105 protein-coding genes, 3 tRNA genes and 2 pseudogenes (2 of these 110 running past the window's edge) are annotated in these 115,343 nt (G+C 63.8%); 34 read left to right on the top strand and 76 right to left on the bottom strand.

From position 1 onward, the window contains the following. The 12 genes and pseudogenes from rpsN to HNR05_RS14135 form a co-directional block, all read right to left on the bottom strand. Positions 1-152: the start of a 30S ribosomal protein S14 gene (gene rpsN / locus HNR05_RS14190; RefSeq protein ID WP_119975823.1), read on the bottom strand. It extends 154 nt beyond the left edge of the window; only the first 152 of its 306 coding nucleotides appear in the window; the start codon lies at positions 150-152; its stop codon lies beyond the left edge, outside the window. 2 nt (positions 153-154) lie between these two features. Next, positions 155-322, bottom strand: coding sequence for a 50S ribosomal protein L33 (gene rpmG, locus HNR05_RS14185; protein WP_022885354.1), 168 nt, complete (start codon positions 320-322; stop codon positions 155-157). After that, the gene (gene rpmB, locus HNR05_RS14180; RefSeq protein WP_179579733.1) at positions 322-558 is read right to left on the bottom strand and encodes a 50S ribosomal protein L28; all 237 of its coding nucleotides are present in this window, start codon (positions 556-558) and stop codon (positions 322-324) included. Before rpmB ends, rpmG begins: the two co-directional genes overlap by 1 nt. 396 nt (positions 559-954) lie before the next feature. Further along, positions 955-2,094: pseudogene (locus HNR05_RS14175) on the bottom strand (pyridoxal-dependent decarboxylase). A gap of 108 nt (positions 2,095-2,202) precedes the next feature. Further along, positions 2,203-2,994: a sulfite exporter TauE/SafE family protein gene (locus HNR05_RS14170; RefSeq protein ID WP_179579732.1), complete on the bottom strand. Its 792-nt coding sequence runs from the start codon at positions 2,992-2,994 to the stop codon at positions 2,203-2,205. A gap of 78 nt (positions 2,995-3,072) precedes the next feature. Further along, complete coding sequence (locus tag HNR05_RS14165; protein WP_179579731.1) at positions 3,073-4,686, bottom strand: gamma-glutamyltransferase family protein; 1,614 nt, start codon at positions 4,684-4,686, stop codon at positions 3,073-3,075. Between the two features lie 5 nt (positions 4,687-4,691). After that, positions 4,692-5,579, bottom strand: a complete 888-nt coding sequence (locus HNR05_RS14160) for an ABC transporter ATP-binding protein (RefSeq protein WP_218868907.1) — start codon at positions 5,577-5,579, stop codon at positions 4,692-4,694. After that, positions 5,576-6,418, bottom strand: a complete 843-nt coding sequence (locus HNR05_RS14155) for an ABC transporter ATP-binding protein (RefSeq protein WP_218868906.1) — start codon at positions 6,416-6,418, stop codon at positions 5,576-5,578. The genes HNR05_RS14160 and HNR05_RS14155 overlap by 4 nt, the downstream gene beginning before the upstream one ends. Next, positions 6,415-7,284, bottom strand: coding sequence for an ABC transporter permease (locus tag HNR05_RS14150; RefSeq protein ID WP_179579730.1), 870 nt, complete (start codon positions 7,282-7,284; stop codon positions 6,415-6,417). Before HNR05_RS14150 ends, HNR05_RS14155 begins: the two co-directional genes overlap by 4 nt. Further along, on the bottom strand, positions 7,281-8,228 hold the full coding sequence (locus HNR05_RS14145; protein ID WP_179579729.1) for an ABC transporter permease: 948 nt from the start codon (positions 8,226-8,228) through the stop codon (positions 7,281-7,283). The genes HNR05_RS14150 and HNR05_RS14145 overlap by 4 nt, the downstream gene beginning before the upstream one ends. 52 nt (positions 8,229-8,280) lie before the next feature. Continuing rightward, positions 8,281-9,927: an ABC transporter substrate-binding protein gene (locus HNR05_RS14140; RefSeq protein ID WP_179579728.1), complete on the bottom strand. Its 1,647-nt coding sequence runs from the start codon at positions 9,925-9,927 to the stop codon at positions 8,281-8,283. A 137-nt stretch (positions 9,928-10,064) separates the two neighbouring features. After that, a complete protein-coding gene (locus HNR05_RS14135) occupies positions 10,065-11,267 on the bottom strand; it encodes a M24 family metallopeptidase (protein ID WP_179579727.1) in 1,203 nt (400 codons plus the stop codon). Positions 11,268-11,438: 171 nt separating this feature from the next. Here HNR05_RS14135 and HNR05_RS14130 point away from each other — a divergent pair, with 171 nt between their 5' ends. Continuing rightward, positions 11,439-12,200, top strand: a complete 762-nt coding sequence (locus HNR05_RS14130; protein ID WP_179579726.1) for a FadR/GntR family transcriptional regulator — start codon at positions 11,439-11,441, stop codon at positions 12,198-12,200. A 170-nt stretch (positions 12,201-12,370) separates the two neighbouring features. Next, positions 12,371-13,768, top strand: a complete 1,398-nt coding sequence (locus HNR05_RS17645) for a response regulator transcription factor (RefSeq protein ID WP_246318413.1) — start codon at positions 12,371-12,373, stop codon at positions 13,766-13,768. Between the two features lie 103 nt (positions 13,769-13,871). Here HNR05_RS17645 and HNR05_RS14120 read toward each other — a convergent pair whose 3' ends face one another. The 9 genes from HNR05_RS14120 to HNR05_RS14080 all read right to left on the bottom strand — a co-directional run bounded on the left by HNR05_RS14120 (position 13,872) and on the right by HNR05_RS14080 (position 23,302). Next, positions 13,872-14,270 carry a Fur family transcriptional regulator gene (locus HNR05_RS14120; protein ID WP_179579725.1) on the bottom strand — a complete coding sequence of 133 codons (399 nt, stop codon included), beginning with the start codon at positions 14,268-14,270 and terminating at the stop codon, positions 13,872-13,874. Beyond that, positions 14,267-15,067, bottom strand: a complete 801-nt coding sequence (locus HNR05_RS14115; protein ID WP_179579724.1) for a metal ABC transporter permease — start codon at positions 15,065-15,067, stop codon at positions 14,267-14,269. The genes HNR05_RS14120 and HNR05_RS14115 overlap by 4 nt, the downstream gene beginning before the upstream one ends. Beyond that, positions 15,067-16,071 carry a metal ABC transporter permease gene (locus tag HNR05_RS14110; protein WP_179579723.1) on the bottom strand — a complete coding sequence of 335 codons (1,005 nt, stop codon included), beginning with the start codon at positions 16,069-16,071 and terminating at the stop codon, positions 15,067-15,069. Before HNR05_RS14110 ends, HNR05_RS14115 begins: the two co-directional genes overlap by 1 nt. 1 nt (position 16,072) lies before the next feature. Then, positions 16,073-16,837, bottom strand: a complete 765-nt coding sequence (locus HNR05_RS14105) for an ATP-binding cassette domain-containing protein (protein ID WP_179579722.1) — start codon at positions 16,835-16,837, stop codon at positions 16,073-16,075. 41 nt (positions 16,838-16,878) lie between these two features. Continuing rightward, positions 16,879-17,931: a metal ABC transporter substrate-binding protein gene (locus tag HNR05_RS14100; RefSeq protein ID WP_179579721.1), complete on the bottom strand. Its 1,053-nt coding sequence runs from the start codon at positions 17,929-17,931 to the stop codon at positions 16,879-16,881. 519 nt (positions 17,932-18,450) lie between these two features. Continuing rightward, positions 18,451-19,920 carry a dihydrolipoamide acetyltransferase family protein gene (locus tag HNR05_RS14095; protein ID WP_179579720.1) on the bottom strand — a complete coding sequence of 490 codons (1,470 nt, stop codon included), beginning with the start codon at positions 19,918-19,920 and terminating at the stop codon, positions 18,451-18,453. Between the two features lie 40 nt (positions 19,921-19,960). Beyond that, positions 19,961-20,920: an alpha-ketoacid dehydrogenase subunit beta gene (locus tag HNR05_RS14090; protein WP_179581010.1), complete on the bottom strand. Its 960-nt coding sequence runs from the start codon at positions 20,918-20,920 to the stop codon at positions 19,961-19,963. 107 nt (positions 20,921-21,027) lie between these two features. Next, a complete protein-coding gene (gene pdhA, locus HNR05_RS14085) occupies positions 21,028-22,191 on the bottom strand; it encodes a pyruvate dehydrogenase (acetyl-transferring) E1 component subunit alpha (protein WP_343062606.1) in 1,164 nt (387 codons plus the stop codon). Between the two features lie 4 nt (positions 22,192-22,195). Then, entirely contained in the window at positions 22,196-23,302 is a 1,107-nt protein-coding gene (locus HNR05_RS14080; RefSeq protein WP_179579719.1) for a histidinol-phosphate transaminase, read from the bottom strand. Positions 23,303-23,414: 112 nt separating this feature from the next. Here HNR05_RS14080 and HNR05_RS14075 point away from each other — a divergent pair, with 112 nt between their 5' ends. Further along, positions 23,415-23,813, top strand: a complete 399-nt coding sequence (locus HNR05_RS14075) for a phage holin family protein (protein WP_179579718.1) — start codon at positions 23,415-23,417, stop codon at positions 23,811-23,813. Between the two features lie 89 nt (positions 23,814-23,902). Here HNR05_RS14075 and HNR05_RS14070 read toward each other — a convergent pair whose 3' ends face one another. The 14 genes from HNR05_RS14070 to HNR05_RS14005 form a co-directional block, all read right to left on the bottom strand. Then, a complete protein-coding gene (locus tag HNR05_RS14070; RefSeq protein WP_179579717.1) occupies positions 23,903-24,259 on the bottom strand; it encodes a hypothetical protein in 357 nt (118 codons plus the stop codon). Positions 24,260-24,264: 5 nt separating this feature from the next. Next, on the bottom strand, positions 24,265-24,819 hold the full coding sequence (locus HNR05_RS14065) for a hypothetical protein (protein WP_179579716.1): 555 nt from the start codon (positions 24,817-24,819) through the stop codon (positions 24,265-24,267). Positions 24,820-25,291: 472 nt separating this feature from the next. Next, positions 25,292-26,572 carry a putative T7SS-secreted protein gene (locus tag HNR05_RS14060; protein ID WP_425485085.1) on the bottom strand — a complete coding sequence of 427 codons (1,281 nt, stop codon included), beginning with the start codon at positions 26,570-26,572 and terminating at the stop codon, positions 25,292-25,294. A gap of 116 nt (positions 26,573-26,688) precedes the next feature. After that, positions 26,689-26,982: a hypothetical protein gene (locus HNR05_RS14055; RefSeq protein WP_179579714.1), complete on the bottom strand. Its 294-nt coding sequence runs from the start codon at positions 26,980-26,982 to the stop codon at positions 26,689-26,691. A gap of 5 nt (positions 26,983-26,987) precedes the next feature. Further along, positions 26,988-27,401 carry a hypothetical protein gene (locus HNR05_RS14050; protein ID WP_179579713.1) on the bottom strand — a complete coding sequence of 138 codons (414 nt, stop codon included), beginning with the start codon at positions 27,399-27,401 and terminating at the stop codon, positions 26,988-26,990. Positions 27,402-27,539: 138 nt separating this feature from the next. Continuing rightward, positions 27,540-27,833 (bottom strand): WXG100 family type VII secretion target, encoded by a 294-nt coding sequence (locus tag HNR05_RS14045; protein WP_179579712.1) that lies wholly within the window; start codon positions 27,831-27,833, stop codon positions 27,540-27,542. A 191-nt stretch (positions 27,834-28,024) separates the two neighbouring features. Further along, the gene (locus HNR05_RS14040; protein ID WP_179579711.1) at positions 28,025-32,605 is read right to left on the bottom strand and encodes a type VII secretion EssC family protein; all 4,581 of its coding nucleotides are present in this window, start codon (positions 32,603-32,605) and stop codon (positions 28,025-28,027) included. Between the two features lie 321 nt (positions 32,606-32,926). Further along, positions 32,927-33,532 (bottom strand): hypothetical protein, encoded by a 606-nt coding sequence (locus tag HNR05_RS14035; RefSeq protein ID WP_179579710.1) that lies wholly within the window; start codon positions 33,530-33,532, stop codon positions 32,927-32,929. Positions 33,533-34,714: 1,182 nt separating this feature from the next. Next, positions 34,715-35,080, bottom strand: a complete 366-nt coding sequence (locus HNR05_RS14030) for a hypothetical protein (RefSeq protein ID WP_179579709.1) — start codon at positions 35,078-35,080, stop codon at positions 34,715-34,717. Between the two features lie 652 nt (positions 35,081-35,732). Then, positions 35,733-36,173 carry a hypothetical protein gene (locus tag HNR05_RS14025; RefSeq protein ID WP_179579708.1) on the bottom strand — a complete coding sequence of 147 codons (441 nt, stop codon included), beginning with the start codon at positions 36,171-36,173 and terminating at the stop codon, positions 35,733-35,735. 32 nt (positions 36,174-36,205) lie between these two features. Continuing rightward, on the bottom strand, positions 36,206-36,562 hold the full coding sequence (locus tag HNR05_RS14020) for a hypothetical protein (protein ID WP_179579707.1): 357 nt from the start codon (positions 36,560-36,562) through the stop codon (positions 36,206-36,208). A 5-nt stretch (positions 36,563-36,567) separates the two neighbouring features. Continuing rightward, the gene (locus tag HNR05_RS14015) at positions 36,568-37,026 is read right to left on the bottom strand and encodes a hypothetical protein (protein WP_179579706.1); all 459 of its coding nucleotides are present in this window, start codon (positions 37,024-37,026) and stop codon (positions 36,568-36,570) included. A gap of 130 nt (positions 37,027-37,156) precedes the next feature. After that, a complete protein-coding gene (locus HNR05_RS14010) occupies positions 37,157-38,788 on the bottom strand; it encodes a hypothetical protein (protein WP_179579705.1) in 1,632 nt (543 codons plus the stop codon). 4 nt (positions 38,789-38,792) lie between these two features. Then, entirely contained in the window at positions 38,793-39,122 is a 330-nt protein-coding gene (locus HNR05_RS14005; protein ID WP_179579704.1) for a hypothetical protein, read from the bottom strand. Positions 39,123-39,342: 220 nt separating this feature from the next. Between HNR05_RS14005 and HNR05_RS14000 the strand changes: the two genes are divergently transcribed. Further along, the gene (locus HNR05_RS14000; RefSeq protein ID WP_179579703.1) at positions 39,343-39,870 is read left to right on the top strand and encodes a low molecular weight protein-tyrosine-phosphatase; all 528 of its coding nucleotides are present in this window, start codon (positions 39,343-39,345) and stop codon (positions 39,868-39,870) included. Continuing rightward, on the top strand, positions 39,867-41,249 hold the full coding sequence (purB, locus tag HNR05_RS13995) for an adenylosuccinate lyase (protein WP_179579702.1): 1,383 nt from the start codon (positions 39,867-39,869) through the stop codon (positions 41,247-41,249). The genes HNR05_RS14000 and purB overlap by 4 nt, the downstream gene beginning before the upstream one ends. 395 nt (positions 41,250-41,644) lie before the next feature. Here purB and HNR05_RS13990 read toward each other — a convergent pair whose 3' ends face one another. The 6 genes from HNR05_RS13990 to HNR05_RS13965 form a co-directional block, all read right to left on the bottom strand. After that, positions 41,645-41,902, bottom strand: coding sequence for a hypothetical protein (locus tag HNR05_RS13990; protein WP_179579701.1), 258 nt, complete (start codon positions 41,900-41,902; stop codon positions 41,645-41,647). Continuing rightward, complete coding sequence (locus tag HNR05_RS13985) at positions 41,899-42,525, bottom strand: DUF308 domain-containing protein (protein WP_218868905.1); 627 nt, start codon at positions 42,523-42,525, stop codon at positions 41,899-41,901. Before HNR05_RS13985 ends, HNR05_RS13990 begins: the two co-directional genes overlap by 4 nt. Before the next feature lie 99 nt (positions 42,526-42,624). Then, on the bottom strand, positions 42,625-43,155 hold the full coding sequence (locus HNR05_RS13980; protein ID WP_179579700.1) for a hypothetical protein: 531 nt from the start codon (positions 43,153-43,155) through the stop codon (positions 42,625-42,627). A gap of 72 nt (positions 43,156-43,227) precedes the next feature. Further along, the gene (locus HNR05_RS13975; RefSeq protein WP_179579699.1) at positions 43,228-44,601 is read right to left on the bottom strand and encodes an NAD(P)(+) transhydrogenase (Re/Si-specific) subunit beta; all 1,374 of its coding nucleotides are present in this window, start codon (positions 44,599-44,601) and stop codon (positions 43,228-43,230) included. Next, positions 44,598-44,915, bottom strand: a complete 318-nt coding sequence (locus tag HNR05_RS13970) for an NAD(P) transhydrogenase subunit alpha part 2 (protein WP_179579698.1) — start codon at positions 44,913-44,915, stop codon at positions 44,598-44,600. The genes HNR05_RS13975 and HNR05_RS13970 overlap by 4 nt, the downstream gene beginning before the upstream one ends. Then, positions 44,915-46,069, bottom strand: a complete 1,155-nt coding sequence (locus HNR05_RS13965; RefSeq protein ID WP_179579697.1) for a Re/Si-specific NAD(P)(+) transhydrogenase subunit alpha — start codon at positions 46,067-46,069, stop codon at positions 44,915-44,917. Before HNR05_RS13965 ends, HNR05_RS13970 begins: the two co-directional genes overlap by 1 nt. Positions 46,070-46,308: 239 nt before the next feature. Here HNR05_RS13965 and HNR05_RS13960 point away from each other — a divergent pair, with 239 nt between their 5' ends. Beyond that, positions 46,309-46,884: a GNAT family N-acetyltransferase gene (locus tag HNR05_RS13960; protein WP_179579696.1), complete on the top strand. Its 576-nt coding sequence runs from the start codon at positions 46,309-46,311 to the stop codon at positions 46,882-46,884. Between the two features lie 189 nt (positions 46,885-47,073). On the opposite strand, the gene HNR05_RS13955 is transcribed toward HNR05_RS13960, so the two are convergent. Together HNR05_RS13955 and HNR05_RS13950 are read right to left on the bottom strand one after the other, a co-directional pair. Next, the gene (locus HNR05_RS13955; protein WP_179579695.1) at positions 47,074-48,723 is read right to left on the bottom strand and encodes an HNH endonuclease; all 1,650 of its coding nucleotides are present in this window, start codon (positions 48,721-48,723) and stop codon (positions 47,074-47,076) included. Positions 48,724-49,033: 310 nt separating this feature from the next. Beyond that, positions 49,034-49,267 carry a hypothetical protein gene (locus tag HNR05_RS13950; RefSeq protein WP_179579694.1) on the bottom strand — a complete coding sequence of 78 codons (234 nt, stop codon included), beginning with the start codon at positions 49,265-49,267 and terminating at the stop codon, positions 49,034-49,036. Here HNR05_RS13950 and hrpB point away from each other — a divergent pair. Further along, the gene (gene hrpB, locus HNR05_RS13945; protein WP_179579693.1) at positions 49,248-51,836 is read left to right on the top strand and encodes an ATP-dependent helicase HrpB; all 2,589 of its coding nucleotides are present in this window, start codon (positions 49,248-49,250) and stop codon (positions 51,834-51,836) included. The genes HNR05_RS13950 and hrpB overlap by 20 nt on opposite strands. Before the next feature lie 42 nt (positions 51,837-51,878). On the opposite strand, the gene dnaB is transcribed toward hrpB, so the two are convergent. The 10 genes and pseudogenes from dnaB to HNR05_RS13895 form a co-directional block, all read right to left on the bottom strand. After that, a complete protein-coding gene (gene dnaB, locus HNR05_RS13940) occupies positions 51,879-53,261 on the bottom strand; it encodes a replicative DNA helicase (protein WP_179579692.1) in 1,383 nt (460 codons plus the stop codon). Between the two features lie 419 nt (positions 53,262-53,680). Further along, positions 53,681-54,130, bottom strand: coding sequence for a 50S ribosomal protein L9 (rplI, locus tag HNR05_RS13935; protein WP_179579691.1), 450 nt, complete (start codon positions 54,128-54,130; stop codon positions 53,681-53,683). Between the two features lie 11 nt (positions 54,131-54,141). Further along, a complete protein-coding gene (rpsR, locus tag HNR05_RS13930; protein WP_012039648.1) occupies positions 54,142-54,405 on the bottom strand; it encodes a 30S ribosomal protein S18 in 264 nt (87 codons plus the stop codon). A gap of 54 nt (positions 54,406-54,459) precedes the next feature. Beyond that, a complete protein-coding gene (locus tag HNR05_RS13925; protein WP_179579690.1) occupies positions 54,460-54,972 on the bottom strand; it encodes a single-stranded DNA-binding protein in 513 nt (170 codons plus the stop codon). A gap of 159 nt (positions 54,973-55,131) precedes the next feature. After that, positions 55,132-55,482: pseudogene (gene rpsF, locus HNR05_RS13920) on the bottom strand (30S ribosomal protein S6); the annotation flags it as partial. Between the two features lie 258 nt (positions 55,483-55,740). Beyond that, on the bottom strand, positions 55,741-56,727 hold the full coding sequence (locus HNR05_RS13915) for a hypothetical protein (protein WP_179579688.1): 987 nt from the start codon (positions 56,725-56,727) through the stop codon (positions 55,741-55,743). A gap of 354 nt (positions 56,728-57,081) precedes the next feature. Beyond that, complete coding sequence (locus tag HNR05_RS13910) at positions 57,082-58,431, bottom strand: ABC transporter substrate-binding protein (RefSeq protein ID WP_179579687.1); 1,350 nt, start codon at positions 58,429-58,431, stop codon at positions 57,082-57,084. 107 nt (positions 58,432-58,538) lie between these two features. Then, entirely contained in the window at positions 58,539-59,360 is an 822-nt protein-coding gene (locus HNR05_RS13905) for a carbohydrate ABC transporter permease (RefSeq protein WP_179579686.1), read from the bottom strand. Then, the gene (locus tag HNR05_RS13900) at positions 59,347-60,288 is read right to left on the bottom strand and encodes an ABC transporter permease subunit (protein ID WP_179579685.1); all 942 of its coding nucleotides are present in this window, start codon (positions 60,286-60,288) and stop codon (positions 59,347-59,349) included. Before HNR05_RS13900 ends, HNR05_RS13905 begins: the two co-directional genes overlap by 14 nt. Then, the gene (locus HNR05_RS13895) at positions 60,278-61,708 is read right to left on the bottom strand and encodes a CCA tRNA nucleotidyltransferase (RefSeq protein WP_179579684.1); all 1,431 of its coding nucleotides are present in this window, start codon (positions 61,706-61,708) and stop codon (positions 60,278-60,280) included. Before HNR05_RS13895 ends, HNR05_RS13900 begins: the two co-directional genes overlap by 11 nt. 81 nt (positions 61,709-61,789) lie before the next feature. Between HNR05_RS13895 and HNR05_RS13890 the strand changes: the two genes are divergently transcribed. The 7 genes from HNR05_RS13890 (at position 61,790) to HNR05_RS13860 (ending at position 70,986) form a co-directional block, all read left to right on the top strand. After that, positions 61,790-64,183: a DUF6049 family protein gene (locus HNR05_RS13890; protein WP_179579683.1), complete on the top strand. Its 2,394-nt coding sequence runs from the start codon at positions 61,790-61,792 to the stop codon at positions 64,181-64,183. Next, a complete protein-coding gene (murJ, locus tag HNR05_RS13885) occupies positions 64,167-65,798 on the top strand; it encodes a murein biosynthesis integral membrane protein MurJ (RefSeq protein WP_179579682.1) in 1,632 nt (543 codons plus the stop codon). Before HNR05_RS13890 ends, murJ begins: the two co-directional genes overlap by 17 nt. A gap of 159 nt (positions 65,799-65,957) precedes the next feature. Beyond that, complete coding sequence (trxB, locus tag HNR05_RS13880; RefSeq protein ID WP_179579681.1) at positions 65,958-66,920, top strand: thioredoxin-disulfide reductase; 963 nt, start codon at positions 65,958-65,960, stop codon at positions 66,918-66,920. A gap of 24 nt (positions 66,921-66,944) precedes the next feature. Next, positions 66,945-67,268, top strand: a complete 324-nt coding sequence (trxA, locus tag HNR05_RS13875) for a thioredoxin (RefSeq protein ID WP_179579680.1) — start codon at positions 66,945-66,947, stop codon at positions 67,266-67,268. Between the two features lie 140 nt (positions 67,269-67,408). Continuing rightward, the gene (locus tag HNR05_RS13870; RefSeq protein ID WP_179579679.1) at positions 67,409-68,728 is read left to right on the top strand and encodes an aminotransferase class I/II-fold pyridoxal phosphate-dependent enzyme; all 1,320 of its coding nucleotides are present in this window, start codon (positions 67,409-67,411) and stop codon (positions 68,726-68,728) included. A 47-nt stretch (positions 68,729-68,775) separates the two neighbouring features. Then, positions 68,776-69,732: a D-alanine--D-alanine ligase family protein gene (locus HNR05_RS13865; RefSeq protein WP_179579678.1), complete on the top strand. Its 957-nt coding sequence runs from the start codon at positions 68,776-68,778 to the stop codon at positions 69,730-69,732. A 315-nt stretch (positions 69,733-70,047) separates the two neighbouring features. Next, entirely contained in the window at positions 70,048-70,986 is a 939-nt protein-coding gene (locus HNR05_RS13860; RefSeq protein ID WP_179579677.1) for a prenyltransferase/squalene oxidase repeat-containing protein, read from the top strand. Between the two features lie 1,298 nt (positions 70,987-72,284). Here the strand turns inward: HNR05_RS13860 and HNR05_RS13855 are convergent. From HNR05_RS13855 to rpmH, 8 genes are all read right to left on the bottom strand, one after another. Further along, entirely contained in the window at positions 72,285-73,265 is a 981-nt protein-coding gene (locus HNR05_RS13855) for a ParB/RepB/Spo0J family partition protein (RefSeq protein WP_179579676.1), read from the bottom strand. Continuing rightward, a complete protein-coding gene (locus HNR05_RS13850) occupies positions 73,265-74,206 on the bottom strand; it encodes a ParA family protein (RefSeq protein WP_343062604.1) in 942 nt (313 codons plus the stop codon). Before HNR05_RS13850 ends, HNR05_RS13855 begins: the two co-directional genes overlap by 1 nt. 86 nt (positions 74,207-74,292) lie before the next feature. Then, a complete protein-coding gene (rsmG, locus tag HNR05_RS13845; protein ID WP_179579675.1) occupies positions 74,293-74,922 on the bottom strand; it encodes a 16S rRNA (guanine(527)-N(7))-methyltransferase RsmG in 630 nt (209 codons plus the stop codon). A gap of 14 nt (positions 74,923-74,936) precedes the next feature. Beyond that, positions 74,937-75,518, bottom strand: a complete 582-nt coding sequence (locus tag HNR05_RS13840; RefSeq protein ID WP_425485109.1) for a Jag family protein — start codon at positions 75,516-75,518, stop codon at positions 74,937-74,939. A 9-nt stretch (positions 75,519-75,527) separates the two neighbouring features. Next, positions 75,528-76,499: a membrane protein insertase YidC gene (gene yidC / locus HNR05_RS13835; RefSeq protein ID WP_179579674.1), complete on the bottom strand. Its 972-nt coding sequence runs from the start codon at positions 76,497-76,499 to the stop codon at positions 75,528-75,530. 8 nt (positions 76,500-76,507) lie between these two features. Beyond that, on the bottom strand, positions 76,508-76,819 hold the full coding sequence (yidD, locus tag HNR05_RS13830) for a membrane protein insertion efficiency factor YidD (protein WP_179579673.1): 312 nt from the start codon (positions 76,817-76,819) through the stop codon (positions 76,508-76,510). Next, positions 76,816-77,175, bottom strand: a complete 360-nt coding sequence (gene rnpA, locus HNR05_RS13825; protein WP_179579672.1) for a ribonuclease P protein component — start codon at positions 77,173-77,175, stop codon at positions 76,816-76,818. Before rnpA ends, yidD begins: the two co-directional genes overlap by 4 nt. A gap of 8 nt (positions 77,176-77,183) precedes the next feature. Beyond that, positions 77,184-77,321: a 50S ribosomal protein L34 gene (gene rpmH, locus HNR05_RS13820; RefSeq protein ID WP_010204566.1), complete on the bottom strand. Its 138-nt coding sequence runs from the start codon at positions 77,319-77,321 to the stop codon at positions 77,184-77,186. 406 nt (positions 77,322-77,727) lie between these two features. On the opposite strand from rpmH, the gene dnaA reads away from it, so the two are divergent. From dnaA to HNR05_RS13770, 10 genes are all read left to right on the top strand, one after another. Continuing rightward, positions 77,728-79,146 (top strand): chromosomal replication initiator protein DnaA, encoded by a 1,419-nt coding sequence (dnaA, locus tag HNR05_RS13815; RefSeq protein ID WP_179579671.1) that lies wholly within the window; start codon positions 77,728-77,730, stop codon positions 79,144-79,146. Between the two features lie 370 nt (positions 79,147-79,516). Further along, positions 79,517-80,665 carry a DNA polymerase III subunit beta gene (gene dnaN / locus HNR05_RS13810; protein ID WP_179579670.1) on the top strand — a complete coding sequence of 383 codons (1,149 nt, stop codon included), beginning with the start codon at positions 79,517-79,519 and terminating at the stop codon, positions 80,663-80,665. A gap of 24 nt (positions 80,666-80,689) precedes the next feature. After that, the gene (gene gnd, locus HNR05_RS13805) at positions 80,690-81,577 is read left to right on the top strand and encodes a phosphogluconate dehydrogenase (NAD(+)-dependent, decarboxylating) (RefSeq protein ID WP_179579669.1); all 888 of its coding nucleotides are present in this window, start codon (positions 80,690-80,692) and stop codon (positions 81,575-81,577) included. Between the two features lie 6 nt (positions 81,578-81,583). Continuing rightward, the gene (recF, locus tag HNR05_RS13800; protein WP_179579668.1) at positions 81,584-82,759 is read left to right on the top strand and encodes a DNA replication/repair protein RecF; all 1,176 of its coding nucleotides are present in this window, start codon (positions 81,584-81,586) and stop codon (positions 82,757-82,759) included. Beyond that, entirely contained in the window at positions 82,746-83,234 is a 489-nt protein-coding gene (locus tag HNR05_RS13795) for a DciA family protein (RefSeq protein ID WP_179579667.1), read from the top strand. The genes recF and HNR05_RS13795 overlap by 14 nt, the downstream gene beginning before the upstream one ends. A gap of 122 nt (positions 83,235-83,356) precedes the next feature. Next, positions 83,357-85,333 (top strand): DNA topoisomerase (ATP-hydrolyzing) subunit B, encoded by a 1,977-nt coding sequence (gyrB, locus tag HNR05_RS13790; protein ID WP_179579666.1) that lies wholly within the window; start codon positions 83,357-83,359, stop codon positions 85,331-85,333. Between the two features lie 16 nt (positions 85,334-85,349). Continuing rightward, a complete protein-coding gene (gene gyrA, locus HNR05_RS13785; RefSeq protein ID WP_179581000.1) occupies positions 85,350-87,917 on the top strand; it encodes a DNA gyrase subunit A in 2,568 nt (855 codons plus the stop codon). Continuing rightward, positions 87,910-88,314 carry a DUF3566 domain-containing protein gene (locus tag HNR05_RS13780; protein ID WP_179579665.1) on the top strand — a complete coding sequence of 135 codons (405 nt, stop codon included), beginning with the start codon at positions 87,910-87,912 and terminating at the stop codon, positions 88,312-88,314. The genes gyrA and HNR05_RS13780 overlap by 8 nt, the downstream gene beginning before the upstream one ends. A 52-nt stretch (positions 88,315-88,366) precedes the next feature. After that, positions 88,367-88,440, top strand: a tRNA-Ile gene (locus HNR05_RS13775). 27 nt (positions 88,441-88,467) lie between these two features. Further along, positions 88,468-88,540 (top strand) — tRNA-Ala (locus tag HNR05_RS13770). A gap of 286 nt (positions 88,541-88,826) precedes the next feature. Here HNR05_RS13770 and HNR05_RS13765 read toward each other — a convergent pair. Then, complete coding sequence (locus HNR05_RS13765; RefSeq protein WP_179579664.1) at positions 88,827-89,369, bottom strand: hypothetical protein; 543 nt, start codon at positions 89,367-89,369, stop codon at positions 88,827-88,829. Positions 89,370-89,515: 146 nt separating this feature from the next. Between HNR05_RS13765 and HNR05_RS13760 the strand changes: the two genes are divergently transcribed. Then, complete coding sequence (locus HNR05_RS13760) at positions 89,516-90,055, top strand: peptidylprolyl isomerase (protein WP_179579663.1); 540 nt, start codon at positions 89,516-89,518, stop codon at positions 90,053-90,055. Between the two features lie 218 nt (positions 90,056-90,273). Further along, a complete protein-coding gene (locus HNR05_RS13755) occupies positions 90,274-90,918 on the top strand; it encodes a rhomboid family intramembrane serine protease (protein WP_343062602.1) in 645 nt (214 codons plus the stop codon). 87 nt (positions 90,919-91,005) lie between these two features. On the opposite strand, the gene HNR05_RS13750 is transcribed toward HNR05_RS13755, so the two are convergent. Then, positions 91,006-91,251: a cell division protein CrgA gene (locus HNR05_RS13750; protein ID WP_179579662.1), complete on the bottom strand. Its 246-nt coding sequence runs from the start codon at positions 91,249-91,251 to the stop codon at positions 91,006-91,008. 97 nt (positions 91,252-91,348) lie between these two features. Between HNR05_RS13750 and HNR05_RS13745 the strand changes: the two genes are divergently transcribed. From HNR05_RS13745 to HNR05_RS13735, 3 genes are read left to right on the top strand one after another with little or no spacing between them, the layout of a single operon-like run. Then, complete coding sequence (locus tag HNR05_RS13745; protein WP_179579661.1) at positions 91,349-92,170, top strand: class E sortase; 822 nt, start codon at positions 91,349-91,351, stop codon at positions 92,168-92,170. Between the two features lie 7 nt (positions 92,171-92,177). Then, entirely contained in the window at positions 92,178-92,339 is a 162-nt protein-coding gene (locus HNR05_RS13740) for a hypothetical protein (protein ID WP_179579660.1), read from the top strand. Then, positions 92,336-92,974 (top strand): anthranilate synthase component II, encoded by a 639-nt coding sequence (locus tag HNR05_RS13735; protein ID WP_179579659.1) that lies wholly within the window; start codon positions 92,336-92,338, stop codon positions 92,972-92,974. Before HNR05_RS13740 ends, HNR05_RS13735 begins: the two co-directional genes overlap by 4 nt. Before the next feature lie 53 nt (positions 92,975-93,027). Here HNR05_RS13735 and pknB read toward each other — a convergent pair whose 3' ends face one another. The 7 genes from pknB to HNR05_RS13700 are packed head-to-tail and all read right to left on the bottom strand — an operon-like array spanning position 93,028 to position 101,943. Then, the gene (gene pknB, locus HNR05_RS13730) at positions 93,028-94,725 is read right to left on the bottom strand and encodes a Stk1 family PASTA domain-containing Ser/Thr kinase (protein WP_179579658.1); all 1,698 of its coding nucleotides are present in this window, start codon (positions 94,723-94,725) and stop codon (positions 93,028-93,030) included. A 48-nt stretch (positions 94,726-94,773) separates the two neighbouring features. Continuing rightward, complete coding sequence (locus tag HNR05_RS13725) at positions 94,774-96,504, bottom strand: serine/threonine-protein kinase (RefSeq protein ID WP_179579657.1); 1,731 nt, start codon at positions 96,502-96,504, stop codon at positions 94,774-94,776. Beyond that, on the bottom strand, positions 96,501-97,952 hold the full coding sequence (locus HNR05_RS13720; RefSeq protein ID WP_179579656.1) for a peptidoglycan D,D-transpeptidase FtsI family protein: 1,452 nt from the start codon (positions 97,950-97,952) through the stop codon (positions 96,501-96,503). Before HNR05_RS13720 ends, HNR05_RS13725 begins: the two co-directional genes overlap by 4 nt. After that, the gene (locus HNR05_RS13715; protein ID WP_179579655.1) at positions 97,953-99,365 is read right to left on the bottom strand and encodes an FtsW/RodA/SpoVE family cell cycle protein; all 1,413 of its coding nucleotides are present in this window, start codon (positions 99,363-99,365) and stop codon (positions 97,953-97,955) included. Next, a complete protein-coding gene (locus tag HNR05_RS13710; protein ID WP_179579654.1) occupies positions 99,349-100,578 on the bottom strand; it encodes a PP2C family protein-serine/threonine phosphatase in 1,230 nt (409 codons plus the stop codon). The genes HNR05_RS13715 and HNR05_RS13710 overlap by 17 nt, the downstream gene beginning before the upstream one ends. A 4-nt stretch (positions 100,579-100,582) precedes the next feature. Continuing rightward, positions 100,583-101,188, bottom strand: a complete 606-nt coding sequence (locus HNR05_RS13705) for an FHA domain-containing protein FhaB/FipA (protein ID WP_179579653.1) — start codon at positions 101,186-101,188, stop codon at positions 100,583-100,585. After that, entirely contained in the window at positions 101,185-101,943 is a 759-nt protein-coding gene (locus HNR05_RS13700; protein WP_179579652.1) for an FhaA domain-containing protein, read from the bottom strand. Before HNR05_RS13700 ends, HNR05_RS13705 begins: the two co-directional genes overlap by 4 nt. Before the next feature lie 432 nt (positions 101,944-102,375). On the opposite strand from HNR05_RS13700, the gene HNR05_RS13695 reads away from it, so the two are divergent. After that, positions 102,376-102,459 (top strand) — tRNA-Leu (locus HNR05_RS13695). Positions 102,460-102,743: 284 nt separating this feature from the next. On the opposite strand, the gene HNR05_RS13690 is transcribed toward HNR05_RS13695, so the two are convergent. Then, positions 102,744-103,802 (bottom strand): magnesium and cobalt transport protein CorA, encoded by a 1,059-nt coding sequence (locus tag HNR05_RS13690; RefSeq protein WP_179579651.1) that lies wholly within the window; start codon positions 103,800-103,802, stop codon positions 102,744-102,746. A 268-nt stretch (positions 103,803-104,070) separates the two neighbouring features. Next, the gene (locus HNR05_RS13685) at positions 104,071-105,057 is read right to left on the bottom strand and encodes an EamA family transporter (protein ID WP_179579650.1); all 987 of its coding nucleotides are present in this window, start codon (positions 105,055-105,057) and stop codon (positions 104,071-104,073) included. A 128-nt stretch (positions 105,058-105,185) separates the two neighbouring features. On the opposite strand from HNR05_RS13685, the gene HNR05_RS13680 reads away from it, so the two are divergent. The 3 genes from HNR05_RS13680 (at position 105,186) to HNR05_RS13670 (ending at position 108,843) form a co-directional block, all read left to right on the top strand. Continuing rightward, positions 105,186-105,776, top strand: coding sequence for a CGNR zinc finger domain-containing protein (locus tag HNR05_RS13680; RefSeq protein ID WP_179579649.1), 591 nt, complete (start codon positions 105,186-105,188; stop codon positions 105,774-105,776). A 24-nt stretch (positions 105,777-105,800) separates the two neighbouring features. After that, on the top strand, positions 105,801-107,309 hold the full coding sequence (locus HNR05_RS13675; protein WP_179579648.1) for an LCP family glycopolymer transferase: 1,509 nt from the start codon (positions 105,801-105,803) through the stop codon (positions 107,307-107,309). A 145-nt stretch (positions 107,310-107,454) separates the two neighbouring features. Then, positions 107,455-108,843 (top strand): pyridoxal phosphate-dependent decarboxylase family protein, encoded by a 1,389-nt coding sequence (locus tag HNR05_RS13670; protein WP_179579647.1) that lies wholly within the window; start codon positions 107,455-107,457, stop codon positions 108,841-108,843. A 708-nt stretch (positions 108,844-109,551) separates the two neighbouring features. Here the strand turns inward: HNR05_RS13670 and HNR05_RS13665 are convergent. Continuing rightward, positions 109,552-110,565 carry a DUF2804 domain-containing protein gene (locus HNR05_RS13665; protein WP_179579646.1) on the bottom strand — a complete coding sequence of 338 codons (1,014 nt, stop codon included), beginning with the start codon at positions 110,563-110,565 and terminating at the stop codon, positions 109,552-109,554. A gap of 135 nt (positions 110,566-110,700) precedes the next feature. Between HNR05_RS13665 and HNR05_RS13660 the strand changes: the two genes are divergently transcribed. Next, positions 110,701-113,757, top strand: coding sequence for an aminotransferase (locus HNR05_RS13660; protein WP_343062600.1), 3,057 nt, complete (start codon positions 110,701-110,703; stop codon positions 113,755-113,757). A gap of 120 nt (positions 113,758-113,877) precedes the next feature. Here the strand turns inward: HNR05_RS13660 and HNR05_RS13655 are convergent, their stop codons facing one another. The 3 genes in view from HNR05_RS13655 to HNR05_RS13645 are tightly spaced (at most 58 nt apart) and all read right to left on the bottom strand, a layout consistent with a single transcriptional unit that may run on beyond the window. Beyond that, on the bottom strand, positions 113,878-114,324 hold the full coding sequence (locus tag HNR05_RS13655; RefSeq protein ID WP_179579645.1) for a DUF3592 domain-containing protein: 447 nt from the start codon (positions 114,322-114,324) through the stop codon (positions 113,878-113,880). 44 nt (positions 114,325-114,368) lie between these two features. Next, positions 114,369-114,872: a hypothetical protein gene (locus tag HNR05_RS13650; protein WP_179579644.1), complete on the bottom strand. Its 504-nt coding sequence runs from the start codon at positions 114,870-114,872 to the stop codon at positions 114,369-114,371. Between the two features lie 58 nt (positions 114,873-114,930). Next, on the bottom strand, positions 114,931-115,343 hold the 3' portion of the coding sequence (locus HNR05_RS13645; RefSeq protein ID WP_218868899.1) for an ADP-ribosylglycohydrolase family protein. 1,240 nt of this gene lie beyond the right edge of the window; 413 of the gene's 1,653 nt are visible here — the last part of the coding sequence; its start codon lies off the right edge, out of view; its stop codon occupies positions 114,931-114,933.

The raw sequence follows: 115,343 nt of genomic DNA, 5'->3' as shown, positions 1-115,343 counted from the left end.
AGCTTCTGCAGGCCCTTGCGGGCGGCCTCGCGGGACTCGTCGGTTCCAGCCGGGTCGACGAGAGCCTTCTTCAGCTCAAGGCGCTTGGCGGCGTAGCGCTCAACGATCACCTTGCGCTGGTTGTTCTTGGCAATCATGCTCTTTTTAGCCATGTTTAGCGCTCCTCACGGAAGTCAACGTGCTTGCGCACTACGGGATCGTACTTCTTGAGCACGAGACGGTCGGGGTTGTTGCGACGGTTCTTCTTGGTCACGTAGGTGTAACCGGTTCCTGCCGTCGAACGCAGCTTGATGATCGGACGTACGTCATGAGCCTTAGCCATTAGATTTTCTCCCCACGTGCGAGCAGGTCTTTGACGACCGACTCGATGCCACGGGCATCAATAACCTTGATTCCCTTTGCCGAAAGCTGCAGCGTGACGCTGCGGCGAAGCGACGGAACGAAGTACGTCTTCTTCTGGATGTTCGGGTCGAAACGACGCTTGGTGCGTCGGTGCGAGTGCGAAATGTTGTGTCCGAAGCCGGGAACGGCTCCAGTCACCTGGCATGTTGCTGCCATGGTTTTCCTCCACTACCGAAGGGCGAGTGCCCTTCCCAAGATCTCTTGTCGGCGAACAGCATCCGCTCACTTCACACAGCACAGCTTCGAAAAGCAGAACTTCGAGAGGGGAGAGGATACGACGCTCGCAATGCACGCACAGATATGCGCAGCAGGGGTCAACCTTACGCGTTCCGGGCGTGTCGTGCAAACCGGCCCCTCGGCATCCGCCTCGCGCAAACTAACACCGCGGCATCCGCCTCGCGCAAACCGGCCCCGCCCGCCCCGACACCTCTCCGCATCGCGCTCCCGTTCCCTGTCCCGCGATTCGGACTTACGGATGCCGCACAGCGTGTCGCGCGCGCGGCACGCCGCACATTCCCCGAAATTCCAAATCGCGGGACAGGAACCGAGGGGTTAGTGGTGGAAGCCGGGGGAGGGGCGCTCCGTCGACATCGGGCCCTCGAGCGCGTCGAGGAAGGCCGTCTCGGCCTGGATGGCGGCCAGCAGGTCGGCGGATGTCCATGCTCAGCCCATTGCGCACCACAATGCGCCGCACCGTCACGTCGGCCAGATGGTCGGGCCGTGGATAGGCCGGCACCTGCCACCCCTTCATCCGCAGCCGGTCTGACAGGGGACAGAGGTTCCAGTTCTCTGTTTGACCAGGGGTTTGCTGCCAAGCGAAGACGGGAATGTCACTTCCGTCGCTGACGAGCTGGAAGGCATCCATCGCGCCGATCCCCACCGAGAGAAACAGAGTGATGTCGTGCGAGCCCTGCTGAATGGCCGTATATCCGTTGCGCCCGAGGTTCAAAAAGAGGTCATACTGCAGCAACACTTGCGCGCCCGGTCGCGAGAAATTCAAGGCCAGGATGGGCATTTCGCCGCCGCGATAGCTGACCCGAAAGATCAGCTTGTCGGGGAGCACATCGAGTGAGCGCCAGACGACCCAGCCGAGACCCGGATAGACCAGCCCGTATTTGTGGCCGGAGGTGTTGATGGAGTGCACCCGAGGGAGTTGGAAGTCCCATACGAGATCAGGCTGCACGAAGGGGCCACCATGGGCCCGGAGGCCCCATCCACGTGAATAGGAACGTTGTGGCCGGTCGCCGCCTGAATGGCGTCGAGCGCCGCTCAGATCTCGACGACCGGCTCGTAGCTGCCCGTGTACGTGACGCCGAGAATTGCGACGACGCCAATCGTGTTCTCGTCGACATAGTTGGCCAGATCGTGGCCGTCGCGCATCGGATGCTCGGAGGAGCCGACGGTCGAGGTTCCAATCGCGTTGGCTGCGTTGGGGGAGTGCCACAGGTCGGCAATGATGCACCAAGACCGCTCTTCGATCGCCGCCGTCTGCGGGTACTCGTCTTTGTTGATCAGGTTCTTATCGAACATGTCCGCGTAGAGCTTGTCGGCGAAGTCGTCCATCCAGGTGGTCACGAAGGTCGCCAGATTCAGTCGTGCGTTGCCATCGAGCATCGTCTCGTCGTGCACAAGCCGGTAGGCGGCCTCGGCGTCGATGCCTTCATCGGGGATGGTGTTGTGTGTGTCGGCCATCAGAATCCACCTTCCGCGCGGGTGTCCGGGTCGCCGTGCGGCGCATCCGGCCGTCACGGTTGACCCTGGCACGCCTCGCCACCGAAAGCGAGGTGTGCCCCGCGCCTGCTACCCGCGCAAGCCTGAGCGGCGGTCGACGATTTTGCGCTGCAGGTACTGGGCGAAAATGAGCGCGAGCAGGATCGAGAACATCACGTTGGACCAGAAGGGATCGATCCGGACGGCGATAAGCGTGCCGAACGGCGACATCACACTCGCGGCCAGCCCGACGATCAGCGCGGCGCGCAAGTCGACGTTGCGGCGACGCCAGTTCGCAAGTGTGCCGGATAGCGAGCCGGGAATCATCATCAGCAGCGAAGTGCCCTTGGCCACCAGGTCGTTCGCACCGAAGAAGAACATCAGCACCGGGACCACGATGATCCCCCCGCCGACGCCCAGCAGCCCGGAGAGGATGCCGGTCACGAAACCCGTCACTGCCAGCAGAATTCCGGTGAGCAGGGTCATGCCGATCTCGTTGTCGCGCTCGGGAACCACGAACCAGAGGCTCACGATCACCACGAGCAGGAACGAGAGGAAGAACCACTGCAGCAACTTGATCGGCAGCTTGGCCAGCAGCATGCTGCCGACCTGAGAGCCGCCGATGACTCCGACGGCGAGCAACCCGGCCGCAACCCAGTCGACATGCCCCTGGACGGCATAGCTCGTCGCGCCGACGATCGCGGCGGGCAGGATGGCGGCGACCGAGGTGCCGGCGGCCAGTCGCTGCGGCATGCCGAGAAGCAGCACGAGGGCGGGCACGATCATGATGCCACCGCCGATGCCGAAGAGTCCGGACATCAGACCTCCCAGCAGGCCGATGATCAGGAGGGGGAGGAGTCCCGGGCGGTGCTGGTTAGTCATCAGTTCTGTTTCTGTGCGTGTCGTCGGGGTGGGGGCTGCGCGGTCGGCGCGGGCTGGGCTCGAAGTGCTCATCGCGGCCTAGCCGTTGTCGTTGTCAGTGTCATTGTTGTCGTCGTCATTGTTGGAACCAGCGGATCCGCGGGCGCCGACGACGATCGCCGAGCCGTCCGAGCGCGGGTCACTCGCTGCCGTGTATCCGTCGGAGTCAACCCGAATCAGGTTCGAGTGTCCCAGCAGTTCGTCGTGGCGCGGCACGCTTTTGATCGCGAAACCGGCCTGCTCGATCGCGCTGCGCACGGCTTCGGGCACATCAGCTTCGACGGTTGCGGTGAGCCGGGTGTCCCCGACGTCTTGCACACCGATCACCCAGCGCGGCGCCGTGGTCGCTTCGTCGGGTGATGCTCCGGCGAGCGAGCGTAACAGAAGATGCGCGTGAATCTGCGGCTGGGCCTGCCCGCCCATGGTCGCAGCGACCCAGGCCAGCTCGTCGCCGCGCAGCACAAGCACGGGCATGAGCGTGTGCCGTGGCCGTTTGCCCGGCGCGAAGACATTGGGGGAGTCATCCTCGAGCGAAAACGAGGTTCCCCGGTTCTGAAACAGGATGCCCGTGCTCGGTTCGAGCACGCAGGCCCCGAACCCGAAGTAGACCGACTGCACGAGCGACACAGCCCAGCCATCGGCGCTGATGGTGCTGAGTCCGACGGTGTCGCCGGACGGCCGACCGGCTAACGCCACTTCGCTGTCGCCCAGCGGGCTCGCCTCCATAAGTTCGAGGCCGCTGAGCCCGCCGCGGCTCGGGTCGGCGAGAAGTTCGTCGCGCACGGCGTTATTGCGTGCGAACAGGGTCGCCGTGACACCGGCATCCGCCCCGAGGGGGTCGGCGACGCCCTGCGCCTGCACGGCCTGAAGTGTGCGCAGCAGCGAAAAGCCCTGAGTGTTCGGCGGACTCGTCAGCACCCGGTACGGCCCGAAATCGGCCTCGATGGCCTCGCCGCACTCTGATCGGTACGACGCCGTGTCGTCGAGGCTGATGGTCGAACCGAGCGCCCGGATGCCGGCCACCCAGCGCGCGGCCAGCGCGCCACTGTAGAACTCGTCTGGCCCACCCGCTTGGATGCCGCGCAGGGAGGCGGCGAGCTCCGGCTGGACGAGCGGCGACCCTTCTGCCAGCGGTTCGCCGCCAGGCAGGAAGACTGCCGCGCAGCCGGCATCCGTTTCGAGGTCTGCGCGCTCGTCGACGATGGCCGCGGCCACCGATCGAGCGGTCGGAACCCCGTCGGCGGCGTACCGCACCGCCGCATCGAGGTGCTCACTCCAACTGCGGGTTGCGCCCAGCGCGTGCAGCAACTCCCAACCGCGCACCCCGCCGGGGACGGTGATCGCGTCGACGCCGCGTGTCGGCAGTGCGGTGCCATGGCGCTGCTGCAGCACCTTCAGCTGTTGGGCGCGCGGCGCGGGACCCGTCGCGTTGATGAAGACCACGGTGCCGTCCGGTTTGCGCACGAGGGCCACGAGGTCGCCGCCGAGCGCCACGTTGTTGGGGTAGACGACACAGAGTGCTGCCGCCGCGGCCAGGGCGGCGTCGAGCGCGTTGCCGCCGACCTCAAGCGCGGCGGCCCCGGCCTCGGTAGCGAGGTGGTGCGACGTGGCGATGGCGCCGCGCGCGGTACGGGTTGAGTGTGCTGTCGACATCGCGTTCAACGAGTCCTCTCCAACGTCGATGGAACCGAGATGTTTCTGGTTGCGAAATTCGTGCGCGGCCCGACCCGCTCGGCTACGGCCTCCAGTACGCCAGGCTGACGCCAGTCCAATGAGGGGACGCTGTCGCGCAGGATGCGGGTGTACTCGTCGGTCGGATTCCCGAGCACCTCGGCCGTCACCCCCTGCTCGACGATGCGCCCGTGACGCATTACAACAACATCGTCGGTGAGGTGGCCGACCACCGCGAGATCGTGGGAGATCAGCACATAGTTGGTGCCCGTCTCGCGTTGCACATCAGCGAGCAGATTGAGGATCTGCGCCTGAATCGAGATATCGAGCGCGGCGACGGCCTCGTCGAGCACGATGATCTCTGGCTGCACGGCGAGGGCCCGGGCGATGGCCACACGCTGGCGTTGCCCACCCGACAGGTCGCGCGGCGTGCGCTCGCGCTGCACCGCGCTCAACCCAACCAGGTCGCACAGTTCGGCGATGCGTGCTTCACGAGCGGCCGCCGCCGTGACACCGTGGATGCGCAGCACTTCGCGCAGACAGGACGCGACGGTCTGCCGGGAGTCGAGCGAGCCAAACGGGTCCTGGTAGACCATCTGGGTGAGTTTGGCGCGCCGCCGCCTGGCCGCCGCCGACCGCGCGGGAATCGTCATGTCCTCTCCGCACACCGAGACGGTGCCGGCCGTCGCCTTCTCGACGCCCATCAGCATCCGGGCAATGGTGGACTTGCCGGAACCCGACTCGCCGACAATGCCGAGGTTGCGCCCGCTGGCCATGCTGAAACTTGCACCGTGCACCGCAACAATGTCGCGCCCGCCGCGCCGAAACACTTTGCGCAGGTCGCGCACCTCGATCAACATGTCATTCTCGGTCATCGCCCGGCCACCTCCTCATCGATTTCGGCCCGCAGCTCGTCGCTGATCGTGGCCAGTCGCTCCTGACCGCGCTCGAGGCTCGGCCGGGCGCTCAGCAGTGCCTGGGTGTACGGATGCCGCGACTCGTAAATTCGGTCGGCCGGAAACTCGTCGACGATGACGCCGCGATACATCACGTAAACCCGGTCGCACAGTGCCGCAGCCAACTCAAGGTCGTGGGTGATGAACATCATGCCGATACCGCGCTCGCGCACCTGTCTGCGCAGCAGTGCGGCGACTTCGGCCTGACGGGTCACGTCGAGGGCCGTCGTCGGCTCGTCGGCCAAAATCAGCCGCGGGTCGGTGGCCAGGGCTGCCGCGATCACCGCGCGCTGCAGCATTCCGCCCGAAAACTGGTACGGATAGGCCCGCAACTGGTGCTCGGGGTCGGTGATCCCCACCTCGTCGCAGAGTGCGTAAATGCGCGCGAGGGCATCCTTCTTGCTCATCCGACGGTTCGTGCGGAGTGCCTCGGTGAGAAAGTCACCGACCGTGTGCACGGGGTTCACGTGGGCGCGCGGGTCCTGGTAGACGATGCCGAGTTCGCGATCCCGAAAACTGCGGTAGGCCCTGCGGGAGAGCCGGGTCAGTTCAGTGCCTTCGTAGTCGATCGACCCGTTGGCGTTGATGCCCGTCGGCAGCAGCCCGGCGATCGCCTTGAGGGTCATCGACTTGCCGGATCCCGACTCGCCGATCACACCGACGATCTCGCCGTGACCGATGGTGAGGTCGATGCCAGAGACGATCACGTCGCCGGCATCCGTACGCAGCGTCAGGTTTGACACAGTCACAAGACTCATATCCGGATCTCCTTCACCTTGCCGACGCGGTCGGCGAGCCGGTCGCCAATGAGCGACACCGCGCACACCGACAGGATGATTGCGGCACAGGCGAATGCGGATTCTTCCCAAAAGCCCTGCAGCAGTCCGCGCTGGCCTTCGGAGACCATCAGACCCCAGTCGGCTGTCGGCGGCTGGACCCCCATGCCGAGGAACGACATGGCGGCGAGGTCGATCATGGCGTAGCCGTACGAAACGGCGACCTGCGCCATCGCGGTGGGCAGCACGGCCGGCAACACGTGGAACAGTGCGATGCGCCAGCGGCTCTGCCCGACGCCGAGGAGCGCGTCAATGTAGGGCAGCACCATCTCGCCGACCGCGACATTCCGCACCATCCGGCCGATGTACGGCACGTAGGCGATGGCCAGCGCGACAACGACCGGGGTGATTCCCGCCCCGAACATCGCGACCGCAAGAATGGCCAGCAGCATGCCGGGGAAGGCGAAGCCGATGTCGAGCAGGCGGCTGAGCAGCCGGTCGACCACTCCGCCGACGACGGCGGACACGATTCCGATCGTCGTTCCCAGCACGCCGGCGACGAGCACGATCACCGCGGGGGCGACGAGGCTGGTGCGTGCGCCGAACAGGATGCGGCTGAAAATGTCGCGACCCGAGCTGTCGGTTCCGAGAATGGCGCCCGGCTCCATCGGCCGATAGGTGCGGTTGAAGTCGGCCACCGTCGGATCAATCTGGGTGAGCAGGGGAGCCAGTGCCGCGGCCGCCACGAACACGGTGAGCATGCTGATCGCAACGATCAACGGGATGTCACGCCGACGGCGGACACCGGGCAGCCCGGCCGGCCGCGCGCGCAGAAGAGTGGTCGTCATCGGTTCACCACCCGCGCCCGCATACGCGGATCAACCGTCACCTGCAGAATGTCGACGAGGAGCGCCACGACCACCACGAAGGCGATCAGCAGCAGGGTGATCGCCTGCACCACGGCAAAGTCCTTTCGAAGCACCGTCTCGGTCAACAGCATTCCGATGCCGTCGAGCGCGAAGGCCTTTTCAATCACGATCGAGCCGACGACCAGGCTCGTCAGGGTGACGCCGACGACCGTCGCGATCGGCGTGAGGGCGTTGCGGACCACGTGGTGGGAGATGGTGCGCGCGCGGGGGAGACCCCGACCGATCGCGGTCTGCACATGGTCGCGCTGCGCTTCCTCCCGGAGGGCGGAGCGGGTGACCCTGACCACGTAGGAACCCGACGAGATCGTCAGGGCGATCACGGGCAGGGTCAGGTGGTAGATCCGACTGCCGAGGTCGTCGCCGACCCCGAAGGTGGGGAACCAGCCGAGTCCGACGGCGAACAGTGAGATCAACAGCAGCGCGGCGACGAATGACGGCACTGCGACGCCGACCGAGGTCACGCCGAGCAGCACGTCGCCGAGGCGACGGCCGCCGAGCGCCGACACCACACCCAGCCCGACGCCGACAACGACAATGACGACCAGGCTCATCCCGAGCAGCAGCGCGGTCGTGCCGAGGCGCGGCTCGATCAGGTTCCAGACGGCGTCCCGGTAGGTGATCGACTGGCCCAGGTTGCCGGTGAGCACATCGCCCAGCCAGGCGATCCAGCGGAACAGGAATGGCTCATCCAGGTGGTACTGCTCGCGCAGCGCCACGATGGTCTCCGGACTGACCGTGCGATTGCCGATGAGGATCGCGATGGGATCCCCGGGGGCGAGAAACAGCGCCCCGAAGATGAGCAGTGACGACGCCAGAAGTGTCGCTGCCCCTTCGGCGAGGCGGATGGTGATGAATCGAAACATGGTTCTCTCCGGGTGGGGCGGCGTCACGCCGCCCCACCGAGATCGTCCTTCCTTACGGGGTGCCGATATTCGCGGCCCACGGGTAGTAGAGCGCCGCACGAGAAGCCGTTGCGCCGGTGATCCGATCGTTCATGTACACCCGGTGTTCCGGCGTCACGATGGTGATGAGCGGCAGGTCCTCGACCAGGCGCTTCTGACCGTTGATCAGCAGTTCTGCGCGTGCCGCATCGTCGGTGGTACTGAGTGCCTGGCGCACGCTGTCGGTGAGCACCGGGTCGTCGTATGCACCGTAGTTGTAGGCGCTGAGCGGCGTGAACTCGCTCATCGACACCACGGGGTCACCGACGCCGGCACCGTATTCCTGCACGAAGAAGGCGTCGAAGCCGGCGCGGGCCGCTTCGTCGAAGTAGAGCTCGGTGAAGGATGTCGTCGGCATCGTCGTGAAGGTCAGGTCGAGTCCGGCCTGCTTCGCCGCAGCACCGAGAATCTCGGCGGTCTTCGCCTCGGCCTCGCTGTCGGCCGGCATCGCGATGGTGAGGCTGGTTCCGGTCAGGTCGTTGTCGGCGATGAGCTTAGTGGCGGCCGCCACGTCGAACACCGGGGCAGGAAGCGCGTCGAACGCGGCCTGCCAGGCATCCGTTTCATAACCCCAGGCGCCGGGCTGGATCGGGGTGAGCGATGCCGTCGCTGTTCCCCGGAAGACGGTCTTCGCGATGGTGTCCCGATCAAGCAGCAGGCTGAGCGCCTGGCGCACGGCCAGATTCTGCATCGGGCCGATCTTCTCGGTTGGTCGAATGGCCATCCAGTCTTGCGAGATTCCGAGCGAGAGCGTTCCCGTCGTGGACTTGGCGAGCGTCTCGGTTGCCGAGAGCGGCGTCGCGTACGTGCCGTCGAGGTCACCGGAGACCAGGCTGTTGGTGATCGTGGTCTCGTCGGTCACGAAGCTCAATGTCAGCTGCTTCACCAGCGGAACCAGCTCCGGGTCCCAATACTTCTCGTTCTTCGTCATCGCGATGCTCGTACCGGAGCGCCAGGAGTCGAAGGCGAACGGGCCGGTGCACATGATGCCGCCTTGTGCCGTTCCGTAGGCTTCGCCCTGCGTCTCGACGAACGCCTTGCTGCCGATCACCCCGGCCGCGGTGCCGAGCATCCGCTCGAACAATGAGTCGGGCTGGCTGAATCGCACGGTGACGTCGGTGGCCGAGGAAGCAGTGATCGACTCGACATTGTCATAGAACGGAACACCCCAGTACGAGCCGGCATCGACCTCGAGATGGCGGTTGAGACTGAAAGCCACGTCGTCGGTGGTGAGGGGAGTGCCGTCCCAGAATGTGACGCCTTGGCGAAGCGTGAACACCGTCGTCAGCGCGTCGGGGTGGTCGATCTTCTCGGCCAGGGCCGGACTGAGGCTCAGATCTTCGTTCTGACGAATCAGCCCCTCGCACATGTTCGCCAGAGCAAGGTTGCTCGAGTCGTCGTAGGCGTAAATCCAGTCGAGCGAGGTCGGTTCGCCGGTCTCAATGTTCCATTTCACCGTGTCGACCTCTCCCTGACCGGCTGGCGTCGTTGCCAGTCCGCGGGGGATGTCAACGGCGGATTCGGCGGAGTTGGGCCGGGGTGCACCGGAGCATCCGGTGAGGAAAAGCGCGGGGACGACCAGTCCGGCCACGGCAAGACGTGCTGCGCGTGATCGTTTCATGGGAATGTTCCTCTCGTGTTGGTACGGTGTTCGGAAGGTCCTGCGGGACGGGGAGGGACGGGGAGGAATGGTGCGGGTGCTGCGGGTTCAGCAGATGCAGCGGTGCTGCGGTGCTGCGGGTTCTGTCGAGAGGCGGCTTAGGAGGCGCGCCAGAAATCGCGCACCGCGACGAGGTCTTCGACCCCGTCCGGCGTGATGACGAGGTTGCGTTCGTAGGTCGCCCCGGTGTCGCCGACGAAGCAGAACTGCTCGACCGACACGACCATGCCGGCCTCCAGCACGAGTGCCGATTCGTCGCGAATCCACGGCGCCTCGAAGCCGAGTCCCAGGCCGTGACCTCGCGCGGCGAACTCGGCCTTCTCGGGATCGACGCCGGCAGCGCGCAGCAGGGCTGACCCGGCCAGCGCGGCGTCGCCGAGCACGACGCCCGGACGTAAGGCCGCAACGACGGCATCCACCGTGTCGCGGGCGAGCCGGTATGCGTTGTCCTGATCGGCGGTCGGGAGCCCGCCCACGACGACGCTGCGCGCCAAGTCAAAGAAGTACCCGGCGAAACTGCCGCTGATATCGACGGTGAACAGGTCACCCTCGACGAATTCACGCGTGCTGTGAATGGGGAGGCGGTTGTCTTCACAATCCCCGGCCGCCTGGAAGGTGTACACGAAGGCGTTTGCCAGCACGGCCTCGCGGCGCGTGACGACTTCGGCCATGGCCGCTACGACTTCTGCCTCGCGGGCACCGGGCCTGATCCGGGCGAAACCGGCTTCCAGCGCCTCGTCGGCGATCGCCGCAGCCGCACGCAGCAACGCGATCTCGGCCGCGGACTTGCGCAGACGCAACGACTCGACGATGGCGTTGTCTTCGCTCACGGCCAGGGCCGCGTAGGCAGGCTCGACCGCGAGGTGCAGCGCATGCTTACCCGACATGGCATCGGTGGCGACAAGAACGAGCGAGCGCACAGCGGGCCGGGAGGCCAGCGCTGCAGCGATATCGCTCACCAGTGTGCGTGGGCCGACGCCGTGGCGAAACACCGATTCAGTGATCCCGAATGCGGCATTTTCGGCGCCTTCCTCGTCGGAGAACAGCACGACGTCGGTGGCTGTGACAAGCACCGCGCAGAGACCGCGGTCACTCCACACGCCGTCAAGGTCCCGGATCGTTGGGAACACCGGGTAGTAGCCGGTGAGGTAGCGCACGTCGGCGTAACGATCAACAGATCCACCCCCGCGACCCCACACGAGTGCGGCATCCTGCCCGCTTTCAGAGAGGCGCGAGCGCAGGGCTGTGATTCTGGAAGAATATTCCTCTGCAGAAATGAGATCTCGGGGCATCGCGTCCATTCGCTTCCTTGCGTCGGGGTGGGGGTGCTCGTGCGTTGTGCTGCTGATTTTCACTTGGTTAGTCCAACAGTCAATTAGTTCTGTAATCTAGGGGATGATCGACGACGCGTCAATGTCACCCAGTACGCTCGCAACTGAAACCACCGCCCGGCGATACCCACGGAGGAAGCAATGCTCGACTGGAGCCAGTTCCGCCCCGCTGAGTCCATCTCGCTGCCTGACCGCATCTCGATTGACATCGAGCGACTCATGCTGGATGGCAAACTCACCGAGGGCGACAAACTGCCGTCGGAGCGCGAACTCGCGTCGATCTTCTCGACATCGCGCGTCTCGCTGCGGCAGGCTCTGCGTGAGCTTGAAATTCGCGGGCTGATCGACCGCAAGCCGGGCCGGGGCACCACGATCTTGTCGCGTGGCCATGCGGCATCCTCCGAGTCGGGCCAACTCGCCAATCGGCTCACCAAGCTCGAGCCTGAGATCGCACAGATCATCGAGTTCCGTGCTCTCATCGAGCCACCAACCGCCGCACTCGCCGCCACGCGGGCAACCCCGCGCGACATTGTGCAACTCGAGGAACTTCTGGCGTCGATGACGACAGACATCTCAACCGATCGCTACGTCGAGTTGGATAAGGCATTTCACCAGGCAATCTCGCGCTCGACCTACAACCCTCTTCTGTCGGCCGTGAGCGAACGTCTCGCCCACGATGTCGCGCCGGTGCGCGACGCCCGGATGCAGTCAGACCAGCGCCGCCTCAACTCGATGCAGGAGCACGAGGAGATCCTCGACGCGATCCGCAGTCATGACTCCGAGCGCGCTGAGATCGCGGCCCGTTTTCACATCGAATCAATCTCCGCCGAGATCTCGCGGCGCCTGAACACTGCCGACCCGTCGTCCGCCACCGCCGAAGCGATTCCGCCCGCCCAGGCGTGACGCCCCGGGCGGCCCGGCCCGGTGGTAGCCGTTCCGCCCCGCGCAGGTTGTGGCGCAGGGCGCACGGTACAGGGTGCGCCGTGCGCCACAACCTGCGCGAGTCGCAACTCGCGCACGGCAGCGCACACCGGCCGTCATAACCGAAGGCAATCGACCGTTATCCTGTCCCCATGGGGGAAACACCGGTCCGTACCTCGCCCTTGGCGCGGTCACTTCATGTCGCGCTCGTACTTGTGGCGGCGACCGCTGCACTGCTCGGCGGGGGACTCTTTGTCTTCGGCGCGGGCGAGTTCGACTGGAGCGTGCAGCTCTATCTGGGCATCTACATCGTCTATCTCGCCGTCGGCGTGACCGCCTGGTGGCGGCGCCCGGGAAACCGCATGGGCACAATCATCATCATCGGCAGCTTCGCCGTGCTGATCGCCGGATTCGGCAACACCTCCGTGCCGACTTTGCATGCGATCGGCGCGATCGGTGCAACCCTCGTGCTCGCCGTGTTGATCCACCTCCTGCACGCCTTCCCGTCCGGACGACTGCGAGGCGCCGCATCCAAGACAATCGTGATCGCCGCCTACGCCAACTCCGTGCTGCTGCAGGCGCCGAGCTATCTCTTCATTCCGGATGTCGCCCCGAGCTTGCACATCACTGCTTTGCCGGCCGTCGCCACCGCCGCCGACCTCGCCCAGAGCTTTGTCGGGCTACTCATCACCCTCGCGACCGCCCTGGTGCTGGCGCGCCGCATGCACAACGCAGACCACTCGCACCGCCGCGTTCTGATCCCGCTTTTCGCCTACGGGTTGTTCGCCGTGCTGTTCATTCCGTTCAGCTCTGGTGTGCTTGAGGGGCTCTTCGGGGTCTCACCCACCCTCCGTGGGGTACTGCAGCTCATCATGCTCGGGGGAGTGCCGATCGCCTTCGTGCTCGGCATGATTCGCGGCGGATTTTCCCGCACCGCCGGACTGACCGAGCTGGGCAGCTGGCTGGGTTCAACCGGCACCGAGCGCAGCCAGCTCAACGAAGCACTGTCGCGCACGGTGGGCGATCCCACGCTCGAGATCGCGTATTGGGTCGACGAACGCGGCACCTACATCGACGCCCAGGGTGCCCCCGTCGCTCTGCCCGCCGCCGCCGAACGCCGTGCGGCCATCGATATCGAACTCGACGGGCGCCTCATCTGCGCCATCATTTACGACACCGGGCTCATCGCCGATGCCGACAGCGTGCGCGCGGCCGCCCGACTCGTGGCGCTGGCGCTCGATCGGGCCAGGCTCGCGGCCGAACTGAACGCGAGCGAACGCGCGCTGGCCGACTCGCGCGAACGCCTGAAGCGAGCGGATGCGACCCGGCACGACGGCGGCAACAGCGTCGAGGCGCTCACCCGCCGCCAGCGCGAGGTGCTCGCTCTGATTGCCGAGGGCCGCAGTAACGCGGCCATTGCACGCGAGCTCGTGCTCACCGAGAAATCCGTGGTCAACCACGTCTCCCGCATTTTCGATGCACTCGACCTTCCCGTCGAGGCCGACGACCACCGTCGGGTGCGCGCGACGGTGCTGTACCTGTCGCGCTGACGAGGCTGCGGATGCAGCGTCAAGCTCGCGCAGCGTCAGACGTGCGCAGCAGCCGCCAGACGTGCGCAGCGTCAGGCGTGCGCAGCGTCAGGCGTGCGCAGCGTTAGACGTGCGCAGCAGCCTGCGTGCACCCGGCACAGAGGCCGAACACGTCGACGACGTGGGCCGCCTGCGTGAAGCCGTTTTGGGCCGCGACGTTCTTCGCCCAGGTCTCAACCGAATCCGCTTCAATTTCGACGGTGAGCCCACACTTGCGGCAGATCAGGTGGTGGTGATGATCGTTGGTGCTGCAGGCACGGTACAGGCTCTCGCCCTCGGGGGATTGCAACGAATCGGCATCGCCCGTCGCGGCGAGGGTGGCCAGAGCGCGGTAGACCGTGGCCAGGCCGATCGGTGACCCCGTGGCGTGCAGCGTGGCATGCAGGCCTTGCGCGCTCACGAAACCCTCGGTGTGGCCGAGGGCCTCCCGCACCGCCTCCCGCTGCCAGGTGTTTCGCTTCATGCTCTCAACCGTAACCGTCCCAGCGAGCGAAGGCCGAGCGCCACCAGAAAGAACCCAGCCGCCACCAGCGCAATCGCGGGCCCGGCAGCCACGTCGAGCCCGCGCGAGAGCAGCACGCCACTGAGCCCGGATGTCGCGCCCACGATGGGCGCGATCACGAAAATTTGCCGGGTGGTTCGGGCCACAATCCGTGCGGCCGCAGCGGGCGCGGCGATCAAGGCGATCGCGAGGATCGCACCCACCGCGGGCATCGCCGTGACGACCGTGGCCGTGATCAGGGCAAGCACGAGCAGTTCGATCGGCCATTCCCGGTAGCCGGCCGCGCGAAACCCGCCGCGGTCGAAGGTGCTGAACAGAATCTCTTTGCCGAGGAACACAATGGCCGCCGTCGAGACCACGAGCACACTGCCCACGAGCAGGATGTCGCCGGTCGAGACCGTCAAAATCGAGCCGATCAGAAACGAATCAACCTGCACGGGCAGCGAAGGGTTGAGCGTCTGCAGCAGCACCCCGAGCGCGAATCCGGCCGTGAGAACGATGCCGGAGGCGACTTGGCTACCTTGCCGGTTCGTGCGCCCGATCAGGGTCATGATGCCGACAATGGCGACGCTGGCCAGGGCCGCGCCCAGGGGAATGCTGATGCCGAGCATTGCCGCGGCGACCGCGCCAGGGAACGTCGCGTGGGTGAGCGCCTGCGCGAAGAAGGTGCGCTGGCGCAACACGACGAGCGTGCCGACCAGGCCACTGAGGGCACCGATCAGAACGGCGGCCAGAAGCGCTTTCTCGAAGTAGCCCATCAGCGTGCCACCGGCTTGTCTGCGGGGGAGATGCTGGCCTGTGTGGCCGTGTCCGTGGCCGTGTCCGTGGCCGTGCCACCGGCGCCACCGAGCCGATCCCCCCGCCGGGCACTGCTGCGGCCCCGGCGTATCCGGTTACTCACGAGGCGCGCCACGAGCGCCACGGCGTAGCCCGCCACGAGCACGAGCACAACCGTCGCTCCGCTCGGCAGGTCGATGCCGGCCGAGACGGATGCCTCGAAGCCGAGCGTCAACCCCAGCCACGCGGCCAGTGCGGCGAATCCGGCCGCGATCGGGAACAGCAGCCATAGCCGCACGGTCACCAGCCGCGCGACCGCGCCGGGCACGATCAGCACGGCCAACACGAGCAGGTTGCCGACCGCACTGGATGCCGCGACAACGACGAGCGCGATAGCCACGTTCAGCACGAGGTCGAGCACGAGCGGCCGGTAGCCGGTTGCCGCGCTGCCGGTGCGGTCGAAGGCGCGAAAGACCTGCTCCTTGAGAGTGAGCGCCACGAGCAGCAGCGCGATGGCGCAGATCACGATGGTCTGCACGACCTCGGTCGGGGTGACGGTGAGCAGTCGCCCGAAGAGCAGCGCCTCGAGTTGGCCGGCATAGTCGGATTCCTGCGAGACCACGATGATGCCCACGCTGAACATGGCGGTGAGAACGATTGCGATCGCGGCATCCGATGAAACGGCCGTGCGCACCAGCAGGGTGAGCACCACCGCGGCAATCACGGCGGCAATCATCGCCCCGATGAAGAGCCCGTCGCGTCCGCCCCAGACAAAACCGATGGCGATGCCCGGAAAGACAGCGTGCGTGAGGCCGTCGCTGATGAATTCGAGGCCGCGCAGGTTGACGAGCACGCCCACGACACCCGCGACGAGGCTGAGCACCAGCAGTACCGTCAGCGCCCGTGCCATGAAGGGGAACGAGAACGCGTCGACGAGGGGGAGTCCGACCGCGGGCAGCGCAGCGAGGTGCGCGAAAGCACCCATCTCAGTGCCCTTCGTGGCCGGGCAGCACGACCGTGTGCTCGTCCATCTCGATCCCGACCTCCTTGAAGGCGGCCTGCACGTTCGCCAGCGTGAGCACGTCGTTGCGCGGTCCGAACGCCACCTGCGTGCCGTTCAACAGCAACACCTTCTCGCAGACCGCTCGGGCCAACTCGAGATCGTGGGTCGAAACGAGCACGGCCACCCCGTCGGCCTTCAACCGCTCGAGCGTGCCGATCAGCGCGTCGCGGTTCTTCTGGTCGAGCCCGTTGAAGGGCTCGTCGAGCAACAGCAGCCGGGGGCCGGATGCCACGGCGCGCGCCAGCAGGCCGCGCTGCTGTTGGCCGCCCGACAGTTCACCGAACCGGGTCTTGGCGCGGTGCGCGAGGCCGACGGCGTTCAGGGCGTGCGCGACGGCCTGCCTATCGCGCCTGCCGGGCAGGTGCAGCCAGCCGAGACTGCGGTAGCGCCCCATCATGACCACCTGCTCGAGCGTGATCGGAAAATCCGGGTCAAGCTCGCCGGCCTGCGGCACGTAGCCGATCGCACCGAGAGGAGCGGGGAAGGAACCGAGCACGCTGACCGTGCCGTGCGTGCGGGAAATGAGACCCAGGATGCCCTTGAGCAAGGTCGACTTACCCGAGCCGTTCGGCCCGATCAGGGCGACGGCCTCGCCGGCAGCAATGTCGAACGCGATGCCCTCCAGCGCGGGCGCCTTGTCGTAGGCGAAGGAGGCGTCAGAGACGCTCAGCACCGTGGAAGCTGGCACTGTGGCATTCGTGTGGGGAGCGTTCTGATTCACGGCTCCCACTATTTCAGGTCGGCGGGCACGGCGCTGGGCGTGACGCCCCAGGACTGCAGAATGAGGCGCACATTGTGCAGTTGGCTGGCGATGTAGGTGGCGCCGTCGCTGCCGGCCGGACCGAGCGAGTCGCCGTAGAGGGCGTCATCGCCCGAGTAGACGGCCACGTGGGCTTCGCTCGCGATGGTGTCGGCGGTCTTGGGGTTGATCGACGCCTCAGAGAAGACGGCCTTCACGCCGGTCTTCCTAATCGATGCGACGAGCGCATCGATGGCTGCGGCACTCGGTTCGGCGTTGTCGTCGAAGCTCGGCATGATCGAACCGACGTAGGTGATTCCGTAGGCGGCGGTGAAGTAGCCGAAGGCGTCATGGTTACTCACCAGCAGGCGCTCGGCGGCCGGGACCTGGTCGATGTTGCTGCGGATCCAGCCGTCCAGCGCCGCCAGACGGATGTCATAGGCCGCGGCGTTCGCGGTGAACGCGGGCGCCGAGGCTGGGTCCGCCTTCTCGAGCCCCGCCGCGATGGTGTTCACCATGACGCGGGCGTTGTCGACCGAGGTCCAGATGTGCGGGTTGCCGGCCGTGTGGTCGTGCGCGGCGTCAGCGTGAGCGGCGTCAGCCTGGCCGTGCGCGGCATCCGCGGCGTGACCGGGGTCGTTCTCGGCACCGGACGTCTCGATCGCGATTCCCTCATCGGAGTCGACGGTGATGCCGTGAAAGCCCGATGCGTCAATAGCGTCAGTGAGCCATTCTTCGAGACCGACGCCGTTGATCACCAGCACGTCGGCGTGGCCGAGCGCGGCGAGGTCAGCAACCGACGGGTCATAGCTGTGCGCGCTCTGGTTGGGCTTGATCAGCTGGGTGAGGTTGACGCCGGGGGCGTCGCCGATCACGGCACGGGCGAAGTCGGCCACCTGCGTGGTGGTTGCGACGACCTTCAGGCCGGAGTGGGCCGTGGCATCCGTGCCAGATTGGCCAGCGCCGGCCGAGGTAGCGCACCCGACCAGGGTCAGCGCGGCGGCCACGGCGAGGGCGGGCAGGGCGAGGAACGTGAAACGCATTCTGCGAGAATACGCTTATTGATAATGATTGTCAAAAGCAACAGTGCGGATGGCGCGTGCGGATGGCGCGTGCGGATAGCGCGTGCGGATAGCGCGTGCGGATAGCGCGTGCGGATAGCGCGTGCGGATAGCGCGTGCGGATAGCGCGTGCGGATAGCGCGTGCGGATAGCGCGTGCAGCCGCACGACCCGCACGGATGCCGCCCTCGCCCACCCCGCGTACGCCACATCCGCCACCGCGTCGCCTGAACGCCGCAGACGCTTCGCCCCGAACACCGCAGACGCCTCGCCCCATTTCGCCGAGTTCATCCATACCGGTCCAGTTCGACCGGCACGCCAGGCAAACTCGACCGAAATAGGGAGACTCGGCGACGGAGCCCGCCGCAGCGGGGAAACTCGGCGAAGCGGGCGGCCGCAACAGGGAGACTCGGCGAGTTCAACCGCGCACGCGAGGCACGCGAGGCACGCGAGGCACGCGAGGCGCGCGAGGCACGCGATGCACGCGAGCGAGGCCGCGACGTCAGTCCAGCAGCAGCGCCGGCTCCTCGATGATGCTTGCCACATCGGCCAGGAAGCGGCTCGCCACGTCGCCGTCGACCACCCGATGGTCGAAACTCGCGCCGATTGTCGTCACGAAACGCGCCCGCACCTCGCCGTCGACGACCCACGGCTTCTGCTTGATCGTGCCGAGCGCCACAATGCCGGCCTCGCCCGAGTTGAGAATCGGCGTACCGGTGTCCATGCCGAAGACACCGATGTTGGTGATCGTGATGGTGCCGTTCGACATCTGCGCGGGGCTCGTCTTACCGTCGCGGGCCGTGAGTGTGAGCTCCTCGAGCGCCTGCGCCAACTGCAGCAGGCTCATCGACTGAGCCTCCTTGATGTTTGGCACGATCAGGCCGCGCGGGGTCGCCGCGGCGATGCCCAGGTTCACGTAGTGCCGCACGACGATCTCTTCGTCGGTGAAGCTCGAGTTGACCATCGGGTTGCGGCGCACGGCCCAGATCATTGCCTTGGCCATGATCAGCAGCGGCGACACCTTCACCCCGGCGAAGTCGGTCGATGTCTTCAGGCGCTTGACGAATTCCATCGTGCGCGTGGCATCAACGTCAACGAACAGGCTCACATGCGGCGCCGTGAACGCACTCTTCGCCATGGTCTGCGCGATGAGCTTGCGCACACCCTTCACCGGAATATGCTCCTCACGGTCGGTCGGCCATGCAGGCGTCTCGATGTTGCGGAACACGCTCACCTGGGTCGCCTCACGCATCACGTCTTCGCGCGTGATGTCGCCGATCGGCCCGGTCGGAGTGACGATCGACAGGTCGACGCCGAGATCCTTGGCCAACTTACGAATCGGCGGCTTTGCCAGCACGTGACTCGCGGATGCTCCCACCCGGGCGGGCGCGGAGGGTGCCACCGGGGCTGCTGTCGCGACGGTCGGGGCGGGGGAGGCGGGGGCAGCCAGCGACTCGTGCGCGATCGTCGCCCCGCTGTGCCGGATGCGTCGGGTAGCCATGGTGGCAGAGCTGCCGCGGCCAACGAGAACGGCCGGCCCGCTCTCCTTCTCGGTGGAGATCGTGTCGCTCGTGTCGACGGCGGCCTGCGCCAGCTCGGGCGCGGAGGCCGACGCTGACGCCGAGGATGCCGAGGCCGAGGTCGACGCCGACGCGACGGTCGCGGACGCGGCATCCGCGCCGGACCCGGACCCAGCACCTGCACCAGCACCAGCACCCGCACCCGCGTCGACCGCGTCGACGATGGTGATGATCAGCGTTCCCACGTCGACGGTCGTACCGGCCGGCACGAGAATCTCACCGACGACGCCCACATAGGGCGAGGGCAGTTCGACCAGCGACTTGGCCGTCTCAATCTCGACGAGCACCTGGTTGATGGTGATGGTGTCGCCGGGCGCCACCTTCCATTCCACGATTTCGGCCTCGGTCAGCCCTTCGCCAACGTCTGGCAGAGTGAATTTCGACACGCTCATGGTGTGCCTTTCTAAAGGTTGATCAGGGAAGTGGTCATCATCAGTAGGCGAGAGCGCGGTCGACGGCTTCGAGAATGCGGTCGGGGCTCGGCAGAAAGTGGGTCTCGACGGATGCCGGTGGGAACGGGGTGTCGAAGCCCGACACCCGCAGCACGGGCGCCTCGAGCCGGTAGTAGGCGCGTTCGGCAATCGTGGCGGTGATCTCGGAGCCGAGGCTCACGAAGCCCGCCGCCTCCTGCGCCACGACGGCACGGCCGGTCTTCTCGACCGAGGCCAGGATGGGCCCGTAGTCGATGGGGGAGAGGCTGCGCAGGTCGATGACCTCGAGGCTGATGCCCTCCTCGGCGGCAATGTCGGCCGCCTGCAGCAGCACGCTGACCATGGCGCCGTGGCCGATGACGGTCACATCGGTGCCGGTGCGCACCACACGGCTGGAGTGCAGGGGGGTGCCGCTTTCAACGAAGTTCACCTCACCCTTCGGCCAGTACCGGCTCTTCGGTTCGAAGAAGATCACCGGGTCATTGCTCGCGATGGCTTCCTGCATCATCCAGTAGGCGTCGTGCGGGTTTGATGGGCTCACCACGCGCAGGCCGGGGGTGTGCGCGAAGTACGCCTCGGGGCTCTCCTGGTGGTGTTCGATCGAGCCGATGTGCCCGCCGTAGGGAATACGGATGACGATGGGCATGGCCAGCTCGCCCTCATGGCGGTTGCGCATACGGGCCAGCTGCGAGGTGATCTGGTCGAACGCGGGGAAGACGAAGCCATCGAACTGAATCTCGCAGACGGGGCGGAATCCACGCATGGCCAGGCCAATTGCGGTGCCGACGATGCCGGACTCGGCCAGCGGCGTATCGAGCACGCGCTTCTCACCGAACTCGGCGTGCAGGCCCTCGGTCACCCGAAAGACGCCGCCGAGCGGGCCGATGTCCTCGCCCATCAGCAGCACCTTGGGGTCGGCGAGCAGGCTCTGGCGCAGGCCCTGGTTGAGGGCCTTCGTCATGGTCAGGGTGGCGGATACCGCGGCGGGCGCCACCGAAACGGCCTCGGCCGAGCCGGTGGTCGCTGCGGCCCCGGTGCTGGTCAGGGTGGTAGTCGCGGTCGTATCGCTCACGCGTTGCCTCCTTCGAAGGATGCCTCGTAGCGGTCGAGCCAGGCCTTCTGCTCGTCGATCAACGGGTGCGGTTCGGCGTAGACGTTGTCGAAGATCACCGACTTCTCGGGACCTCGAATCTCGAGGGCGCGCGTGCGCACGTCCGCCGCGTAGTCGGCGGCTTCCTCGTCGACGCCGGCGAAGAACGCTGCGTCGGCGCCCTTGCCTTCCAGGTAGGTGCGGAAGCGCACGATCGGGTCGCGGGTCACCCAGGAGGCCGTCTCGGCGTTGGTGCGGTACTTGGTGGGGTCGTCGGCCGTGGTGTGGGCACCGACGCGGTAGGTGAGCGCCTCGATCAGGGCCGGGCCCTTGCCCGAGCGCGCGTCGTCGAGTGCCTTGGCGGTCACGGCGTAGCTGGCGAGCACGTCGTTGCCGTCGACCTGAATGCCGGGCATGCCGAATCCGCTGGCCCGCTGATAGAGCGGCACCCGCGACTGACGGGAGACCGGAACCGAGATGGCCCAGCCGTTGTTCTGCACGAAGAAGACCTGCGGGGTCTGGTAGCTGGCCGCGAAGACCAGCGCCTCGTTGGCGTCGCCCTGCGAGGAGGCGCCGTCGCCGTAGTAGACCATCACCGCGGCATCCGTCTCGGGGTTGCCCGTCGCGGTCGAGCCGTCGAGCTGCATGCCCATGGCGTAGCCGGTAGAGTGCAGCGTCTGCGAGGCGAGCACGAGCGTGTAGAGGTGAAAGTTGCCGTGCTCTTCGGGCGTCCAGCCGCCGAGGGTGACGCCGCGCAGCATGCGCAGGATGTCGACCGGGTCGAGGCCGCGGATCATGCCGACGACGTGCTCACGGTACGACGGGAAGATGTGGTCCTGCGGGCGGGCGGCATACGCCGAACCCACCTGAGCGGCCTCCTGGCCGTGGCTCGGCACCCAGAGGGCGAGCTGGCCCTGACGCTGCAGGTTGGCGGCCTCGGTGTCGAAGCGGCGCACGACGGCCATGTCCCGGTAGAACCGGCGGTGGTCGTCGTCGGTCAGCCGGTCGAGGTAGGGCAGGTACTCTTCTGCCGCCGCGGTGGGCGCGAATACGCCGTGCGGGTTGAGCAATTGCACCGTCGCTGCGGAGGTCTCGGGCGCGCCGGTTTCAGGCTCGGGAGTGTTGTTCACAGGGTCTGCCACCGTACTAACTTAGCTGTCGTGTTGATGAGGTCGTTGGTAGAGCATTCACAATCTCTTTCGAGATCTGTAGGAGTTTCTCCATCGCTTCCGCCTCGCCGATTGAAATGCGGATGCCCTCCGGGTGAAAGGCGCGCACGATGAGGCCGGCCGCGCCGAGCTGCTCGGCAACGGATGCCGTGTGCGCGCCGGTGGGCAGCCAGAGGAAGTTGCCGTGCGGCTGCGGAATCTGCCAGCCCTGGGCGGTCAATTCGCGCCAGACATCGTCGCGGCGGGCCGCGAGCACGCCGACACGCTCCATCAGGGCGGCCTGCTCATCGAGCGAGGCGATCGCGGCGGCTGCACCCTGGCCCGTGACCGAGAGCGGAATGGCGGTGGAGCGTGCGGCGTCGAGAATGCCGACCGGTCCGAGCGCGTAGCCGACGCGCAACCCGGCCAGGCCGTAGGCCTTCGAGAAGGTGCGCAGCACGACGAGGTTCGGGTAGCGGGTGAGCAACGGCGGCCCGGTGACGGCGCCGGGCTCCGTGACGAATTCGCAGTATGCCTCATCGAGAATGACGAGCAGGTCACTGGGCACGGATGCCATGAATGCGTCGAACTCGTCGGCGGTGACGATGTTTCCGGTGGGGTTGTTGGGGGTGCAGACGATGACGACGCGGGTGCGGTCGGTGATCGCTGCGGCCATCGCGGTGAGGTCGTGGCCGTGGTCGGCGCGGTTCGGCACCTGAACACTCGTCGCCCCGGCGACGGTGACGAGTGAGGGATAGGCCTCGAAGGAGCGCCAGGGGTAGACGACCTCATCGCCGGGGCCGGCTGCGGCCAGAATCAGTTGGGCGAGAATCGCGACCGAGCCGGATCCGATGTGCACCTCGTCGACGCTGCGGGCATAGAGGGTGGCGAGCTTTTCGCGCAGGGCTAGCGCCGTGGCATCCGGGTAACGGTTGAACGCGGTCTCGGCTGCGACGGCGTCGATCACGCCGGGCAGCGGGCCGAACGGGTTCTCGTTGGAGGACAGCTTGAATGCGGAGGTTTCGGCGGCTTTTCCCTGGCGGTAGGCGGGAAGCGCAACGATCTCGGGACGCAGTCGGACTGATGGCTGGTCAGATGAACTCACTTCTTGAGTCTACGACGGGGCATATTCGCTCGATCGCATGTACTGTGCGGCCCGCCCGCCGCCCCACCCCCTCGATCGCGCACGGGCACGGGCACGGTGCCATAGTAGAGGAATGGCCAGATTCTTAATCAAGCTGATTCTCAACGCGGTTGCCCTGTGGTTCACCACGCTCATCGTCGCGGGCGTTCACGTGCACCCGTACGCGTCAAACACCACCGCGACGGTGCTCACCTACCTGCTGATCGCCCTGATCTTCGGCGTTGTGAATAGTGTTGTCGGAACCGTTGTAAAGATCGTCGCGTTCCCGCTCTACATCCTCACGCTTGGCCTGATCTCGTTCATCATCAATGGCCTTCTGTTGTTGCTCGTCGCTTGGATCTCGGGCCTGTTCGGCTTCGGACTCGAGATCGATGGCTTCTGGTGGGGTGTGCTCGGCGCCCTGGTGCTCGGCTTCTTCAGCTGGCTGCTCGGCCTGCTGGCCCGCCCGGTCAGTCCGCGCGAAACTCGCTAGCCGCGCCCCGCCTCAGTCCCGCTGATTTGGGAGCGAGGCCGTCCCGAAATCCGCTCACAACCCTCACTCCAACGGATGCCCGCGGCACGTCACTCAAGGGCGTCATAAACCTGCAGAAACGTGTCGGGCAGCCGCAGCCGGCAGTACTCATCCACGACCCGGAACGCGTCCTCGACGTCCTGTTCCCGGTTCTCAATGAACACAAGTTTCTTGCCGAGCAGGCGCGTTGTCGTTACATCACCCGGGGCCATGAGAAAGAAGGCAAGTGAGGTGAGTGGCGGCTCCATGATCCCGAACCCCACCACAAATGAGTCGTAGAGAAGAAACTTGACGTTCCCGTTCTCGCTTACGCCCGGGTCATACCGTTGAGTCGCACGGTAGAGGGCCCGAGATCCAAAATGGTTCTGTACTTTCTGGCGGAGATCAAAGAGGCCCTTAACATACATGGTGTTCACTTTCCGGGAGGCAGCGCGAAGTGGGTTTCAGGGAGGTACTCGTAACCATTGATTTCAAGATATTCAAGCTCTTGAGCCAGCATCGAGTCTGGGAATTTGGATGGTTCGTGAGTGAAACGCACGGGGAGTTTCTTCTCGATGATCTCATTCAAAAATGGCTTGTTCAGAAGCTCGTACATTTCGTTGTTCGTTAGATCGAACTTTTTCTGTGTCTCGGCCCATTTTGAGCCGTCCAAGCTGAAGTGCGCATCACCAGCTCTACCCGCAATTTGCTCGTAGCTCGCGGGGCCTTTGGGTACAAATTTTCCGAGCGTGGCCTGATCGGCATCCATGTTGTGCAGAGTGTCGTTGTAGATGTCGGCCAGCTCATCAACGGTCATCTTGTCGACACCATTGATTTTCACCTTGCCGTTCTTGACCGTCACCCCGGTGCTCGAACTCAACAATTTGGTCATCGCGCGGAGTTTTGCCGCGGCGCTGAGTCCTTTGAGGCTCTTGAGCCCCCGAAGTACGCCCCCGCCCCCGACGAAAAGTGACGCACCGTTAAACAAGACGCGTCCTACTCCACCGCCTGTGTAACCATCCCAGTGATCGGCTGCAATGAATCCATTCCACATTTCCAGTGCCGCACCGCCGGGAACAGATGCCTGTCGGGTGTCTTTCAGAGCGCGTCGTACGCCTCCAGAAACCTGTCCGGTAACCGCAGTCGACAGTATTGATTTACAACTTCAAAGGCATCTCGAAGGTCCGTCTCTTCATTCTCAATGAACGTTAGTTCCTTTCCGAGAACCCGAGTAGCGGCGATATCCCCACCGAAATCCAAGAAAATGCTGAGTGACGTGTACGGGGGTTCCATAATCCCGAATCCGAACACAAAAGAGTCATAAAGCAGGAATCTGACCTCCCCGCTTTCGCTCACACCTGGCGCGTCATACCGACTAGTCGAGTAGTAGATTGCCCGCGAACCGAAATGGCGCAAAACCTTCCGGCGGAGATCCGATAAATTCTCAACGTACACGTAGATCAGTTTCCTTCGAATGTAGCGAAGCGGGTTGCGGGGTCATATTCATAGCCATTTAGCCGCAGATATTGAAGTTCCTTGTACAGCGACGTACCCTTTTGTGCATTGGGGTCGTGCGTAAAACGCACGGGGAGTTTCTTCTCGATGATCTCATTCAAAAATGGCTTGTTCAGAAGCTCGTACATCTCGTTGTTCGTTAGATCGAACTTTTTCTGTGTCTCGGCCCATTTTGAGGGGTCCAAGCTGAAGTGCGCATCACCAGCTTTACCCGCAATTTGCTCGTAGCTCGCGGGGCCTTTGGGTACAAATTTTCCGAGCGTGGCCTGATCGGCATCCATGTTGTGCAGAGTGTCGTTGTAGATGTCGGCCAGCTCATCAACGGTCATCTTGTCGACACCATTGATTTTCACCTTGCCGTTCTTGACCGTCACCCCGGTGCTCGAACTCAACAATTTGGTCATCGCGCGGAGTTTTGCCGCGGCGCTGAGTCCTTTGAGGCTCTTGAGCCCCCGAAGTACGCCCCCGCCCCCGACGAAAAGTGACGCACCGTTAAACAAGACGCGTCCTACTCCACCGCCTGTGTAACCATCCCAGTGATCGGCTGCAATGAATCCATTCCACATTTCCAGTGCCGCACCGCCGGGGTCGTTGACGATACTGTCAATGATTCCCGGCCACACTTCTCCAAAGGAGTCGGTCCAACTATCGCCGCCGTTGAACAGTTCGTCCCAGATGTATGGCCCTGGGGTGAGATCCCACACGCCCACAGCTGTGTCGACTCCTTGAAGGATGAATCCTTCGACCAGGGTCCCAGGAAACATGACAATCTGGTCCCACACAGAGATCTCTGATGACTTCCCGCTCGTCGTGTTTGCCGCGGCTTGGACTTCTGCGGCAACCTCGTCGCCGGTTTGAGCGAGTCGGGTCCTAAGAGCATCGACCGCCAGCTGGGCCTGGGCTAGGCGCTGCGCACCCGGATCGTAATAGGGGCGAAGGATCGCTCCTGGCGTTCCGGGTTCGGCCAGTGCCACCTTCTGGACAGCCTCGAAGTAGTCCTGCTTGGCTTGTGTGGTCGCCCGCTCTGCCAGAGCCGCTTCGCCGATAGCCGCGTCAAGCTCAGCACGAGTTGCCACGAATGCGGACTCGTAACGCATGAGCGCGGCTGCGGTTCGGTTGAACGCGGCCGGGCCCACACCGAGTCTGGCCGCTTCGAGTGGTGCAACCGAAGAAAATGATGACGCGGCCTGTCCCTTCCACGACGGAGCTTGGACGGCCTCCCACATTTGCGCCCCGTTTCGGGTAGGTGCAATACCGGCCCCCGTGCATTCCACGGCACCCGCGATCGCGAGGGGGCTCCCCGGAGCCAACTCTTCGACCGTGCTGCGAGCGGTAAGTAGCGTCACTTCGCTCCGCCCAAACGTCCTATTTCTTTCGCGAGGATCGCGTCAGCCTTTTCAGAATCGGCAGCGGCACTCTCAAGAAAGCGACGTGTGTTCTCGGCGCTGGCTTCCCTCAAACGGATCTCCCCGGACCAGGCCTGTTGAAATGCGGTCACAGCAGCGGCCAGGCCGGCGTGTCCGAAATCCCCGGCCGCGAGCTGATGAATCGGGTGGCTTTTGAGCGCTGATGCAATGGAGCCCGCGCGCGCGGACGCCCCGCGGAGTTCCTGCGGGGAGCTCTCAAACGTGTTCATGATCGCTACACTCTCTCGAACGCCTGAGGCGGCCCACCTATGGTTCGGCCGTCTTCGTCAATCTGCAGGTTGATCGCAATAGGTGGTGCGCCACCCGCCAACGGTGGGGGATCCTCACGGGACGCAAGGTCAACGGTCGCGGAGTGCGGACTCCCCGGATCGATCACAAGAAAGCGTGCTCGAACGGGGAGCCCGAAGATCTTCGCTCCCGTGAGGCGCATCCAATCAAAGCCGTCAGTGTCACGGTCGGGCCCGAGGGCCGATTCTTCAATGAACCTGGTCAGCAGGGCATCGGACGAGAACACCGGTGTCACCAGTTGCTCGTTCACGCGGTAAACGGGAGCACCGAAATAGTCAGGCTGGAGAAGATACATCTCGCACAGGTCAAAGATCTTCCACAGCTTGTCGACGTCTGCCATCCCTCGCACCCACAGCTCGGCGAACTCAAGCACCAGATCCCGCGACGCTGAATGAACGATCGCAGAATCTTCAGGAACTGAGTTGCCGAAAGGGGCTGCACGTGCCGAGGGCACGCCCGACGATTCGATCACTGCCGGCTACTGAATGCGCGACGCGATCTGCGTGTCGAGGTCCTTCATCGCCGTCGCGATGCCCTTGAGGAACGTCTCAATCTCGGTGAGCTGCAGGATCACCGTGTTCGCACTCGAGGTGTACTTCGTGTACGCATCATTGAACTTTCCCGACGCCTGGTCGGTAACAAAGCCCGACGAAACCAGCTGACCGATCTGCGTCTGCAAGCCCTGAAGTTTGGTCGTGATCTCTTCACGACCGGTTCCCAGCTGCCCCGCGGCGGCCTCAATCTCGCCGTAGCTCACCTTGATGTTCGACATTTGCGATGCTCTCTCTCAATTGACGTTTTCAGCTTGCCGCGATCGCCGAGCAAAACCGCCCCCCGGTCATCAACGCCAAACCCCCAAGCCCGGCGTAGCTTCACGCTAAACACCGAACATTTCCGACGCTACAACGCCGCAAACACGGTGGCAAACCCGATCCCCCCCAACAAGGGTAGAGCCTTCAGGCTTTAGCCAATTTGGGGGTGCGGAACGCCAATTTGGATGCCAGACAGTCGCCCGCCGGTGGCCAAGAAGCCACGGCCCGGCGGGAAATTTGCTCGTCTGGCATGTGTGAATGGGGTCGTAAATATGCTTGGAGCATCATTCGCGTCGGGTTGCAGCGCGAGCGCCCACCGCGCACCTCGCAGCGGACTCGCAAGCTCCCACACCGCGCCCAGGGTGGCGTTCTCCCCCTCAACAATCACCGTCAGCTCGCTGCGGCGGAGGAGCTTGAGCAACTGCGCCAGCGCCTGCTCGTTCCCCGTGCCATCGAAGCCGCCGATATCTTCGATCACGACCACACCACGATGCCCCAGCGCTGGGAAGCCCTCGGGCGCAGCAGGCACTTGCTCAGGCTCAGGCTCAGGCGTTCCGGTGATGCCGATGAGGGGCAGCGCATTAAACGCGGACGCGGATCGAACCTTCCCTCCGAGGGCAAGGGTGAGTCGTTCAATCACGGCTTCCCGTTCGTCCGGCGAATCTGCGACGTTCTGCCACACGGAGAGATCACGAAGCGCCGATCGTCGTGGTGAGATCAGGAGCGCATCTAGGGGTTGCCCGGAGGCGCGTGCCTGCTCGGCAAAGGCTTCGAGGAGTGACTTCACTGCGGTACTGCGACCAGATCCCGCTGGCCCGGTCACCAGCAGGAGCCCCTCGGTCGGTGCCGCAATCGGCAGAAAACTCACCGTGTCGATCGCGAATGGCACCGACGATGAGTCTGACGCCGAAATGTCTGCGCGCGCGATGAGATTCGGGATCTCCGGCACGTCAGCAGGTTTCACAATACCCATCTGCTGCTGCTGCAACTGCAGAAGGGCGAGCGCGGTTTCGGTGTCGGCGGGGTCCTCGCTTGCGCCAGGCAGCGCCCACTGAATCTCCTCCTCCGTGCCAATACGCACAGCGCGCCCGGCCGGAGCGCCATCGAAGATCGCCGGCGAGACGTTGAGCGACTGATAGTCGCTCTCGGCGGGGAGACGAAGCACAAGCCGTTCCGGGATGGTGGCGGCCAACGACTGCGGGAACCCCCCGGAACGCTCGCACGTAAACACGACGTGCATGCCGACGTTCCGTCCGGCGCGCGTGATTTCAATGAGGTCTGCAAAAGGCGTTGACCCGCCACCGAGGTGCTCGTACGTATCCCTGAAGGCCGCAAAGCCGTCGATCAGGAGCAGAATCGGCGGCGATTCGTGCTTCGCCGCAGCGCGCTCCCCGGCGACTGCCTTCAGCATGCCGAGAAGCCTGACCACTCGGTCTTTCTCCTCCGCGGGAACGATATCGCCGGTGTTCGACAGCGTGGTCAAGGTCATGAGCCGGCCTCCGCCGGCGTCAATGCCATAGATCTGAGTGTGCGGATCCGCGGCGATCGAAGCTACGGCGACCGTTAATAGTGCAGTGGTTTTGCCGCTGCCCGCACCCCCGTAAATTGCGACATTGCCCAGCTCACGCAGATCGATCACATAGGGCGCCTGGCGTTGCAGATGCGGCTCGTCGATGAGGCCAAGCACGATTCCGGGGCTGGGATCTGCCGTGCAAAACTCGGCGATCAACGTGCTGAGCGGAAGCACCTCAGGCAATTGATCAACCCACGGCTTTCGCGGTGCTGCCAGGTTCGCTGTCGTCGCGGCGCGTTGAATGTTTGCGGTGAGTGCCTCGATATCACGCGGCCCCCGCTTCGTATTCTTTTTCTGCGCCCGGATCTCGGGCTGAAGCACCCACGGTTCTTGCTCACCAAAACCGAGCGTGCGGATCTCAACGGGTTCTCGGTGTTCGACTTCGGAACGTCCGCCCAAGTATCCGGTTTGGAAGTGAATGAGCCGTCCCGCTCCAATTTTCACGGCCCCCCGACCCGGGGTTTCCGGGGCGAACTCTGCAGCGTCGGTGACCCCCAACACATCACTACTGTCGGCGGGATCGGCCATGCGAAGTCCGATCCGCAGATTCGTGTTTGCGCGGAGATTGTCTTTGATCACACCGGCTGGGCGCTGGGTAGCCATCACCAGGTGAAGCCCGAGCGAGCGCCCCCGTTGCGCGACATCGATCACGCCGTCGACAAAGTCTGGAATTTCGCTGACCAACGCGGCAAATTCGTCGATGACGATCACGAGAGTTGGCGGCGCGTCAGGGTCTGAACGGCGTTCCAGAGCAATGAGGTCTTTCGCACCCTTTTCGGCCAACAACTCCTCGCGGTAACGCAGTTCCGCACGGAGTGAGGCCAACGCTCGTCGCACGAGGTGCGTGTTGAGGTCGGTGACCAGCCCCACGGTGTGAGGAAGATCGGTGCAGTCGGCGAAGGCGGCCCCGCCCTTGTAATCAACCAGAAGAAACGTGAGCCTGTCCGGGGAATAGTTGGCGGCGAGGGACAAGATCCAGGTCTGCAGGAATTCCGATTTTCCGGAACCGGTCGTTCCGCCAACGAGGGCGTGCGGCCCATGCGTGCGTAAGTCCAGGGCAACCGTGCCAGAACTCCCTTGGCCAACGATTGCGGTGAGTTGCCCGGGGTCGCGTTCTCGCCCGGACTCCCACGACGCCACGAGGCTATCGCTGCCGCGCCAATTGGCGAGCACCGCATCACTCGCGCCCAACACATCGCTCGGAAGGATCTGCCCGAGCGCAACACTGCGCGGAAAGTCACTCTCGTCGAGCACGCGCGCCCCTGCATCGACGAGCGGAGCGATCGCACGGCCAAAACTCTCAGCGAGTGCTGTGTCCATCGAATCGAGGTGGCTGAGCGCCACGGCCTCTCCCTGCCGCACGAAGTGCACTTGCCAGGAATCCTCGCGGGTCTCGATCGAGGTCCGGCAGGCCGCCGGCACATCCCTCAGATGCTCGGCGAGCCAAATCACATGAACGCCGACATCCGCCCCATCTTCAGCGATTCCGACCAAGCGTGTGCGATCGACCATCGTCGTAGCGAGCACAAGAACGATCACGGCGGGGGTTGGTGCGGGGGCCGACACCGGGGTGAGCCGCTCGGTTGAGTCAGAGGCGCTGTCATCGACACGAGAGCGCACCGTGTTGCCCTTAGCTGCTTGAGCGCGAGTGGCGATGAGCCCTTCCAGAGCGGTCAGGAGGACAGCGGAGCTTCGAAGGTCATCGGCAAGGTGCGGCGCCTGGAGAGGGCTATAGGCGGAATCGGCGTGCGGAAGCCATTTCAGCCAGGCCCATTCCCGACCGGAATGCTGCTGATCGGCAAAGGTTGTCAGCACCAGGTCTGCCGGCGAGTGCAGCGCGAGAAGCTGAACCAGGAGGGAGCGGGCCACGGACTCCGACCACAATCGCGGGCCGGCGATGCCGAGGCTTCCGCAGCGATCCATCCGCTCGAGCACGGGAACGTCGGAGACAGCGGAGTACTGATCCCGCAGGTCCGTGAGCTTCTTCCAACTCTCGGCGGGGATCTTGCCGCGCGCGGGAACCTCAATGAGCTTCCGACTGGGCAGGGTGGCCTTGCCGAGGCGCAACTCAAGAAACGCCCGATGCTCCGGCCTCCGCGTCCACAACAAGCTGCTCGGAGCGGATGGCAAGGCGAGCAGATCTGCAGGCGGCACGCTTTCGGCATTTCGCGCAGCCTGCTCGACCTCGCGGGCCTGAGCGAGTTCCTCCTGCGCCAGAACCAGATTGTCCTCGAACTCACGCTGTTTTGCCCGGTAAACCCGGCCCCGCGAAAGCCGGTTATCCAGCCAGGTGCCAACCATGATGATCGGTGATAGCGCAACGAAGACCAGGCTCAGCATATTTCCGGTGGCCAGGAACAGCACTGGTCCCATCACGAGCGGCGCCAGCATTGCAATCAACGGAAAACGGGACGGTTCCGGCGGGTCCGGCGGGGCAGGCAACGCGGTGAGTTCAGGCGTGTACACCGGGTCAACACGGGGTGACTGCAGGTGGGAGACGAACGCATCACGGTGGGGTTCGGCTGATGCCGGGGGACCCACTTCGATTCGAAGTGCGATATCGCCCAGTCGAACAACGCAGGATCGGGTGACCTCATATCGCTGCACCTGCCGGACGTTGCTATTGTCGGACCCGACGAGGAAAATTCCGTTGGCCGAAGCGAGATCTTCGAGAATCAGCTGTGCGCCGTCGGTCCGTAGCACCGCGTGACGCCGCGAGACGCTCGAGTCGTGAATCTCAATCCGGTTGCCTCGATCACGACCGATGAAGTTTTCGCCGGGCACGGCGAGGAATATCACATCCTTCTGCTCCCCGGTGAGCACCGTCACCGTGGCGACCGGGGTCCTCGTCCGTTGCCCGTCACCCGCGTGCGACTCCAACACTGGTTCAACCGAACTTCCCGATTGAATCCCCGATTGACCGAGCGGGTCGCCGGCGTCGAGGATCAGTACCGGCCGGTTCGGAAACGTCGCCCGCAGCGTGAAGGACGCGTGCCGATGCGCTGCGAAAGGCAGCAAGTGCGGGTTCCCGGCGCCCGCCCGAACGAGACCCCGGGCCACCTCGCCCACTGTCGCCGTCACATCCGCCGTCAAGGTCACGTCTTGATCTTCGGGACGACGTCCGCCCGGATACTCGGTAAGAGACACACGGAGTTTCATGACTTCACTGCTTTCTGAGAAAGATTACTGAACACATGAGGCACGCTTCCTAGCCACAGTGCCCAGCTCGCGCTGTCATTAAGCGGTCGAACACAACGCACTAACGCGCAACCTTTGCCTCACTGCCACGCCCCTCTGAGAAATCATCCCGATCACGTTTTTCGAACCCGTGCCAGCTGACAGACCGCCGGCCCTGCCGACCAGGTGACGAAGCACCGGGAACTTGCTGTGCAACACTCACCGCCCCGATGAAGACCCGAGACCGATGCCCCGCGCCGGAAACGAAGCCTGATCACACCCCGCCACAGTGCCTTCACCCTGTCACTCGTCAGGGATCACCGGATCAGACCACTTCGGAAACGGAACGAAGCCGCCTGGAACCGTCAACGTCGGACTGTCTGATGTGTCATTGGGAATTCGGCCGACCACCGTGTCAAGAAGGGTGTTGCTATCGCCCCAGAACACATAACTGTAGACATTGAGGTTGTACTGCCCGTTGGACTGCACGGTGTAGCTAACCTGGTAACCGTCACCGGTCTCGGCCCGAACCACGAAATCAGAACCCCGACTTGACACAGTGGTGTCCCAGTTCTGCGACTCGAAGTACGCGATCATCGGATCAAGATCCTCCCGCGCACCCGCTGCTCCCGGCATTCGGATCGAGCGCGTACTCTCAAGAAAGTAGCTGTTCTCAAAGTCGGCACCCGGAGGAGGATTGAGGCCGAACACTCCGGCAGTCGGGACGAAAGCCTCGGCCAACCAGCGCCACTCGCCGTCACTGATCTGCAGCTGAGCGCCGGTCATGAGCTCTTGAACACGCTCATAACGCTCACCAAAGAGATCGAACTGCTCCTCCGGAGTGAGCTGCATGACTTCAGCCCGCGTCATACCCGCCGCGTCCACGGTTCCATGAGTCACAGCATTCACGATTACCTCCTCCACAGCACACCCAGCCAATCCCACGCCAACCAGCACAACCGAAATACACATCGCGATAGCGCGCGACTTGTTCCTCACCGCCACGTCCCCCTCTGAAAAACCATCTCGATCTCATTCTTCAAACCCGTGCCAACCGGGATGGTGCAGCCGCTCTGAGGCTGCAGCACTGCCGAGGTTCGGAGACGAACCGTCCGCGGGTTGCCGTCACGCAGATCCGCAGAACACGAAAGAAGGTGCCCGCATCCCAACCTCAGCGGAAGACCCCGCACGCCCAGCGAAATTTCGCGCAAATCACCGAATATTTTCGACGCTACAGCGCCGCAAACACGCTCGCAAACCCGGTTCCCCCCAACGAGGGTAGAGCCTCCGGGCTTTGGCGCAACAGGTTTCGGGGGACCCCGATCTGAATGCCCCATAGGCTCCCGCCGCCGGCCGAGAAGAAACCACGCCCCGGTACACCCCGGCCGCAACGGGGAGCACCTCGCCATCAGACCATGAACTCACCTGAGTATTTGGGTTCCTGAGCGCCACGCGTATTCCGCTTGAGCTCCATCCTGCTGCTGCCGAGCTCTACTCGCTGAGCGCCACCTGCTATTTAGTGTGAGCGCCACCGTGTCTGCGTTCCTGAGCACGTGGACGGCGCGCTTATCCTGCGGCGGCCAGCACCGAGGCCGATAACTCGCTTCAAAGTGGCCGCCAACGGGCACCGCCACGGCCACATTGGGGGCTTTCGATGGCCACCAAGAAACACGCGTTGAACGACCGCAATCCGTCGGCTGTTGGCGATCCCGGTGGTCATACCGCGCTTCTTCCGACGACTGGCGCTCACCCAGAATATTTGCTGGCCTCAAAAGTCAATATTCAGTGGCGCTGAAAGTGAATATTGGGTGGCGCTCATCCCACCAAATACTCACTCTCCCAACGAATCCCACTGACCCCATTCCGGAAGCGGCTTCCAATGCGGAGTACTGCCGGGCCCATCCAGCGGCGTGTTCTCACTGAACGCAACAACGCTGAACCAGTCGTCAGAGTCATCACTCGCAAAACGCGCACGAGCCTCGTCCTCGGTAAAGGGCTGCCCAATTCTCCACAGCTTCCAATTCCAGCCGCGTCAATACCCAAATCTATTCATCTACGTCGTGTTCATAGACCGATGCCCGAGCAGTCAATTTAAAGCGCGTCATACACCTGCAGAAACTTGTCCGGCAGCCGCAGCCGGCAATACTCATCCATCACACGGAACGCGTTCTGCACGTCCTTCTCTTGGTTCTCGGTGAACAGGAGATCCTTGCCGAGAATCTGAGTGGTGGTAATCCTGTCGGTGGCAATCAGAAAGAAGGCGAGCGATGTATATGGGGGGTCCATGAACCCAAACCCAAACGCGTAAGAATTATAGAGCAGGAACTGCGCGTACCCTTCATCACCTTCTGTCGCGTCGTCAGGCAGGTGATCCCCGCAAAAAAGGGCCTTCGGCCCGAAGTAGCTGAGTGCTTTTTGGCTCAGATCAAACAAGTCTTCAACGTACATATTGATCATTTTCCTCTATAGGTCGCGAAGCCGGTTTTGGGGTTGTACCTGTAGCCGTTGAGATTTAGATACGCGATTTCCTTTCCCAGCATCGACGTTGGATCGCTGCGGGGTCGTGCGTAAAACGCACCGGGAGCTTCTTCTCGATGATCTCATTCAAGAGTGGCTTGTTCAGAAGCTAGTGAGTATTTGCTCGAGTGGGGGCCGCCCCGGGGATGACCCAGGCCACCAGCGACTTTCATTGACCTCGTCCGCGTGCGTGCGTGCGCTCCAGGTCGGCACCGCCGAGGGCAAAGGCAGGCAACGCCTGCGCGCGGCAGCCCCTCATCAGCCCTTCTCGCAGCCGCGGCCCGTCAGCCTGCGCGCACCACGCGACTCCCGTCTCTGCTCACAACGACCCGCCGCTCCACCATGAACTGGCACTCAAGGGGCGGCCCCAAATCCTGCGAATCTCTCGCAGACGCTGTGGCCCCCCAAGGCAATACTGCTGGCCCCCAGAGCGGCAAATACTCAGCTAGTACATCTCGTTGTTCGTTAGATCGTACTTTTTCTGTGTCTCGGACCATTTTGAGCCGTCCAGGCTGAAGTGCGCATCACCAGCTCTACCCGCAATTTGCTCGTAGCTCGCGGGGCCTTTGGGTACAAATTTTCCGAGCGTGGCCTAATCGGCATCCATGTTGTGCAGAGTGTCGTTGTAGATGTCGGCCAGCTCATCAACGGTCATCTTGTCGACACCATTGATTTTCACCTTGCCGTTCTTGACCGTCACCCCGGTGCTCGAACTCAACAATTTGGTCATCGCGCGGAGTTTTGCCGCGGCGCTGAGTCCTTTGAGGCTCTGGAGCCCCCGAAGTACGCCCCCGCCCCCGACGAAAAGTGACGCACCGTTAAACAAGACGCGTCCTACTCCACCGCCTGTGTACCCACCCCAGTGATCGGCTGCAATGAATCCATTCCACATTTCCAGTGCCGCACCGCCGGGGTCGTTGACGATACTGTCAATGATTCCCGGCCACACTTCTCCAAAGGAGTCGGTCCAACTATCGCCGCCGTTGAAGAGGCCCTCCCCACCCCACGGACGAGACCATCCCGAGATTGCCAACGAGACACCATCCAATTGATACCCGCGGCACGTCACTCAAGGGCGTCGTACACCTGCAGAAACTTGTCGGGCAGACGCAGCCGGCAGTACTCATCCACGACCCGGAACGCGTCCTCGACGTCCGGCTCCCGGTTCTCGATAAAGAGAAGATCTTTTCCGAGTAGTACTGTCTCGGAAGTCCTCTCGGCGAGCTCCAACGAAAAGCCCAGAGCCGTGAGCGGCGGCTCCATGAATCCAAAATCAAACACGAAGGAATCATAGAGAACAAACTTTACGTACCCGTTTTCGCCTTTCTGGGGGTCGTCTTCGTAGGTCGCGCGGTACGTCGCACGAGGCCCGAAGTGACCCTGTGCCTTGTGTCGCAAATCAGTCAAACCGTCGATGTACATAGTGGTCACTTTCCTGGGGGATACGCAAAGAGGGATTTCGGCGAGAATTTGTAGCGATTGTCGGTCAGATATTTAAGCTCACGACCCAAGAATGTGCGAGCGTTGGCCTCGAGGTCGTGGGTAAAACGCACCGGGAGCTCCTTCTCGATAATCTCATTCAAAAATGGCTTGTTCAGAAGCTCGTACATCTCGTTGTTCGTTAGATCGTACTTTTTCTGTGTCTCGGCCCATTTTGAGGGGTCCAAGCTGAAGTGGGCATCACCAGCCTTGCCGGCAATTTGCTCGTAGCTCGCGGGGTCTTTGGGGACGTAACTTCCGAGCGTTGCCTGATCGGCATCCATGTTGTGCAGAGTGTCATTGTAGATGTCGGCCAGTTCATCAACGGTCATCTTGTCGACACCATTGATTTTCACCTTGCCGTTCTTGACCGTCACCCCGGTGCTCGAACTCAACAATTTGGTCATCGCGCGGAGTTTTGCCGCGGCGCTGAAAACCATGGCTCGGCGGGAGGTATGCCGAACATTACTGCGCTCCACCCCACCGACATGCCCTGTCTCGGAGCCAGCACAGCGAACGCTCGCGCACCCTCGGCAGCTACGGCACCCGGCTTCCCCGCCAGAGCGTGCCGGCACCCGCATCCGAGCCCACCGTCTTCGCAAGGAGCCCCCGAAACGACTGCAGGCGCGGCTCGGGGGAGGCGTCGATCCGGCGGGCCGTCTCGGCATAGGCCGTCATGCCGTGCGCGGGCAACGCCACACCGACGGGCAGCGGCGCGGTCGCGAACGCCTCGCGACGCACCACAAGCCGGGCCGCCGACGCCGCGGTCGTGCCGCCCAGCACCGGAACGAGGTCATCGGTGTGCTCGACGGCAACCGTTGGCAGATTCGCGCTCACCGGCACCGAGCCACTTGGCGCACCGAAGGTCACCACGGCCACACTCGTGAACTCGCCGGAGTTCGCCACCTGCGCGGCGATCAACCCGCCCTGGGAGTGCCCGACCTCGATCACCGGGTCGCCGGGCCGAATTCCGGCCGCGCGCATCGCCTCAAGCACCGCGCGGTACGACCCGGAGGCCTGCTCGGCGACGGCCGTCACATTCGACGTGAGATCCCACGGCTCGTCGGCTGAAACCGCATCCCACTCTTCGGTGCCACCCACATAGACCACCCAGCTCGGCGCTCCTTCGTCACCGTAGCGCTCGATGCGCACCTGCCCGCCGCTCGTCGACAGCGACGGAATCCGGCTCGCCAGGTCGGCCAGCCCGGTCGGCGGCCGAGCTGGTGACGGCGGACCGAGTACGGCGCTCGGCACGATCGCGACCGGTGTTTCCCGCAGCACACCCAACGGATGCCCGAGCGCGAGCGCCCCCGCCGCCGATCCCGACACCCCCCGCAGCCCGAAGCCCTCGTCGCCGAGCATCATTGCCAGGGGCAGCGGCAGACCGGCCAGGCCAGCCGCCGCATCATCGAGCGAGGACACCGCCACGCGCAGCAGCGAGACGAAGTACGGGTTGGTGATCGCGCGGGCCTGCTCGGCCCTCGACGCCGCCGACCCCACGGAAGTCGAGCCCGCCGCCGAACCCGCCGCCGGCCCAGAACCGGCTGAACCGGTTACGGAACGGATGCCATCGCCGCGCGCAGCCCGGGCCCGGATTGCCGCCACCACCGCAACGCTGCCGGCGGCCAACAGCGGCCCCGACGCGAGCAGCGCGAGCTGCCCGAGTCGCCCCAGCAGATAACTCGACACCGCGCCGACCGACCGCGTCCGCATCTCGGCCGCCCGCTCGGCCTGCCCGTATCCCTCGGCCGCCGTGGTCAACGCTTCCGCCAACTCCTGGGTGCGCTGTTCGACGGCATCGAGCGCTCGGGTGGCCGCCCAGACCTCGAGCCCCGGATCGGCGGGCGTCCAAGCCGGGGCCGGAACCACGCTCAGGCCCTGAACCTGCGCCAGCCGCTGCCGCCAACCCAGCACGTCTTCGTGCAGCGCACGCAGCATCGCCTCCTGCGCAAGAAGGGTGTCGGTGCCCACCAACGTGCTGCCCCCGCCCGACACGACGAGACTGCCCGGCGTCGGCTGCACGACTGGCCCGTCCGAGGCCGTTCCACCCGAATCCGATCCGCCCGACGCGGTGTCATGCGGCGTCACCGCTGAAACCGAGGATGCCCCGCGCGCGCCGCCGGGGCCGCCCAGCGTCGTCCCGCTCCCGGGTTCGTTCGGCCCGCTCACGCACTCACCCCGCCGCCCCGGCCCGCGCGATCAGCGCTCGCACGGTTCCGCAGGCGTCGTCGAGCTGCCTCGCGATCCCCAACAGATCGCTCCAGAGCCCGTTCAGGCTGTTCGCGTAGCCGCGCTCGGCCACCGAACACCAGGCGTAACCGGGTGCACCAGTTACGCCGATGCGTAGGCAGTGCGCCCGCGTCTCGATCTGCCCCCGCACCTCCGTGAGCAGCCACAGCTGCTGCCTCAGCGCTCGCATCCTCTCCTCGGCGGCCAGCCCTCCCAGAATGCCACCGGTCAGCATGCTGTTGTCGCCGAAAGTTCCCTCCGTGAGCTCACCCATCGTTCCTCCCGTGTCGCCTCGCCCAGGCCGGCCCCGGCACCGTTCGCGCTTCAACCTCGTTCGCGATCGTTCGCGCTCCGTCATTGCCGGTCATCGACGCCGTCCGTGTCGCTGCCAGGCTGACAGCCCAACCGTCGTCGAAGTCGACACCACGAACATCCGTGAACATCGCCTCAGATCAGAGGCTGTGCAGAGAGCAAAAGTGCAACAGAATGGAGGCATGAATTTTGAGGCGCTCAGCCCTGACGAAGCGACGCCCTTTCGAATCGTTTTCGTGTGCACCGGAAACATCTGCCGGTCACCGATGGCCGAGGTGATGCTGCGCGACCTGGTGACGCGTTCAGGCCTTGGCCGACTGATCACCACGAGCTCCGCCGGCACGGGCGATTGGCATGTGGGGGAGCAGGCCGATGCCCGCACGGTCGCCGCTCTGGCCAAAGCCGGTTACGACGGCAGCCACCACCGCGCCCGCCAATTCGACCCGGCCTGGTTTGCCGACCTCGATCTTGTCGTGGTGCTCGACCACTCCCAAGAGCGCGTCCTGCGCAACTGGGCACCCACCGAACACGACCGCAGCAAGGTGCGCCTGCTGCTCAGTTTCGACCAGAAACAAGCCGAACTTCGCGACGTTCCTGACCCCTACTATTCCGACGATGCGTTGTTTGACTCGGTTTTAGGCATGATTGAGAGAGCAAATCTTGCGCTCTTCACACAACTCGCACCCGCAATCAGACAGGGAGTCCGATGAGTCCACTACCCCCCCAGGTGATCAGCCCGCTCGATGGCCGGTACCGCGCCGCCGTTACCGAACTGGGTGAGTACCTCTCCGAGGCGGGTCTCAACCGGGCTCGCGTTCAGGTCGAGGTCGAATGGCTCATCGTTCTCACCGACCGTTCGCTCTTCGGTTCCACCCCGCTGGATGCCGCCCAGAAGGCCGCCCTGCGCGCTCTCGTCACCGACTTCGGTCAGGCCGAAATCGACGAACTGGCCGAACTTGAGGCCACCACCCGCCACGACGTCAAGGCCGTCGAATACCTGGTGCGCCGCCGCCTGGCCGCCCTCGGCCTCGACTCGATCGCCGAGCTCACCCACTTCGCCGCCACCAGCGAAGACATCAACAACCTCTCCTACGCGCTCACCGTCAGCGCGGCCGTGCGGGAGGTCTGGCTGCCCAAGTTCCAGTCGGTCATCGACGCGCTGCGCGCCCGTACCGAAGAGTTCCGCGCGGATGCGATGCTCGCCCGCACCCACGGCCAGCCCGCGACGCCCACCACCATGGGCAAAGAGCTCGCCGTCTTCGTCTACCGTCTGGAGCGCATCCAGAAGCAGATTGCGGGCAACGACTACCTGGGCAAGTTCAGCGGCGCCACCGGCACGTTCGCCGCACACGTCGTAGCCGAGCCCTCGGCCGACTGGCCGACCATCTCGCGCGAGTTCGTTGAAGGCTTGGGCCTCGGCTGGAACCCGCTGACCACCCAGATCGAGTCGCACGACTGGCAGGCCGAGCTGTACTCGCGCGTCTCCCACGCGAATCGGGTGCTGCACAACCTGGCCACCGACATCTGGACCTACATCTCGATGGGCTACTTCCGTCAGATCCCCCAGGCCGGCGCGACGGGCTCGTCGACCATGCCGCACAAGATCAACCCGATCCGGTTCGAGAACGCCGAGGCCAACCTTGAGCTGTCGAGCGCCATTCTCGATTCGCTCGCGGCCACGCTGGTCACCTCGCGCCTGCAGCGCGACCTGACCGACTCCACGACACAGCGCAACATTGGTGTCGGCTTCGGCCACTCGGTGCTCGCGCTCGACAACATTCTGCGGGGCCTGGGCGAGATCGACATCGACCGGGTCATGCTGGCCGACGACCTCGACACGAACTGGGAGATCCTCGGCGAGGCGATCCAGACCGTGATCCGCGCCGAGGTCACCGCCGGGCGTTCCAGCATCGCAGACCCGTATGCCCTGCTCAAGGAGCTCACGCGCGGCAAGCGCATCGGGCAGGCCGATCTGGTGGCGTTCGTGTCGGAGCTCGAGATCGGCGACGACGCCAAGCAGCGTCTGCTCGCGCTGACGCCGGCCGGCTACGTCGGCCTGGCCGATTCGCTCGTCGACAACCTGAAGTAAGGGCGCGACCGCCTTCAGCACTGAGTCACGTAAAGACGACCGTCGTTCCGCAGGGTGACGGTCGTTTTTGCGTACCTCACGCGCGGCCGATGCAGGGCAGCGGATGTCGGGTGGCGGATGTTGGGTGGCGGATGTTGCGGGATCTCGCCGATGCATCCGCCGAGCTACTGCCTTCCGGTCCAGTTTCCCCCGCGCGCCAGGCGAATTCGACCGCAACGGGGGAAGTCGGCGCAAGCGGGTGCGAGACAGGGGTGAGACAGGTGCGAGACAGGGGTGAGACGGGTGCGAGACAGGGGTGAGACGGGTGCGAGGCAGGGGTGAGGGCGGGCGACAGTGTGGACAACAACTGAGCCGCAACCAGCGATGCGGGTTACAACCGGGAAGCGCGCACCGGACTACTTGTTGCCGTGGTTCTGCTCTTCGATGTCAGACTTCTCGGCGGCATCCGGCTTGATATTGAGCGCGAACATCGCGATCACGACGAGCACCACGATAAAGGCGATGCCAAACGCGATCAGCGACAGCATCATTTCACGCGTTGACAGCAAAATGATGAGCCCGACAAAGACGGCCATGACCCCTGACAGTCCGATGAGTTCGGCGGGCTTCAGCCGATCTGAACGGCTGGGCTTGTGTGGAGTGTTCGAGGTCACAGGATGTCCGATTCGTTGACGGCGGCTGGAGCGACGGCGGCTGGAGCAACGGCGGGAGCCGCCCACTTGAGCGAGAGCCCTCCGATGGCGAGAAAGACGCCGAGAATGACGAAGTAGGCGCCAAGCAGACCGACCGACACGACAGCGTGCGGGGGAAGCAACAAGAAGGTGAGAGCGAGTATGGCGGTCAAGCCGCCCATCGACATCCAGTCCCGCGCGGTTGAAGCACGTGCGCGCACTCGCACGCCGCTGTAGAGCTCAATGAAGCCGGTGACGGCGGCCCACACGCTGACCAGGTACAGGAAGAAGCCGAGCCCCCCACCGTGGAACGCCAGGGCGAGCGCACCGAGAACCACCCCGACGAGGCCCTGCACCACGAAGAGTGTGCGCTGGTTCGCGTCGGTGAGGGTGCGCCAACTCATGACCGCGATGAAGAGCCCGCTGAGCACGGCGAACCCGCCGAAGACGAGCAGTCCGAGTTCTGCCGAGTGGTCGGCGTTGAAGGTGATCACTGCCGCGGGGATCAGGGCGAGAATCGCGCGACCGACCGGAACCGTCCAGTATCGCCCCGCGGTGGCGGTTGCTGCCTGGGCATTCGCCACGCGAACCTCTTTCGTAGTCAAACGGATCTCCAGTCTACGCTCGCCGGGTGAGCGGCGCGAAAGGAGGTCCCGAGGAGGCGATGAGGCCACAGGCGGCTGGAAGGTCGGCAGACGACGGCGTCAGTGTCGCACGTCTGTGGGACGGTGGCCGCCCGACATCCGTGGCCATTCGGCCGTTCCGCAGGCTGCGAGCCGCAACGGGAGCGCGGCGATGATGCCCACCCAGACGGGTCCGCCGATGTAGCCGAAATAGAACAGGGTGATCGCGGTGACCGTGAATGGGTTGGCCCGTGGGGCGACGGCGTCCCCGGCGATCAGGTGAAGAACCTGGTCGCCCAGTCCGAACGCGAGTGCGGTGGCGGTCACGGCGGCGATCGACGCCAGCGCGCCCCGCCAGCCGAGCCCGATCCACCCCACGGATGCCGGAGCAAGGCGCCACAGCAGCAGGCAGAAGAACAGAATGAACGCCACGATCACGACCAACATGGGCGCGTTCAGAAACAAGGTGAGCGCCGTGCCCACGCGGTCGGCCAGCGCGCCGGTGCTGAGCGCCACGCTCGCGATGATGCTCACGACGATCGTGCTGCAGGCCACGAGCGCCGCATAGCGGACTGCCCCCAGTTTCGCCCGACGTCCGTCGACCTGTTTCATATCGTCACCCTTCACCTGCGCGACGCCTCCCGCTACGCCTCCCGCGCCGCTCCCCGCGACGCTTCCCGCGAATCAGAGCGCCTTGACCGCCCCCAGAAGTTTGGTCAACGAGTCCTTGGCGTCGCCGAACAGCAGCGTCGTCTTCGGGTCGTAGAGCAGCTCGTTTTCGATTCCCGCAAACCCGGGCCGCATCGACCGTTTGAGAAACACCACCTGGGCGGCATCACCCACCTCAAGAATCGGCATCCCGAAAATCGGTGAACCCGGTGAGGTCTTTGCGGCCGGGTTCACGACGTCATTCGCGCCGACGACCAGCACGACATCCGTGTTCTTGAACTCGGGGTTCACCTCAGCCATCTCTTTCAGTGACTCGTAGGGCACATTGGCCTCGGCCAGCAGCACGTTCATGTGTCCCGGCATGCGCCCGGCCACCGGGTGAATGGCGAAGACCACGTCGATCCCGCGCGCCTCGAGCGCCGTGGCCAGCTCTGCCACGGCGTGCTGCCCCTGGGCGACGGCCAGGCCGTAACCGGGCACAATCACCACGCGTTGCGCATAACCGAGCAGCACCGCCACGTCGTCGGGGGTCGATGAGCGCACCGGTCGATTGCTTTGCACCGTCGACCCGGCCGTGGACCCGCCCCGGAACGCTCCAAACATGATGCCGCTGACCCCGCGGCCCATGGCGGATGCCATCGCCTGGGTCAGGATCGTTCCGCTTGCTCCCACGAGGGTACCGGCCACGACCAGCAGCACGTTGCCGAGCACCACGCCGGATGCGGCGACGGCGACACCGGTGAACGCGTTCAGCAAGGAGATCACGATGGGCACATCGGCGCCGCCGACCGGCAGCACGAGCAACAGCCCGGCGACCAGGCCGAGCACGAGCAGGATGATCGCCCAGAGCGCCGATCCGGTGCCGATGATGAACCCACACGACACGAGTGCGGCGACCACGACGAGAGCGCTCACCCAGCGCATTCCGGGAAACAGCAGCGGCCGAGTGCTGATCAGTTCCTGCAGCTTCAACACCGTCACGGCCGAACCCGAGAACGAGATGGCGCCGACGAGCATCGTGAAGACAATGGCGAGACGAACCCACGGGTCGGCGTTGTGGCCGAGTTCGAGCACGGCCACCAACGCGGCAGCACCGCCACCGACGCCGTTGAAGAAGCCGACAAGTTGCGGCATCTGAGTCATCTGCACGCGCCGGGCGATGGGTGCGGCGATGGCCGTGCCGACCGCGATTGCAATCAGGATGTACGGAAGGTTGTCGAGCTTGGTTGAGAAGAAGACGGTGATCACCGCGAGCAGCGCACCACCGGCGCCGATCAGGTTGCCGCGGCGGGCGGTGCGGGGCGAGCTCAACCCCTTGAGCGCGAGAATGAAGCAGACGGCTGAGGCCAGGTAGAGAAGCGCCGTCCATTCCGGCGGGAGCAGGCTCACTTTGTTTCCCCCTTCGGGCCGGATGCCGCGTCGGTACGCCCGCGCCCCCGGAACATGTGCAGCATCCGGTCGGTGACGACGAAACCGCCCACCATATTGGCGGTGGCGAGCACGACGGCCACCAGGGCGACGGCCAACAACCACGGGTCTTCGGCCTGCCCGGCCACGATGATCGCGCCGATCAGAATGATGCCGTGAATGGCGTTCGCACCCGACATCAGGGGCGTGTGCAGAATGCTCGTCACCTTCGAGACGACCTCGAAGCCGACAAAGACCGACAGCACGACGATGGTGAGCAGGGTCACCGGGTCCATCAGGCACCTCCTTCGCGCAGCGCTGCCGCCGTGGGTTCGTGCCGCACGGCGCCGGCCGTGGTCAGGCAGGCGGAGGCGATCACCTCGTCGGTGAAGTCGGGGGAGACCACCCCGTCGTGGGTCATCAGGGCGAGCAGGTTCGCGACGTTCTTGGCGTAGAGGCGCGAGGCGTCGCTGGGCATGGCGGATGCGGCATCCGTCAGCCCCACCAGGGTCACGGTGCCGCCCCCGGCAGTGGTCGGCACCAGCACATCGACCCCCGCGACGACGCCCTCGACGTTGCCACCGGATTCAGCGGCCAGGTCGATCACGACCGAGCCCGGCTTCATGCCGGCGACCATGTCGGTCGTCACCAGCAGGGGTGCGGCCCGGCCGGGGATCGCCGCCGTGGTGATGAGCACGTCGGCGGCGGCCACATGGGGCGCGAGCAGTTCGCGCTGGCGCACCGCGCGGTCGTCGCTGAGAGCGCGGGCATAGCCGCCGGTTCCTTCGGTCGCCGCGGCATCGAGGTCGAGGTCGACGAAGGTGCCGCCAAGCGAACGCACCTCATCGGCCGACGCCGGACGCACATCGTTGGCGAACACGCGCGCGCCAAGCCGTTTGGCGGTGCCGATGGCCTGCAGGCCGGCGACCCCGGCGCCGAGCACGAGCACGCGGGCGGGTGGGATGGTGCCGGCCGCGGTCATGTAGAGCGGGAAGAATCGGGGGTATCGGCTCGCCGCCTCGATCACGGCCCGATATCCGGCGACCAGCGCTTGGGAGCTGAGGGCATCCATCGACTGGGCGCGGGAGATGCGCGGCACGAGTTCGAGGGCGAACGAGGTGACCTGGGCTGCGGCCAAGGCTGCGACGGTGGGGAGTTCGGAGGCCGGGGAGGCCAAGCCCACGGTCACGGTGCCGGGGCGCAAGGCGCTCGCCTGCGCGGGGCTGAGCGGGCGCACGTGCAGGAGAACGTCAACGTCGGCGAGGTTCAGTTCGGGCACGACGCGGGCGCCGGCATCCGTGTAGCTCGCGTCGGAAATACCCGATTCGACGCCGGAGCCGCTCTCGATGCTCACCTCGAGGCCCAGAGCGACGAGCTGCCCAACCGTGTCTGGAGTGGCGGCGACCCGGTGTTCACCGGGGCGTCTCTCCCGTGCAATCCCGACCTTCACGCATACCTCCGCTCTGCACGAGCGGCCGCGAGGCATCCGGAATCCCGGAAGACGTGCGCGGCGTCGCGCACTGGTGTTCGTAGCGTAGTGGCCACGCGGCCGAAATGGGCAGAAAGGCCCGGAACACCTGCCCGCCACCACGTTCGCGACGATCGCCACACCAAGCTCGCTGTTCGTCGTCTGGGAGAATGGCAATAGGGCTGATGGGGCAGGCATCGAGATGAGCGACCGGGAGAGACGTGATTCACGACGTTGAACTGCACGGATGGGGCATCGGGCTGGTTCCATTGCAGGTTGAGCATGCCGCCGAACTCGCCACACTGATCGATGCACACCTCTGGGCCGGTATGACGACGCCGTTCCCGCGCACTGCCGCGGACTACGCTCAGTATGCGCGCTTACAGATCGACGCCCCCAACATGCTGGCCTTCGCCATCACGGATGCCGCCACCGGCGAACTGCGTGGTTCGACCAGTTTCTACGATCTATCGCTTCAGCAGGGGCGCGTCGAGATCGGCAGCACCTGGTATGCGCGGCAATTCTGGGGAGGCAACACCAACCCGGCAGCCAAGATGCTGCTCTTCAGTCATGCTTTCGAGACCCTCGCGCTGACCCGCGTGGCGCTGCGCTGCGACGCGCGGAACACGCGAAGTGCGCGTGCGATCCTGCGCCTCGGCGCGACATCCGAGGGCGTGCTCCGTTCCCATCGCCTCGCCTCAGACGGCACCCGCGGCAACACCGCCTACTTCTCGGTGCTTCACGCCGAGTGGCCTGCGGTCAAAGCGGGCCTCGCCGAGCGGCTGCGCGGCGCGTAGCTGGCGGCAGCCGTCGGCTGCGGCCAGAGTTGAGTCGCGACAGAACGTGATCGGCGGGTGCCGCCCGCCCCGCTGGTCGAGCCCGTCGAGACCCCACGGCCCGGCCCCACCCCGCTGGTCGAGCCCGTCGAGACCCCTCGGCCCGGCCCCACCCCGCTGGTCGAGCCCGTCGAGACGGCGACCCGACCTTCAGTCTCGGCGGTGGGTGTCGGTGCGGTGGCGGTTGGCGTCACGCCAGGTGCGGGTCGGGTCGATCCAGGCCGGGGCTTTCACTTGCGGGCGGCCGTTGACCATGAGGATCTCCCAGCCGGAGGTTTCGATGGTGTGATGATGTCGCCAACACAACGCCACACCATTGTCGACTTCGGTGGTGCCGCCTTTGCTCCAGGGGATCACGTGATGAAATTCGAGCCACTGTGCGGGTGCATCGCAGCCGGGAACGCCGCAGCCGCCATCGCGGGCGAGGATCGCCCGGCGTTGGGCACGGTTGAACAGTCGTTGCGGATCGGTCAGCGTGAGAACCTCACCGTTCTGGCCAAAGAGAACCGTTTGGGTGCCTCCGGCACACATCATCTGATCCACCGTGCGAAGTGAGATGGGGGCGTCGACGCCGTCGATCCAGCCGACACCGCGACCGGCTTCAATATCGTTCACGTTCACATGCACCACCACCGTCGGCGGTGCACCACCAATGCTGGGAGTGTTATCGGCTTGAGCGAACTGGGTGAACATGCCGCGCAGAATATCGGCCCGCTTCTCACCAGCGGTGCGGGTGTCGACGTCATCGAACTCGTGCCCGGGCGACCCGGGAAGAGGAACCTCGGCTGAGGCTGAACCCTGACCGTGGTCGTCGTGGTCGTGGTCGTGGAGGTGCTCGTCGTATACGTCGTGTCCGTCGGGACCGTCGTGACCGTCGTGACCGTCGTGAGAATCGAGCTCGGCTTGGTCGTCGCGTGCCTGGTCGCGGGCCTGGTCGCGGGCTTGTTCGGCGGCGGTGGGGAACGCGGGGGTTTTGCGGGCGGCAATGAACGCGTCGAAGGTGAGGTTCATGATTCCGTACAGATCGGGAGTCACCCCGCCCCGCACCGGATACACACCGTCTTTGAAGCGGCCGAAACTGATCGTGCTCGTCGCCTCACCCTCGACCTCGTTCGGTGCCACCCCGTCGGGGTCCAGCGCCGCCTGCCACTGCAACATCTGCACCCGCAGTGAGTCCGCCGAGAACGCAAAGCCCGCGCCCGGCTCACCCTCATTCTCGGCCGTGATCGTGCCCGTCGCCGCAGACACCAACGCGCGTTCCGCAGCCGCAAGATCATCGGGGGCAACACGCGGGGAGATCTCGGCCAGACCGGACATGATCACCTCCGCCGCATCCACCCCCAGCAAGCCCGAAGCGACCGCGGCACCCACCGTGGGGAACAGTGCGGGGATGATCGTGCCGACGTGTTGGGTGTCCCGCATTCGCAGACCGAGGGCGCTACGCCGTTTCGCTTCCCGGCCAGAAATGCGGGTGACCCGGGTGATCAGGTCGATGCCACTGGTACAGCCCCGCTTCGCCGCGAGGGAGTCGCGGCCCAGCCACCGGCCGGAGCGTTCCTCGACCGTCGCCGCCACAGCCACCCGTCCCGCATCAACCAGCCGGCCCACACCTTCGAACGCACCGAGCACACCGAGTAGGTCGTCGTCAGTGAACGCCTCGGGGCTGACGGTGCCGAGAACCGCCAGAGAAGAGCGGGCCTGTTCGACCGCCGCCAGCACCATGGCCGCGGTCGGTGCCGCTGCACCCGGGGCGGGTGTCGGCTCCGGGGCGGAGACGGGGGGTGGGGAGGTGATTGACATAGCTCTATTCTCCCAAAGAACGAACATGATTACGAGCTTTTCTCAGTATTGGTGCATAACTTCTCGAAGCTGTGTCTGTGGAGGGATCGAGAACTTAACCGGTCGAGACCCCGCCCGGGGGTCTCGAGGCGGGCTCACGGGATCTCGACGAGCTCGATCAGCGGGAGGGGGCTCGATCAACGGCGTGGGCTCGATCAGCGGTGTGGGCTCGTTCAGCGGTGTGGACTCGATCTGCAGAGGGGGCGCGGGGTCGATTGCCGAACCGTCGGTCGAGCTTGTCGAGACCTCACTCGGGGGTCTCGAGGCGGGCTCACGGGATCTCGACGAGCTCGATCAGCGGGGCAGGCTCGACCAGCGGGGCAGGCTCGACCAGCGGGGAGGGATCGATCAGCGGGGAGGGATTGACCAGCGGGGTGCTGCTGCGCGACGCGTAGCGAGCGGCATCCGTCAGCTTGGCCCAGCGTTGAGGCGCGGCCGGATGTGACAGGTACGTGCACAGCTCGCGAACGCGAGAGACTGGGGGAGTGACCAGCGCGCCGTTCAACCCGTCAGAGATCGGTCGCGGGCTCGCTTTCGCCTCAGCGGTCGATGACCTGACCGCTGCGCTCGATCGGAGCCCCACCGTCGTCGTCAGCGCGCCGCCGGGCACGGGAAAGACCACGCTTGTTCCGCCCGTGATCGCCGATCGTGTTCGGGGCCGGGTGATCGTCACTCAACCCCGCCGGGTCGCTGCCCGCGCTGCCGCCCGACGCCTCGCGCAGCTGGACGGCTCATCCATCGGCTCCCGCGTCGGATTCACCGTGCGCGGCGAACGCCAGGTCGGCCCGTCCACCCGAATCGAGTTCGTCACCGCCGGCGTGCTGCTGCGCCGCCTGCTCGATGACCCGGGTCTCGACGGGGTCGGCGCGGTCATCATCGACGAGGTGCACGAACGGGCTTTGGAGACGGACCTGCTGATCGGGCTGCTCGGCGAGGTGCGCGAGCTGCGTGACGATCTCGTTCTCATCGCAATGTCCGCGACACTCGACGCCGACCGGTTCGCGACGGTCCTCGGAACGGATGCGGGCGCTGCACCGATCGTGACCCAGGCGACCCCAGCGCATCCGCTCGAGGTGCGCTGGGCACCCTGCCCCACGCCTCGGCTGGATGAACGCGGGGTGACCTGGGCGTTCCTTGACCACGTGGCAAGCACCGCCGTCGCGGCACACCGCGCCCTCGTGCGCACCGATCCGACCGCCGATGCTCTCGTTTTCGCGCCGGGTGCGCGTGAGGTCGCCGAGATCGCCGGGCGCATCCGTGGCCTGGCCGCGGAGTTCGACGTGCGCGAGCTGCACGGCCAGATTCCCGCCGCAGAGCAGGATGCGGTGATCAGCGGGCGGGGCCCTGATCGTCCGGCGCGGATCATTGTCACGACGTCACTCGCCGAATCCTCTCTGACCGTCCCCGGCGTGCGTCTGGTCGTCGACACCTGCCTGTCGCGTGCTCCCCAGCGGGATGCTGGGCGTGGCATGACCGGTCTCGTCACCGGCCCGACGCCCAAGGCGTCTGCCATCCAGCGCTCCGGGCGCGCCACCCGGCAGGGGCCGGGGGTGGTGGTGCGATGCGTCGACGAGCGCACCTTCGCCGCAGCACCCGCGCACCCCGCTCCGGAGATCCAGGCGGCAGATCTCACCGATGCAGCCCTGCTGCTGGCCTGCTGGGGCGCGCCGGGCGGCATGGGTCTTCGGCTGGTAGATCCGCTTCCCGCCGTGAGCCTCGGCGATGCTCTCGCCGCACTGCGCGGACTCGGCGCGATCGACTCCGAGGGCCGCGCCACCGACGAGGGGCGAGCGCTTGCCCGCATCCCGACCGCTCCTCGCCTCGCCCGCGCCCTTCGCGCCGGCAGCGCCCTGGTCGGCGGGCGCACAGCGTCCGAGGTGATCGCGCTGCTCAGCGGCGATCTTCGCGTTGCGGATGGAGATGCCCAGGCGGCACTTAACCTGCTGCGCACGGGACGAAGCCCGGATGCCCGCCGCTGGGAGCAGGAGGCTCGGCGTCTCGAGCGCTTCGCTGGGGCGACCGGCACGGGGCCAGGCGCCGCTGCCCGAGGAAGCGCGGATCAGACCGGCCTCCTCATCGCGCTCGCATTTCCCGAGTGGATTGCGCGCCGCGTCGATCGGTCACCTCACAGCGCAACCTTCCTTCTCGCCTCGGGTACCCGTGCTGGGATCACCGGTCCGCTCGCCAGTGCCGAGTGGCTGGCTGTGGCGGACGTCACCCGGGCCCAGGGGAGAGCGGCCGCAGGAACCGGGGCAATCATCCGCTCTGCCGCCCTCATCTCTGAGAATCAGGCCGAGCAGGTGGCGCCCCATCTCTGTACCGACCGGCTCGAGGCACAGTTCGTGAACGGACGCGTCGTCGCGCGTCGTGAACGTCGGCTCGGCGCGATCGTGCGCTCGTCGGTTCCGGTTCGCGTGCAGGCGAACGAGGGCGGACGGGATGCCGTCCGTCATGCCGTCTCCGAGCACGGGCTCGGAATATTTATCTGGTCAGATGCCGCGGATGCTCTGCGGCGTCGCCTCGCCCTGCTGCACCACGAGCTCGGATCGCCGTGGCCGGATGTGTCAGATACCGCTCTGCTCGGCACCCTCGATTCCTGGCTCGGCCCCGAACTGTCAGATCTCGCCGCCGGCACGCCCACCGCGCGCATCGACCTGGCCCCGGCGCTGCGGCGCATCCTGCCGTGGCCCGCAGCGGTCGACCTGGATGTGCTGGTTCCGGAGCGGCTCGCGGTGCCCAGCGGCTCGCAGGTGCGTCTCAGCTATCCGCCGGTCGAAGATCCCGGTGCCCGACCCGTGGTGGCTGTAAAACTTCAGGAATGCTTCGGGTGGGCCGAGACGCCGCGTCTCGTCGCAGGACGCGTGCCGGTGTTGTTCCATTTGCTGTCGCCCGCCGGGCACCCCCTGGCTGTGACCGACGACCTCGCCTCATTCTGGGCGGGCCCGTACGCGCAGGTGCGCGCCGAGATGCGCGGCCGCTACCCGAAGCATCCCTGGCCCGAGGATCCCTGGTCCGCGGTGCCCACCCGGCACACCACGCGCCGCTCCGCACTGGGCTCGGGCAGAGACACGTGATGGACACCAGTGAAAGCTGAGCCAGTCAGCTCTCATCCGATGCTACGAGCCGGCCACCATGTCGGCAAAGCGCGAGTAGTGGCCGTGGAATGCCACCGTGACCGTACGGGTCGGGCCGTTACGGTGCTTGGCCACAATGAGGTCAGCCTCGCCCGCACGCGGGTTGTCTTTCTCATAGGCGCTCTCACGGTGAAGCAGAATGACCATGTCGGCGTCCTGCTCAAGCGACCCTGATTCACGAAGGTCGGAGATAGCCGGCATCTTGTCGGCGCGCTGCTCGGGACCACGGTTCAGCTGCGACAGTGCGATGACCGGCACCTGCAGCTCTTTGGCGAGCAGCTTGAGTGCACGCGAGAACTCACTTACTTCTTGCTGGCGCGACTCGACGCGCTTGCCGGAGGTCATCAGCTGCAGGTAGTCGATCACGATGAGCTCAAGGCCGACCCGCTGCTTGAGACGTCGGCACTTCGCCCGAATCTCGACCAGGGTCATGTTCGGGCTGTCGTCGATGTAGAACGGGGCGTCGTTGATGCGGCCGCGGGTCTGGGCGATCGTCGTCCAGTCGCGCGCCTCGACGGTTCCCTTGCGCATGCTCTGCAGCGGCACGGATGCCTCCGCGGCCAGCAAACGCATGGCGATTTCGCTGCGACCCATTTCGAGCGAGAAGAAAACGCTGGGCTTGCCGCTCTTGATGGATGCGGCGCGACAAAAATCGAGGGCCAGGGTCGATTTTCCCAGGGCGGGTCGGGCGGCGACGATGATGAGCTGACCGGGGTGGAACCCGTTGGTCAGCTCGTCGAGTTCGGCGAATCCGGTCGGGACTCCCGACATACCACCGTCTTTGAGCTTGGCCGCTTCGATCTCGTCGATGGCCACACCCACCGCTTCGGACAGCGGAACATAGTCTTCGGTCTCGCTGTTCGCGGTCACCGAATAGATCTCGGCCTGCGCGGTGTTGACGATGTCGAGCACTTCGCCTTCACCGGCGTACGCCATCTGAACGACGCGGGTGCCGGCTTCGACGAGGCGACGCAACAGGGCACGTTCGGCGACGATCGAGGAGTAAAAGCCGGCATTGGCGGCCGTCGGCACCAGGCTGGTCAGAGTGTGCAGGTACTCGGCGCCACCGGCCCGGGAGAGCTCGCCGATCTTGGTGAGCTCGTCGGTGACCGCGATGACATCGGTCGGTTCACCGTGAGAGTAGAGCGAGAGAATCGCATCGAAGATGATCTCGTGCTTGGGAATGTAGAAATCGGATCCGCGCACGGTTTCGACGACGTCGGCCACGGCATCTTTGCTGAGCATCATGCCGCCCAGGGCGCTCTGCTCCGCGAGCATGTCGTGCGGGGGAACTCGCTCGATCGAGCGGGCTTCTGACCCACTACGCTCGCCGCGCTCCGCCAAACCCATATGTGCGAGGGACACTCGCGCCTCCATCTATCGTTTCGTGTACTTCTTATCTACCGTGAGCCACCGACACGGGCGGCTGAGGGCACACCCCTGCTGAGAGACGCGCGCAAGCCCACCCTAAGGACGGCTCTGCACACCACCAAACATGCCTGTGGATAACTCTGTGGACAATCCGGGCGAAACGCCGGAAGGTCTGTGCACAATCTGTGCACTCTCTTGTGGATAACTTCTGGTTACGTTTTATTAAAAAGCCGTTGACCAGCTATTTAAGCTATTCACAGCTGTGTGGAAAAACCTGCTTCAAGTGTGCCTTGAACCTTGCGGTAATTCCTGCACACCTGTGCACAGATGGGTGCATAATGACCTCGAAATGCGCCCTTAACGGGGTGTAGCGGTGAACCCCGAAGGGCCACCGCTACACCGAGCACACCGCCTTATTTGGCGGAGACCACCTGAAGGGTGATCGTTGCGCTGAGCTCGTCGCGCAGGCGAACAGTCGCCGTGTGCTCGCCGGTCAGCTTGATCGGGCTGAGCTCGATCTTGCGCTTGTCGATGGCGCCCAGGCCGGCAGCGGCCACAGCGTCAGCAACATCCGAGGTCTTGACGGAGCCGAAGAGGCGTCCGCCGGTGCCGGTCTTGACGACCAGCTTGACCTTGGCGTTCTCGAGTGCAGCCTTGAGGGCCTGCGCTTCTTCGAGGGTGGCGTGTTCGCGAGCCGCGCGAGCGGCCTTGATCTGTTCGATCTGCTTTTCGCCACCGCGGGTCCAGGTCACAGCAAAGCCCTGGGGAACCAGGAAGTTGCGTGCGTAACCGTTCTTGACGTCCACGACGTCACCGGGGGTGCCGAGGCCAGAGACCTCGTGCGTCAGAATGAGTTTCGACATGTGATTACTCCCTACCGGCCCGAGCCAGCGTATGGCAGCAAAGCCATTTCGCGAGCGTTCTTAACGGCACGCGCGATCAAACGCTGCTCCTGGACGGAGACGCCGGTGATGCGGCGGGCGCGGATCTTTCCACGCTCCGAGATGAACTTGCGGAGGGTTGCGACATCCTTGTAGTCGATGACACCGACGCGGATCGACTTCGCGGGAGCGGCGTTCTTGCCGCCCTTGGCTCCGCGGAGTGGCTTGCGGCGGTCGCCGCTGCTCTTTCCAGCCATGATTTCCTTTGCTTTCTTAAGTGTGCGATTCAGCCAAGAGCCGTGAGGCTTGGCTTAGAAGGGGGTCTCGTCGCTGAAGTTGCCTGGGGTGTTCCAGACGTCTCCGCCCGAAGCGGCAGGAGCGCCGTTCGAAGCGGGTGCGCTGGGAGCCCAGGGCTCGTCGTTTCCACCGCCGGCAGGACCGCCGGTACGTGGGCCTGACGACTGCGCGCGCGTGAGCGAAGCGGTTGCGTAGCGCAGGCTGGGGCCGATCTCATCGATCTCGAGCTCCATGCTGGTGCGCTTCTCACCTTCCTTCGTCTCATACGAACGCTGCTTGAGACGCCCGGTAGCGATGACACGGGAACCCTTGGTCAATGAACCTGCAACGTGCTCGGCGAATTCACGCCAAACGCTCGCGCGCAGGAACAATGCGTCGCCATCTTTCCACTCATTAGCTGCGCGATCGAAATTGCGCGGAGTGGATGCGATGGTGAAGTTGGCAACAGCCAGCCCGTTCTGCGTGTAACGCAGTTCCGGATCGCTGGTGAGGTTGCCCACCACGGTGATTACGGTCTCGCCAGCCATGGGCTACTTGTCGCTTGCCTTGTCGGCGGCAGCTTCGGCCGGAGCTTCGGCGGCAGCCTCAGCAGGAGCCTCAGCCTTGGCGGCCGCGGCAACCTTGGCGGCCGGAGCGGCAACCTTGGCGTCGGGCTTGGCGTCAACCTTGACAGGAGCAGCCTTCGGGTTGGCAGCCTTGCGGGCGGCCTTCTCGTCGGCGAGCTTCTTGGCTTCGACAACCTGAGCGATGCCTTCTTCTGCGCGGAGAACCTTGGTGCGCATGACTGCCTCAGACAGCTTCAGCTGACGGTCGAGCTCGACCGTCGCTTCAGAAGTTGCGGTGAAGTCAACGACGGCGTAGATGCCTTCGGTCTTCTTGTTGATCTCGTATGCGAGACGACGACGACCCCAAACATCAACCTTGTCAATGGTTCCATTGGCGTTACGAATAACGTTGAGGAACTTGTCAAGGCTGGGAGCTACGGTGCGCTCATCGATCTCGGGATCGAGGATAACCATCAGTTCGTACTGGTGCATGACTAACCCACCTCCTTCGGACTAAAACGGCTGCAGAATTTCTGCAACAGGAGGGTTGTGCATGTGTGGAATGCGGAGGCCGGGAATCCGGCGCACAGACAACCTGCCAAGCGTACCCGATGAGTCCGAGGAGCGCCACTCGGGTTCGCCAGGCCACATTTTCGCCGACTTTCCTTCTTCCGGTCGAGTTTGCCGCGCGTGCGGGACGAACTCGACCGCACAGGCTTAACTCGACGGATCTCGGCTCGGCCGACGCTCTCATTCATGAGGGCGCAACCCTGCCTCAAGAAGGTGTGCTCGCAGAAGGACGGGGCTCATGGCCACTTTCCACAGCCAGCGCGACATCGCCCGGCCCGGAGCCCGGAGCCGGTCCTCTCTCACCTTCTCCTCCCACACCACGTCCTCAATCGTGCGCCCCTTCAGATACTGACTGCGTGTGTACTTGACGAATCCGTCGAATTCGCCGAGGAGCGGCATCCGTTGAATGTGGTCTTCCTTCTTCCAGGTGAAGTCGGTGATGTCGTTCCCGCCGTCCTCGCGTGGATAGGAGACTTGCAAGCGAGGCGCGGGCATCCCGCTCAAGTAGATGTTCGCGCGGCTGGCCGATTCACCCACCGAGCCCGAATCCCCGTCGGCAAAGTTCGTCGCGAGGCGGGCGGCTCGGCATCCGCGCACTGGGCCCAGACGCGCGATCTCCTCGAGCATGTCTTCCTTGAGCAGTAGGCGACCCTGTTGGCCATTCGGCAGGGCAAAACGCGAACTCAAGCCCGCATCAAGTGTCGCCACGGCCGACGCGAAGCTCGACGAGCGGGCCAGATCAACCAGCGTTCGCAATCGACTCGTCACCAAGACGCCATCCAGCTCGACCACCTCGTCATTCGCGAAAGCGTCGTGGTGCCAGATGATTCCGTTTTTGGATTCACGGATGCGCCCGCCGAGCGGCTTGAGATGAACTTCCAGCGGCCACCGACCAAGAATCGGCAGTCCCCAGAGCCGTGCGGCCGAGACGTGCGACACCACGACGTCGTCGCGTCGGGTACGGAGCGCGGCCTGGATGCGCATGATGTGACGGGCATCGTCGTCAGCGTCGTTCCAGACTTCCGTCGCAACGTAGACACCCCGCAGGAGACGCCGATGCTGCCCTCTCTCGAGTCCGCGGCGCAGTGACCGCCCATCTGCTCCGACACGTTCCAGGTCGCGGGTGAGCAGCACGTGCTGTGATTCAGATCGCGTGAGACCATTCATGCCCCGATGCTTGTGCATCGATGAGCTCATGCGGCCTCGAGCTCTGCATCTGGTGACAAGCAGTGTGTGCGAAAGCTGTGGAGGGCGCCCCTCGTGGCTGCCGGTCTCCTGCTGCCGCACGCATCCGTTCTCGCATCTGTGCTCTCGGCTATGCCAGCGTCAGCGCCAGCGCCTGCGCCTGCGTCAGCGTCAGCGCCAGCGCCTGCGCCTGCGCCAGTGCCAGTGCCAGTGCCAGTGGCCAGTGGCCAGTGCCGACTTAATCAAGTGCGGTCGAGTTCGCCTGGCGTGCAGGGCGAACTCGACCGCACAGGGCGAAATCGGCCAAAAGACGCGGGTGGGGGAGTCGAGCGAGCGCTACTTCTTCAACGCTGCGTTCGCGGCGTCTTGCGCCTTCTGCATCCCCTCGGCGACCGGGATGCGGGCCGCGAAAACGTCCTCAAGGATCGGTCCGTACGCGCCGTACGCCGCTCCGAAGTTGGCTCCCCGCGGTGCCGGAATAGTCGGGTTCGCAATCACGTCGAAGAACTTCGAAGTGTCAACGCCCTGGGCTTCCCAGACCGCTGTGTATGCCGACTGCGCCGCAACGACTCCGGGAACCGCCGCGCCGCTTGCTCCGACGAACTCGTTGCCGTCGACCGAACCGAGCCATTCGAGAACCTTCTGGGTCTCGGCCGGGTGAGCACTGGCGGCGTTACCGGCCGCGACAATTCCGTTGGTCACCGAGACGCGTCCGGCCGGACCGGTGGGGATGGAGGCCACGCCCCAGTCAAAGGATGCGCCATCCGCGACGTTTTTGAGGTTGTACAGACCCGACTGGAACAGTGCCATCTTGCCGTGCAGAAACTGGTCGCGGCTGAAGTCGCCGTTTTGGTTCGTGTCGGCCGCCGACGGGGCCACGTGGTCGCGGTTGATCAGGTCGGTCAGGTACTGAAACGCTTCGACCGTCTTCGGGTTCGCGAACGTGAACTCGTCGCCGTCCTGGAAGGTTCCACCGTTCGAGCCGATGTAGTTGAGGAACATGGCTTGCAGGTCGTTGCCCGCGTTGTAGCCGTACTGGGTGACGGATGCCGCGTCGAAGTCGGCCTCATCGGCCGTGTGCCCGGCGCCATCTTTCGTGAGTTTCTTCAGCACCGGAAGGAACGTGTCGGTGGCCGGGTCCAGACTCCAGGTGAGGTTCTCGAGAGAGGAGGGGTCGATGCCCGCGTCAGCCAGAAGTTCCGTGTTGTAGTAGACCGCGATACCCGCGTCCGACAGCTGAGGAACACCCCACAGTGCGCCGTCGCGCGTGAACTGGTCGACCACGCTCGGCTGCCAGGCGTCTTTGGCGTTGGTGCCGAGTGCGTCATCGATATTGAGGAGGTTGCCGTTGTCGGCGTAGTCCGCATAGTAGGAGTTGTTCACCCAGAACACGTCGTCGGCGCTCTTGCCCGCGATATCGGTGCGCAGTTTGGTCCAGTAGTCGGCCCACGGCACGACCGTGACGTCGACCTTGATGGTCGGGTTCTTCGCTTCGAAGGCGGCGAATGACTGCTCGTACGCCGATGCGACCTGCTCGTCCCACAGTCGCACGGTGACGGTCGTCTGGTCGCCGGCCGCCGAGTCGTTGCTGTTCGATCCGGCAAGGGCGAAGCCGGCGCCGACCGCCCCGATGGCGACGACGGCGACAGCCGCGGTAATGGCAATGATGGTCGAGCGCTTGGCCATGGGTGTCCTTCGGGTGTGTGCTGTGTGTGCTGTGTGCGTGTGCTGTGTGCGTGTGCTGTGTGCGTGTGCTGCGGCCTGCACGCCGTCGCACGGCGCCAGAGCGGGGTCTATCTGAAGCTGGTAATGGCAATCGAGCGCACGATCTGCTTCTGAAAGATCAGGAAGAGAGCGAGAAGCGGCACGAGCGCGAGCGTTGTCGCGGCCATCACGAGAGTCCAGTTGCCGTTGTACTGCGATTGGAGGCTAGCAGTCGCAACGGTGACGGGACGCCACGTGTTACCGCTTGTGATAATTCGCGGCCAGAGGAAATTATTCCACTGGCTCACGACAGTTATCAGAAGCAGTGTGGCGATGATGGGACGGCTGAGCGGAACGATGATCTCAACGAGGACATCCAGTGCGTTGGCGCCGTCGAGTCGGGCCGCATCAACGAGTTCTTGCGGGATGCCCCGAAAGTACTCACGAAGGAGGAACGTCGCGTAGGGACTTGCGAACGCGAACGGCAGCACGAGCCCCCAGAAGGTGTTGCGCAGCCCGGCCTCGGTCATCATCAGATAGAGAGGGACGACGATCACGATCGCGGGGATCATGAGGGTGGAGAGGTAGACCCAGAACACGATGTCGCGGCCGGCGAACTCGAGCCGGGCAAACGCGTACGCGGCCATGATCGAGAACACCAGTTGCGCGGCGACAAGCAGCGCCGCCACGAGCAAGGTCACGCCAATGGCGCGGCCGAACTCCGCACGACCCGTCAGCAGCTCGGTGAAGTTGTCGAGAGTGAACGGGTCGGGCCAGCTCAGCGCATTCGTCTGTGCAAACTGCCCCGAGGTCTTGAACGCGGTGAGGATGCTGAGCAGGAACGGCCCCAGCGTGACGACGGCACCGGCGAGCAGAAAAAGGTAGATGGCGAGGGTTCTAATCCATTTCATAGGTCGTCCTCCGCCGGAAGTACTGCTGCTGCACGAGGGTGATCGTGACAAGAATGACCAACAGGATGACGGCCATCACCGAGGCCCGGCCGAACGAAAACGACTCGAACGCTTCGTAGTAGATACGCGCAGCGACGACGTCTGTTCGCCCTTGCGGCCCGCCTCCGGTCAGCGCGTAGACCTGGTCGAAAATCTGGAACGTGCTGATGACCGAGGTGACGAGCACGAAGAACATCGTCGGGCGCAGGAGCGGCAGCTTGACATGCCAAAACAACGCGACCGGCCCGGCGCCGTCGAGGGTGCCGGCTTCCAGCAGGTGCTCCGGAATGTTCTGCAAGCCGGCCATGAAGAACAGCGTCACGTAGCCCACGTTGGTCCAGATCACGACAGCGCAGACGGCGGGCAGGGCGAGTCGCGGATCGCTGAGCCATTCCACACGCTGCCCCAGGAGCGTATTGAGTGCGCCATCCGTGGGCGCGAAGATCCATTTCCACACCACACCGAGCGCCAGCGGGGCACAGATCCAGGGCAACACGAACACCACTCGAAAGAAACCCGAGCCGGGTAAGCCGCGCGTCAACAGCGTGGCGGCGAAGAGCCCGAGCGAGGTTTGAACCGGAATCACGATGGCGACGAAGAGCAACGTGACCAGCAACGAATTGCCGAACACACCGTCAGAGAGCACCGCCCGGTAGTTCTCGAGGCCCACGAACCGGGCGGGGGAGATGAGGTCCCAGCTCTGAAAGCTCAGCCACACCACGATGAGGACGGGCAGCAGCAAAAAGAAGCCAACCCCGAACAGGCTCGGCGCCAGGAACGCGTAACCGGTCAGGGTGGTTGCACGGCGCGCACGGCGCTGCCCGGGGCGTCGGACCTGCCCTCGTGCTGCGCGCTGAGTGGGCGGATCCGTGGTGCTGCTAGACCTCACGTCCGGCCCACCACGCCTGCAACCGGCGCGTGGCTTCCTCCACGCCGAGCGGCCCGTCGTCGAGGCGCTGCTCAAGCAAATACCGGTAGGCCTCACCCACGTCACGTCCGGGGGAGATCCCCAGGATGCCCATAATCGCCTCACCGTCGAGGTCGGGGCGCACGGCATCCAGTTGCTCTTTCTCAGCCAGCTCGGCGATGCGACGCTCCAGGTCGTCGTACGCAAAGCCCAGGCGGTCAGCCTTGCGCCGGTTGCGTGTGGTCACATCGGCCCGGGTCAGAATGTGTAACCGCTCAAGCTGGTCACCGGCGTCGCGTACATATCGACGCACAGCGGAATCGGTCCAGGTTCCCTCGGTGTAGCCAAAGAAGCGCAGGTGCAACTCGATCAACACCGCAACGGCGTTGATGGTGTCGTTGTCGAAGCGCAGCGCCCGCAACCGTTTTCTGGCCAGCTTCGCGCCGACCATGTCGTGGTGGTAGAAACTGACGACACCGCCGGGTTCCAGACGCCGCGTCGCCGGCTTTCCGACATCGTGGAACAGCGCCGCCAGACGCACAATCAGATCGGGGCTGTCCAGGTTGCCACGCGAAATCTCGTAGTCAATCGCCTGTTCGACCACGGTCAGTGTGTGCTGATAAACGTCTTTATGGTGGTGGTGCTCGTCGACCTCCAGGCGCAGCGCCGGCAGCTCGGGCAACACGAGCGCGGCCAGACCACACTCCACCATGAGTTCGAGACCGGCCCGCGGCGTAGCCGAGCGCAGCAGCTTCGAAAGTTCTTCACAGACCCGTTCGGCCGAAATCATGCGGATGCTCTCGGCCATCTGCGCCAGCGCCTCGCCCGTCGCCGCATCCAAGCTGAAGCCGAGCACCGCAGTGAAGCGCACCGCCCGCATCATGCGCAGCGGATCGTCGCCGAAAGAGATCTCGGGGGAGGACGGCGTGCGCAGCACCTTCGCCAGCAGGTCATCGACCCCGCCGGACGGGTCGACCAGGGTGAGCTGTGGCAGGCGCAGGGCCATCGCGTTGACGGTGAAGTCGCGGCGAAGCAGGTCCTCGTCAAGGCTCGTGCCGAACACAACGTCGGGTTTGCGCGTCGTCTTGTCGTAGCTGTCGGTGCGGTACGTGGTGACTTCGACGGTTTCACCGGCGATCTTCGCACCGATCGTTCCGAACGCCCGGCCGATGTCCCAGTGCGCGTCGGAGATGGGCTTCACGATGGCCAGGATCTGGTCCGGCGTGGCATCCGTCGTGAAATCGAGGTCATTCGTTTCGCGATCGAGGAAGGCATCTCGAACCGGGCCGCCCACGAGGGCGAGCTCATGGCCGGCCGCCGCAAACGCGTTCGCCAGACGGGATACCGTGGGGGAGGCAGCCAGGTCGCCCAGTCGCGCGAGGGCTGCCGCGACGCTCTGCATACGATCAATTGTAGATGCTTGCGACGACACCACCGGTTCCGCGCAGCGTTCTCCCGGCGGGTACGCCGTAGAATCCCCTACATGGTGGCCGAGTCAATTCCCGAGCGTCGGCCTGTGCTCCCCGCTTCGTCGCGCGCAGTGATCTCACGGATCCGGATGCCGCTGTCCGCCCTCCTGGTCAGCCTTCTGGCTGCCGCTGCGGCAGTGGTGATTCCGGTATCGGCACAGGCTGCAGCCCCCTCGGCGACCCACGCGGCGGCCACCGTCAGCTCGGCTCCGGCCAGCCTGCCCACAGCGGAAGAAGCCGCCCAGAGTGGCATCACCCTGGTGCTCGCTCCCGCTACCTCGGCCGCCGTGGGGCCGAACCAAGACCTCCCGGTCACCGCGACGATCACCAATTCGACGACGTCAGCCATGACCACGGCACAGCTCGACCTGTATCTGGCCGAAGACGCCCTCACCACTCGGTCCATGCTCGACAGCTGGCTGCGCCCCGAGGCAACGTCGGGCACACCGGGTGATCTGATGTTGAGCCAGCCCCTCGCAATCACCCTGCAGCCCGGACACTCGACGACGATCGATCTGACCGTTCCCGCGGCATCCATCGGCTTGACCACCGCGAACCCGTGGGGAGCACGCGGCATCGCCGCCACCCTCACCTCGGCCGACGGCGTGCGGGTCGACGCCCGGAGTACGTTCGTGTGGTCGCTCGGTGAATCGGTCGCCCCGGTGACTCTCACGCTTGTCGTTCCGATCACGGTTCCGGCCGGATCCGCCGGGGAAAACGGTCTACTCTCGGCCGAGACACTGGCGACACTCACCGGCCCCCTCGGCCAGCTCACTCGTAAGCTCGATGCCACCTTCGACCGCCCGACGACCCTCGCCATCGACCCGATGATCATCGCGTCCATTCGCATTCTCGGCAGTTCGGCACCGGCCTCGGCCGTGAATTGGCTGGAACGTCTCGCGAACTCCCTCAACGACAGTTTTGCGCTGAGCTATGCGGATGCCGACATCGCGTTGGAAGCACAGGCCGGGGCGCCGGCACTGCTGGCCCCGATTTCGTTCGATCAGGCGATTGACCCGACACTGTTCACAGGTCCGGCCGTTGACACGGAACCCACCGAGGCTCCGGCGGCTCCGGGTGCGCCCGTCGCTCCCAGCCCGACGCCCACACTAAGTCCGGTCGTCCCACCGACGAGCGCCGATCTGCTCGACTGGAACTACTCGACAACCGGGCTGGGTTGGCCCGGCGCCGGCACCGTCAGCGTCAACGATCTGAACGTTTTCGCTGACAGTGGAATCGGCTCGGTCCTCCTCTCCAGCAACAACGTGAACCGGCCCGACAGCACGCTGACGCCGAACGCCGCGGTGCTTCTCGGGCGCACCTCCGGGCTGGTCTCGGACTCGGCAGTTGAAACGGCGCTGCGTGCCGCGGCATCCGCAGTCAGTGACGACACCTGGCGCGCCGCGATGGCCGAGGCCTCCGCCCAACTCGCCGTCGTCGCCGCCGAGCAGCCGGCGACGGCGCGCACCCTTCTGGCCACCTTCGACCGCAGCTCGTCGTCGACACCGCTCCGCCTCGGACAAACCATCCAGGCCGTGAACGAACTGACCTGGCAGAAGTCCGGAACGATCGCCGACGCCCGTGCGTCCACCCCGACGGCCGGGACAAACTTCGCCTCACGCTCCGAGCCCGACACCCGCACCGCGACCGCCCAACGGCTACTCAGCCGTGAAGCTGCACTCACCGCATTTTCGAGTTCGCTCAACGATCCGCTGGCGCTGACCGGCCCCCAACGGCTCAACGTCCTCACCCTGCTTTCAGCCTCCTGGGCCCCCGAGCCGGTTGCGTGGGAGTCGGCGGTGGCCGCAAGCATGACGGGCTCCGCCGATATTCTGCAGTCGATCACCGTCACGACCAAGGGTCCGGTTAACGTCGTCAGTAGCAAGGTGGACATTCCCGTCTCACTCGGAAACTCACTGAACCAGGCCGTCTCGGTTCGGGTTCAGGTTGTTCCCTCGAACGGCCGTCTGCTCGTCGGCGGCGTTATCGACGCGACAATCGACGCGAACTCGGCCCGCATTGTCAACGTGCCGGTCACGGCCGCGGTCGGAAATGGTGAGGTGACCCTACGGGTTGCCCTGTCCACCCCCGACGGGACCCCCATTGGCGCGCCGGCCGAGATCGCCGTCAACGTGCGGGCCGACTGGGAGAGCCTGGGCACCCTGCTCTTCGCACTTCTCGTCGTGCTCTTCTTCGGCTTTGGCATTGTGCGCAACATCATCCGCCGGCGCCGGGAACGCCACACTAAAATCGCAGATCAGGACGATTCGCGCCCCGTCGAGGAGAGCGCTCAGGCGACACCGACTGAGCAGGTTACCGACGGCAGCCCCGACACCCCCGTAGCTCCCGCACCGCCCGCACCGCGCGCACCGGACTCAGAGGACGCAGGGGATGGCTCGCGTGGCTAGCTCCGGCATCGGCCGCGCGAGTGCAATTCTCGCGTCGGGAACGATCGTCTCGCGCATCCTCGGATTCGTGAAGCTGTGGGTGCTCGCCCAGGTGATCGGCCTGTTCGGACAGAGCACCAACGCGTTCGCCGTGGCCAACCAGCTGCCGAACACCGTCTACGTGATCATCGCCGGCGGTGTGCTCACCGCGGTGCTCGTGCCCCAGATCGTTCGGGCGGCCCTGCACGCCGATGGCGGCACCGCGTACATCAACAAGCTCCTCACGATTGCACTCGTTATTCTGGCGTCGGCGACCGTGATCGCCACGCTTCTCGCCCCGGTGCTCACCCCGATCTGGGGGCTGAACCTCTCACCGGATTCACTCGCCCTCGCGATCAGTTTCGCCTACTGGTGCCTGCCGCAGATCTTCTTCTACGGCCTCTACACGGTGCTGGGGGAGGTGCTGAACGCCCGCAGATCGTTCGGTCCGTACACCTGGGTGCCCGTGATCAACAACGTCGTGGCCATCGCCGGCCTCCTTCTCTTTGCCGTCATGTTCGGCGCCGACCCGGCCGGCCAGCGGGTCGCCACCGATTTCTCGCCCGGCATGATCGCACTGCTCGCCGGCAGCGCCACCCTCGGCGTGCTGTTGCAAGCGGTCGTTCTCTACTATTTCTGGCGTCGCATCGGGCTGCGCTATCGGCCCGACTTCCAGTGGCGCGGTGTGGGCCTCGGCGCCGCCGGGCGGATGGCCGGCTGGACCTTCGGCATGCTCATCCTCACCACCATCGCCGGCATCGTCGAAACCCAGGTCGCCACGATCGCCTCGGCCGATAACAGCACCGCATCCGTTCAAGTGTTGAACACCGCCTGGCTCATTTTCATGCTGCCGCACTCGGTGATCACCGTGTCGATTGCGACGGCGTATTTCACCCGGATGAGCGAACATGCCTCGGTTGACAAGTTCGATTTGGTGAAGACGGATGCCTCGTCGGCGATTCGGGGCACCTCACTGATTATCGTGCTCGCCGCCGCGGTGATCACGGTGTGCGCGTATCCGTTCGCGGCCGTGTTCGTGCACGACGAATTCGTGCAGGTGCAGGGCACCGGAAACGTGATCATCGCGTACATGCTCGGCCTCGTCGCGTTCTGCATTCTGTTCGTGGTGCAACGCACGTTCTACGCACTCGGTGACACCCGCACGCCGTTCTATTTCACGCTCTTTCAGGTCGTGCTCGTTGTCGCCGGCGTACTGGCCTGCACTCTGCTGCCCGCCGAGTGGATCGCCGCGGGCATCGCCCTGGTCGTCACGGTCTCGGGCATCCTGCAGACCCTCCTCGCCGCGTTCTTGCTGCGTGGTCGCCTGGGTGGAATCGACGGGCGACGCATCGTGCAGAGCCTCGTCAAATACCTTGTGGCGGCCATTCTGCCCGTCATTCTCGGCCTGATCCTGCTTGTCGTCCTCGGCGGCACCCGGGCGGGCGGGTTCGCGGTGTCGGGAATTTTTGCCGCCGTCGTCGCGATGGCCGTCATTGGCATCGTCATGTCGGTGGCCTATTTCGGCATGCTGTTACTGATGCGCTCGAGCGAGTTGGCAGCGTTCGTCGAGCCACTCGTGGCCCGCATCCGTCGCTAACCAGCCCACCCCCCAATCCGAATACCGCCGTGGCTTCGAACCTGTAGTGGTTGCCGCCGCTTCCCCGGAGTGACGGAATAGCTTCCGCTTAGGATGTGTTGTAACGGTCATCGAGGAACAAACCGGTTCCTGATTGGCCCCAATTCAAGGAGAGTGCGCGTGCGCCAGATCATCATCATCGGCTCCGGCCCCGCCGGATTCACCGCCGCGATCTACGCCGCACGAGCAAATCTGAAACCTCTTCTGATCGCCAGCTCGGTAGAGGCCGGCGGCGAGCTGATGAACACCACGGATGTCGAGAACTTCCCCGGCTTCGCCGAGGGAATTCAAGGTCCCGAGCTCATGGCCAAGATGCAGGAGCAGGCCGAGCGCTTCGGCACCGAGGTTCTGTATGACGATGTCACCGAGCTTGATCTGAATGGCCCAGTCAAGAAGGTCACGTTGGGCTCGGGTGAGACCCACGAAGCCTTGGCCGTGATTTTCGCCACCGGTTCCGCGTACCGCAAGTTGGGCCTGCCCGACGAAGAGCGCCTGTCCGGACACGGAGTCTCGTGGTGCGCCACCTGCGACGGGTTCTTCTTCAAGGAGAAGACCATCGCCGTGATCGGCGGAGGCGACTCGGCCATGGAGGAGGCGACCTTCCTCACCCGCTTCGCCAGCAAGGTCTATGTCATCCACCGTAAAGACACCCTGCGTGCATCGAAGATCATGCAAGAGCGTGCCTTCGCGAACGACAAGATCGAGTTCGTCTGGAACTCCGAGGTTGTCGGCATCACCGGAACGGATGCCGTCGACGGGCTGGTCCTACGCGACACGGTGACCGGCGCCGAAGATTCCCTGGCCGTGGGTGGTCTCTTCATCGCCATCGGCAACGACCCCCGCACGCACCTCGTGCATGGCATGTTGGACCTCACCCCTGAAGGAACCATAGCCGTCGACGGGCGCAGCTCAAAGACCAGCCAGCCCGGTGTTTTCGCGGCCGGCGATGTCATCGACCCGACCTACCGCCAGGCCGTGACCGCTGCGGCATCCGGAACCGTGGCCGCCCTCGACGCCGAGCATTTCTTGGCGTCGCTCCCCGAAACGTTGCTGGCAGATGCCGGCGATCCCGAACTCGTATAACCGTTATCTACTAAGGAGATCCAGATGAGTGCACGCGCCGTCACCGACGCGACTTTCGATCAGGAAGTCATCAACAACGAGAAGACCGTTTTGGTCGATTTCTGGGCTGAATGGTGTGGCCCCTGCCGCGCAGTGAGCCCGATCCTCGACCAGATTGCTTCAGAGCACGCCGACAAGATCGACATCGTCAAGCTCAACGTTGACGACAACCCGGCTCTGGCCGCGAAGTACCAGATCACCTCCATCCCCGCGATGAAGGTTTTCCAGAAGGGTGAGGTCGTCAAGACCGTCATCGGTGCCAAGCCGAAGCCGGCCCTCGAAGCCGACCTGGCCGCCTACCTCAAGTAGCCGCAGCCGTCGTTTCACGACCCCGCCCGGCACCAGCCGGGCGGGGTTTTTTCTATCTGCGGTGCCGGTTCGGGGACACCCTGTTTCTCGGGCGTTCGAAACACACCATACGATTGAACTCTCACCAGAACGGAAGTGACGTGACAGAACAGGGCTCCCTCCAGGCCGGAAACAACCTCGACCCGTGGTACTCCCACTACGCCGAGCGCGCCGGGGGCCTGCGTGCCTCCGAAGTACGAGCCCTCTTCGCCGTGGCCTCTCGGCCCGAAGTCGTTTCGCTGGCCGGTGGTATGCCCTTCGTGGCGGCACTGCCCCAGGACCTCGTGATCGGTGCCATGGATACCGTCATGCGTGAGCAGGGCGCCGTCGCCCTGCAATACGGATCGGGTCAGGGCGTTCCCGAGTTGCGCGAGCAGATTCTCGAGGTGATGGCTCTTGAGGGAATCACAGCCAATGCCGACGATGTCGTGGTCACCACCGGCTCTCAGCACGCCCTGGAGCTCGTCAGCAAGCTTTTCCTTGACCCGGGTGACGTCGTCATTTCTGAGGGCCCCAGCTACGTCACAGCCATGGTGATCTTCAAGAGCTATCAGGCCGAGGTCGAACACGTACCGATGGACGAGCACGGCCTCATCCCCGAAGCGCTCCGCGAGCACATTGCGCGCGTGAAGGCATCCGGCAAGACCATCAAGTTTCTCTACACGATTCCGAGCTTTCACAACCCGGCGGGTGTCACGCTGAGCTGGGAGCGCCGCGTCGAGATCCTCCAGATCGCCCAAGAGAACGAGATCCTGGTGCTCGAGGACAACCCCTACGGGCTGCTCTACTTCGACCGCCCTGCCCCCGATGCCATCCGTTCGCTCGACGAGGACGGCGTGGTCTACCTCGGCACCTTCTCCAAAACCCTCGCACCCGGCTTCCGGGTCGGCTGGGCGCTCGCCCCCCACGCCATCCGCGAGAAGCTGGTGCTGGCCAACGAGGCCGCGGTGCTCTCGCCGAGTTCGTTCAGCCAACTTGTCATCTCGGAGTATCTCAAGACCGCCGATTGGAAGGGTCAGATCAACACCTTCCGCGGGGTCTATCACGAACGTAAGAACGCGATGATCTCGGCGCTGGGGGAATATCTCCCCGAACTCACCTGGACGAATCCCAACGGTGGTTTCTACGTCTGGGTCACCCTGCCCGAGCGTCTTGACTCGAAGGCGATGCTGCCGCGGGCTGTGAAGGAACTCGTCGCCTACACACCCGGCACGGCATTCTTCGCCGATGGCGACGGTCACCAGAACATGCGCCTGTCGTTCTGCTATCCCACTCCCGAGAACATTCGGCTCGGCATCCGTCGGTTGGCCACGGTGATTCGTGGCGAACTCGACCTGCTCGACACCTTCGCGGGAACCGGCAGCCTCGATGCCCTGCGCGACGGCCAGCGCTTCGCTGCCCCGCCGCCCAACATCTCCTAATCATTGTCACCGCGTCAGACCAGAACAGACCAAGGAAGAACCTGATCATGAGCGATACCCAGCCCCTCGACATCGTTGTTCTCGCCGGCGGAATCTCACATGAACGGGACATCTCGCTGCGGTCGGGGCGTCGGGTCGCCGATGCATTGACCGGCGTGGGCCATTCCGTGCGCGTGCTCGACCCGGATGCCGGACTGCTTGCCGGTCTGGATGCTCGTCGACCCGATGTGATCTGGCCGGTTCTGCACGGCGCCTCGGGCGAGGACGGCGCGCTCCTCGCTCTCTTGGAAGCCACGGGCATCCCCACGGTGGGCTCACGCAGTGCCGCTGCCGGCCTCGCCTGGTCCAAGCCGACCGCCAAGGAGCTTGTGCGTCGCGCCGGATACGCCACACCGCGGGGCGTTGCGCTCTCCAAAGAGACATTCCGTGACCTTGGAGCCGCGCAGGTTCTGGAGCGCCTGGTGGGTTCTTTGGGGACCCCACTCGTCGTCAAGCCGGCACAGGGCGGCTCAGCCCAGGGAGTCACGGTCGTCGATGATGCATCGGTTTTGCCACGTGCGATGGTTGCCGCCTTTACCTACGCTGACTCCGCGCTCGTTGAGACCAAGGTGACGGGTACTGAGTTGGCCGTCACGGTCGTCGACACGGGTGATGGCCCCCTGGCCCTGCCCGCGGTCGAGATCGCGCCTCACGGTGGCATCTACAGCTTCGAGGCGCGTTACAACGCGGGGGAGACCCTGTTCTATACGCCTGCGCGGATCAGCGCTCAGTCGGCAGCGCGCGTCGCCGAGACCGCGGTCGCGATCCACACCCTGCTCGGACTGCGCCACATCTCCCGCATCGACCTCATCGTGGATGCGGATGGAACTCCCTGGTTCCTGGAGGCGAACGTGCTGCCCGGCCTCACCGAAACCTCGCTTGTCCCGCAGTCAATCGAGGCGTCGGGCCAGTCGCTGGGAGAGGTCTATTCGGCCCTTGCTCACGCCGCGGTCACCAATAACTAGGTAGCAACGCTCGGCTCCACCGGAGGCGCATGTTTCACGTGAAACATGCGCCTCGCTCCTTGAGCTGATCGAGCCCGCACCCGTCCCACTGATCGAGCCCGTCCCGCTGATCGAGCCCGTCGAGATCCCGCAACATGGACCCGAGAACGCCCACTACTCCAAGCGGCTCCCAGGGTCTTGACAAACTTGACCAACGGGGAGGCGGACAGATGGTGGAAAGACAATCGACCTGCCTGAGCACCTCTCACTGAGCCTCTCGCAGTAGTCACCGGCAGGCATATTGCGGGAACGCCCAGCGCGGCTTAGCCTGCCAACATGACCGTGATTGACTGGTTACTCGACTCCGATCCTGCAATCCGCTGGCAGGTGATGCGCGATTTACTCGACGCCCCCAGCGCACAGGTTGAGATCGAACGCTCTCGCGTTGCCACCCACGGCTGGGGTGCGCAGATCCTCTCCCTGCAATCGCTCGACGGCAAGTGGGATGGGGGAACTTATCGCCCGGGCTGGGCCGACGACTCAAAGCCCTTCTTTGACGCGTGGACGTCAACCACGTTCGCGCTCCAGCAACTGACTGATTTTGGTTTGGATCCCGCAGATTCCCGGGCGCAGACTGCACTCGCGCGCGTGCGCGACAACGTCCGGTGGGAGGCAACCGACACACTCTTCTTCGAGGGCGAGACCGAGCCGTGCATCAATGGCCTGGCGCTCACCATCGGTTCGTACTTCGGCCAGGACATGCACAGTATCCTCGAGCGGCTCGTGACAACAGCGTTGCCCGACGGTGGATGGAACTGTTGGGCGCAATACGGGGCACGAGGCTCGTCATTCAGCACGACAATCAATGTTCTCGAAGGGCTCCTCGCCGCCGAGCGCGCATCCGGAACCAGTGCCGCTGCCACCACGGCACGCCGAAGCGGGGAGGACTATCTGCTTGAGCGGGGGCTGATGCGTCGGCTCTCCACTGGACGCCTCGTTGACCCACGATTCACAATGTTTTCCTACCCAACACGCTGGTACTACGACACCCTTCGCGCGCTCGACTATTTTCGCAGCACTGGCCAAATGCCCGACCAACGGTGCGCCGAGGCCGTGCAGCTCCTCATCGACCGACGTGACGCCGACGGTCGCTGGCGCCTCGAAAACACGCACCAAGGCCCGACTCATCTCGACTTCGGCGAGCAGGAAGGGGCGCCGAGTCGATGGATCACGCTGCACGCGATGCGCGTGCTGCGCTGGTGGGATTCTCAATGACGCTCTTCAGTTGCGCATAGCGACCGCCAAATGTTTCACGTGAAACAATCGGCGATCCCCGACGTCACCCCGTTACCGTGGGGCGCTCCGAGCGCGCCGATCATCGAGCCCTCAGCTGATCGAGACTGTCGAGATCGCGGCAACACGGTCCGAGAACATCCAGCACGCAGAGCGGCTCACCCAGGTCTCGACAAGCTCGACCCACGGACTGGCGGCGACCCGGGAAGTCGCGGAGCACGCATTCCCCGCTCCCAAAGCCTCGGCACCACCGCTGATCGAGCTCGTCGAGATCCCCGCAACACGGCGCCCGAACCGTTGATCGAGCCTGTCGAGATCCATCAAAACGATCCGAGAACATCCAGCACGCAGAGCGGCTCACCAGGGTCTCGACAAGCTCGACCCACGGACTAGCGGCGACCCGGGAAGTCCGGGGAAGCAAGCATTCCCCGCTCCCAAAGCCTCGGCACCACCGCTGATCGAGCTCGTCGAGATCCCCGCAACACGGCGCCCCAACCGTTGATCGAGCCTGTCGAGATCCATCAAAACGATCCGAGAGCATCCAGCACGCAGAGCGGCTCACCCGGGTCTCGACAAGCTCGACCCACGGGATAGCGGCGACCCGGGAAGTCGCGGGGAAGCAAGCATTCCCCGCTCCCATAGCCTCGGCACCACCGCTGATCGAGCTCGTCGAGATCCCCGCAACACGGCGCCCCCACCGCTGATCGAGCCTGTCGAGATCCATCAAAACAATCCGAGAACATCCAGCACGCAGAGCGGCTCACCAGGGTCTCGACAAGCTCGACCAACGGGAAGATCGAAGCGGACAGCGCGGACGTGGCCGACCAACATGCAGATCGGGTCACCGGGTCTCGACAAGCTCGACCAGCGGGAGAGGGTGGAGGCACGGGTCCACACGCGGGAGAGTGTGGAGACGCTGGAGGGTGGCGACAACCGCAGGTCGGGAGAGCCGGGGGAGAACCGGGGGAGAACCGGGGGAGCATCATGGGAGGGGAGGGAGGCGACGAAGAAGGGAATCTGATCAGCGGGGGTGCGAGCGAGGTGCTGATCAATTCGGGCCGAACGTTTCACGTGAAACATCCGAAGATCGGAGACCGCGTCCCACATATCGTGACGCAGAGAGTCGAGCACCGAACACTGAACTTGGTTTCATACGAAAAGGCTTGAGTCTCGGACAGGTGTCCGGAAAGTGCCGCAAAAGCAGCCCAAATCGGCCGAACTTTCGCCGAGACGAGAGGGCCCAAAAGCCAGGAGGATCGTTCCTGACGAACCGAAAACGGCTAGTTTGCGCCGAAACCGGGCTGACCCAGAATTTCGAGAATTCGGTTCAGATCCCCAATTGTTGCGAAGTCCACCGTCACCTGACCCTTCCGGGCACCCAACTTGATCTTCACCCGTGTGTCGAGCCGATCGCCGAGTCGCTCGGCAATCTCGTCGAGGTGTCCCTGACGTCCGCCGGGGGCTGCCTTCGGCTGTTTCGCACCAACCGGGGATGCCGCTGCGGCCTCTGCCGCACGAACGGAAAGATCTTCATTCACGATCTTGTCGGCCAGCGCGAGCATTGCGCCGTGGTCGTTCACCGACAGGATTGCCCGAGCATGTCCCGCACTCAGAACGCCGGCCGCCACGCGCAACTGCACCGCTTCCGGAAGCTTTAACAACCGAAGAGTATTCGTGATCTGCGGTCGCGACCGACCAATTTTCGCCGCGAGTTGATCCTGCGTAATACCGAAGTCAGAAAGAAGCTGCTGGTAGGCCGAGGCCTCTTCGAGAGGATTCAGCTGAGCGCGGTGCAGGTTCTCGAGAAGCGCATCACGCAGCATGTCGACGTCAGCTGTGTCGCGAACAACAGCGGGAATGCTCGTCAAGCCCACTTGGCGGGAAGCCCGCAAACGCCGTTCACCCATCACGAGCTCGTACTTGCCCGGACGGTCGGAGAGTGGGCGCACGACGATCGGCTGCAGAACCCCGATTTCTCGGATGCTATGCACCAACTCCGCCAAATCGCCCTCGTTGAAGACGGTACGAGGCTGAACGGCATTGGGAACGATGTCGGCTGGATTCAGATGTGCAAGCCGCGCTCCAGGCACTGCAAGCAGCTCCGGTGCAGCACCGGTCGCCGGTCGACGCGGGTTCGACGGCGACAAATCGGCCGGATCCGCCTGCGGAAAGAACACGTCGACCGGACGGGAGGACTTGCCCTCATCCAGCTGAGGGATCAAGGCACCGATGCCGCGGCCAAGGCCAGTCCGTTTCGCCATTATCGCTGGGATCCTGTCTGTGGGGCGCCCCGCCGGGCGATTTCTGCCGCTGCTTCGAGGTAGGAGAGGGATCCTGCCGAGTTCAAATCGTAACTGATTACACTCTGGCCATAGCTCGGAGCCTCAGAAACACGCACCGAACGGGGAATCAGGGTCTTGAGAACCTGTTTCGGGAAGTGATCGCGTACGTCTTGGGCGACCTGATTGGCCAAGTTGGTGCGGCTGTCATACATCGTGAGCAGAATCGTCGACACCGACAGATCCGGGTTCAGGTGCTTCTCAATCAACTCGATGTTCTTGAGCAGCTGGCTCAGCCCCTCGAGCGCGTAGTACTCGCACTGAATGGGAATGAGAACCTCACGGGCAGCCACGAAGGCGTTGATTGTGAGCAGTCCCAGAGACGGAGGGCAGTCGATGAAGACGTAGTCGAACGGCTCTTCCAGGCTCTGCAGGTAGAGGTCCAACGCGCGCCGCAAGCGCTGCTCTCGTGCCACCAGTGAGACGAGCTCAATCTCGGCACCAGCCAGGTGAATCGTGGCGGGAACACAGTACAGGGCCCCGAATTCGGGGCTCTTCTGCACCGCATCACCCAGGGGAAGATCGTTGACGATCACGTCGTAGACGCTGGCGGTATCGGCGCGATGGTCAACTCCCAGAGCAGTGGATGCGTTGCCTTGAGGGTCGAGGTCGATCACGAGCACGCGTGCACCTTGCCGCGCGAGAGCGGCCGCGATATTGACCGCCGTCGTCGTCTTTCCGACCCCACCCTTTTGGTTCGAGATCGTGAGGACACGCGTCCTTTCGGGCTTCGGCAACTGCTCTGAGGCAATAGCCTGCCGACGTCGTGTGAGTTCGGCAATTTCACGAGCCAGGGGAGTGGCCCCATCAAAAACCGAAGCGCCGGTGCTGCTGCTGTGCTGGTCGTCACCAGGATGTTTCACGTGAAACCTTTGCGTTTGACGGTCGATTGGCCACCCAAGGGTGAACCACGGTCGGACTCCCCGCAATGCGGGAAGTCGGCCGGGGACTAATCAACTGTAGCTCGAATAACCCGGGTCACATCGTTCAGCACACCCTCGCCGAGCGTAATTACTTCGACATCGGTCAACCGATAGGCGCGAATCGCTTTGCTTGCCGCATCAACCTCACCCTGCGCGCCGGCGCCCTTCATGAGAACCAGCTCACCGCCCGGTCGCAGTAGGGGGGCCGTCAACGGAATCAGAGTACGGAATGCGCTCACGGCTCGCGCTGTGACCTGGTCGAATGGACGGGTCAGTCGCACGTCTTCGGCGCGCGAACGGTTAACCGTGACATTCGCCAGTTCCAGCGCGTTCACCTGATCATTCAACCAAGCCACGCGACGTTCCATCGGCTCAATCAGCACGAAGGAGACGTCGGGGCGCGCGATCGCGAGCACCAAACCAGGCAGACCCGCCCCGGAACCGACGTCGCCCACCAAGCCGGGACGCAGCAACGGAGCCACGATGGCGCAGTTGAGGATGTGGCGACTCCAGAGGCGGGGGAGCTCCAGTGGGCCGATCAGCCCAAGTTCCTCACCCTGGCTCGCCAGGTTGCTGGTGAAGGCGCGGGCCACAGGCAGCTGCTCACCGAAAAGGGTGGCCGCGACATCTGGCTCAGTCTCTAGTAGGTCGGTCATGGTTTCACGTGAAACTAGGCAGCGGTGATGACGGTGTGGCGGGTGGCACCCTCACCCTCGGATTCCGACACGAAGCCCCGCGCAGAAACGATGTCGTGTACCAACTTGCGCTCGTATGAAGACATCGGAGGCAGTGCGGCCGATGCCGCGCCCCCTTCAATGCGCTCGATGGCCACCGTCACGAGGCCGTGAAGTTCGGCTTCTCGAGCGTCACGTGAACCGCCGATGTCGAGGATCAACCGCGAAAAGACGCCGGTCTGGTTCTGCACGGCGAGACGCGTCAGCTCCTGCAAGGCTGTAACTGTGTCGGGCTTGGAGAGCAAGCGCAGATTATCGGCGTCTGCAGCGTTCACCGAGAGGTAGGCGCGACCGTTACGGGCATCAATGTCAATGTCGCCGTCGAGATCGCAAATGTCGAGGAACTCTTCGATGTAGTCGGCAGCGATGTCACCCTCGCGCTCAAGCTGGTCGAGTGAGGGGGACTCGCTCGAGGCCTGTGCTTCAGAGTGGGCACCAGAAGTGGATTCCTCGGACACCGGAACTTCTGAATTCACAGTGTCCGTGTCAATCAGGTCGGTGTTGTCGGTCACGTTGATCTTCGCCTTCTACTTCTTCGGCCCGGATTGCTTCTTTGCGCGGTTCTTATTCACCGGCTGCTGTCGCTGAACTGGCTTCTTCGCCTCGTCAACCACAATCACGTCACCGTCGGTGGCGATGAGCTTACCCTTACGGGCGAGGCGCTCCTCGCGAGCCTTGGCCGCTTCACTCCCGGGGGTCGGCATATTGCGGATGACCAGGAACTGCTGAGCCATCGTCCAGATGTTCGAGGTGAGCCAGTAGAACATGACACCGAGCGGGAAGGCAACACCGGAGAAGGCGAAGACGAGCGGCAGCAAGTAAAGCATGATGCGCTGCTGCTTGAACATCGGGCTCGCCTTGGTCTCGGGCGACATGTTCTTCGAGACGATCTGCAGCTGGGTGAAGAACTGTGAGGCGGTCATCAGAACCACCATGGTGGCGGCGATGATCATCACTGTTGCACTGAACGGCTGTCCGGCCGTCATCAGCGTCCACTGTGACGCGAACGAGTCGTGCAACGGAGCACCGAAGAGCTTCGCATTGCCGAAACTCTGACCGAGGGATTCACTGAGCGGTCCGACGCCGGCCTTACCGTGCTGGGCATCATTGAGAACCGAGAACAGCGCAAAGAAGATCGGCATCTGCAGAAGCAGAGGAAGGCACGAACTCAGCGGGTTAGTTCCGGTGCGCTTATAGAGCTCCATGGTCTCGCGGGACATTGCCTCGCGCGAGAACTGGTCTTTCTTACCCTTGTACTTGTCTTGAATCTTCTTGAGCTGAGGCGCGACCTCGAGCATCTTGCGCTGACTCTTGATCTGCTTGACGAAGATCGGAATCAGTGCGGCGCGCACCACGATGACCAACCCGACGATGGAGAGAACCCACGTCAATCCGCCGTTGAAATCCATGCCCAGCGTGGAGAACAGCCAGTGGAAGGCGACGAGGAGAAGCTCAACCGCCCACTTCAGCGGCCAGAGAATCGTTCCAATGAGGTCCATACTTCGGGTCAGCCCTTTCCATGGCTTGGTGCGACGACAAAACCAAATCGCGTCACGGTATAGCGACGCGTACGTTTCAGGGGAACGTCATCGATGCCGCCTTCGGCCCAGGGATGGCATCGAGCCAGCCTGCGCGCAGCCAGCGCCGATCCGATCACCAAACCGTGTTCTTGAACTGCGCCGAGGGCGTAGGCCGAACATGACGGGTAGTACCGGCAAACATCGCCGTAAAGCGGCGAAATGACTGTCCGATAAACACGCAAAAGCAGCACTCCCGCATTGCGGGGGAGCAGCCACAGCGTCTTCAGGATCCAGTTCATTTCGGTGAGGCCACCATCTCTCGGGACGGGACTTTCTGCAATGCAACCGCAATTTCGGCCTGCAGAGTCGCCCAGCTCGCGGTGTTCGCCGATGGCAACGCCCGGATGACGACATCCGTTCCCGGGCGCACCGTCGACAACAGCCCGAAGCTCGCTGATTTCAGTCGACGCCGAATGAGGTTGCGGTTCACCGCGTTTCCCACATTCTTAGCGACGATAAAGCCAAAACGCACCGGAGTGGGATCGGAGTTCGCTCGCAGATAGGTCACCAGATGAGGACCTACGACGCGCTTACCCCGACGAACGACTGCTTTGTAGTCGTCCCCGCTCGTGATGCGATTGGCCGAAGCGAGCACCGGAGTGCTTAGGCGGAGAGTTCGGTGCGACCCTTGCGACGGCGAGCACCGAGGATTGCGCGGCCAGCACGGGTACGCATGCGCAGACGGAAGCCGTGCACCTTGGCGCGACGACGGTTGTTCGGCTGGAAAGTTCTCTTGCTCATTGTTCGTTCTCCACGTCTTGGATTTCCGCATGCCAAACACCGGCCGGGAAGGAAAATTGGGCAGCCGAAAGGCTGGGGTCAACTGATTAAAACTACGGCCTTGTGTAGTTCTGGTCAAACTCAGGCATTTCAGGAGCTGAATTGTCCACAATAATCGGCCCGAACTGTGCAGTGACACGCCGAGAAAATTAGTGTGGGCTTGATACGGCACCCCCAAATTGACTACCTTGATTCAAGTTATCCACAGGTTTTTGTACAGAACCTGTGAGTTGTTCCGGATTTACTCACAGGGAGTGGATAACTTTGTGAATACTTTCGTTGACGCTCAGAAGAGTGGTCAAAAACGTGCTGACGGGCACTACCCGCGAGCACCATCCGGCAAAAAAACTACAGATTGTGGAGAACCATGGCAGACGCGGAACAACCGATCGCGGATACCTGGCAGGCGGTCCTGACCACTCTGGAGTCCGACGACACCATCACCCCGATGTTGTACGGCTTCTTGAACTTGGTCGAACCCAAGGGAATCGCCGCCGGAACCTTCTACTTGGAAGTTCCCAACGAATTCACTGCCAGCATGCTCAACCAGCGCATGCGTGTGCCGCTTTTGGCTGCCATGAGCCAACTCGATGAGACGGCCGCGGTATCCACGTTCTACGTCGTCGTGAACCCCGAGCTCGAGCAGGAATCCTTAAGACCGGTTCAGGATCAGATGCCAGTCGTCGACATCGAGACGCCGGCCACGCCCCAGTCTGTCTTCGAAAGTCCTCCGCAGGAGCGCCCGCATGACACTCGACTGAACGCTAAATACAATTTTGACAATTTCGTGATTGGCCAGTCGAACCGATTTGCTCACGCCGCAGCGGTCGCGGTGGCCGAAGCACCGGCGAAGGCGTACAACCCACTGTTCATCTACGGTTCGTCGGGCCTCGGCAAGACGCACCTTTTGCATGCAATCGGCCACTACGCCATGAGCCTGTACCCGGGCATCCGCGTGCGCTACGTGAGTTCCGAAGAATTCACCAATGACTTCATCAACTCGATCGCAAACAACCGGGGTTCCCTTTTTCAGTCCCGATACCGCAACATCGACATTCTGATGATTGACGACATTCAGTTTTTGCAGGGCAAGGCTGAGACGCAGGAAGCGTTCTTTCACACCTTCAACACGCTGCATGACCACAACAAGCAGGTGGTCATCACCAGCGACCTGCCGCCGAAGGCTCTCACCGGTTTCGAAGATCGCATGCGTTCCCGCTTCGAGTGGGGCCTGATTACGGATGTCCAGGCTCCCGACCTCGAGACCCGGATCGCGATTCTGCGGAAGAAGGCTCAGAGCGAAAAGCTGCAGGTTCCTCACGACATCCTCGAATTCATGGCGTCGAAAGTCTCCTCAAACATCCGTGAGCTCGAGGGAACCCTGATTCGGGTGACCGCATTCGCCAGCCTCAACCGCACCGTGGTCGACATGGACCTCGTGCAGACGGTACTGAAAGACCTCATCACGCTCGACGAAGACAACGTCATTGCGCCCGTCGACATCATCACCAACACGGCCGACTACTTCAAACTCACGGTCGATGACCTCTATGGGTCGTCTCGGTCGCAGGCCGTTGCGACAGCTCGGCAGATCGCGATGTATCTCTGTCGGGAGTTGACGAATCTGTCACTTCCGAAGATCGGTCAGTTGTTCGGCAACCGTGACCACACCACGGTCATGTACGCGAACAAGAAAATCAGTGAACTGATGAAAGAGCGCCGCTCGATCTACAACCAGGTCACCGAACTGACAAATCGCATCAAACAGAATCACCGATACAAGTAGTTAAGAAAATATATTTTCTGTTCACAGCTGTGGATAACCCTGTGGAAAGTTAATGAACAACTGGCCTCCACATGTTGAAACTCGCCGGGCCAATGTGAAAACTCACAATTCCTGTCATTCGAGCTCCGTACCGAACTACACAAAATTCCACAGGCCGTCAACAAGTCACAGTGGTGTAGTTCCCAACGGCTGATTGAAGAATGACAAGTTATCCACAGTTTCCACACCGGTTAAGACCATTAACAATTAATTTAAGATTTCTGTCATTCGACAACCTTGACCGGCCAAGTGGCCGGTACGCCGGGCAGATCTCGAAGACGACTAGCATTGAGGCCAGCATCAATCGCCTCCCATCGACAGGAGTGAATTCGTGAGATTTCAAGCCAATCGGGATGTCTTCAGCGAAGCTGTGTCTTTCGCTGTCAAGCTCCTCCCTCAACGCACGACCCTGCCCATCCTGAGCGGTGTGCTGATTGAGGCGACCGAAAACGGCTTGATTTTGTCGTCGTTCGACTATGAGGTCTCGGCTCAGACCGAGATTGCCGCAGACGTTGAAGAGACCGGCAAGGTATTGGTTTCTGGACGTCTTCTGGCTGAAATCGCCAGCAGAATGCCCAATGCGCCGGTTCGTTTTTCGACTAATGAGTCACGAATCACGGTCAAATGTGGCTCCGCGACATTCACTTTGCTGTCAATGCCGGTCGAGGAATACCCCAGCATTCCCCAGGTGAGCAGCGAATCGGGCCTTGTTCCGGCCGAAGAATTTGCCGCTGCGATCGCCCAAGTCGCCGTTGCTGCCTCTCGAGATGACGTCACGCCGGTGATCACCGGTGTGCAGCTTGAAGTCTCTGAAAACAGCCTCGGATTGGTCGCCACCGACCGCTACCGCGTTGCAGTGCGCGAAATCAATTGGGATTCGGGGAGTAACGCGTCGACCGAGACCATCACCGCTCTCGTGCCGGCTCGCACTCTGCAGGAAGTCGGCAAGACCTTCGGCCACAGCGGGACCATCTCGGTGTCGATCACGAACACCGACGAGCGAGAACTCATCGCATTCACGGCCGACAAGAAGACAGTGACATCGTTGCTGATCAAGGGGAATTTTCCCCCGGTGCGGCGGCTTTTTCCCGCGACCGTCGACAACTACGCGGTCATGAACACCGCCGACCTGATCGAAGCCACGCGACGAGTTCAGCTCGTGCTCGAACGTGAGGCTGCGCTCCGCTTCACGTTCACCGCCGAGGGTCTCACCTTGGAGGCAATTGGGTCGGAGCAGGCACAGGCATCCGAAGCCATCGATGCGATTCTGACCGGTGGTGACACGGTCGTGTCACTCAAACCTCAGTTTCTGCTCGACGGACTGGGCGCGGTGCACTCCGAATTTGTGCGGATCTCGTTTACGAAGACAGAGAATCCGAACAAACCCGGTCCGGTTCTGATCACGAGCCAAACATCCCGTGAAGAGCCCGGCGCCGACAGCTACAAATACCTGCTGCAGCCCAACCTGCTGCTGCGCTAAAACGCCACTGTCAGGAGGAACGTCATGCACATCGGACTCATCGGTCTCGGCAAAATGGGTGCCAACATGCGCGATCGTCTGCGTAATGCGGGCATCGAAGTGACCGGTTACGACCAAAATCCTGACGTTACAGATGTGGCATCGACCGCTGATCTGATGAAGGCACTACCGACGCCGCGTCTGGTCTGGGTAATGGTGCCCTCGGGCGAGATCACGGATGCCGTCATCGATGATCTGTGCGAGAAGCTTGACGCGGGTGACCTGGTGATCGACGGTGGAAACTCCCGTTTCACCGAAGACTTCAAACACGCTGCATTGCTTGAGACGAAGGGCATCAACTACATCGATGCCGGTGTGTCGGGCGGCGTGTGGGGTTTGAAAAACGGATATGGCCTGATGGTTGGTGGTAAAGACGATCAGGTTGCGCGGGCTATGCCCGTTTTTGACGCTCTGCGCCCCGACGGTCCGCGGGAAGAAGGGTTCGTGCACGCCGGAGAAATCGGCGCCGGCCACTACGCGAAAATGGTGCACAACGGCATCGAATATGCGCTTATGCAGGCCTATGCCGAAGGCTACGAGCTGCTCGACAAGAAGTCGGATCTGATCAAGGACGTCCCCGGCGTCTTTACCGCGTGGCAGCGCGGAACCGTTGTTCGATCCTGGCTGCTCGAACTCCTCGTGCGGGCACTGGACCAAGACCCCGAATTCGACGAGATCGAAGGATTCGTCCAAGACTCCGGTGAAGGACGGTGGACGATCGAGGAAGCTCTCGCCAATTCGGTTCCCGTTCCGACGATCAGCGCCTCAATCTTCGCCCGTTTCGTGTCGCGTCAGGATGATTCACCCGCGATGAAAGCCGTTGCCGCCCTGCGCAATCAATTCGGCGGCCATGAAGTTAAAAAGGCGGACTGACCAGGAGTGCGTGTTACCCACCTCTCGCTGACCGACTTTCGAAACTACCGGCAGGCCGAGGTTCAGTTCCGGCCGGGACCCAACCTCATCGTTGGCCGAAATGGTCAAGGAAAGACCAACCTCATCGAGGCGCTCGGCTATCTCAGCACCCTCGGTTCGCACCGGGTGTCGAACGATAAAGCCATGATCAGGGCTGGCGTCGATGCCGCGATCATCCGAGCGAAGCTCGAGTACAACGGGCGCGAAATTTTGGCCGAGGTTCAGTTGAACCGGGTGGGAGTGAATCGGGCTCAAGTCAACCGATCGGTCATTCGGAGCCGCGATCTGCCGCGCTACTTTTCGAGTGTTCTCTTCGCGCCGGAAGATCTGGCGCTCGTACGCGGCGATCCATCGGTGCGGCGCCGCTTTCTGGACCAACTTCTGGTGTTACGCACTCCTCGGTTGTCGGGAGTGTTGGCGGACTACGAGCGGGTTGTCAAACAACGCAACACCCTCCTGAAATCCGCTCGAGCGTCGGGGATCAAGGAAAAGCAGCTGACCACGCTCGACATTTGGGACGAACGATTGGTTGCGCTGGGAGCGGAGATCATCGAAGAGCGCGCCGCACTGGTTCGCCTGCTCGGCGATCCGTTGCGCCTCGCCTATCAGGCGGTCGCGGGCGAAGACCATGGCCCGGCGCTCGTGCCGGCGCTCAGCATTCTCGGCGCCGATGACGATGAGTCCAGCGGTAGCGGCGGCGGAAAAATTGCGGCGCTTCCTCTTCCTGCTGCGAATCGGTCGACGACTGAAGTCTTCCGCAGCGCATTGGATGCACTGCGACGCAAGGAACTCGAGCGTGGGTTGACCCTCGTCGGCCCGCACCGAGACGATGTCGTGTTCATGCTCAACGCTCTTCCAGCGAAGGGCTATGCCAGCCATGGCGAGTCATGGTCGTTCGCTCTGGCGCTGAAGCTCGCATCCGCTGAGTTGCTGCGTCGCGACTCTGCGACCGGAGACCCCGTGTTGATTCTCGACGACGTTTTTGCCGAGCTTGACCAGTCGCGTCGGCGCCGGTTGGCCGAGGCCGTGGCCGGATTCGAACAGGTTCTCATCACCGCTGCCGTGCTCGAGGACATTCCAGAAGCCCTCACCGCACACACAATCCACGTCGAAGCAGGGGCGGTGACCGGTGTCGGAGCCTAGCGAAGCGTCCCGTGTCTATTTGCGCTTCAAAGATGTTTTCGGCGACCCGTATGCCCGGCGTTCTCCCGGAAAGAAGCGTCACAGGGACCCGCAAGGATCCAGCGTTCCGTTCGGGCTGGGGCGCGATCCGCGCGGTTTGGGGGACACCCTCGCCTCGCTCACTCAGCAGCTCGGCTGGAACTCGTCGCTTTCGCAATCGGAGCTCCTCGAGAACTGGACAGAGCTGGCTGGCGAAGAAACAGCCAAACATTCGCGGCCGGCCGGCATCGACGAGGGAATTCTCACGGTGCATTGCGAGTCAACGGCCTGGGCGACTCAACTGCGGTTGATGCGGGTCGAGATTATGACGCATATTGCGACGAGGTACCCGGATGCCGGCATCGAATCGATCCGCTTCCAAGGCCCCAACGCCCCATCCTGGAAAAAGGGCCCCAGATCAATTCCAGGGCGTGGTCCACGCGATACCTACGGGTAGCTAAACAAATTCGGTCAACCTGGCTAACTAAACGCCTTAGAACGGCATTTATGACCAGTCAAGGCCGCCCGGTTTGGTAGACTGAAGAGTCGCCAGAGCGACAGAGCGGAGTCCATCTTCAGATGACAGTAGAACCTCAGACCGAGCCGGCACACGAATACGGCGCAGACGAAATCCAGGTTCTTGAAGGACTTGAAGCCGTACGCAAACGACCCGGAATGTACATCGGTTCTACCGGTCCCCGCGGGCTCCACCACCTGGTGTACGAAATCGTCGACAACTCTGTCGACGAGTCGCTGGCCGGCTATTGCGACAACATTGACATTCGAATTTTGCCGGATGGCGCGATTCGCGTCGAAGACAACGGCCGTGGAATTCCGGTCGACCTGAACAAGGCGCAGGGGCGCTCCACTGTGGAGGTGGTGCTCACCGTTCTGCACGCTGGTGGCAAGTTCGGCGGCGGCGGCTACGCCGTATCCGGTGGTTTGCACGGTGTCGGAAGCTCAGTGGTGAACGCCTTGTCGACCCGTCTTGAGGTCGAAGTGCGTCGCCAAGGACACGTCTGGCGCCAGAGTTTCGCCAACGGTGTGCCGAACGCGCCGCTCGAAAAGGGCGAGGCGTCGGATGCCACAGGCACGACGATCACGTTCTGGCCGAGTCCGGAAACCTTCGAAACCGTAGATTTCGACTACGAGACGCTGCGTGCCCGGTTTCAGCAGATGGCCTTCTTGAACAAGGGCCTGCGCCTCACCCTCACCGACGAGCGGGAGACGAGCCGCGACGACGAGGGCAAGACGCTCTCGAACTCGTTCATGTATGAACAGGGTCTCGTCGACTACGTGCAATATCTGAACCGCTCGCGTAAGGCTGATCTGGTCAACGAAGAGATCATTTCGTTCGAATCAGAAGACACCGATCGCAAGATCGCCCTCGAAGTGGCGATGCAGTGGACGACCGCGTACACCGAGAGCGTGCATACCTACGCCAACACGATCAACACCCACGAGGGTGGAACCCACGAAGAGGGTTTCCGTGCTGCGTTGACGACGCTGGTCAACAAATACGCGCGTGAGAAAGGCATCCTGAAAGAAAAGGATGACAACCTCTCGGGTGACGACGTGCGCGAGGGCCTGACCGCCGTCGTGTCGATCAAGCTTGCGGAGCCCCAGTTCGAAGGCCAAACGAAAACCAAGCTCGGCAACACCGAAGCGAAGGCGTTTGTGCAGCGCGTGGCCGGCGACCAGCTGGCCGACTGGTTCGGACGTAACCCGCTGCAGGCCAAGGAGATCATCCGCAAGGCGCTCCAGGCTGCAACGGCTCGAATGGCAGCCCGCAAGGCGCGCGAAACCGCCCGACGCAAGGGATTGCTTGAAGGCGGCGGCATGCCGGGCAAGTTGAAAGACTGCCAGAGCAAAGATCCGTCGCTGTCTGAAATCTTCATCGTCGAGGGTGACTCGGCCGGCGGTTCCGCCGTGCAGGGACGTAACCCCGAGACGCAGGCGATTCTGCCGTTGCGCGGCAAGATCTTGAACGTTGAGAAGGCGCGCCTCGACCGGGCTTTGGGAAACGCTGAAGTTCAGGCGATGATCACGGCGTTCGGCGCCGGCATCGGCGAAGATTTCAACCCTGAGAAGGTGCGCTATCACAAGATCGTTTTGATGGCCGACGCCGACGTCGACGGCCAGCACATCACGACCCTGCTGCTCACGTTGCTGTTCCGCTACATGCGTCCGTTGATCGATCTTGGCTACGTCTACCTGGCACAGCCGCCGCTGTACCGCTTGAAGTGGTCGAACTCCCCGCACCAGTACGTGTACTCCGACCAGGAGCGCGACGCGTTGCTGGCCGACGGTGCAGTGTCCGGCAAGCGCATTCCAAAAGACAACGGAATTCAGCGTTACAAGGGACTCGGCGAGATGGACTACAAGGAGCTGTGGGAGACCACGATGGCCCCGGAATCCCGCACCCTGCTGCAGGTCACTCTCGACGACGCTGCGGCGGCCGACGAGATCTTCTCGACCCTGATGGGCGAGGACGTCGAGTCCCGCCGAAACTTCATCCAAAAGAACGCGAAGGACGTGCGCTTCCTTGACATCTAACGAAACGCCCACCGATATGTCGGGCGACAACACCAGCGACAGCACGGCCGCGTCCGACGCGGCCGCTGCGCACCTGATTCAGCACGGCAGGATCGACCAGGTCGACCTGCAGCTCGAAATGCAGCGCTCCTACCTTGACTACGCCATGAGCGTCATCGTCGGGCGCGCGCTGCCCGACGTGCGTGACGGGCTGAAGCCCGTGCACCGTCGCGTGATCTACGCCATGTATGACGGTGGTTACCGTCCCGACAAGGCATTCTCGAAGTGTGCCCGCGTCGTCGGCGATGTGATGGGGCAGTTCCACCCGCACGGCGACTCGTCGATCTACGACGCACTCGTGCGTCTCGTTCAGCCGTGGAGCCTGCGGTACCCACTCGCTCTTGGCCAGGGCAACTTCGGTTCCCCAGGAAACGACGGCGCAGCAGCCCCGCGATACACCGAAACGAAGATGGCGCCGCTCGCACTCGAGATGGTGCGCGACATCGACGAAGACACCGTCGACTTCCAAGACAACTATGACGGCCGCACTCTCGAGCCCACCGTGTTGCCCGCACGATTCCCGAACCTGCTCGTCAACGGTTCGGTCGGTATTGCCGTGGGCATGGCCACCAACATTCCGCCGCACAACCTGCGTGAGGTTGCATCCGGTGCCTTGTGGCTGTTGGAGAACCCCGACGCGAGCCGCGAAGAGCTGCTCGAAGCCCTGATCCAGCGCATCAAAGGACCCGACTTCCCGACCGGCGCCCAGATTCTCGGCACCAAGGGGATTCAGGATGCCTACCGCACCGGACGTGGCTCGATCACAATGCGGGCCGTGGTCAGTATTGAAGAGTTGCAGGGTCGCACCTGCCTCGTCATCACCGAGCTGCCGTACCAGGTGAACCCCGACAACCTAGCGATCAAGATCGCCGATCTGGTCAAGGATGCCAAGGTCACGGGCATCGCCGATATCCGTGATGAGACCTCGGGTCGCACCGGTCAGCGCCTCGTCATCGTGCTCAAGCGCGATGCCGTCGCCAAGGTCGTGCTGAACAACCTCTACAAGCACACGCAGTTGCAGGACAACTTCGGCGCGAACATGCTTGCGATCGTTGATGGTATTCCGCGCACCCTGCCGTTGGACGGCTTCATCAGCCACTGGGTGACCCACCAGATCGAGGTCATCGTTCGGCGCACCCAGTTCCGGCTGAACAAGGCTGAGGCCGACGCACACATCCTGCGCGGCTACCTCAAGGCGCTCGACGCCCTCGACGATGTCATTGCGCTCATTCGCCGGTCGCCGACCGTCGACGACGCCCGTGAGGGTCTGATGGCTCTGCTTGAAGTTGACAAGCTGCAGGCGGATGCCATTTTGGCCATGCAGCTGCGTCGCCTCGCGGCGCTCGAACGCCAGAAGATCATTGACCAGGCAGCCGAGCTTGAGCGTCAGATCGCCGAGTTCAAGTCGATTCTGGCCAGCCCGGAGCGCCAGCGCACGATCGTCAGAGAAGAACTCACCGAGGTCACCGACAAGTTCGGTGACGACCGTCGCACCGAGATCATGTTCGGTTTTGACGGCGACATGTCGATTGAAGATCTCATCCCCGAAGAGGAGATGGTGGTCACGGTTACCCGCGGTGGCTACATCAAGCGCACGCGCAGCGACAACTATCGCAACCAGCACCGCGGCGGCAAGGGCGTCAAGGGTGCCCAGCTGCGTGCTGACGACGTCGTGGAGCACTTCTTCGTCACGACGACGCACCATTGGCTACTGTTCTTCACGAACACCGGTCGGGTCTACCGCGCCAAGGCCTACGAGGTGCAGGAGGCCGGCCGCGATGCGAAGGGCCAGCACGTTGCCAACCTGCTCGCGATGCAGCCCGGCGAAGAGATCGCCCAGATCCTCGACATCCGTGACTATGCAGTCGCTCAATATTTGACCCTGGCCACGCGTGAGGGGTTGATCAAGAAGACGGCGCTGTCGGAGTACGACACGAACCGTTCCGGCGGGATTATTGCGATCAAGCTGCGCGAGGGCGATGAACTCGTCTCTGCCCTGCTGGTCGATGAGGATTCCGATCTGCTGCTCGTGTCGCGCAAGGGAATGTCGATTCGCTTCACGGCGTCTGACGAGGCTCTGCGGCCGATGGGCCGCAGCACGTCGGGTGTGATCGGAATGCACTTCCGCGGCGCCGACACGCTGCTTGATGCCTCGGTGGTTGCCGATGACGGATTCGTCTTCGTTGTGACCGAGGGCGGGTACGCGAAGCGCACCGCAGCCGACCAGTACCGTTTGCAGAATCGTGGTGGTTTGGGCATCAAGGTGGCCAAGCTGAGCGAGGATCGCGGAGACCTGGTGGGGGCACTCATCGTGGATGAAGAAGACGAAGTCCTTGTGGTTCTTGCCAGTGGCAAGGTGGTACGCTCTGACGTCGCTGAAGTCCCGGCGAAGGGTCGCGACACCATGGGTGTTGTGTTCGCGAAGTTCGCGGACAAGGACCGAATCATCGCCATCGCGAAGAACATCGAACGCAATCTGGTTCCCGAAGAAGTTGACGGTGCACCAGAGGCCGATTCGGAGAGAGTAGAGACCACAGATGAGTAGCGTTGCCGAGAAGCTCGCCAAGAAGTCGACCCGCACGAAGACGTCGAAGCAGGTTCGACTCAAGCTGGTGTACATCGACTTCTGGTCGAGTGTGAAGTTGTCTTTTCTCATCGCCATCTGCCTGGCAGTGGTGACGATCGTTGCGACATTCTTGATCTACACGGTTTTGAATTCCACCGAGGTGCTCGACAAGGCAAACGCCCTGTACACCGACATCGCGGGAAGTTCCTCAGACTTGAAGAGCATTCTGTCGGTCGGTAATGTCATGGGATTCGCGGTCATCGTCGCCGTTCTGAACGCCGTCGTGGTCACCGCGCTCGGGGCGATTTTCGCCCTTCTTTACAATCTCAGTGTCAAGATCACGGGCGGGCTGCTCGTCGGATTCACCAACAACTAGCTCGATTGTGAGTTTCGGGCAGATTCGGGTAGTCTCGTTTCTGCCCGTTCAGGGGGATATAGCTCAGTTGGTTAGAGCGCTTCGCTGATAACGAAGAGGTCCCAGGTTCAAATCCCGGTATCCCCACAGATGATTACTTTCGAGTGACCATTCGGGGCCATAGCTCAATTGGTAGAGCGCCTGCTTTGCAAGCAGGAGGTCCGGGGTTCGATTCCCCGTGGCTCCACAAAAAGTAAGACCCTCACCCTGACGGGTGGGGGTCTTTTTGTATTCTCGGCGGACTATTCGGGGCGAGTTCCAGGTCGGTGTTTCTACCGCATCCATCGAGGTCAGCCTTTTCGGTCGAGTTCGTCCGGCGTGCCAGGCGAACTCGACCGCAACGGGGTAAATCGGCGGAAGGGGCTTCCGGTGCACTCGCCGGAGAGGAGCACGGGCACGGCGCACGGGCGTCGTCCAACGCAAATGGCCCGCATCCTGAGATGCGGGCCATTCGATAAGACTCAAGCCAGGCTCTACGCCTCTGCCTTGCCCGACAGGGCGTCGAACTCGTCGTCGGCGACCCAGAGCTCGTCATCGGCCCTGAACGTCTGCCATACGGCGTACGCGACGCCAACGGCCGCGGCGATGCCGATGCCGAGGGCGATGTACGTTCCCGCACCGGCACTTTTCTTCTCCGCGACGACAGGCTTCTGAAACTGGAACCGGTTCAACGCGGCGCGCACGCGGGCATCCCGGGCGATATCGCCGACCGACATGACCGAGCCAATCGCGGTACCGAGTCCATTACCAATGCCCGGCAGAACCTCGCCGACCAAGCGACGACGCACGTCGGCGGCCAGGTCTTGCGCTCCATGCACTCCGGGGAGCACGTAGTGCTCGTAACCTTCGCGTACGCGGGGCACGACTTCTTCGCGAGTGAGATTGCCAGCCTGACGGCCGGCTTCGCGGGCCACGGCGTTAGCGTGATCCATTACTTGCTGCTGGTGTCCCCACAATTCGTCTGCGCTCTTGCGCAGCTTTGTGAGTTCCTTGCGGCGCTTGCGTGACAGGCTCATCTGGACCCTCCATCGATGTCATCTGGCGAACACTGACCATCTTGCCACTGAATCGACTGGGAGCGCTCTGAGTATCTGCCAGGTGTGCACATTTGCTGCACTTCGCGTCACCTGTGTGTGAGGGCTGTTGTGTAAGAATTGTTGCTATGTCTAAGCACACCGCGGTAGCGACTCTCAACACTTCTCTCGGACCGATCAAGGTCAACCTCTTCGGAAACCACGCCCCGAAGACCGTCAAGAACTTCGTCGGCCTCGCCACCGGCGAAATCGAATGGAAGCACCCCGGCACCGGTGAGACCTCGACGGCGCCGCTCTACGACGGCACGATCTTCCACCGCATCATCAAAGACTTCATGATTCAGGCCGGCGACCCGCTGGGTCAGGGAATCGGCGGCCCCGGCTACCAGTTCGACGATGAGATCAACCCCGAACTCGACTTCACTCAGCCGTACGTTCTGGCCATGGCGAACGCCGGCATCCAGGGCGGTCGCGGCACCAACGGGTCGCAGTTCTTCATCACGGTCGTCCCGACAACCTGGCTGCAGGGCAAGCACTCGATCTTCGGCGCCGTCGAAGATGAGGCGTCGCGGGCAATCGTCGACCAGCTCGCCACGGTTGCCACCGATGGCCGTGACCGCCCCCTCGAAGACGTGGTCATCGAGAGCATCACCGTCGAGCAGGTCTAGGCGCTTTGTCTCTGCCTGGGGTGCCGCGAGCGGATACCAATTTTTGCTATCGGCACCCCGATCGGCAGAGCTTCGTGCTCTGCCAGCGATGTGGACGCACCATCTGCGGTGAATGCCAAACACAGGCCGCCGTCGGAGTGATCTGTCCCGAGTGCATGCGGGAGCAGCGCCAAAGTGCGCCGCGCACCAAACCGGCCATTCTGACCCGGTTGAATCGAATGACCGGTGACGGAACCCCGGTCGTGACCTATTCGATCATCGGCGTCACGTTCTTCGTCTTTCTGTTGCAGCTGATTCCACCGCTCGGTGTGACGTCCGCGCTGCAATATGCGGGGCTCTATTCCTATCCTTTTGCCTTCGAACCGTGGCGCATGGTGACCACAGCCCTCGTGCACCAGGTCGGCGGCTTCCCTTTCCACGTGTTGCTGAACATGTACACGCTCTGGATCTTCGGATCCATGCTCGAACGGATGCTCGGTCGAGGGCTCTACATCAGCCTCTACCTGATGGGCGCCGTCGCGGGCTCACTTGGAGTGCTGTTTCTCGCAGATCCGCGGATTCCCGTCGTTGGAGCATCCGGCGCCATCTTCGCTGTGATCGGCGCATTCCTCGTGATTCACCAGCGCCTGGGCAACAACATGACCCAGCTGATCGTGCTGATGGGGATCAACCTGGTGATCGGTTTCATTCCCAGCTTCGGCATCTCCTGGCAGGCCCACGTGGGTGGCCTGATCGGCGGGGCGATCTTCGGGCTGATCGTCGTGCAGACCCGCAAACGACACCAGAAGAAACTACAGACCGGTTTGCTCGTGGCGCTCGGAGCGGTGCTCGTGCTGCTGAGCTGTGCGAAGTTCTTCGCCTAACCTCCGAGGACAGTTATCCACAGGAGTTTCCACATGGGGATAATTACACCGGTGTAATTGCCCTGCGGAACCTGGCTGACCGGGGAATTAACGCCAGCGCGTGGTCATCAGAAAGCCCACGAAGGCGATTCCAAAGCCCACCAGAATGTTCCACGATCCGAGAGCGGGAACGGGGGCGACCCCCTGGCTCACATAGAAAACAATGATCCAGATCAAACCAAGAATCATGAACCCGAACATGACGGGTTTGAACCACACGGGGTTCGGGGCGTCCTCGCCTGAGCGGGCAGCCTCGTCGCGTGCGGGCTTGGTGCGGGGTTTCGTACGTGCCATGCCAGAGATTCTACCTTCATCAGTTCGATGAACCTGCCTCCCCTCGCCGACGGGGGTCGTCAGTTTGTGCAGGGAAGGCCCGATTAGAATCGAGATCATGACCGACGACTCCGAGTTCCCGGCGGAACTCCCCGTTCCTCCGCGCCATGCACGTCGAGGTGCGCGTCCGCGCCGCCCGGTCACCGTCGTCGGGGTTTTAGGAGAATTGCTTATCACCGGCGGTGTGTTGGTGCTGCTCTTCTTGGGCTGGCAGCTGTGGTGGAACGACATGATCATGGCGAATGCTCAGACGAACTCGGCAACCGACTTGAGCCAAAATTGGATCCAACAGAGTCAGATCACGGCCAAGCCGGTCGACCCGACGACGCCCCCGGCCGAGCCTCAAGACTTCGGTGAGCCCGTTGTCGCCACTCCGCCGGCCGAGACGGAGACGTTCGCCGTGATGTATGTGCCCCGCTTCGGCGCGGACTACCACCGCACCATTGCCTCGGGAGTCGGCACCAACGTTCTGAACAGCTCTCGTTCGGGAATCGGCCACTATCCGTCGTCGCAGATGCCCGGTGAGGTGGGCAACTTCGCTGTCGCAGCGCACCGCAGCGCGAACGGCGGCGCCCTGCACCTGATTCATGAGCTGCAGCTCGGTGATGCCATCTATGTGCAGACGGCGGACGGCTACTACACCTACCGCTTCAGGGACCTGGAGTATGTTCAGCCGACTGCTGTCGATGTGATCGGGCCGGTGCCGGGGCAACCCGAGATGGCCCCGGTTGACCGATTCATCACCCTTACGACCTGCAACCCCTTCTATTCGACAGCAGAACGCATTATCGCCTACGGCGTTTTCGAGTCGTGGCAGCCTCTCTCTGCCGGCGCCCCCACCGAGTTGGCGTCGATCATCGCCGCACAGGCCAAGGGCTAGGAGTCCCGTGTACCTCTCAATCTGGCGTGTGCTCCCGGGCCCGGTCTGGCTGCGCATCCTCTTTTCACTGATTCTGATCGGCGCGGCCTTATTCGCCCTCGCAACGTGGGTGTTCCCGTGGATCGACGCATTCATTACCAGCCAGGAAGTGACGGTGGGTGGCCCATGACCCGAATCCTTGTTCTCGATAATTACGACAGCTTCGTCTACACGCTCAACGGCTATCTGATGGAGCTTGGCGCCGTCACCGAGGTTGTGCGGAACGACGATTTTTCGGCAGCGGATGCCGCGGCTCGGCTGGCCGACTACGACGGCGTTCTCATCTCACCCGGACCCGGCAAGCCGGCTGATGCCGGCGTGTCCATTGCCGTGGTGAAGGCGGCTTTCGACAGCGGAACCCCGTTGTTCGGGGTGTGCCTGGGCCACCAGGCCATCGCGGAGGCCTTCGGGGCAACGGTGACCAATGCCGAGGAGCTGATGCACGGCAAGACCTCGCTCGTGACACACGACGAGAGCCCGTTCTATGACGGAGTGCCACAGCCATTCACTGCAACGCGCTATCACTCGCTTGCCGTCGTCGATTCGACGGTGCCCGACGACCTCATTGTCAGCTCGCGCACCTCGGGCGGCGTGATTATGGGTCTGCGGCACGTGTCAGCCCCTCTTGTCGGCGTACAGTTCCACCCGGAATCCGTTCTGACCGAGGGCGGTTACCGCATGCTCGGCAACTGGCTCGCGCTAGCGGGTCTTACCGAGGCCCGTGAGACGGCGAAGAATCTGAATCCACTGCTGCGTCTCAACTGAGCCGGGTCAGGTCCTCTGGGGGTCGTGTGGCGGGTGTGAGCCGCGCTGACCGCTCAGCCCGCGCAGTAGGTGAGCGTGACGGAGGAGCGCTGCGGCACGTCGCCGGCCGCCACAGACTGTTTGCTCACCGGAGAACCGGCTGAGGAATCACAGCTGTAATCCGGTTCGGGAATCGGCGTGAGCTGCAGTGTGGCGCCGAGCAGTAGATCTGACGCTGCTGACAGCGACTGACCGACCAGGTTGGGAAGTGCCACCTCGCCGCTTGAAACAACGAAATTGACGGTGCTGCCGACCATCGCTGTGCCACCACTGGCCGGATCGGTGCGCAACACCACATCGGCGCCGACTGTCGGGGAATTCTCTGTGGTCACCGAGCCGGCGGTGAGCCCCGCCGCGGCCAGCGCGGCCTGGGCATCGGCGATCGACATATTCGTCAGGTCGGGAACTGTCACCGTTTCGGCGCCGGTCGAGACCACAACGGTGATCACTTCGCCGGGCTGAACGATTGTTCCAGCGGGCGGATCAGTACGAATTACCTGATCGGATGGCACGGTGGGACTGCTCTCGGTGGACTTTTGAGGCTTGAGATCCAGGTCGAGAAGAGTATTTTGGGCATCTTCATAGGTTTGCCCGGTGAGCGCCGGTATCTTGCGTGAATTGTCGGGAATATCGGTGGACGGTTGAAGCGAGAAGACCCAAAACATCACGGCAATGACGATGACGATGACGCTCAGAATGCCACCCCAGATCCAAATCACGGGCGGACGGCGCTGCGTGCGCACCATCGTGTTGTCTTCGGAGAGTTGCTTGAGAGCGAGTTCAGAGCCCGATACGACCGACGGCGGCGGACCGAAGAGACCGCCCGAGGCATCGTCATCAACACGGTGAATCGGGATTTTACCCGACCCGGCAATGTCGACATCCGTGCGGAAGTCGACAGCACTCTGGAACCGGTCGAATCGATCCTTGGCCAAGGCGTGCATGACCACGGTGTCGAGTGCGGGAGAGACTTTCGGGTTGATCGAGCTGGGCTTGACCGGGGCTTCGCTGACGTGCTGGTAGGCGACCGACACGGGGGTCTCGCCGCGAAACGGTGGACGACCGGTGAGCATCTCGAACAACACGACACCGCTCGAGTACAGATCGGTGCGGGCATCGACCGACTCACCCTTGGCCTGTTCGGGCGAGAAATACGAGGCCGTACCGAGAATCGCCGTGGTCTGGGCCACCGTCGTCGATGAGTCGGAGATGGCGCGGGCAATACCGAAGTCCATCACCTTGACCTGGCCGGTCTTGGTGATCATGATGTTGCCGGGCTTGATGTCCCGGTGCACGACACCGGCGCGGTGCGAGTATTCGAGGGCGGTCAGCACACCGTCGATGATTCGCACGGCCTCATCGGACTCGAGCGGGCCCTCGGCAATGATGTCTTTGAGCAGTCGGCCGTCGACGAACTCCATGATGATGAACGGAACCTGCGTCTCGTGGCCGTTCGACTCGGTGACCGTTTCTTCACCGGCGTCGAAGACGCGCACGATTGTGGGGTGCGCCATGCGGGCGGCCGCCTGTGCTTCCTGGCGGAAGCGGGTGCGGAACGCCGGGTCGATGGCGAGCGAGGACTTGAGGAGCTTGATCGCCACCGCGCGACCGAGCCGAGAATCCGTGCCGATGTGCACATCGGACATGCCGCCGCGCCCGATGAGCGCACCCACACGGTAGCGACCCGCAAGCAGGCGCCCTTCCTCAGTCACTTCGCGACTCCTCGGCTATTCGAAACGATGTTGACCATTCTGAGTGGGTTACTGCTTGGGCTTCGTGGCGGGCGGAGCTTCTTCAGTGGTGACCGTCACCTGGGCGCTGTCGGGGGACCATCCGGACTCCACCTGGCCGCAGAAGTAGCGGACTTTGACGGTGAAGTTGGTGGTGCCGGCCGTGACCGTCACCTTCGTGACATCGGCGCTGGTCGGGTTGGATGAGGTGATGGTGGCGTCGCCGGTGGCAATCGCGGCCTCGTAACCTGAGAGCGTCTGACCGCTCGGGCAGGACTGGGCCGACCAATTGATCTCGACAGTGTCGCCCGTGACCACGGTAGACGCGGACGTGGTGGGCGCTAAACTCGGTGTGTCGGGCGTCGCCACAGGTCCGTAGACCTTGAGAGTGATCGTCGTGCCCTTCTGCACCGGGCCGGTCGGATTCACGAAGTACACCGTGTCGACCTGATCCTGGGTGGTGGCAGCGTTGCCCACCTCGACGTTCGCGACGAGTCCCAGGGCCACCATCTTCGCGCTGGCGTCGGCACTCGGGAAGCCCTCAAAATCACCGGGCGACACCATGACCGTGGTGACCGGTGGCGGAGTGCTGACGGTCGGTGACGGAGTAGCAGAAGGGGGCTTGGGCGCCGGGGCCGACGAGGATGTCTTTGCCGGCTCCGGGGTGCCGTTTTGGCTGACCAAAGCGAAGATGCCGCCGCCGAGTACCAGCAGTAAGATCGCGATGAGCGCGATCAAAGGCCAGGTCCACGGGCTGCGCTTCTTCTTTGTCTCGGCTTCTTCAGCCGCGGCAGCCGCTGCGGCTTCGGCACGGGTACCCGGTGTCGCTGCCGGCAGGATGGTGGTGGCCTGGTCGTCGCCGAGACCCGGGAACAGCATGGTGGCGGCGGTTGGCGTGTTTCCAGCGAGCACGGCGGGCACGGATGCCGCCGCTGCGGCGATGTCGCCACGACGCAGAGCCGTCGCCGCGCGTGCCAGATGAGCGGCCGAGGCCGGGCGTTCCGCGGGGTCTTTCGCGAGGCAGGCGAAGACAAGATTGCGTACGGGTTCCGAAACGGTTGCCGGAAGATCGGGGGCAACGTCGTTGATCTGCGCCATGGCGATGGCGACTTGCGATTCGCCGGTGAACGGGCGACGGCCGGCGAGGGCCTCATACGCAACGATGCCGAGTGAATAGATGTCGGTGGTCGGTGAGGCCGGACGGCCGCTTGCCTGCTCGGGGGAGAGGTACTGCACCGTTCCCATCACCTGGCCGGTCGCGGTAAGCGGAACCTGGTCGGCGATACGGGCAATACCGAAGTCGGTGATCTTGACCCGGCCATCCGGGGTGATCAACAGGTTGCCGGGCTTGATGTCGCGGTGCACCAGGCCTGCGGCGTGTGCCGCATGCAGTGCCGCAGCCGTCTGAGCGACGATGTCGAGCACCTTGTCGGCGGGCAGAACATGTTCGCGCTCGAGCACGGTTGAGAGTGCTTCGCCGGGAACGAGCTCCATCACCAGGAAGGCACTGCCCTCTTCTTCGCCGTAGTCGAACACGTTGGCGATGCCTTCATGGTTGACGAGAGCAGCATGGCGCGCCTCGGCACGGAAGCGTTCGAGGAAGCCGGGATCGCCCAGGTATTCATCCTTGAGGATCTTGATTGCAACTTGACGGCCGATAACGAGGTCAGTGGCCTTCCACACCTCGCCCATTCCACCGATGGCAATCCGCGACGCCAACTCGTAACGCCCCCCGAAGGTGAGCCCTGTTGTCGGTCTCATTTATTCAGCACCGCCTCTAGTACCTTCTGTGCAATTGGCGCGGCAAGTAGGTTGCCGTACCCCGTCTGGCCGAGCCCCCCGCCGTTCTCCACGAGAACGGTGATCGCGAACTTTGGATCGTTTGCCGGTGCGAAACCGGTGAACCACAGTGTGTACGGCTCATCAGCGCCGTTCTCTGCAGTACCCGTTTTTCCGGCCACCTCAACCCCGTCTATTCTTGCATTGCTTGCCGCTCCATCTTGGACACCGTTGACCATCATTTGCGTCATTGTTGCGGCAGTCTGCTCACTGATCACCCGTTGCATCACTTGCGGTTCGAAAGTTTGCCGCGGGCTGAGGTCGGGGGCCAGGACTTGGTCAACAAGGTTGGGCGCCAGAAGCACTCCTCCGTTGGCAATCGTGGCCGACACCATCGCCATTTGCATCGGTGTTGCGGTGACGCTGCCCTGACCGAATGCAGACAGAGCGAGTTCAGCCTCGGACTGCGGACGCGGGTAGTCGCTCTGGGCCACGGTGAGCGGGATCGTGTAATCGGTGTTGAACCCGAACTTCTCGGCCATCGCGCGAATTGCGGGTGCCCCGAGCTGAAGACCCAACTCGGCCATCGGGATGTTGCAGGAGAGCCGTAAGGCCGTAGCGATGGTGACGGTATCGCCGCCACCGCATGTTCCGCCGCCCGAATTGATCACGATCGACGTCGAGCCGGGCAGCTGGAAGGTTCCGAGGTTCGGGAACGCAGTGTCAGGGGTGAACTTTCCCGACTCAAGTGCGGCGGCCACGACGACAAGTTTGAAGACAGAGCCGGGAGGGTTCAGTTCATCGATCGCCCGGTCGATCAGGGGACTGTTCGGGTCGTCCACCAGTGCGTCATAGCGTGCGTTGACGACTTTGGTGTCGTGCACAGCCAACTCATTCGGGTCGAAGCTGGGTTTCGACACCATGGCCAGCACGCGCCCGGTCCGCGGCTCCGTCACAACGACCGAGCCGGTGTAGTCACCGAGGGCATCCCACGCCGCTTGCTGAGCGACGGGATCAATGGTGGTCTCGACTGCCGCGCCCTTGGGGCTCTGCCCCGTCACGATGGCGCTGATCTGGTCGAAGAACTGCGCATTCGAGGTTCCGCTCAACTCGCGGTTCAACGCGGCTTCCAAGCCGGTCGGCGCCCCGTTGACCGGGAAGAAACCGGTGATGGGAGCGTACAGTGGCCCGCTGCTGTAGGTGCGCTGGAACTTGTAATCGTCAGCCACTGCCATTGACTGGGCGACGGGTTCACCGGCGACGAGAATCGGGCCGCGTTCAACCGAATAGCTGTTCAACAGCGTGCGCGTATTGCGAGAATCCGCGGCGAGGTTATCGGCCTGCAACGCCTGAATGACGGTGGTCGAGCTGAAGAGAGTGAGAAACATCAGAAACACAATGATGCTGACCCGTTTGAGTTCGCGATTCATTTAGACCACCAGCCGAGGTTGGTTGCGCACCGTGTCGGACAGGCGCAAAAGCAGGGCTGCAATGATCCAGTTAGCCACGAGCGACGAGCCACCGGCCGCCAGGAACGGCGTCGTGAGGCCGGTCAGCGGGATGACGCGGGTGACGCCGCCGATGACGATGAAGCACTGCAACGCAACGACGAACGCCAGGCCGACGGCGAGAAGTTTGCCGAAGTCGTCCTGACCGGCGAAACCGATTCGGAAGCCGCGGGCCACGAAGAGCAGGTACAGGCAGAGGATGACGAAGATGCCGGCGAGGCCGAGCTCTTCACCGAGGCTCGCAACGATGTAGTCGCTTTGCGGAACCGGGGTGATGTCGGGGCGACCCTGGCCGAGCCCGGTGCCGATCAAACCGCCGTTGGCGAGGCCGAACAGGCCCTGCACCAATTGGTAGCTGCCCCCGTTTGCCGAGTAGACGGCGGGATTGAAGGCATCCAACCAGTTCGTGAAACGGCCGTTGACATAGTCGAGCGTTTGGCTGGCGATGAGTGCGCCACCGATGAACAGGCTGAGCCCGAGCACAACCCAGCTGAGCCTCCCGGTGGCGACGTAGAGCATCACCAGGAACAGGCCGAAGTAGAGCAGCGCGGTGCCGAGGTCGCGTTGAAAGACGATGACCGACATCGACAGCGCCCAGACGACGAGAATCGGGCCGAGGTCACGGAGACGCGGAAACGTCATGCCGAGGAATTTGGTGCCGACCATGGCCAAACTGTCGCGGTTCTGCACCAGATATCCGGCGAAGAACACGGCCAGCGCGATCTTTGCGATCTCACCGGGCTGGAAGGTGGCAAAGTCACCGATGCCGATCCAGACCCGCGCGCCATTCACCTCGTGTCCGAGGCCGGGAACGAGGGGCAGCAGCAGCAGAACAACCGCGACGAGGCCGGCGATGTAGGTGTAGCGGAACAGGATGCGATGGTTGCGAATCACGAGCATCACCGTGATTGCGCAGAGGATGGCCAGAGCGCTCCAGACGATCTGCCGCACCGAGGCGCTCGCCCATCCGGATTCATGCTCGGCAATGTCGATGCGGTAGATCATGGCGATGCCGAGGCCGTTCAGCACCGTGACGATGGGCAGAATGAACGGATCGGCGTCCCGGGCGGTGAAACGCATCACGATGTGCAGGGCGAGCACAAGGACAGAGAGCCCGGCGCCGAGCAGCACCAATTGGGTGTCGATGTGGCCGAGCGCTCCCAGCTGAACCAGAACAATCGAGCCGGCATTGATCGCGCAGGCGATGAGCAGCAGAAAGAGCTCGAGGTTGCGCAGTTTTTGGGGCAGGTGCAAGCGTTTGATGGCGCCGGTCTTCGGACCTGTCGCCCGTGGCGACGAGTCGGTCACTGCCGATGTATTACGGAGTGCGGGCATTTTCAAGCCGTTCGACGATGAGTTGGGCATCCGCCAATGAGGGGGCGCTGATGGTCTGCTCGACCTGCTGCCGGTCATACACCCGCAGGCTTGCCACCGGCAGATCGGTTTCTTCATAGACGCTGGAGAGCGAGAGCGGACCAAGGTCTTGCTGCACACCCTGAAAGATGGCCACATTCTTGCCCTCGACGCCGATGAAGTAGCGAGTCTGAGTCCACTGGTAGCCCACCACACCTGCGCCGGCAATGACCAACACCAAGAGAATGATGCCGGTCAGCCAGGTGATGCGGCGGCGGCGCAGCCGGCGGGCGTCTTCCTCGATGAGTTCTGAGAGGTAGTCCTGAGAATCGGGCTCGAAGTGGGATTCCCGCACGGGGTGCAGACGCAGGGCCGGCAGACGCAGGGGCCGATTGCGCACGGGCTCCTCGCCGAATGCGAGCGGGGCGGATGCCGAGCCGACGACGACTGGCTCGGCCGTGCGGAGGGCGCCGTCCTCGATGTCGACGACCACGATGGTGACGTTGTCGGGAGCACCGCCATCCAACGTCTCTTTGATCAGTCGATTGCCCACAGCCAGGGGACTCGCGCCGCTGGACAGTGCTGCGGCGATGGCCGCGGGGGAGACCACGCCACTCAGCCCATCGGAGCAGATCAGCCAACGGTCGCCCGGCAACGTGGTGAGGATCGAGGTGTCGACCTCCGGCGAGGACTCGACATCACCCAGCACCCGCATCAGCACAGAGCGGCGCGGATGCACCATGGCTTCCTGCTCGGTGATCCGGCCGCTGTCGACCAGGCGTTGCACGAAGGTGTGGTCGACGGTGATCTGGCTCAGTTCGCCGTCGCGCAACAGATAGATGCGGGAATCACCGATGTGGGCGATCACGACCTGGTCGTCGAGCACGATCATGGCGCTGACCGTGGTGCCCATTCCGGTGAGTTCGGTATGTTCGAAAACCGTTTCGGCGAGTTGCGCATTTGCGGCGATCAGGGCGGATTGCAGAGCGAATTCGGCGTCCTGCGCAGACGTGTATGCGACATCCGCTTGCATCACGCGCTTGGTGGTGATCGCCGAGGCAACGTCACCTCCGGCATGGCCGCCCATACCGTCGGCGACCACGAAGAGGGTGTGGCCGGCGTATCCGGAGTCCTGATTATTGGATCGGACCTTGCCAACGTGGGAAACGGCCGCGCTGTGACTGACAGTCGCCATGCACCTACCGCCGAAGCTCGAACGTCGTCGCGCCGATTTTCACCGCGGCGTTCAATGGCACCGGGGTCGGCACGGCGACGCGGACGCCGTCAAGAAACGTGCCGTTGGTGGAATCGAGGTCTTGGATCATCCATTCCCCGTTCCACAGCATCAGCCGGGCGTGATGAGTGGAGGTGTAGTCGTCACGGATCACGAGGCTGGAATCGCTCGAACGGCCGATCGTGATCGACTCGGAGCTCAGCGGGAATTCGGTGCCCACCTTGGGGCCCGAGGTGATCACGAGGCGAGTGGCGTTCTGTGAGGTCGCCTTCTCGCCGGGTGCACCAGCGCCGGCGGCGGCGGCGGTGAGGCCGGCCAAGCCGCCCAGGCTCGGTGCAGGAACGAGGGTCGGTTCGGTGTACGCCGCCGCTGCCGGCACCGGGGCGTGGGCGGCAACGGGCATGACGGGAGCGGCCGGGTGAGGGAGAGCCGCGGCATCCGTGGGCAATTTGCGCACCCGGCGGCCGAACAAGTCACTGCGGAGGGCGTACACGATGCCGAAGACGAACAGCCACAGCACCAGGAGAAAACCCAGGCGCAGCACGAGAAGGGTAAGTTCACTGACGCTCATGCGGAAGGCCCCCAGAATCCGCCCATGTCAGGGCGGTCGGCGGGCGGCGTGACGTGCGCGGCGGGCGCGGCGGGCTGCTGCGAGGCGGATGTCGACTGCGGGACGACACGGAACACGATGGTGGTGCGCCCGATGGTGACGGTGGAATCGGGCTCAAGAATGGCCTGCTTGACGGGAACACCGTTCAGCTGGGAGCCGTTGGTGGAGCCCAGGTCTCGCACTTGGGCGCGGTTGCCATCCCAGATGATTTCTACGTGCCGGCGGGAGGTGCCGGTGTCATCGATGGTGATATCGGCGTCGCTGCCACGGCCAATCACGGTGCGCGACTTCGTCAGTGGGTAGCGCTTGCCGTTGATGTCGACCACCGGGGTCCACGAGACGCCCCCCTGCACGGTGCTGGAATCGATCTGCACCATTCCCTCGGAGAGACCGGGGTCGGCGGTGAGCACGATCGACAGGCCGCCGGCGAATTGATAGCGCTGCGAGGTGGCGTGCTGAGCAACGAGCTGGGTCAGTTCGTCGGTGAGGGCCGCGCCGAGGCCGTTCATACGTTGAAAGTCGGCCGGCGCCATGCGCACCACAAAACGGTTGGGCGCGAGGATGCGGTCGCGGGAAACGACCGCCGCTTTGGTGTCGAGCTCGCGACGCAGAGCGGAGGTGATCTCCACGGGCTGCAGGCCCGATTTAAAGGTCTTGGCGAATGCGCCGTTGACGGCGCGCTCCAAGCCTTTTTCAAAGTTATCCAGAATGCCCACAGGTCTCCCGATCCGGTCCGTTTGGCTATGAGCATGTTACTTGTCTCGAGTGATACTCGCCTGTAGGGGGCGAGCGCACGAAATGTCATCCTACGGGGGTAACGCTGTGTGCCGGGTGGTGATAGAAGGGGCGTCGCTCAATTCGGCACGCGGACGGACCGAAAACAGGCAAGGCGGGTCACCCGTGCGCAATCAGGCCTGCTCTGGCTCACGAATGCACAAATTGGCCTGTTTTCGCTCTCCCTCGAGCGTGCGAAGACGCGTGGCCGCGCGGGGTGTCGGTGTTGAAATCGGGCGGATGCTGTGGGTTGCGCCACGCAGACGCTCACCGCTTTTCCCCGCGCGACACGGCCGGTGCAGTCGCGCGCGACACTCCCCGCCGACGCCTCGAATGGCGTCAGGGGGCGTGAAGGTGTTAGCATTTCCAAGTTCGCGCGAGTGGCGGAATTGGCAGACGCGCTGGCTTCAGGTGCCAGTGCTCGAAAGGGCGTGGGGGTTCAAGTCCCCCCTCGCGCACGCGAATATGAGTTGGCGCCAACCAACTCACACAAAAGGCCCCCGAGCAATCGGGGGCCTTTTGCTGTGGCGCACGCGCGAGCGGGCGGCATCCGTCTCTAACGGTTCCAACGGTCGCGTGGTGTGAGGTGGCGCAAATGACCCTTCCACGAGCTCGCGAAGGGTCATTTGCGCGACCTCACCGGCACGGACAACGAATGCACGGGCTTTGAGACTGGCTTACGGGGTTTGAGGCGGCTCTGGCGGGCCTCCTCAATCAACGGGGCAGGAGGAGAAGTGGCGTGCTACAGCCACTTGTTCTTTCTGAAGATGCCCCAGAGGACCGTGCCACTCAGCACCATCGCGCCCACCGCCATCGGGTAGCCGAACTCCCAGTGCAACTCGGGCATGTTGTCGAAGTTCATTCCGTAGACGGTGCCGATGAGAGTGGGGCCGAACAGGATTGCGGCCCAACTCGAGATCTTCTTGACCTCTTCATTCTGCGCCAGACTCGTTTCGGAGAGCCGCTTGGTCTCTTCGTTCTGCTCAAGGCTCGCCTCAGACAGAAGGCGCATCTCTTCGTTCTGCCGCTGCGAGGTGAGGGTCGAGTGCACGGTGAGCGCATTTTGGAGCAGCATCCGAAAGTTGTCGGCGTGCTCATTGATACGCAACACGTGGTCGAGCACGTCGCGCAGCGACCGCTGCAGCTCTTCGTCGACGTTGTACTTGCTCGAACCGCGACGTAGCGCCTCGAGGATGCCGACCAGCGGGCGCACCGCCCGCTGGAAGGCGGTGACCTCGCCCAGGAGCGAGTAGATGCGCCGGCTGACCTCGGTGTCGCCACCGAAAAGCTGGTCTTCGATCTCGTCGATATCGTTCTCGATACCCGTGATGACGGGGCTGTACTGGTCGACGACCTCGTCCATGATCGCGTAGAGCACGGCTTCCGGGCCAAGCCTCAGAAGCTCGGGGTTCGACTCCATACGCCGACGGACCGAGACGAGGTCGGGGGATTCGGCGTGCCGAACCGTGATCACAAAGCCGGGGCCGACAAACACATGCAGCTCGCCGAACTCGACCTCTTCCTCTTTATCGACGTAGCGGGCCGGCCGCAGCACGACGAAGAGGGTGTCGCCGTAGCGTTCGGCCTTCGCCCGCTGGTGCCCCTTCAAGGCGTCTTCGACGGCGAGCGGATGCAACCCAAACTCCTCGGCGAGGGAATGCAACACCTCCGCACTCGGCCGGTACAGGCCGATCCAGGCCATCCCCTCGCTGTCGCGCGTTGCGGCGTACGTGGATTCCAGGGTGTTGGGGTTTTCGGTGCGCTGTCCGTTGACGTAGACGCCGTTATCGATGATGGTCATGCTGATTCCTGCCGGCGGCGGGCCTTCGTCGAGGAAGGCGCGTCCTGTCTGGGCAACAAGGCCAGGCCCTGTTGTGGCGAATGGTGACTGCTGCGCACGCTGACCGCGGGCAGCAACCACGCCCAAGACAGAGGCTGGTTACGCTGCCGCTCGTACAGCTGCGCAGGGACTATGACTGGCCATGGCCATTCACCTACCCTTCGATCGATCAGACCCTCGATGCGCGAGGAAGACGTTGAACAGGATAACCCGACACATGGACGATTCCTCAACCCAGGCGCTGGAGCGCATCCGTCGTCTCGGTCAGAGCGAGTGGGGAATCGCTCTCGGATGCACGCTCCTTGTGCACGCGCACCAGCACGACACCCGTCAGAATCAGGGCACCACCGACGAATTGAATGGCCACGGGAATCTCGCCGAGAAGCAGCCAGGCGATGATCACGGCAAACAGCACTTCGGTCAGGCCCAGAAATGACGCGAGGCGGCTCCCGAGCCGCGAGGCGCCGGCGATGCCGAGCAGGTATCCGGCAATTGTCGACATTCCCAAAATCACCGCAGCGGGAACCAACCACGACACGCTCGTGCCGAGGAATGCCACCTCGCCGAACGTGGCACGCAGGGGAGTGAGTCCGACTACGGCGAGCAGCACCAGCGCAATCGAAGCCACAATCATGGCACCCGCGGCCAGCACGATCGGCGGCAACTCCTTGTCGGCCCGTGCCGAAATGACGTAGTAGATGCAGGAACCGAATGAGGCCAGCAGTGCCCAAGCCACGCCGATCATGCTCGGCGTCACGTCGCCCGTGAGGTTGAGCACGAGCACCAATCCGACGAGAGCAACGATCGCGCCGACGATCGTGAATGCCCCCGGGTGACGGCGGGAGCGCGCCCAGAAGAACAACACCAGAAAGACCGGCGAGAGATACTCAATCAAAATGGCGATGCTCACCGACATGTGCTCGATGGCGCTGTAGAAGGCCAACTGGCAGGCGAGCACCGCGAAGATTCCATAGGCGAGGATCATCCCGGCGTTGCGGCGCAGCAGCGCCCACCTCCCGCGGAGCGCCAGGATGGCGGGAATGACAAGTACGACGGCCGCACCGGCCGTGCGCCAGAGCACGGCGGCCGACGGCGACCAGCCCGCCTCGAGCAGCGTGGCGACGAACGGGCCGCTCATGCCAAACGACGCAGCCGCGATGAGCGAGAGGGTGACGCCGGAACCGAGGCGGATTTCGCCCACACGGCTGGTTGACACGGGACTCCTCCTTCGGCTGCGGAACCCGCTTCGAGAATGGCTCCATGCAGAACGAGGCATACAGTGGTTTGTCACGAGTCACGTGGGTTATGCTCATGACACTATCCGGAGTAAGGTCAGGAGTCAACGTGCTGTTCACTCATGACGTCGAAGCGGCACTGCACTCGACGGCCGCGTTGGTGAACACGTTGCCGGCGCTGTCTGACTCGGGCCGCGACGAACTGGACTCACTTGAGAAACTCGATTCGTTCTATCGACGACATGGCTTCACGGGTGCTCACTCGCAGACCCCCGAGGGCCTCACTGCCGTGCGCGCAATTCGGGAACCGCTGCACGCGCTCTGGACTACCACCGATGACGAACGCGTCGCCGAGCTGATCAACGGGATCCTCACCGCGACGAGCGCCCTGCCGCAGCTGGTGCGTCACGATGCGACCGGCTGGCACTTGCATGCAACGAGCGCCGAGCGGCAATTCGCCGACCGCATCCTGGTGGAAGCGGCAATGGCCTGGGTCGACGTGATTCGCACCGGGGAGCGCGAACGCATGCGCATCTGTGCCGCCGCCGACTGCGAGGCCGTGCTGGTCGACGTCTCTCGCAACCGGTCGAAACGCTATTGCGATGTGAGCAATTGCGGAAACCGGGCGAACGTTGCCGCGTATCGTGCGCGACGAAAGCCTGAAGATCTACAGATAAAGACGCTTTCTCAGCCGAAGTGAAGCGGAGCATCCGTACTCTGAAGCGTGACTTTCGATCCTTCGGACGCGCCGGGGCAGCCCGATCAGGGCACGCGTCGACGCAAGCGCCCCTCTGCTGGGCGGCTTGTGCTGCGCTGGGGGGCCGTGTTGGTGATCGTCGCGGTGCTCGTGACCGGTGGCTATGTTTTCTACAATTACCAGCACTTTGTCTCGGGAATCACCCACATTGACGCCATCACGCATAAGAATGCGCCGAAGACGGATGCCGATGGCTCCGACCAGAACATTCTGCTCGTGGGTGACGATCACCGGCCCGCCGGCGCCACCGATGCGCAGCTGGCGCAGCTGGGAACCCAGCAAGACGGCGGCGGCACAAACACCGACACCATGATGGTGCTGCACGTGCCGGCCAACGGCAAGAAGGCCACCCTGATTTCTTTCCCGCGTGACTCCTGGGTCGACATCCCAGGATTTGGCCAGGACAAACTGAACGCGGCGTTCGCGCTCGGCAGCGAGAACGGTGGCGGTGACGCCGGCGGAGCCCAACTGCTGATCCAGACGATCCAGAACGTCTCGGGGCTGACCATCGACCACTTCGTGCGGGTTTCGATGCTCGGCTTCTACAACATTGTGCAGGCACTCGGTCCGGTACAGGTCTGTCTTAATGAGGCCGTTAATGACCCGTATTCGACGGTGAACCTGCCCGCCGGTGTGTCGACACTGAATGCGCAGCAGGCCCTGGCCTTCGTGCGCCAACGGCACGGCCTGCCGAACGGCGACCTCGACCGTGAGGTGCGCCAGCAGTATTTTCTGTCGGTGGAAGCCCGCCAGATTCTCTCGGCTGGAACGCTCCTGAACCCGATGAAGCTGCAAAACGTGCTTGACGCGGTGAGTTCGTCGATTGAGACCGATCCTGGACTCAACCTGCTCGACCTCGCTCTGCAGATGCATGGGCTGAGCGCCGATAACATCACGACGGCCACGATCCCGACGTTGGGAACCCCCACCATTACCGTCGACGGACAGGATGTATCGATTGTCGAGATCGACACGGCGGCAATGCCTGACTTCATCGCTCGCGTGATCGGCCCGTCGTCGGCGTACACGACGGCGAAAGCGGCATCCGTGACGGATGTGACCGTGACCGTGCTGAACGGCGGCGAGACGGATGGCGCAGCCACCGCTGGCACGGCAAGGCTGGCCGGGCTCGGCTTTAAGACGGGCGTGGCCGGGTCGGCTGACACCACGACCACAACGACGATCGAATACCCGGTCGGGCAGGAATCTCAGGCGAAGGCGCTGGCCGCGTACGTGCCCGGCGCTCTGGTGCTGGCGTCGGCGTCGGTGACGGGCGTCACGTTGGTGCTCGGCACCGACGGCCTCCAGATCGCCACCCCGAGCAGTCCGGCCCCCGGCGATACTCCATCAATCACGAGCTCATCAGGGGAAACCTCGACTGATTCGGCGCCGCCGGCCGAGTCTCCAACACCGACATCCGCCCCAGCGCCCAACGACCCGGCTCAGAGTTTTGCGGCGGGTGCCTGCATCAACTGATGCTGCCAGTTGTGGTGGCGAGTTTCCCTGCTGCGGTCGAGTTGCTCCGGCGTGCCGGTCGAACTCGACCGGAACGGGCGAGGTCGGCGAGGAATCGGGCCGCACACCGCGACGGAAGGTCGGCCCACCGCGCTAACATGAGCAAATGTCAACTCATGCGAATGACTACGACGCGGCACTGACTCGGGCCCGCACCCACGCGCTAGAGTGGCTCGACTCGGTGCCCATCCGCCCGGTGGGGCCTCGACTGAGTGCCGACGATCTGCTCGCCGGATTTGCGGCACCGTTGCCCGAGCAACCGACTGACCCGGTTACGGTCATTGACGAGCTCGCCGCACTGGCCGAGCCCGGCCTGATGGCCATGCAATCCGGCCGCTTCTTTGGCTGGGTGGTTGGGGGCACACTGCCCGCTGCATTGGGTGCCGACTGGCTGGTCAGCGCGTGGGATCAGAACGCCGGAATGCGTCTGGCGACCCCCGCTACCGCCGCCGCCGAGGAAGCCGCGGCCGGCTGGCTGCTTGACCTTCTCGGCCTGCCGCCCGGCTCCGATGTCGGTTTCACGACCGGGGCGACCATGGCAAACTTCGTCGGTTTGGCCGCGGCCCGGCATGAGCAGCTGGCCCGCGTCGGCTGGGATCTGGCGCAGAACGGGCTGTGTGGGGCCCCGCGCATCCGGGTGTATGTCGGGGCCGAACGGCACGACGTGATCGATCTGACCCTGCGCTATCTCGGCCTCGGCGCCCCGATCGTCGTTGATGTCGATGCGCAGGGGCGCATTTTGCCCGATACTTTGGCGGCCGCAATGGATGCCACTGGCACCGCGGGCTCCCCGGCCATCGTGTGCCTGCAGGCCGGCAACCTGCACTCGGGCGCATTCGACCCGATGCGCGCCGCGATCGAGGTCGCGCACGGCCGTGGAGCCTGGGCGCACGTTGACGGTGCATTCGGGTTGTGGGCGGCGGTGAGCCCACGCTTTCGGCAGCAGCTCGATGGCCTCGCCACCGCGGATTCCTGGGCGACCGACGGGCACAAAACACTCAACGTGCCCTACGACTGCGGTATGGCGATCGTGGCCCGGCCCGCGAGCGTGCGCGGCACTTTCGGCGTGCACACCAGCTATCTTCCGACGGATGACGCGGGGCCCGGTGACCCGTTCGAGCGGGTGCCCGAGCTCTCGCGGCGTGCCCGCGGCGTGCCGGTATGGGCGGCCCTGCGTAGTCTCGGTCGCGCGGGTGCCATCGATCTGGTCGAGCGGTTGGCGACTCACGCGCGCACCCTTGCCGAGGGGTTTGACCGCATTCCCGGAGCCGAGGTGCTGAATGAGGTTGATTTCACTCAGGTCTGTGTGAGTTTCGGCGATGATGCGCGCACTCAGCAGGTGACGGCCCGGGTGCTGGCCGACGGCGTCACCTGGATGTCAGGCTCGCGCTGGCATGACCGGGCCGTGCTGCGGGTGTCGGTGAGTAATTGGGCGACGGATGCTGACGATCTGGCACAGTCGCTCGCGTCCGTCGAGCGCGCAGCGGCGCTCTAATTGCGGGAGCGCAAAGCCGCAGACATTCGAACTACAACCGTGTAGTTGTCCACATGCTGTGGAAAGTCGCGCGCCCTGGCATCCCTTGAATTGACGGGGTTTTCAGGGTTTTCCACAGCCCCATGCACAGGAGATTCCACAGAGTTGTCCACAGGCTGTGGGAAGTTGTGTGGGGTGTGCTGGAGCGCCGCGGCATGGCGGCACAGATCGTGAGGGGAGAGGCTGCGACCCGGGGCGACGAACTCACTGATTGCGCCGCCCGGGGTCGGCCATATCCCCTGGGAGTTTCCCCTCGGCAAACCTATCAGGCACCTAGTACACCGCTGGCTGACCCTGGTTTTGACGCCGTCTAGGGTCGATCGAGGTGTGGGCGGTGCCGCTGACGCGTGGGGTCAGCCGGGCGCGGGCGGTGGCGAAGCTGGTGGGGAGGTCGGGGGTGAGGTTCGCCATCGGGTTACTCCTGGTTCTAGCCGAGGTTGCCCGGGTCTCGGGATCGTGCACCGAAGGCGACTGACATTCGAACTACAGGCGTGTAGTTATGCACATGTTAATAACTGGTTATCCACCGGTTAACGAGGGTTTTCCCAGTTTCTCACAGCTGTTTCCACAGAGTTATCCACAGGTGGAAAAGCTGTGGGTAACTTCGCGTGACCGCGCAAACCCAACCCGTGACGGCCGGGTGAGGGACGAATTTCGGGGCGAGGTGGGCTACCAGCGGTTCTGGACGTGTTCGGCCCAGCCCTCGAGGCCGTCGACACTGAGCACGGTGCCGTCGGTGAGCGTCACGCTGCCGGAATAGTGCCCGAAACACTGATGAGTGTTCGAGCTAACGACGAACGCGTTGGTCTGGGCAACCCGCTCATAATACGGAGTGAACGTGACGTCGACGCCGTCGCCGGTCATGCGCCACGGCGCCATGTAGTTCGACTGGTCGTACTGCCAGTCGAGCTCGGCGCTGATCTTATGCAGCGTGCCGTTGATGACGATTGAGTTCTCCGTCGAGCCGGAGCCATCGGTCCACTTGCCGCCGATCTGTAAGCCGACCACCCGGCCGTCGACGACGCCGCAGCCGGCACCCCAATTCCAGGTCATGCGGTAGGGCCAACGGCCGCGGCCGTGATCGAGAACCGCCCAGGACTCGGCGCGCGGAACCTCAAATTCCTGGCCGTCAACGGTGATCGTGCCGCGAACGCGCAACGCGACATCCTTCACGGTGTACTGGAATAGACGATAGGTCCACGGTACGACGACCCCGAGAGCCTGGTGTTCGGCGTCGCGCTCGGTCACGAGGTTGATGGTGACCCGATCGGTCTTGGCCTGAATGCTGGTGCCCCCGTCGACTTCGTCGATGTCAATATCCAGGGTCTTCGTGCGTGCCGTCGCGGGGCCGCCGCGCAGAGTGCCGGGCAGGGTGACAGCACCGGAGAACGGGGTGACCGACGTTTCGTCGATTCCAGTCAGGGTCGAGCGGTCGAGCACCCAGACGGCGTTGACCGATGCATAGTCGATCGACGAGACAGTGATGCCGATCAGGTGGGTCGGGGTGATAAAGCCCCAATATTCCCAGCGCTTGTTGCGCCCCCAGCCATACCAGCCGCGCCCGATGCGGTCGGTGTTGTGCCAGGGGTAGCTGGTCCAGCCGATTGCGTCGCGATTGAGCTTTCCGCCAGGAAGGCAGAGGTCGACAGGCGCAATGATCTCGTGTTCGGCCACCGTGTGCATCCTCTTACCCTACGGGGATGGGGGATTCGCGGGGATGAGGTAAGGAGGCGAATAAGCTGGTGTTCGTCTGTGCGGGCAGTGACTCGTGCGGCCTACCTGCCGATCACTGTCGACGGCCGAGGAGAAGAGTAGCGAGTGTTTGATTTCTTTGAGGGCCGCGAGCTGGTGCGCCCGGCCGTCACAATGGCCGAGGCCCAGACCATTGCCACCGACCTGTTCGGCCTCGTCGGGCCGACGACGGTGACCGAACTGGGCAGCCAGCAGGACCGTAACTTTCGCATCGATCACACGGATGTCGATGGTGTCACGAGCTATCTGCTCAAGGTCGACAACGCGTTGTTCTCGGAACAAGAACTCTCCGCACAGGGGGCTGCGATGGAGCACCTGGCCGGCTCGGGACTGCGCATTCCGACCCCGATTGCCGGGGTCGACGGTCGCACCCGACAGTATTTTGCGTCGCCGACAGGCCCGCTGCCGGTGCGCATGTTCAGTTTCTTGCACGGCGGCTCGCTCGCGGAGGTGAAGCACTTCGACACGAGCGTGATCGGTGAGCTCGGAGAGATTTCGGCGACCGTCGCTCGGGCGCTTGCGACGTTTCCCGTCGACGGCCTGGACCGCACCCTGCAATGGGATCTGCGGAACGCGCACCGCGTCATCCGTCACCTGATCGGCAGCGTGCCGGATGCCGCCCGGAGCGCCACACTCAGCGGCATCGCGGCCGAGGCGGCCGAACGCGTGGCGCGGGTGGCCGGTGCGCTGCGGGTGCAGCCGATTCACGGAGATGTCACCGACGACAACGTGATTTGTGCCCGGCAGTCGAACGGGCGGCTGATGCCCGACGGTGTGATCGACTTCGGCGACCTCGGCCTGGGTTGGCTCGTGGCCGAACTCGCGGTGACGACGGCATCGGTGCTGCATCACGTTCCCGACGAGCCGTTTGCCGTGTTCGAGGTGGTACGCCGATTCAACGAGGTGCTGCCGCTGACCGACGAAGAGATCGCGGTGATCTGGCCGCTCGTGGTGCTGCGCGGCGCGGTGCTGGTCGTGAGTGGGGAGCACCAGACGAGCATCGAGGCCGGAAATTCATATGCCGAAGAACGCATGGGCCTGGAATGGGAGGTGTTCGCGGCGGCCAGCCGGATCGGTTGGGACGAGGCCGAGGCAATGATTCGGTGGGCGATCGGGCGTCCTACCGCTGAGCGCAGTGCCGCTGAGCCCGCTGCTGGCGCTTCGCTCATTCGCGGGTTGCGAGCGGAGGCCGTGGAAGTGCTCGATCTCGGCACCACGAGCCCAATGCTGAACGACGGTCGCTGGCTCGATGCCGACGTGGAATGGGCGCTGGCACTCGGAGCGCTGGATGCCCACGGGTCGCCGGACCCCGTCATCGTCGCGCCGTACGGCCAGTATCGGCTGACCCGCAGCACGCCAGATCTACAGACAGAGCCCGCAACCTTCAGCCTGATCGCCGAGCTCTTTCTGACGGCCGGTAGTGAGCTGTGCGCTCCGATGGCGGGTGAGATCGTGCGGGTCGTCGGCGACGAAGTCGTGCTGGGCCTGATGCCGGGTCGTCACGGCCAGGAACTCGTCGTGTCGGGGATTTCGGTTTCGGCGAGCCTTGCCTCGGGGGGCGCTACCGTCGCGGCGGGCACGACACTGGGCCAGGTGAACCCGGTCGGCTCCCACCGAACCCGGCGGGGCGAGGCCGTCGGTCGCGTGCGTGCTCAACTCCGCTCCGTGCCGGATCTTTCTGCTCCCGACTTTGTCACGCCGACCCGGGCACCGGCCTGGGTGAGCCTCACGGCGGATCCGGCCGCGCTGATCGGCCTGGCGCCCGCGGACACGACACGCGGCGCGGCATCCGTCGGCCCAACGCCGGATTCGACGCGGGCACCAGTTCTCGACGACCCGCAGAACGAAGTGGACAGGCGCGCCCGCATCTTCGCGGCCGCGCAGGAGCGCTACTACGAGCATCCGCCACAGATCGAGCGCGGCTGGAAGCAGCACCTGATCGCGACCGACGGCCGCTGCTACCTCGACATGGTCAACAATGTCGCGGGCATCGGGCACGCCCACCCGCAACTGTCGCGCGCGGTGTTCGAACAGATGCAGTTGCTCAACACCAACTCGCGTTTTCTGTATCGGGCACTGGCCGACCTGAGTGAGCGGCTGGTCGAGCTGGCTCCCGACCCGTCGCTCGATACCGTTTTGCTCGTGAACAGCGGCAGTGAGGCCGTCGATTTGGCGCTGCGGTTGGCGCGCATTCACACCGGACGCTCCACCGTCGTGGCACTGCGCGAGGCCTATCACGGCTGGACCATGGCCTCGGATGCCGTCACCACGTCCGCCTACGACAACCCGTACGCCCTGGCGAACCGGCCGGACTGGGTGGTCGTCGCCGACGTGCCGAACACCTATCGCGGTGCGCATCGGGGCGCGGATGCCGGTGCTCGCTACCGCGACGATTTCACCGCTCAGCTCGAGGCGCTGGGCGAACGGCAGGCCGATCTGGCCGCGTTCATCTGCGAGCCCGTGCTCGGAAACGCCGGCGGTGTGATGTTGCCCGACGGCTATCTGGCCGGGGTCTACTCCGATGTGCGGGAGCGCGGCGGGCTGTGCATCGCCGACGAGGTGCAGGTCGGCTACGGCCGGCTCGGCACGCATTTTTGGGGCGTCGAGCAGCAGGGCGTCGTGCCCGACATCATCACGATCGCCAAGGCGATGGGCAATTCGTACCCGATCGGGGCAGTGCTGACGCGGAAGGATATCGCCGAATCGCTCGCCCGGGAGGGCAACTTCTTCTCCTCGGCCGGCGGCAGCCCGGTCGGGTCTGTCGCGGGGCTGGCCGTGCTCAACGTCATGCGCGATGAGGGGCTGCAAGAGAACGCGCGGGTGGTGGGTGCGCATCTGGTGAGCAGGGTTCAGAACCTGATGGAGCGGCATCCGCTCATCGGAGCCGTGCACGGCCTCGGACTTTACCTGGGCATCGAACTCGTGCGTGATCGCGTGAGTCTCGAGCCGGCCGACGCCGAGACGGCGGCGATCTGCGAGCGGATGCGCCAGCGCGGCGTGATCGTGCAGCCCACGTCGGAGCGGCAGAACGTGCTCAAGGTGAAGCCGCCGCTGTGTCTGACGCTGGCCAGTGCCGACTTCTTTGTGGACCAGCTCGACGAGGTGCTGAGCAGCGGCTGGTAGGTGTTCGGTTGGCTCTGCCGCTGAGACGGTGCGGCAGTTTCGGCTGTGAGGTCGCGCAAATTGCCCTTCGATTGGTCAGGGAAGGGTCATCTGCGCGACCTCACGCAGCACCACACGACTCTACTCCGCGGGCTCAGTGTCGCGTTGCAGCTCGTCGAAGGTGGGAACCTTCATGTCAGTGATGCCGGCGCCGATTTCGCTGCCGCCGGTGCCGGGGATCTCCTCGGCCGACACGACGGCTTCCTCAGGCTTGTCCGGGTTGTAATAGACGACGCGATCCGGCATCCGTTTCAGTGCTGATTCGAGCACGCCGATGCTGACTTGCTCGCCGCGCACTTGGTGGTCTGTGCCGTCGACGGTGAACTCGTAGATGACGAATCGTTTGGTGCGGGTCTTGCCTGATTCTTTGACTTTCTCAATGTCGATGGGATGTCCGGCTTCGGTCACTCCGTACGAGACGATGCGGTCCTGCGACGCATCGTCAAGCATTCCGGGAACGATGGCGGCCGCCCCAACCCCCACAATCACCACTGCGACAATGCCGCCGCTGATGAGTTTCGACTTCAAGCTTTTCTTCTTCGGTTCAGAATTCACAGTGCTCATATTCGGGTTTAGAAGGGCAGTGGGGCGGTGAACTTGCCCGGGCTGCCGATGGTGATCGGCTCTGCGTTCCAGGCCGCCGTGAGGCGCTCGGTGATCTCAAGCTGCAGGGCGGCAGATGCCGCGTCACGGTCGGCATCGACCGCTTCAGCGTCAAGATTCAGTTCTTCCCAGACCACGAAATCGATGCCGAGCGCGTCGTGACGGCCGGACATCACGGGCAGAAGCACGATGCCCGGCAGGAGCACCGTCTCCTCCTCGGCGGGGTGTGCCGAGAGTGGGCCGATGTCGCGGCCGGTGCGCGTCACAATGCAGGCGACAACGGGAGTCGTGAAGTTCTCTGTTGCAACGCGGGGATTGCGGGACGTCGCAACGATTCCGCGCAGAGTTCCTGCCGCAGATGCGGTCGCCCCGGCGGGAAGTCCGTGAAAGACGAGACCAGGGCTCGGCGGAAACTTCTCCATGGTTTGTAGGAATCGTTCGAACGGATTGGTGGGTTGCGGAGTGCTCATCATGGCCTCAAGTGTTGTATCGGTGGGAGCACGCGCGTGGCGTGCGGCGGTGAGCCGGGTGTCAGTTGGTATGGGCGAGCGTGTTCGCGACTGCGAGGATCGTGTCGCGGCCTTCGACGGAGTTTCGCCACCGCTCGGGAATGGCGTCAATGCCGTGGAGCGCGCCAAGAATGTTGCCGCAGATCGACCCGGTTGAGTCGCTGTCGCCGGAGTGTGTCACGGCCAACGACAAAGCGTTCTCGACCTGGTCGCGTTCGGGAAAGATCAGTGCGCAATAGACAGCGATCGCGAGTGCTTCCTCAGCGACCCAACCCGCGCCGAGACCTTCCACATCTGGATGATCAGGTATTCCGGGGATCTGCTCCGCGACCGTGTGGAGGGAGGTACTCGTTTCAGCGAGGCCATCTGGCTCAGCACTTACGACGTGCGCCAGCATGGCGGCCACCGCACGCGACAGTGGCTGTCCGGCAACGA

It is taken from the genome of Leifsonia psychrotolerans, assembly GCF_013410665.1.
Taxonomy (GTDB): domain Bacteria; phylum Actinomycetota; class Actinomycetes; order Actinomycetales; family Microbacteriaceae; genus Cryobacterium; species Cryobacterium psychrotolerans_A.
This window is presented reverse-complemented; position numbering and strand designations above follow the sequence as displayed.

Bases quoted from the DNA above. Each gene is read 5' to 3' on its own strand.
- gyrB (WP_179579666.1), top strand. From the start codon at position 83,357: ATGACAGTAGAACCTCAGACCGAGCCGGCACACGAATACGGCGCAGAC.
- HNR05_RS13745 (WP_179579661.1), top strand. From the start codon at position 91,349: ATGACCGACGACTCCGAGTTCCCGGCGGAACTCCCCGTTCCTCCGCGC.
- HNR05_RS13760 (WP_179579663.1), top strand. From the start codon at position 89,516: ATGTCTAAGCACACCGCGGTAGCGACTCTCAACACTTCTCTCGGACCG.
- HNR05_RS13725 (WP_179579657.1), bottom strand. From the start codon at position 96,504: ATGAGACCGACAACAGGGCTCACCTTCGGGGGGCGTTACGAGTTGGCG.
- HNR05_RS13980 (WP_179579700.1), bottom strand. From the start codon at position 43,155: ATGAAACAGGTCGACGGACGTCGGGCGAAACTGGGGGCAGTCCGCTAT.
- HNR05_RS14000 (WP_179579703.1), top strand. From the start codon at position 39,343: ATGAATTTTGAGGCGCTCAGCCCTGACGAAGCGACGCCCTTTCGAATC.
- gnd (WP_179579669.1), top strand. From the start codon at position 80,690: ATGCACATCGGACTCATCGGTCTCGGCAAAATGGGTGCCAACATGCGC.
- HNR05_RS14005 (WP_179579704.1), bottom strand. From the start codon at position 39,122: ATGGGTGAGCTCACGGAGGGAACTTTCGGCGACAACAGCATGCTGACC.
- HNR05_RS13865 (WP_179579678.1), top strand. From the start codon at position 68,776: ATGAGCGATACCCAGCCCCTCGACATCGTTGTTCTCGCCGGCGGAATC.
- HNR05_RS13690 (WP_179579651.1), bottom strand. From the start codon at position 103,802: ATGACCATCATCGATAACGGCGTCTACGTCAACGGACAGCGCACCGAA.
- HNR05_RS14110 (WP_179579723.1), bottom strand. From the start codon at position 16,071: ATGGGTGCTTTCGCGCACCTCGCTGCGCTGCCCGCGGTCGGACTCCCC.
- rpmB (WP_179579733.1), bottom strand. From the start codon at position 558: ATGGCAGCAACATGCCAGGTGACTGGAGCCGTTCCCGGCTTCGGACAC.
- HNR05_RS13750 (WP_179579662.1), bottom strand. From the start codon at position 91,251: ATGGCACGTACGAAACCCCGCACCAAGCCCGCACGCGACGAGGCTGCC.
- HNR05_RS14095 (WP_179579720.1), bottom strand. From the start codon at position 19,920: ATGAGCGTGTCGAAATTCACTCTGCCAGACGTTGGCGAAGGGCTGACC.
- HNR05_RS13895 (WP_179579684.1), bottom strand. From the start codon at position 61,708: ATGCAGAGCGTCGCGGCAGCCCTCGCGCGACTGGGCGACCTGGCTGCC.
- HNR05_RS13890 (WP_179579683.1), top strand. From the start codon at position 61,790: ATGGTGGCCGAGTCAATTCCCGAGCGTCGGCCTGTGCTCCCCGCTTCG.
- HNR05_RS14170 (WP_179579732.1), bottom strand. From the start codon at position 2,994: ATGACTAACCAGCACCGCCCGGGACTCCTCCCCCTCCTGATCATCGGC.
- purB (WP_179579702.1), top strand. From the start codon at position 39,867: ATGAGTCCACTACCCCCCCAGGTGATCAGCCCGCTCGATGGCCGGTAC.
- rplI (WP_179579691.1), bottom strand. From the start codon at position 54,130: ATGTCGAAACTCATTCTGACGCACGAGGTCTCTGGCCTCGGCACCCCC.
- HNR05_RS14145 (WP_179579729.1), bottom strand. From the start codon at position 8,228: ATGTTTCGATTCATCACCATCCGCCTCGCCGAAGGGGCAGCGACACTT.
- HNR05_RS13665 (WP_179579646.1), bottom strand. From the start codon at position 110,565: ATGCACACGGTGGCCGAACACGAGATCATTGCGCCTGTCGACCTCTGC.
- HNR05_RS13955 (WP_179579695.1), bottom strand. From the start codon at position 48,723: ATGTCAATCACCTCCCCACCCCCCGTCTCCGCCCCGGAGCCGACACCC.
- gyrA (WP_179581000.1), top strand. From the start codon at position 85,350: ATGTCGGGCGACAACACCAGCGACAGCACGGCCGCGTCCGACGCGGCC.
- HNR05_RS14165 (WP_179579731.1), bottom strand. From the start codon at position 4,686: ATGTCGACAGCACACTCAACCCGTACCGCGCGCGGCGCCATCGCCACG.
- rpsR (WP_012039648.1), bottom strand. From the start codon at position 54,405: ATGGCTGGAAAGAGCAGCGGCGACCGCCGCAAGCCACTCCGCGGAGCC.
- HNR05_RS13710 (WP_179579654.1), bottom strand. From the start codon at position 100,578: ATGGCGACTGTCAGTCACAGCGCGGCCGTTTCCCACGTTGGCAAGGTC.
- HNR05_RS13705 (WP_179579653.1), bottom strand. From the start codon at position 101,188: ATGAGCGTCAGTGAACTTACCCTTCTCGTGCTGCGCCTGGGTTTTCTC.
- HNR05_RS14070 (WP_179579717.1), bottom strand. From the start codon at position 24,259: ATGTATGTTAAGGGCCTCTTTGATCTCCGCCAGAAAGTACAGAACCAT.
- HNR05_RS13905 (WP_179579686.1), bottom strand. From the start codon at position 59,360: ATGAAATGGATTAGAACCCTCGCCATCTACCTTTTTCTGCTCGCCGGT.
- yidC (WP_179579674.1), bottom strand. From the start codon at position 76,499: ATGGACCTCATTGGAACGATTCTCTGGCCGCTGAAGTGGGCGGTTGAG.
- HNR05_RS13715 (WP_179579655.1), bottom strand. From the start codon at position 99,365: ATGCCCGCACTCCGTAATACATCGGCAGTGACCGACTCGTCGCCACGG.
- yidD (WP_179579673.1), bottom strand. From the start codon at position 76,819: ATGAACTGGATCCTGAAGACGCTGTGGCTGCTCCCCCGCAATGCGGGA.
- HNR05_RS13735 (WP_179579659.1), top strand. From the start codon at position 92,336: ATGACCCGAATCCTTGTTCTCGATAATTACGACAGCTTCGTCTACACG.
- rsmG (WP_179579675.1), bottom strand. From the start codon at position 74,922: ATGACCGACCTACTAGAGACTGAGCCAGATGTCGCGGCCACCCTTTTC.
- HNR05_RS14040 (WP_179579711.1), bottom strand. From the start codon at position 32,605: ATGAAACTCCGTGTGTCTCTTACCGAGTATCCGGGCGGACGTCGTCCC.
- rpmG (WP_022885354.1), bottom strand. From the start codon at position 322: ATGGCTAAGGCTCATGACGTACGTCCGATCATCAAGCTGCGTTCGACG.
- HNR05_RS17645 (WP_246318413.1), top strand. From the start codon at position 12,371: ATGGGGGAAACACCGGTCCGTACCTCGCCCTTGGCGCGGTCACTTCAT.
- HNR05_RS13970 (WP_179579698.1), bottom strand. From the start codon at position 44,915: ATGGACCCGGTGACCCTGCTCACCATCGTCGTGCTGTCGGTCTTTGTC.
- HNR05_RS13720 (WP_179579656.1), bottom strand. From the start codon at position 97,952: ATGAATCGCGAACTCAAACGGGTCAGCATCATTGTGTTTCTGATGTTT.
- HNR05_RS13670 (WP_179579647.1), top strand. From the start codon at position 107,455: ATGTCAACTCATGCGAATGACTACGACGCGGCACTGACTCGGGCCCGC.
- HNR05_RS13915 (WP_179579688.1), bottom strand. From the start codon at position 56,727: ATGAATGGTCTCACGCGATCTGAATCACAGCACGTGCTGCTCACCCGC.
- HNR05_RS14120 (WP_179579725.1), bottom strand. From the start codon at position 14,270: ATGAAGCGAAACACCTGGCAGCGGGAGGCGGTGCGGGAGGCCCTCGGC.
- HNR05_RS14150 (WP_179579730.1), bottom strand. From the start codon at position 7,284: ATGACGACCACTCTTCTGCGCGCGCGGCCGGCCGGGCTGCCCGGTGTC.
- HNR05_RS14060 (WP_425485085.1), bottom strand. From the start codon at position 26,572: ATGTGGGAGGCCGTCCAAGCTCCGTCGTGGAAGGGACAGGCCGCGTCA.
- HNR05_RS14140 (WP_179579728.1), bottom strand. From the start codon at position 9,927: ATGAAACGATCACGCGCAGCACGTCTTGCCGTGGCCGGACTGGTCGTC.
- HNR05_RS13855 (WP_179579676.1), bottom strand. From the start codon at position 73,265: ATGGCGAAACGGACTGGCCTTGGCCGCGGCATCGGTGCCTTGATCCCT.
- murJ (WP_179579682.1), top strand. From the start codon at position 64,167: ATGGCTCGCGTGGCTAGCTCCGGCATCGGCCGCGCGAGTGCAATTCTC.
- HNR05_RS14075 (WP_179579718.1), top strand. From the start codon at position 23,415: ATGGCCAGATTCTTAATCAAGCTGATTCTCAACGCGGTTGCCCTGTGG.
- HNR05_RS13860 (WP_179579677.1), top strand. From the start codon at position 70,048: ATGACCGTGATTGACTGGTTACTCGACTCCGATCCTGCAATCCGCTGG.
- HNR05_RS14090 (WP_179581010.1), bottom strand. From the start codon at position 20,920: ATGACGAAGGCCCTCAACCAGGGCCTGCGCCAGAGCCTGCTCGCCGAC.
- HNR05_RS14100 (WP_179579721.1), bottom strand. From the start codon at position 17,931: ATGCGTTTCACGTTCCTCGCCCTGCCCGCCCTCGCCGTGGCCGCCGCG.
- HNR05_RS13650 (WP_179579644.1), bottom strand. From the start codon at position 114,872: ATGATGAGCACTCCGCAACCCACCAATCCGTTCGAACGATTCCTACAA.
- HNR05_RS14160 (WP_218868907.1), bottom strand. From the start codon at position 5,579: ATGACCGAGAATGACATGTTGATCGAGGTGCGCGACCTGCGCAAAGTG.
- HNR05_RS14130 (WP_179579726.1), top strand. From the start codon at position 11,439: ATGCTCGACTGGAGCCAGTTCCGCCCCGCTGAGTCCATCTCGCTGCCT.
- HNR05_RS13910 (WP_179579687.1), bottom strand. From the start codon at position 58,431: ATGGCCAAGCGCTCGACCATCATTGCCATTACCGCGGCTGTCGCCGTC.
- HNR05_RS14055 (WP_179579714.1), bottom strand. From the start codon at position 26,982: ATGAACACGTTTGAGAGCTCCCCGCAGGAACTCCGCGGGGCGTCCGCG.
- HNR05_RS14020 (WP_179579707.1), bottom strand. From the start codon at position 36,562: ATGTACATCGACGGTTTGACTGATTTGCGACACAAGGCACAGGGTCAC.
- HNR05_RS14050 (WP_179579713.1), bottom strand. From the start codon at position 27,401: ATGGCAGACGTCGACAAGCTGTGGAAGATCTTTGACCTGTGCGAGATG.
- HNR05_RS14045 (WP_179579712.1), bottom strand. From the start codon at position 27,833: ATGTCGAACATCAAGGTGAGCTACGGCGAGATTGAGGCCGCCGCGGGG.
- HNR05_RS14030 (WP_179579709.1), bottom strand. From the start codon at position 35,080: ATGATCAATATGTACGTTGAAGACTTGTTTGATCTGAGCCAAAAAGCA.
- trxA (WP_179579680.1), top strand. From the start codon at position 66,945: ATGAGTGCACGCGCCGTCACCGACGCGACTTTCGATCAGGAAGTCATC.
- HNR05_RS14155 (WP_218868906.1), bottom strand. From the start codon at position 6,418: ATGAGTCTTGTGACTGTGTCAAACCTGACGCTGCGTACGGATGCCGGC.
- HNR05_RS13765 (WP_179579664.1), bottom strand. From the start codon at position 89,369: ATGAGCCTGTCACGCAAGCGCCGCAAGGAACTCACAAAGCTGCGCAAG.
- rpmH (WP_010204566.1), bottom strand. From the start codon at position 77,321: ATGAGCAAGAGAACTTTCCAGCCGAACAACCGTCGTCGCGCCAAGGTG.
- HNR05_RS13755 (WP_343062602.1), top strand. From the start codon at position 90,274: ATGACCGGTGACGGAACCCCGGTCGTGACCTATTCGATCATCGGCGTC.
- HNR05_RS13925 (WP_179579690.1), bottom strand. From the start codon at position 54,972: ATGGCTGGCGAGACCGTAATCACCGTGGTGGGCAACCTCACCAGCGAT.
- dnaA (WP_179579671.1), top strand. From the start codon at position 77,728: ATGGCAGACGCGGAACAACCGATCGCGGATACCTGGCAGGCGGTCCTG.
- HNR05_RS13780 (WP_179579665.1), top strand. From the start codon at position 87,910: ATGAGTAGCGTTGCCGAGAAGCTCGCCAAGAAGTCGACCCGCACGAAG.
- HNR05_RS14015 (WP_179579706.1), bottom strand. From the start codon at position 37,026: ATGACCAAATTGTTGAGTTCGAGCACCGGGGTGACGGTCAAGAACGGC.
- HNR05_RS14115 (WP_179579724.1), bottom strand. From the start codon at position 15,067: ATGGGCTACTTCGAGAAAGCGCTTCTGGCCGCCGTTCTGATCGGTGCC.
- HNR05_RS14135 (WP_179579727.1), bottom strand. From the start codon at position 11,267: ATGGACGCGATGCCCCGAGATCTCATTTCTGCAGAGGAATATTCTTCC.